The sequence below is a fragment of the Micromonospora sp. NPDC049366 genome (assembly GCF_044466625.1).
Lineage (GTDB): Bacteria > Actinomycetota > Actinomycetes > Mycobacteriales > Micromonosporaceae > Micromonospora.
This window is the reverse complement of sequence record NZ_JBITMV010000013.1, coordinates 54,983-170,325: the sequence shown is the minus strand read 5'-3', so window position 1 is coordinate 170,325 and position 115,343 is coordinate 54,983. Positions and strand designations below refer to the sequence as shown.

The 115,343-nt window shown below is 73.6% G+C and carries 103 protein-coding genes (2 of these 103 running past the window's edge); 15 read left to right on the top strand and 88 right to left on the bottom strand.

Annotated features, from left to right (window positions below):
* The 10 genes from pheT to ACIBTV_RS19760 all read right to left on the bottom strand — a co-directional run.
* A protein-coding gene (pheT, locus tag ACIBTV_RS19805) for a phenylalanine--tRNA ligase subunit beta (protein WP_396706785.1) crosses the window boundary here: on the bottom strand, positions 1-2,487 show its 5' portion. Its footprint begins 60 nt before the window's first position; only the first 2,487 of its 2,547 coding nucleotides appear in the window; it begins with the start codon at positions 2,485-2,487; its stop codon lies off the left edge, out of view.
* Positions 2,488-2,526: 39 nt separating this feature from the next.
* Complete coding sequence (pheS, locus tag ACIBTV_RS19800) at positions 2,527-3,597, bottom strand: phenylalanine--tRNA ligase subunit alpha (RefSeq protein ID WP_396706784.1); 1,071 nt, start codon at positions 3,595-3,597, stop codon at positions 2,527-2,529.
* Between the two features lie 220 nt (positions 3,598-3,817).
* Complete coding sequence (locus tag ACIBTV_RS19795; RefSeq protein ID WP_396706900.1) at positions 3,818-4,615, bottom strand: TrmH family RNA methyltransferase; 798 nt, start codon at positions 4,613-4,615, stop codon at positions 3,818-3,820.
* Positions 4,616-4,688: 73 nt separating this feature from the next.
* Positions 4,689-5,081, bottom strand: a complete 393-nt coding sequence (gene rplT, locus ACIBTV_RS19790; RefSeq protein ID WP_030335718.1) for a 50S ribosomal protein L20 — start codon at positions 5,079-5,081, stop codon at positions 4,689-4,691.
* A gap of 32 nt (positions 5,082-5,113) precedes the next feature.
* Entirely contained in the window at positions 5,114-5,308 is a 195-nt protein-coding gene (gene rpmI, locus ACIBTV_RS19785; RefSeq protein WP_396706781.1) for a 50S ribosomal protein L35, read from the bottom strand.
* A 19-nt stretch (positions 5,309-5,327) separates the two neighbouring features.
* Complete coding sequence (gene infC / locus ACIBTV_RS19780) at positions 5,328-5,975, bottom strand: translation initiation factor IF-3 (protein WP_091589650.1); 648 nt, start codon at positions 5,973-5,975, stop codon at positions 5,328-5,330.
* Positions 5,976-6,349: 374 nt separating this feature from the next.
* Complete coding sequence (locus tag ACIBTV_RS19775; RefSeq protein ID WP_396706779.1) at positions 6,350-6,832, bottom strand: PH domain-containing protein; 483 nt, start codon at positions 6,830-6,832, stop codon at positions 6,350-6,352.
* Between the two features lie 121 nt (positions 6,833-6,953).
* Positions 6,954-7,907 carry a DMT family transporter gene (locus ACIBTV_RS19770; protein ID WP_396706777.1) on the bottom strand — a complete coding sequence of 318 codons (954 nt, stop codon included), beginning with the start codon at positions 7,905-7,907 and terminating at the stop codon, positions 6,954-6,956.
* Between the two features lie 239 nt (positions 7,908-8,146).
* Positions 8,147-8,992: an ATP phosphoribosyltransferase gene (gene hisG, locus ACIBTV_RS19765; protein ID WP_091589651.1), complete on the bottom strand. Its 846-nt coding sequence runs from the start codon at positions 8,990-8,992 to the stop codon at positions 8,147-8,149.
* Positions 8,993-9,038: 46 nt separating this feature from the next.
* On the bottom strand, positions 9,039-9,302 hold the full coding sequence (locus ACIBTV_RS19760) for a phosphoribosyl-ATP diphosphatase (RefSeq protein ID WP_091589652.1): 264 nt from the start codon (positions 9,300-9,302) through the stop codon (positions 9,039-9,041).
* A gap of 304 nt (positions 9,303-9,606) precedes the next feature.
* On the opposite strand from ACIBTV_RS19760, the gene ACIBTV_RS19755 reads away from it, so the two are divergent.
* Positions 9,607-10,434: a hypothetical protein gene (locus tag ACIBTV_RS19755; RefSeq protein ID WP_396706775.1), complete on the top strand. Its 828-nt coding sequence runs from the start codon at positions 9,607-9,609 to the stop codon at positions 10,432-10,434.
* Complete coding sequence (locus ACIBTV_RS19750; RefSeq protein WP_396706773.1) at positions 10,431-11,738, top strand: S8 family serine peptidase; 1,308 nt, start codon at positions 10,431-10,433, stop codon at positions 11,736-11,738. Before ACIBTV_RS19755 ends, ACIBTV_RS19750 begins: the two co-directional genes overlap by 4 nt.
* Before the next feature lie 84 nt (positions 11,739-11,822).
* Here ACIBTV_RS19750 and ribH read toward each other — a convergent pair whose 3' ends face one another.
* The 7 genes from ribH to rpe all read right to left on the bottom strand — a co-directional run bounded on the left by ribH (position 11,823) and on the right by rpe (position 18,132).
* The gene (gene ribH, locus ACIBTV_RS19745; RefSeq protein ID WP_091589654.1) at positions 11,823-12,323 is read right to left on the bottom strand and encodes a 6,7-dimethyl-8-ribityllumazine synthase; all 501 of its coding nucleotides are present in this window, start codon (positions 12,321-12,323) and stop codon (positions 11,823-11,825) included.
* An 18-nt stretch (positions 12,324-12,341) separates the two neighbouring features.
* Positions 12,342-13,610, bottom strand: a complete 1,269-nt coding sequence (locus tag ACIBTV_RS19740) for a bifunctional 3,4-dihydroxy-2-butanone-4-phosphate synthase/GTP cyclohydrolase II (protein WP_396706771.1) — start codon at positions 13,608-13,610, stop codon at positions 12,342-12,344.
* Positions 13,607-14,305, bottom strand: a complete 699-nt coding sequence (gene pnuC / locus ACIBTV_RS19735; RefSeq protein WP_396706770.1) for a nicotinamide riboside transporter PnuC — start codon at positions 14,303-14,305, stop codon at positions 13,607-13,609. The genes ACIBTV_RS19740 and pnuC overlap by 4 nt, the downstream gene beginning before the upstream one ends.
* Positions 14,305-15,012 (bottom strand): riboflavin synthase, encoded by a 708-nt coding sequence (locus ACIBTV_RS19730; RefSeq protein WP_396706768.1) that lies wholly within the window; start codon positions 15,010-15,012, stop codon positions 14,305-14,307. Before ACIBTV_RS19730 ends, pnuC begins: the two co-directional genes overlap by 1 nt.
* A 1-nt stretch (position 15,013) precedes the next feature.
* Positions 15,014-16,075, bottom strand: coding sequence for a bifunctional diaminohydroxyphosphoribosylaminopyrimidine deaminase/5-amino-6-(5-phosphoribosylamino)uracil reductase RibD (gene ribD, locus ACIBTV_RS19725; RefSeq protein ID WP_091589657.1), 1,062 nt, complete (start codon positions 16,073-16,075; stop codon positions 15,014-15,016).
* A 418-nt stretch (positions 16,076-16,493) separates the two neighbouring features.
* Positions 16,494-17,558 carry a response regulator gene (locus ACIBTV_RS19720; protein WP_396706766.1) on the bottom strand — a complete coding sequence of 355 codons (1,065 nt, stop codon included), beginning with the start codon at positions 17,556-17,558 and terminating at the stop codon, positions 16,494-16,496.
* Positions 17,452-18,132 carry a ribulose-phosphate 3-epimerase gene (gene rpe / locus ACIBTV_RS19715; RefSeq protein ID WP_396706764.1) on the bottom strand — a complete coding sequence of 227 codons (681 nt, stop codon included), beginning with the start codon at positions 18,130-18,132 and terminating at the stop codon, positions 17,452-17,454. The genes ACIBTV_RS19720 and rpe overlap by 107 nt, the downstream gene beginning before the upstream one ends.
* 238 nt (positions 18,133-18,370) lie before the next feature.
* Here rpe and ACIBTV_RS19710 point away from each other — a divergent pair, with 238 nt between their 5' ends.
* Both ACIBTV_RS19710 and ACIBTV_RS19705 read left to right on the top strand, forming a co-directional pair.
* Complete coding sequence (locus tag ACIBTV_RS19710) at positions 18,371-19,255, top strand: septum formation family protein (protein ID WP_396706762.1); 885 nt, start codon at positions 18,371-18,373, stop codon at positions 19,253-19,255.
* 87 nt (positions 19,256-19,342) lie between these two features.
* A complete protein-coding gene (locus ACIBTV_RS19705; protein ID WP_396706760.1) occupies positions 19,343-20,230 on the top strand; it encodes a septum formation family protein in 888 nt (295 codons plus the stop codon).
* 63 nt (positions 20,231-20,293) lie between these two features.
* On the opposite strand, the gene ACIBTV_RS19700 is transcribed toward ACIBTV_RS19705, so the two are convergent.
* The 19 genes from ACIBTV_RS19700 to pyrR all read right to left on the bottom strand — a co-directional run bounded on the left by ACIBTV_RS19700 (position 20,294) and on the right by pyrR (position 42,616).
* Complete coding sequence (locus ACIBTV_RS19700) at positions 20,294-21,853, bottom strand: RsmB/NOP family class I SAM-dependent RNA methyltransferase (protein WP_396706758.1); 1,560 nt, start codon at positions 21,851-21,853, stop codon at positions 20,294-20,296.
* Complete coding sequence (fmt, locus tag ACIBTV_RS19695; protein ID WP_396706756.1) at positions 21,850-22,776, bottom strand: methionyl-tRNA formyltransferase; 927 nt, start codon at positions 22,774-22,776, stop codon at positions 21,850-21,852. Before fmt ends, ACIBTV_RS19700 begins: the two co-directional genes overlap by 4 nt.
* Before the next feature lie 7 nt (positions 22,777-22,783).
* The gene (gene def, locus ACIBTV_RS19690; protein ID WP_396706754.1) at positions 22,784-23,347 is read right to left on the bottom strand and encodes a peptide deformylase; all 564 of its coding nucleotides are present in this window, start codon (positions 23,345-23,347) and stop codon (positions 22,784-22,786) included.
* Positions 23,348-23,392: 45 nt separating this feature from the next.
* Positions 23,393-24,661, bottom strand: a complete 1,269-nt coding sequence (locus tag ACIBTV_RS19685; RefSeq protein ID WP_396706752.1) for a cytochrome P450 — start codon at positions 24,659-24,661, stop codon at positions 23,393-23,395.
* Positions 24,662-24,743: 82 nt separating this feature from the next.
* The gene (locus ACIBTV_RS19680; RefSeq protein WP_396706750.1) at positions 24,744-25,727 is read right to left on the bottom strand and encodes an AAA family ATPase; all 984 of its coding nucleotides are present in this window, start codon (positions 25,725-25,727) and stop codon (positions 24,744-24,746) included.
* Between the two features lie 257 nt (positions 25,728-25,984).
* Entirely contained in the window at positions 25,985-27,895 is a 1,911-nt protein-coding gene (locus ACIBTV_RS19675; protein WP_396706749.1) for a primosomal protein N', read from the bottom strand.
* 59 nt (positions 27,896-27,954) lie between these two features.
* Complete coding sequence (metK, locus tag ACIBTV_RS19670; protein ID WP_396706747.1) at positions 27,955-29,148, bottom strand: methionine adenosyltransferase; 1,194 nt, start codon at positions 29,146-29,148, stop codon at positions 27,955-27,957.
* An 88-nt stretch (positions 29,149-29,236) separates the two neighbouring features.
* Positions 29,237-30,445, bottom strand: coding sequence for a bifunctional phosphopantothenoylcysteine decarboxylase/phosphopantothenate--cysteine ligase CoaBC (coaBC, locus tag ACIBTV_RS19665; protein ID WP_396706745.1), 1,209 nt, complete (start codon positions 30,443-30,445; stop codon positions 29,237-29,239).
* A 14-nt stretch (positions 30,446-30,459) separates the two neighbouring features.
* The gene (rpoZ, locus tag ACIBTV_RS19660; RefSeq protein ID WP_013285517.1) at positions 30,460-30,726 is read right to left on the bottom strand and encodes a DNA-directed RNA polymerase subunit omega; all 267 of its coding nucleotides are present in this window, start codon (positions 30,724-30,726) and stop codon (positions 30,460-30,462) included.
* Positions 30,727-30,821: 95 nt separating this feature from the next.
* Complete coding sequence (locus tag ACIBTV_RS19655; RefSeq protein ID WP_396706742.1) at positions 30,822-31,355, bottom strand: guanylate kinase; 534 nt, start codon at positions 31,353-31,355, stop codon at positions 30,822-30,824.
* Positions 31,356-31,380: 25 nt separating this feature from the next.
* The gene (mihF, locus tag ACIBTV_RS19650; RefSeq protein WP_091589671.1) at positions 31,381-31,698 is read right to left on the bottom strand and encodes an integration host factor, actinobacterial type; all 318 of its coding nucleotides are present in this window, start codon (positions 31,696-31,698) and stop codon (positions 31,381-31,383) included.
* 178 nt (positions 31,699-31,876) lie between these two features.
* On the bottom strand, positions 31,877-32,713 hold the full coding sequence (gene pyrF, locus ACIBTV_RS19645; protein ID WP_396706740.1) for an orotidine-5'-phosphate decarboxylase: 837 nt from the start codon (positions 32,711-32,713) through the stop codon (positions 31,877-31,879).
* Positions 32,714-32,844: 131 nt separating this feature from the next.
* The gene (locus ACIBTV_RS19640; protein WP_396706898.1) at positions 32,845-34,119 is read right to left on the bottom strand and encodes an adenosylmethionine--8-amino-7-oxononanoate transaminase; all 1,275 of its coding nucleotides are present in this window, start codon (positions 34,117-34,119) and stop codon (positions 32,845-32,847) included.
* Between the two features lie 56 nt (positions 34,120-34,175).
* Complete coding sequence (locus ACIBTV_RS19635) at positions 34,176-35,192, bottom strand: quinone-dependent dihydroorotate dehydrogenase (RefSeq protein WP_396706738.1); 1,017 nt, start codon at positions 35,190-35,192, stop codon at positions 34,176-34,178.
* Between the two features lie 94 nt (positions 35,193-35,286).
* Positions 35,287-38,673 (bottom strand): carbamoyl-phosphate synthase large subunit, encoded by a 3,387-nt coding sequence (gene carB, locus ACIBTV_RS19630; RefSeq protein ID WP_396706736.1) that lies wholly within the window; start codon positions 38,671-38,673, stop codon positions 35,287-35,289.
* Positions 38,666-39,838, bottom strand: coding sequence for a glutamine-hydrolyzing carbamoyl-phosphate synthase small subunit (gene carA / locus ACIBTV_RS19625; protein WP_396706734.1), 1,173 nt, complete (start codon positions 39,836-39,838; stop codon positions 38,666-38,668). The genes carB and carA overlap by 8 nt, the downstream gene beginning before the upstream one ends.
* Entirely contained in the window at positions 39,835-41,112 is a 1,278-nt protein-coding gene (locus ACIBTV_RS19620; RefSeq protein WP_396706732.1) for a dihydroorotase, read from the bottom strand. The genes carA and ACIBTV_RS19620 overlap by 4 nt, the downstream gene beginning before the upstream one ends.
* Entirely contained in the window at positions 41,109-42,035 is a 927-nt protein-coding gene (locus ACIBTV_RS19615) for an aspartate carbamoyltransferase catalytic subunit (protein WP_396706731.1), read from the bottom strand. Before ACIBTV_RS19615 ends, ACIBTV_RS19620 begins: the two co-directional genes overlap by 4 nt.
* Positions 42,032-42,616: a bifunctional pyr operon transcriptional regulator/uracil phosphoribosyltransferase PyrR gene (gene pyrR, locus ACIBTV_RS19610; protein ID WP_396706729.1), complete on the bottom strand. Its 585-nt coding sequence runs from the start codon at positions 42,614-42,616 to the stop codon at positions 42,032-42,034. Before pyrR ends, ACIBTV_RS19615 begins: the two co-directional genes overlap by 4 nt.
* Before the next feature lie 288 nt (positions 42,617-42,904).
* Between pyrR and ACIBTV_RS19605 the strand changes: the two genes are divergently transcribed.
* On the top strand, positions 42,905-43,393 hold the full coding sequence (locus ACIBTV_RS19605; protein ID WP_013285505.1) for a transcriptional regulator: 489 nt from the start codon (positions 42,905-42,907) through the stop codon (positions 43,391-43,393).
* A 64-nt stretch (positions 43,394-43,457) separates the two neighbouring features.
* Here the strand turns inward: ACIBTV_RS19605 and nusB are convergent, their stop codons facing one another.
* The 26 genes from nusB to ACIBTV_RS19475 form a co-directional block, all read right to left on the bottom strand.
* Complete coding sequence (nusB, locus tag ACIBTV_RS19600) at positions 43,458-43,868, bottom strand: transcription antitermination factor NusB (protein ID WP_396706896.1); 411 nt, start codon at positions 43,866-43,868, stop codon at positions 43,458-43,460.
* A gap of 23 nt (positions 43,869-43,891) precedes the next feature.
* Complete coding sequence (gene efp / locus ACIBTV_RS19595; RefSeq protein WP_396706727.1) at positions 43,892-44,449, bottom strand: elongation factor P; 558 nt, start codon at positions 44,447-44,449, stop codon at positions 43,892-43,894.
* A gap of 97 nt (positions 44,450-44,546) precedes the next feature.
* Complete coding sequence (gene aroQ / locus ACIBTV_RS19590) at positions 44,547-44,978, bottom strand: type II 3-dehydroquinate dehydratase (protein WP_396706725.1); 432 nt, start codon at positions 44,976-44,978, stop codon at positions 44,547-44,549.
* A complete protein-coding gene (gene aroB, locus ACIBTV_RS19585) occupies positions 44,975-46,054 on the bottom strand; it encodes a 3-dehydroquinate synthase (RefSeq protein WP_396706723.1) in 1,080 nt (359 codons plus the stop codon). Before aroB ends, aroQ begins: the two co-directional genes overlap by 4 nt.
* 29 nt (positions 46,055-46,083) lie before the next feature.
* Positions 46,084-46,590 (bottom strand): shikimate kinase, encoded by a 507-nt coding sequence (locus ACIBTV_RS19580; RefSeq protein ID WP_396706721.1) that lies wholly within the window; start codon positions 46,588-46,590, stop codon positions 46,084-46,086.
* Positions 46,587-47,765: a chorismate synthase gene (gene aroC / locus ACIBTV_RS19575; protein ID WP_396706719.1), complete on the bottom strand. Its 1,179-nt coding sequence runs from the start codon at positions 47,763-47,765 to the stop codon at positions 46,587-46,589. Before aroC ends, ACIBTV_RS19580 begins: the two co-directional genes overlap by 4 nt.
* Before the next feature lie 624 nt (positions 47,766-48,389).
* Positions 48,390-49,310 carry a glycosyltransferase gene (locus tag ACIBTV_RS19570; RefSeq protein WP_396706717.1) on the bottom strand — a complete coding sequence of 307 codons (921 nt, stop codon included), beginning with the start codon at positions 49,308-49,310 and terminating at the stop codon, positions 48,390-48,392.
* Positions 49,307-49,981, bottom strand: coding sequence for a glycosyltransferase (locus ACIBTV_RS19565; RefSeq protein ID WP_396706894.1), 675 nt, complete (start codon positions 49,979-49,981; stop codon positions 49,307-49,309). Before ACIBTV_RS19565 ends, ACIBTV_RS19570 begins: the two co-directional genes overlap by 4 nt.
* A gap of 44 nt (positions 49,982-50,025) precedes the next feature.
* On the bottom strand, positions 50,026-50,505 hold the full coding sequence (locus ACIBTV_RS19560) for a UDP-N-acetylglucosamine--LPS N-acetylglucosamine transferase (protein WP_396706715.1): 480 nt from the start codon (positions 50,503-50,505) through the stop codon (positions 50,026-50,028).
* Between the two features lie 189 nt (positions 50,506-50,694).
* Entirely contained in the window at positions 50,695-51,984 is a 1,290-nt protein-coding gene (locus ACIBTV_RS19555; RefSeq protein WP_396706713.1) for a hypothetical protein, read from the bottom strand.
* A 53-nt stretch (positions 51,985-52,037) separates the two neighbouring features.
* On the bottom strand, positions 52,038-52,940 hold the full coding sequence (locus tag ACIBTV_RS19550; RefSeq protein ID WP_396706892.1) for a sulfotransferase domain-containing protein: 903 nt from the start codon (positions 52,938-52,940) through the stop codon (positions 52,038-52,040).
* An 8-nt stretch (positions 52,941-52,948) separates the two neighbouring features.
* A complete protein-coding gene (locus tag ACIBTV_RS19545) occupies positions 52,949-54,583 on the bottom strand; it encodes a lipopolysaccharide biosynthesis protein (RefSeq protein WP_396706711.1) in 1,635 nt (544 codons plus the stop codon).
* Complete coding sequence (locus ACIBTV_RS19540; protein WP_396706709.1) at positions 54,580-55,926, bottom strand: O-antigen ligase family protein; 1,347 nt, start codon at positions 55,924-55,926, stop codon at positions 54,580-54,582. The genes ACIBTV_RS19545 and ACIBTV_RS19540 overlap by 4 nt, the downstream gene beginning before the upstream one ends.
* Before the next feature lie 8 nt (positions 55,927-55,934).
* Positions 55,935-57,542: a lipopolysaccharide biosynthesis protein gene (locus ACIBTV_RS19535; protein WP_396706707.1), complete on the bottom strand. Its 1,608-nt coding sequence runs from the start codon at positions 57,540-57,542 to the stop codon at positions 55,935-55,937.
* The gene (locus tag ACIBTV_RS19530) at positions 57,535-58,044 is read right to left on the bottom strand and encodes an acyltransferase (RefSeq protein WP_396706890.1); all 510 of its coding nucleotides are present in this window, start codon (positions 58,042-58,044) and stop codon (positions 57,535-57,537) included. Before ACIBTV_RS19530 ends, ACIBTV_RS19535 begins: the two co-directional genes overlap by 8 nt.
* Positions 58,045-58,079: 35 nt before the next feature.
* The gene (locus tag ACIBTV_RS19525) at positions 58,080-60,059 is read right to left on the bottom strand and encodes a hypothetical protein (protein WP_396706888.1); all 1,980 of its coding nucleotides are present in this window, start codon (positions 60,057-60,059) and stop codon (positions 58,080-58,082) included.
* A 153-nt stretch (positions 60,060-60,212) separates the two neighbouring features.
* Positions 60,213-61,934, bottom strand: coding sequence for a glycoside hydrolase (locus ACIBTV_RS19520; RefSeq protein WP_396706706.1), 1,722 nt, complete (start codon positions 61,932-61,934; stop codon positions 60,213-60,215).
* Between the two features lie 134 nt (positions 61,935-62,068).
* The gene (locus tag ACIBTV_RS19515; protein ID WP_396706704.1) at positions 62,069-62,893 is read right to left on the bottom strand and encodes a shikimate dehydrogenase; all 825 of its coding nucleotides are present in this window, start codon (positions 62,891-62,893) and stop codon (positions 62,069-62,071) included.
* A complete protein-coding gene (gene mltG / locus ACIBTV_RS19510; protein WP_396706702.1) occupies positions 62,893-64,089 on the bottom strand; it encodes an endolytic transglycosylase MltG in 1,197 nt (398 codons plus the stop codon). The genes ACIBTV_RS19515 and mltG overlap by 1 nt, the downstream gene beginning before the upstream one ends.
* Positions 64,089-64,547, bottom strand: a complete 459-nt coding sequence (gene ruvX / locus ACIBTV_RS19505; RefSeq protein WP_396706700.1) for a Holliday junction resolvase RuvX — start codon at positions 64,545-64,547, stop codon at positions 64,089-64,091. The genes mltG and ruvX overlap by 1 nt, the downstream gene beginning before the upstream one ends.
* A 70-nt stretch (positions 64,548-64,617) precedes the next feature.
* Entirely contained in the window at positions 64,618-67,296 is a 2,679-nt protein-coding gene (gene alaS / locus ACIBTV_RS19500) for an alanine--tRNA ligase (RefSeq protein WP_396706698.1), read from the bottom strand.
* Positions 67,293-67,598, bottom strand: a complete 306-nt coding sequence (locus ACIBTV_RS19495; protein ID WP_396706696.1) for a hypothetical protein — start codon at positions 67,596-67,598, stop codon at positions 67,293-67,295. Before ACIBTV_RS19495 ends, alaS begins: the two co-directional genes overlap by 4 nt.
* 29 nt (positions 67,599-67,627) lie before the next feature.
* Positions 67,628-68,089, bottom strand: coding sequence for a DUF948 domain-containing protein (locus ACIBTV_RS19490; RefSeq protein ID WP_396706694.1), 462 nt, complete (start codon positions 68,087-68,089; stop codon positions 67,628-67,630).
* 151 nt (positions 68,090-68,240) lie between these two features.
* Positions 68,241-68,840 carry a hypothetical protein gene (locus ACIBTV_RS19485; protein ID WP_396706886.1) on the bottom strand — a complete coding sequence of 200 codons (600 nt, stop codon included), beginning with the start codon at positions 68,838-68,840 and terminating at the stop codon, positions 68,241-68,243.
* A 2,774-nt stretch (positions 68,841-71,614) separates the two neighbouring features.
* Entirely contained in the window at positions 71,615-73,171 is a 1,557-nt protein-coding gene (locus ACIBTV_RS19480; protein WP_396706692.1) for a replication-associated recombination protein A, read from the bottom strand.
* A 74-nt stretch (positions 73,172-73,245) separates the two neighbouring features.
* Positions 73,246-73,455 carry a hypothetical protein gene (locus ACIBTV_RS19475; RefSeq protein ID WP_091589699.1) on the bottom strand — a complete coding sequence of 70 codons (210 nt, stop codon included), beginning with the start codon at positions 73,453-73,455 and terminating at the stop codon, positions 73,246-73,248.
* A 141-nt stretch (positions 73,456-73,596) separates the two neighbouring features.
* Here ACIBTV_RS19475 and ACIBTV_RS19470 point away from each other — a divergent pair, with 141 nt between their 5' ends.
* Complete coding sequence (locus ACIBTV_RS19470; protein ID WP_396706690.1) at positions 73,597-74,337, top strand: GNAT family N-acetyltransferase; 741 nt, start codon at positions 73,597-73,599, stop codon at positions 74,335-74,337.
* Positions 74,338-74,366: 29 nt separating this feature from the next.
* On the opposite strand, the gene ACIBTV_RS19465 is transcribed toward ACIBTV_RS19470, so the two are convergent.
* The 4 genes from ACIBTV_RS19465 to aspS form a co-directional block, all read right to left on the bottom strand.
* Positions 74,367-75,701, bottom strand: a complete 1,335-nt coding sequence (locus ACIBTV_RS19465; RefSeq protein WP_396706688.1) for an MFS transporter — start codon at positions 75,699-75,701, stop codon at positions 74,367-74,369.
* Complete coding sequence (locus ACIBTV_RS19460; RefSeq protein WP_396706686.1) at positions 75,698-76,282, bottom strand: helix-turn-helix domain-containing protein; 585 nt, start codon at positions 76,280-76,282, stop codon at positions 75,698-75,700. The genes ACIBTV_RS19465 and ACIBTV_RS19460 overlap by 4 nt, the downstream gene beginning before the upstream one ends.
* An 87-nt stretch (positions 76,283-76,369) precedes the next feature.
* A complete protein-coding gene (locus ACIBTV_RS19455; protein WP_396706684.1) occupies positions 76,370-77,182 on the bottom strand; it encodes a sugar nucleotide-binding protein in 813 nt (270 codons plus the stop codon).
* A gap of 140 nt (positions 77,183-77,322) precedes the next feature.
* On the bottom strand, positions 77,323-79,128 hold the full coding sequence (gene aspS, locus ACIBTV_RS19450; RefSeq protein WP_396706682.1) for an aspartate--tRNA ligase: 1,806 nt from the start codon (positions 79,126-79,128) through the stop codon (positions 77,323-77,325).
* 135 nt (positions 79,129-79,263) lie between these two features.
* Here aspS and ACIBTV_RS19445 point away from each other — a divergent pair, with 135 nt between their 5' ends.
* The gene (locus tag ACIBTV_RS19445; protein WP_396706680.1) at positions 79,264-79,977 is read left to right on the top strand and encodes a DUF998 domain-containing protein; all 714 of its coding nucleotides are present in this window, start codon (positions 79,264-79,266) and stop codon (positions 79,975-79,977) included.
* 56 nt (positions 79,978-80,033) lie between these two features.
* Here ACIBTV_RS19445 and ACIBTV_RS19440 read toward each other — a convergent pair whose 3' ends face one another.
* Both ACIBTV_RS19440 and ACIBTV_RS19435 read right to left on the bottom strand, forming a co-directional pair.
* Positions 80,034-81,080: a S1 family peptidase gene (locus ACIBTV_RS19440; protein ID WP_396706678.1), complete on the bottom strand. Its 1,047-nt coding sequence runs from the start codon at positions 81,078-81,080 to the stop codon at positions 80,034-80,036.
* Between the two features lie 229 nt (positions 81,081-81,309).
* Positions 81,310-81,786, bottom strand: coding sequence for a winged helix-turn-helix transcriptional regulator (locus ACIBTV_RS19435; RefSeq protein WP_396706676.1), 477 nt, complete (start codon positions 81,784-81,786; stop codon positions 81,310-81,312).
* Positions 81,787-81,839: 53 nt separating this feature from the next.
* Between ACIBTV_RS19435 and ACIBTV_RS19430 the strand changes: the two genes are divergently transcribed.
* On the top strand, positions 81,840-82,355 hold the full coding sequence (locus tag ACIBTV_RS19430) for a PaaI family thioesterase (protein ID WP_396706674.1): 516 nt from the start codon (positions 81,840-81,842) through the stop codon (positions 82,353-82,355).
* Positions 82,356-82,473: 118 nt separating this feature from the next.
* Here the strand turns inward: ACIBTV_RS19430 and hisS are convergent, their stop codons facing one another.
* Together hisS and ACIBTV_RS19420 are read right to left on the bottom strand one after the other, a co-directional pair.
* Entirely contained in the window at positions 82,474-83,802 is a 1,329-nt protein-coding gene (gene hisS / locus ACIBTV_RS19425; protein ID WP_396706672.1) for a histidine--tRNA ligase, read from the bottom strand.
* A 55-nt stretch (positions 83,803-83,857) separates the two neighbouring features.
* Positions 83,858-84,577: an MBL fold metallo-hydrolase gene (locus tag ACIBTV_RS19420; RefSeq protein ID WP_396706670.1), complete on the bottom strand. Its 720-nt coding sequence runs from the start codon at positions 84,575-84,577 to the stop codon at positions 83,858-83,860.
* A gap of 263 nt (positions 84,578-84,840) precedes the next feature.
* On the opposite strand from ACIBTV_RS19420, the gene ACIBTV_RS19415 reads away from it, so the two are divergent.
* Positions 84,841-85,725: a peptidylprolyl isomerase gene (locus ACIBTV_RS19415; RefSeq protein WP_396706668.1), complete on the top strand. Its 885-nt coding sequence runs from the start codon at positions 84,841-84,843 to the stop codon at positions 85,723-85,725.
* 58 nt (positions 85,726-85,783) lie between these two features.
* Positions 85,784-86,629 (top strand): peptidylprolyl isomerase, encoded by an 846-nt coding sequence (locus ACIBTV_RS19410; protein WP_396706666.1) that lies wholly within the window; start codon positions 85,784-85,786, stop codon positions 86,627-86,629.
* Between the two features lie 128 nt (positions 86,630-86,757).
* Here the strand turns inward: ACIBTV_RS19410 and ACIBTV_RS19405 are convergent, their stop codons facing one another.
* The 8 genes from ACIBTV_RS19405 to ruvC form a co-directional block, all read right to left on the bottom strand.
* A complete protein-coding gene (locus tag ACIBTV_RS19405; protein ID WP_396706664.1) occupies positions 86,758-89,259 on the bottom strand; it encodes a RelA/SpoT family protein in 2,502 nt (833 codons plus the stop codon).
* Between the two features lie 170 nt (positions 89,260-89,429).
* Positions 89,430-89,996: an adenine phosphoribosyltransferase gene (locus ACIBTV_RS19400; protein WP_396706663.1), complete on the bottom strand. Its 567-nt coding sequence runs from the start codon at positions 89,994-89,996 to the stop codon at positions 89,430-89,432.
* Positions 89,997-90,099: 103 nt separating this feature from the next.
* Positions 90,100-91,290 carry a protein translocase subunit SecF gene (gene secF / locus ACIBTV_RS19395; protein ID WP_396706661.1) on the bottom strand — a complete coding sequence of 397 codons (1,191 nt, stop codon included), beginning with the start codon at positions 91,288-91,290 and terminating at the stop codon, positions 90,100-90,102.
* Between the two features lies 1 nt (position 91,291).
* Positions 91,292-93,202 (bottom strand): protein translocase subunit SecD, encoded by a 1,911-nt coding sequence (secD, locus tag ACIBTV_RS19390; RefSeq protein WP_396706659.1) that lies wholly within the window; start codon positions 93,200-93,202, stop codon positions 91,292-91,294.
* A gap of 249 nt (positions 93,203-93,451) precedes the next feature.
* On the bottom strand, positions 93,452-93,811 hold the full coding sequence (gene yajC / locus ACIBTV_RS19385; RefSeq protein ID WP_396706657.1) for a preprotein translocase subunit YajC: 360 nt from the start codon (positions 93,809-93,811) through the stop codon (positions 93,452-93,454).
* Positions 93,812-93,938: 127 nt separating this feature from the next.
* On the bottom strand, positions 93,939-95,003 hold the full coding sequence (ruvB, locus tag ACIBTV_RS19380; RefSeq protein ID WP_396706655.1) for a Holliday junction branch migration DNA helicase RuvB: 1,065 nt from the start codon (positions 95,001-95,003) through the stop codon (positions 93,939-93,941).
* Positions 95,000-95,602 (bottom strand): Holliday junction branch migration protein RuvA, encoded by a 603-nt coding sequence (gene ruvA, locus ACIBTV_RS19375; RefSeq protein WP_396706653.1) that lies wholly within the window; start codon positions 95,600-95,602, stop codon positions 95,000-95,002. The genes ruvB and ruvA overlap by 4 nt, the downstream gene beginning before the upstream one ends.
* Positions 95,599-96,126 carry a crossover junction endodeoxyribonuclease RuvC gene (ruvC, locus tag ACIBTV_RS19370; protein ID WP_396706651.1) on the bottom strand — a complete coding sequence of 176 codons (528 nt, stop codon included), beginning with the start codon at positions 96,124-96,126 and terminating at the stop codon, positions 95,599-95,601. The genes ruvA and ruvC overlap by 4 nt, the downstream gene beginning before the upstream one ends.
* A 203-nt stretch (positions 96,127-96,329) precedes the next feature.
* Here ruvC and ACIBTV_RS19365 point away from each other — a divergent pair, with 203 nt between their 5' ends.
* Complete coding sequence (locus ACIBTV_RS19365; protein ID WP_396706650.1) at positions 96,330-97,112, top strand: 3-hydroxybutyrate dehydrogenase; 783 nt, start codon at positions 96,330-96,332, stop codon at positions 97,110-97,112.
* Between the two features lie 14 nt (positions 97,113-97,126).
* A complete protein-coding gene (locus ACIBTV_RS19360; protein WP_396706884.1) occupies positions 97,127-99,046 on the top strand; it encodes a helix-turn-helix domain-containing protein in 1,920 nt (639 codons plus the stop codon).
* Between the two features lie 59 nt (positions 99,047-99,105).
* On the opposite strand, the gene ACIBTV_RS19355 is transcribed toward ACIBTV_RS19360, so the two are convergent.
* Positions 99,106-99,714: a TetR/AcrR family transcriptional regulator gene (locus ACIBTV_RS19355; RefSeq protein ID WP_396706648.1), complete on the bottom strand. Its 609-nt coding sequence runs from the start codon at positions 99,712-99,714 to the stop codon at positions 99,106-99,108.
* 11 nt (positions 99,715-99,725) lie between these two features.
* Positions 99,726-101,288: an MFS transporter gene (locus tag ACIBTV_RS19350; RefSeq protein WP_396706646.1), complete on the bottom strand. Its 1,563-nt coding sequence runs from the start codon at positions 101,286-101,288 to the stop codon at positions 99,726-99,728.
* Between the two features lie 1,307 nt (positions 101,289-102,595).
* On the opposite strand from ACIBTV_RS19350, the gene ACIBTV_RS19345 reads away from it, so the two are divergent.
* Positions 102,596-103,183 carry a hypothetical protein gene (locus ACIBTV_RS19345; RefSeq protein ID WP_396706644.1) on the top strand — a complete coding sequence of 196 codons (588 nt, stop codon included), beginning with the start codon at positions 102,596-102,598 and terminating at the stop codon, positions 103,181-103,183.
* 78 nt (positions 103,184-103,261) lie between these two features.
* Here the strand turns inward: ACIBTV_RS19345 and ACIBTV_RS19340 are convergent, their stop codons facing one another.
* The 7 genes from ACIBTV_RS19340 to dnaE all read right to left on the bottom strand — a co-directional run bounded on the left by ACIBTV_RS19340 (position 103,262) and on the right by dnaE (position 113,023).
* Positions 103,262-104,278, bottom strand: coding sequence for a branched-chain amino acid ABC transporter permease (locus ACIBTV_RS19340; protein ID WP_396706642.1), 1,017 nt, complete (start codon positions 104,276-104,278; stop codon positions 103,262-103,264).
* Positions 104,275-105,156 carry a branched-chain amino acid ABC transporter permease gene (locus ACIBTV_RS19335; protein WP_396706640.1) on the bottom strand — a complete coding sequence of 294 codons (882 nt, stop codon included), beginning with the start codon at positions 105,154-105,156 and terminating at the stop codon, positions 104,275-104,277. Before ACIBTV_RS19335 ends, ACIBTV_RS19340 begins: the two co-directional genes overlap by 4 nt.
* Complete coding sequence (locus tag ACIBTV_RS19330) at positions 105,153-106,403, bottom strand: ABC transporter substrate-binding protein (RefSeq protein ID WP_396706638.1); 1,251 nt, start codon at positions 106,401-106,403, stop codon at positions 105,153-105,155. The genes ACIBTV_RS19335 and ACIBTV_RS19330 overlap by 4 nt, the downstream gene beginning before the upstream one ends.
* A gap of 45 nt (positions 106,404-106,448) precedes the next feature.
* The gene (locus ACIBTV_RS19325) at positions 106,449-107,141 is read right to left on the bottom strand and encodes an ABC transporter ATP-binding protein (protein WP_396706636.1); all 693 of its coding nucleotides are present in this window, start codon (positions 107,139-107,141) and stop codon (positions 106,449-106,451) included.
* Complete coding sequence (locus tag ACIBTV_RS19320) at positions 107,128-107,889, bottom strand: ABC transporter ATP-binding protein (protein WP_396706634.1); 762 nt, start codon at positions 107,887-107,889, stop codon at positions 107,128-107,130. The genes ACIBTV_RS19325 and ACIBTV_RS19320 overlap by 14 nt, the downstream gene beginning before the upstream one ends.
* 252 nt (positions 107,890-108,141) lie before the next feature.
* A complete protein-coding gene (locus ACIBTV_RS19315; protein ID WP_396706632.1) occupies positions 108,142-109,182 on the bottom strand; it encodes an aminotransferase class V-fold PLP-dependent enzyme in 1,041 nt (346 codons plus the stop codon).
* Positions 109,183-109,489: 307 nt separating this feature from the next.
* Complete coding sequence (gene dnaE / locus ACIBTV_RS19310; RefSeq protein WP_396706629.1) at positions 109,490-113,023, bottom strand: DNA polymerase III subunit alpha; 3,534 nt, start codon at positions 113,021-113,023, stop codon at positions 109,490-109,492.
* 227 nt (positions 113,024-113,250) lie between these two features.
* Between dnaE and ACIBTV_RS19305 the strand changes: the two genes are divergently transcribed.
* Positions 113,251-113,790, top strand: coding sequence for an RNA polymerase sigma factor (locus tag ACIBTV_RS19305; protein WP_396706627.1), 540 nt, complete (start codon positions 113,251-113,253; stop codon positions 113,788-113,790).
* Positions 113,783-114,346: a hypothetical protein gene (locus ACIBTV_RS19300; protein WP_396706624.1), complete on the top strand. Its 564-nt coding sequence runs from the start codon at positions 113,783-113,785 to the stop codon at positions 114,344-114,346. The genes ACIBTV_RS19305 and ACIBTV_RS19300 overlap by 8 nt, the downstream gene beginning before the upstream one ends.
* Positions 114,347-114,355: 9 nt before the next feature.
* Here ACIBTV_RS19300 and ACIBTV_RS19295 read toward each other — a convergent pair whose 3' ends face one another.
* Positions 114,356-115,343, bottom strand: partial view of a protein kinase gene (locus ACIBTV_RS19295; RefSeq protein WP_396706621.1) — the 3' portion only. The gene runs 380 nt beyond the window's last position; only the last 988 of its 1,368 coding nucleotides appear in the window; the start codon falls outside the window, past its right edge; the stop codon is at positions 114,356-114,358.

The following is a 115,343-nucleotide window of genomic DNA, read 5'->3' as shown; positions in this document are numbered from 1 at the left end:
GGCGGCCACCGCCTCCTCGACGGTCAGCGTGCGGTCCGGGGCCCGGAAGGTAAGCTTGTACGCCAGCGACCGGCGCCCGGCGCCGAGCTGCTCCGAGGCGTACACGTCGAAGAGCCGCACGTCCTCCAGCAGCTCCCCGGCCCCCTCGACGAGGGCCTGCTGCACCTGCGCCGCCGGCACCGACTCGTCGAGCACCAGCGCCACGTCGATCAGCGCGGGCGGGAAGCCGGAGACGGCCGGCGCGGGCAGCACCGGCGGGGCCGGCAGCAGGTCGAGGTTCAGCTCCATGGCGCCGGTGCGCCGGGGCAGCTCCAGCGCGGCGACGACCGTCGGGTGCAGCTCACCGGCGTGCCCGACCACCGTGCCGTCGACCAGCAACTCGGCGCAGCGGCCCGGGTGCCACGGCGCGTACGTGGCCGCCCGCACCTCGACCCGCTCCTGCGGGACGCCGGCGGCGGCGAGCGCGGTGCGCCCGGCCTCGACGGCGTCCGCCCAGCCGGCCGCCCGGCCCGCGCCCCACCAGCCGGAGAGCTCGACCTCGCCGGCCAGGACGGCGGCGACGTGCCGGGGCTGGTCGGGCACCACCGCGTCGGCGGCGGCGAACTCGGCGTCGGTGGGACGCCGGTCCACCCCCATCGCCGGCGGGCTGCCCGCGCCGGGGCGGGGGTGGAAGACCGCCCCGATCTCGTAGAGGGCGAGGTCGCGGTGGCCCCGGCCCAGGTTGCGCTTCAGGATGCCGAGCAGCGGGCCGAGCAGCGTGGTACGCAGCAGCGGCTCCTCGTCGGAGAGCGGGTTGGCCAGCCGCACCGCCGGCCGGCGCGGGTCGTCGGCGGGCAGCCCGAGCAGGTCGGGCAGCTCGGCCGAGACGAACGGGTGGGCGAGCACCTCGACGTAGCCGCGCTCGGCCAGCGACCGGGCGACCGCCCGGCGCCGCCGCTGCTGCCAGGTGAGCCCCCGGCCGGCCGGCGCCACCGGCAGCACCGACGGCACCCGGTCGTACCCGTCGAGGCGGACCACCTCCTCGACCAGGTCGGCCGGGTCGGTGAGGTCGGGCCGCCAGCTCGGCGGGGTGACGGTCAACGCGACGCCGGCACCGGCCGCCACACCGACCGCGCCCGGGTCCTCGGAGAGCCGGTCCGCGCCCTGGGCCACCGTGCACCCGACCTGCTCCAGCAGGGCGACCACCCGCGCCGGCGGGTAGTCCACGCCGATGCGCCGGCTCGGCAGGTCCGCCGGCAGGGTCACCGGGGTACGCGGCCGGACGTGGTTGACGTCCAGGATCTCGTCGCCCGCGACGCCGCCGCCGTGCTCGGTGAGCAGCCGCACCGCCCGCTCCAACGCGACCAGCGGCAGGGCCGGGTCGACGCCCCGCTCCCAACGCTTCGCGGCCTCGCTGAACAGCTTGTGCCGGCGGGCCGTCCGCCCGACCATCACCGGGTCCCAGTGCGCGGCCTCGAAGAGAACGGTGGTGGTGTCGGCCACGACCTCGCTGGTCTCGCCGCCCATCACCGCCGCGAGCGAGATCGGCCCGCTGTCGTCGCAGATCACCATGTCCTCGGGGGCGAGGACGCGCTCCACACCGTCCAGGGTGGTCAGCTTCTCCCCCGGCTCGGCCCGACGGACCACCAGCGGCCCGGCGATCCGGTCGGCGTCGAAGGCGTGCATCGGCTGGCCGAGTTCGAGCATCACGTAGTTGGTGATGTCGACCGGCAGGGAGATGCTGCGGATGCCGGCCGTGGTGAGCCGCCTCCGCATCCACTCCGGCGTGGCCGCGCTCGGGTCGACGGCGCGGACCAGGCGGGCGGCGAACCGGTCGCAGCCCACCGTGTCACGCACGTCCACCGGGTAGGCCGGCTCGGCCGTCGGACCGGGGGCGGGCGCCAGAGCCGGGTCACGGAACGGCACGCCGAGCGCGTGCGACAGCTCCCGGGCGAGGCCGCGCAGGCTCAGCGCGTACCCCCGGTCGGGGGTGATCTCCAGCTCGAGCACGACGTCGTCGAGCCCGACCACGGGCCGCGCGTCGTCGCCCGGCTTGGCCGGGCTCTGCTCGGGCAGCACCATGATGCCGGAGTGGTCGTCGCCGAGCCCCAGCTCCTTGGCCGAGCAGATCATGCCGTTGGAGTTGCGCCCGTAGGTCTTGCGCGCGCCGATCGCGAAGCCGCCCGGCAGCTCACCGCCGGGGAGGATCACCACCACCCGGTCGCCGACGGCGAAGTTGCGCGCCCCGCAGACGATTTCCTGCGGCTCACCCGTGCCGTTCGCGGCCCCGACGTCGACCCGGACGAACCGGATCGGCTTCTTGAAGCCGGTGAGCTCCTCGATCTCCAGGACCTCACCGACCACCAGCGACCCGGTGACGGTCTCCCGCAGGTCCACCAGGGAGTCGACCTCGATGCCGAGGTCGACCAGGGCCTGCTCCAGGTCGCCGGTGGGCAGGTCGGCGGGGAGGTCGACGTACTCCCGCAGCCAGCTGACAGAAACTCGCATGACTCAGACCACCGTCTCCGTAACTCGTACCCGCATCGCCTACGCCTCGGTCCCGAGCGCCCGGCTGAACCGCACGTCGCCCTCGAAGAGGTGGCGGATGTCGCTGACCCCGTGCCGGACCATCAGCGTCCGGTCGATGCCCATGCCGAACGCGAAGCCGGAGTAGACCTCCGGGTCGATGCCGCAGGCCCGCAGCACCCGGGGGTTCACCATCCCGCAGCCGCCCCACTCGACCCACTGCGGACCGTCGCGGTGCTCCGGGAACCAGACGTCGAACTCGGCCGACGGCTCGGTGAACGGGAAGTAGTGCGGCCGCCAGCGGGTCTTCGCGTCCGGCCCGAAGATGGCCCGCGCGAAGTGGTCGAGGGTGCCGCGCAGGTGCGCCATCGTGATGCCCTTGTCGACCACCAGGCCCTCCGCCTGGTGGAACACCGGGCTGTGGGTGGCGTCCACCTCGTCGGTGCGGTAGACCCGGCCGGGGCAGATCACGTAGATCGGCGGCTTGCGGCTGAGCATCGTGCGCGTCTGCACGTTGGAGGTGTGGGTGCGCAGCACCAGGCCGGAGCGGTCGGCGGGCGCGATGTGGAAGGTGTCCATCAGCCCGCGCGCCGGGTGGTCGGCGGGGATGTTCAGCGCGTCGAAGTTGGCCCACTCCAGCTCGACCTCGGGGCCCTCGGCGACCTCGTAACCCATCCCCACGAACAGGTCACTGACCTGCTCGATCAGGACGCTCAGCGGGTGTCGGGCACCGCGCGGGCGCCGATCGTAGGGAAGGGTCACGTCGACCCGCTCGGCGACGAGCACCCGCTCGGCGTGCTCGCGCTCCAGCACCTCGGCCCGGGCCGCGTACGCGCCCTCGATCGCCCGGCGGGCCTCGTTGACCCGCTTGCCGGCGTCGGACTTCGCCGCGGGCGGCAGCGCGCCGATCTCCCGGCGGGCGAGCGAGACCGGGGCCCGGTCACCCAGGTGGGCGGGGCGCAGCGCGGTCAACGCGTCCGGGTCGGCGGCGGCGGCGAACGCCTTCTCGGCGTCGGCGACCGCCTCGGCCAGGGCGGCCGGGTCGAGCAGGGCGACCTGCTTCGGGTCGTACGGATCGTTGCGGTAGCTCATGGCGTACGGGCACTCCCTCACGGCGGCGCCGGCCCCTTCCGGGGCGGCGAAGCGAGTCTACGGACGCGCGGCTGTGCCGCAGCCCGCCGGTCGGAGTTGCGCAGGGAGCAGGTCAGGCCCGCCGCCCGCCGACACCGGCGGGCTGGCTAAACGAACGCCGTGGCGCGTTCATCGACGACTGCTCTCCCCTGCTGTGACATCACGCCGACCGGTGTCGCGGTCAGCGCTGAGCTCTCGCTGAAGCGTACAGGCACACGGCCGCGGCCGCAGCCAGGTTCAGGCTCTCGGCGCGCCCGTGCAGCGGCACCCGGACCCGCGCGTCGGCGGCCTCGGTGAGCTCCCGCGGCAGCCCGTGCGCCTCCGAGCCGAACAGCCACGCCGTGGGCGCGGCGAGGCGCCCCGCGTCGGCGAGGTCGTCCAGGTCGTCGTCGCCGTAGCCGGTGGTCGCCAGCACCGTGAGCCCCGCCTGGCGCAGCGCGGCGACCACGTCGACGGGGTCGGGGGACCGCACCACGTCCACGTGGAAGAGGCTGCCGGCCGACGCGCGTACGCACTTGCCGTTGTACGGGTCGACGGCGTCCCCGGCGAAGATCACCGCGCCGGCGCCCGCCGCGTCGGCGGTACGCAGCACCGTGCCGGCGTTACCCGGATCGCGGATCTCGGCGAGCACCGCGACCAGCCTCGGCGTACGGGCCAGGGCCTGGTCCAGGGGCACGTCGAGATGCCGGCAGACCGCGACCAGCCCCTGCGGGGCGACGGTCTCGGCGAGCGCCGCCAGCCCGTCCTCGGTCACCTCGGACACCGGCACGTCACCACCGGCGGCCAGCGCCGCCAGCGCGGCGTGCCGGTCCAGCGCGGCGGGCGTACCGAACAGTTCGGTGACCACACCGGGGACGGCCAGCGCCTCGCGTACGGCCTGCGGGCCCTCGGCGAGGAAGCGGCCGGTGGCCTCGCGGTCGCGGCGGCGGTGCAGCCGACGCGCGGCGACCACCCTGGGGGTACGCGGGGTGAAGAGCATCGTCTCCTCCAGGCGTGCAGCGAGGCGCCCCTCGTCGTGGTCGACGAGGGGCGCCTCGATCAGCCGCAGGGGATCAGGCGGCCTGAGCCGCCGCGCCACCGGTGCCCTCGGCCGCGACCGCGGCCCGGGCCAGCTCGACGATCGCCGCGAAGGCGGCGGCGTCGTTGACGGCCAGGTCGGCCAGGATCTTCCGGTCGACCTCGATGCCGGCCAGGCGCAGGCCCTGGATCAGGCGGTTGTAGGTCATCCCGTTGGCCCGGGCGCCCGCGTTGATCCGCTGGATCCAGAGCTGCCGGAAGTCGCCCTTGCGGTCGCGACGGTCCCGGTAGGCGTACTGCATCGAGTGCAGCACCTGCTCCTTGGCCTTGCGGTACAGCCGGGAGCGCTGGCCGCGGTAACCACTCGCGGTCTCCAGCAGGGTACGACGCTTCTTCTGGGCGTTCACAGCCCGCTTGACGCGTGCCATCTCAACTCCTTCTTACGTAAAGGTGGCGCGCGTCAGCGGCCGAGCAGCTTCTTGATGCGCTTGACATCGGCCTTGGCGACCACGACCGTGCCGGTCAACCGGCGGGTACGGGTGGAAGCCTTGCCCTCCAGCAGGTGGCGCTTACCGGCCTGCTCGGACACGATCTTGCCCTTGCCGGTCACCTTGACCCGCTTGCCCATACCCGTGTGGCTCTTCATCTTCGGCATGTGGAACGTTTCTCCCCTGTTACTCGCCGCTGGTGTCGGCGGCGGTGCCGGTGTCGCCGGCTGCTGCGGTCTCGCCGGCCGCCGCGGTCTCATCGGCCGCCGGGGCGGACTCGTCCGCTGCCCGGTCCCGAGGTGCACCGCGGGACGCCGTAGCGGCGACCGCGGAGGCCTTGACGGCCCGGTGCGGAGCGAGAACCATGATCATGTTTCGGCCGTCCTGCTTCGGAGCGGCCTCGACGTATCCCAGGTCCGTGATCTCGGACTCGAGCCGGCGCAGGAGCCGGTAACCCAGCTCCGGTCGGCTCTGCTCGCGACCGCGGAACATGATCGTCACCTTGACCTTGTCGCCCGCCTTGAGGAACCGCACCACGTGACCCTTCTTGGTCTCGTAGTCGTGCGGGTCGATCTTCGGCCGGAGCTTCATCTCCTTGATGACGGTCTGCTGCTGGTTACGCCGCGCTTCGCGCGCCTTGAGTGCGCTCTCGTACTTGAACTTGCCAAAGTCCATGAGCTTGCACACCGGCGGGCGCGCCATCGGCGCAACCTCGACCAGGTCCAGATCGACGTCCGCGGCCAGCTGAAGGGCGCGCTCCAGCGGGACGATGCCCACCTGCTCACCCTCGGGGCCGACCAGTCGGACCTCACGTGCCCGGATCTGCTCGTTCACGCGTGGTTCGACGCTGATGGGGCCTCCTCGAGTCGAGTTTCTGCTGCTGCCGACCCCGCGGCTCCCGGGTGGGAACCGACCCGGAAAGCAGAAGGCCCCGGCGCATGCCAGGGCCCGCTCGACCGGTCGGCACGATCACATGATCGCGCATCCGGCGCCGGGACGTGCCCGGAACCGGGGACCGGACCCGGCCACCGTCGCGGCGACTCGGGTGGGAGCAGGCGCTCCGCTTTCAATGGCTGCACGTCCTGCGGGGCGAGCCCGCCGACAGACAGCCTGGTCGACTCCACAACGTTACACCCCGGACCAACCCATCCCCAAACCACCCCGCCACTCCTTCCGTGGACGAGTGGTCGGGTCAGCGGCGGGGTCGGTCAGCGGTCGGGGGTGGTGGGAGCGTTCTGGGCGAGGCGGGTCTGGTGGGCCTGGTGCAGGCGGCGCAGCGCTCGAACCCCGTCGACCGCCAGCTCCTTGTCGGCGGCCTGGAGGGCCACCATCGGCATCAGGTCGTCGTCGTGCAGCTCCAGGCTCGCCCAGGGCGCGCCCCGATCGAACCGGACACCGCGGACGACCTCCCACGGCAGCTCGTACGAGCCGATGATGTTGCGGACCCGCACGCCCCGCGCGTCGGCCTCCACCCGCGGCCGGGTGAACAGCAGGAACCCGAGCGCGCCGAAGACGCCGAGGCCGACCATGGCGATCTGGTCGCCGCGCTGGAAGGTGCCGTAACCGTCACCGGTCGGGCCGCTCAGCGAGGTCGCCACGATGCTGAACACCACCAGCAGCACGGCGGCCGAGGCCCAGCAGACCACCCGGATCCGGCGCGGCCGGAGACGGACCACCTCGGTTTCACTCACCCCCTCAGTCTGCCACCCGCCGCAGGTGGGAGTTCCACCGCCACGCTGCCCGCCCCGCGCCGTCGGCACGCGGCGTCGGCAGGACGTGCGCCGTCGCGGGAGACGCCGCCGGCAGGAGGCGCTACCGGCGGCGCGGGCCGCGCCCCGCCACGACGACCGCGACGAGGGTCAGCGCCGCGCCCGCCAGCACGGCCGGACGGACGCCCGCGCCGTCGGGCAGGAGGACGTCGAGCAGCAGCGCGCCGCCGAGCTGCCCGGCCACCAGGGCGAGGCCGGTACGCAGCACGCCCGCCGAGCGGACTCCGACGACCAGACCGGCGACGATGCCGACGCCGAGCAGTCCGCCGGTGTAGAGGTACCAGGCGTCCGGCCAGGCCGGGGCGGGGCCGGTGAGCGCACCGGCGACCGCCGCGACCAGCAGGACCGCCGGGGTGCTGACCACGAAGTTGACCGCCACGCCGGCGGCGGACGTGCTGGCCGCCGAGACCCGACCGTTCAGCGCGGACTGCAGAGCCACCCCGACGCCGCCGACGACCGCGAGCAGCACCGGGACGAGGGCCAACTCGCCGACCGGCCCGCCGGCCTGAGCCAGCGCGACCGCCGCCACGCCGAGCAGCGCGCCGGCCACCCGGGGGCCGGTGAGCGCGAGCCGCCCGACCGGGGCGACCCCGACCCGGTCCACCGCCAGCCCGCCGAGGCTGCCGCCCGCGACCTGGGCGATCGTGAAGACCGCGACCCCGAGCACCGGCACCAGGTACGCGCCGAGCACCACGATCAGCGCGCCGCCCAGCCCACCCAGGTAGCTCCACCAGGGCAGCCGGGCCCGGCGCAGCGTGGCCAGCCCGGCGCGCATCGACGGCAGCACGGCCAGCCCGGCCGCGACCAGTAGGGTTCCACCCAGGTTGTTGACCACGCCGGCCAGGCTCGCCTCGCCGACCCGGGCACCCAGCTCGCCGTTGACCGCGCCCTGCGCCGCCGACGCGATGCCCGCGACGGTGACCAGGGCGAGCGCCGCCCAGGCGGGCAGCGAGCCGCGCCCGGCCCGGGCCGTCGACGCGCCAGGAGCGGCCGGCACGACCGAACCCGGCGGCACGGGGGAACCCGGTGGCACGACTGCGCCCGACGGCACGACGGAGCGCGACGGCACGACGGAGCGCGACGGCACGACCGAACCCGGCGGCCCGGGGCAACCTGGCGGCACGGGGGAAGCCGGTGGCACTGCGGAACTCGGCGGCACGGCCGGTTCGGCGCGCGGCAGCGGCACCGGCGGATCCGGAACCGACGCCGGGGGCGTCGGCTCCGGCCGCGGCGCCGTCACAGGCGGCAGGCGTGGATGTTGGTGACCAGAATGGCGCGGGCGCCCAGCTCGTACAGCTCGTCCATGATCCGGTGCACGTCGTCGCGGAGCACCATCGCCTGCACGGCGACCCAGCCCTCCCGGTGCAGCGGCGACACGGTGGGCGACTCGATGCCCGGGGTGAGCGAGCTCGCCCGGTCCAGCAGGCCGGCCGGCACGTCGTAGGCGAGCATCACGTAACGGCGCGCCACCAGGACGCCGTGCAGCCGGCGCAGCAGCTGCTCGGCCTGCGGGTGCGACGCGGCGTCGGCCCGCCGGACGAGCACCGCCGACGAGCGCAGCAGCGGCTCGCCGAAGACCACCAGACCGGCCTGGCGCAGGGTCGCGCCGGTCTCCACGACGTCGGCGACCACGTCGGCGACGCCGAGGCGTACGGCGTTCTCCACAGCGCCGTCGAGCCGGATCACGTCGGCCTTGACGCCCAGGTCGCCGAGGTGCCGCTCGACCAGCCCCGGGTACGCGGTGGCGATGCGGTGCCCGCCCAGCTCCTGCACCGAGTCGATGTCGTCGGGGCGGGCGGCGAAGCGGAAGGTGGCCCGGCCGAAGGCGAGGTCGACGACCTCCTCGGCGGGCGCGCCGGAGTCGATCAGCAGGTCCCGACCGGTGATGCCCAGGTCCAGGTCACCGGAGCCGACGTAGGTGGCGATGTCCTTCGGGCGCAGGTAGAAGAATTCGACGTCGTTGGGCTCGTCCCGACAGACCAGGTCCTTCGGGTCGGTGCGCTGGCGGTAGCCCGCCTCGCGCAGCATCTGGGCGGCCGGCTCGGCCAGGGTGCCCTTGTTGGGTACGGCGACACGCAGCATGACGGAGTGCTCCTCGGAGTCGGTTCGGATCGTCGACGGGGCGCACTCACAGATGTCGGTAGACGTCCTTGAGTTCGAGACCGGTGGCGAGCATCAGCACCTGGGTCTGGTAGAGCAGCTGGGAGATCTCCTCGGCGGCCCGCTCCCGGCTTTCGTGCTCGGCGGCCATCCACGACTCGGCCGCCTCCTCGACGACCTTCTTGCCGATGAAGTGCACGCCCCGCTCGAGCGCGGCGACCGTGCCCGAGCCGGGAGTGCCGGCGGCGGCCTTGGCCTGCAGCTCGGCGAACAACTCCTCGAACGTCTTCACGGGATGCGATTCTTCCAGCCGCCCCGGGTGACGGCGCCCCCCGGGTCCGTCCGCGCCGTCTTCCTCGCCGCGAAGGGCACGCCCGGTCGGTGGAGCACACCGATGGCGGGCCGGCCGAACGGTACGAAACCCCTGCACGGGTGGCGCGGCCCCACAAAACTCCGGCGGAAACCGTAGGCTCCGACGGCGCTGATCACGTTGAGAAGGGCTTGTGTTGACTTACCCCCCGCACTCCGGCCTGGCCCCCGGGCAGCCGCCACACCAGCCGTATCCGCCAGGGCAGGTCCCCGGTCAGAGTCCACCGGTGCCGTCGAGCTACCCGTTCACCGCCGGGCCTGTGCCCACGTACCCGCCGCCGGGTGCGCCGCAGCCGGCTCCGCCCGCGCTCGCGCAACAGCCCACTCCACCCCCGACGAAGAGGGTGGGACGGGCTCGGCGAGTCGTCGGCCTGCTCATGGTGGTGCTCGGAGTCTGTCCGGCCCTCGCGGGTGTGGGGGTGATCGTCAAGGCCTACAGCAACCACCGGATCCAGATAAAGAACGATGCGTTCATGGCGGTGGCCTGGCACAACCTCCGCACCGACGAGATCTTTCCCAACCAGGTCGACCTCGCCGACGGCGGCGCGCCGTGGACCCGCCAGGGAATAGCGGAGGAGACCTCCTGCGACAAGGCGTTCCGCGCGGACTTCGCCAAGCTGCTCGCGGCACGCACCACGTGCACCACCGCGCTGCGCGCGACCTATGTCGACGTCGGGGGTGCGACCGCCGCCACGATCGGGGTCGCGGTCGTCGGCACCTACCAGGAGGCGCGCGATGTCACCAGCGGTGAGTTCGCCGCCCAGGAGAGGCCCGGGCCGCTGGTCTTCCCGGTCGCGGTGAAGAACACGCCGGCCGCCCGGTGGAGCAAGGAACTGGCGTGGGCGGGTGGCGCGGTGCCCGTCGGACTGGACGTCGGGCCCACGCCCCCGCACTACGTCGCGGCGATCACCGTCGGCCCCACCGATCCGCGCGATTACGGTGCCCTCCCCGACCAGTGGGCGCCCAGCGCGCGAGGAGAAAGGCTCGCTTACGTGGACCTGGCACGGGCTCTCATCCCGGCCTATTCGGCGCACCTCTACGAGGTGATGTCGTGACGGGCCGCGGTACGTTCACCCGGCAGCGCGCCGTTGTCGCCGGGCTCGTCGCGGCCGTCCTCACCGTTCTCGTCACGCCGGGAACGGCCCTCGCCGAGCGCGGATGGGAACTGTCCGCGCTGTCGGTCACCGCCGCCCACAAGATCAGCAAGGGCAAGGGTGTCACGGTGGCCGTCATCGACACCGGCATCCGGACCAAGCACCCGGTGCTGGCCGGCCGCGCCACCGAGGGCCCGGACATGCTGGACGAGACCGACCAGTCCGAGTCCTGGTATGGAAGGCACGGCACCTCGATGGCGTCCAGCATCCTCGATGTCGCACCCGCGGCGAAGGTCCTCGGCCTGCGCGCGATCCGCGATGACGAAGATCCGGACTTCGTTGGTTGGAGTGACACCGAGGCCGGGAACAAGATCGGCGACCGCCAGGCCATAGCGAAGGCCATCCGCTACGCGGCCGATCACGGCGCCAAGGTGATCTCCATGTCGATCGGAGACGGTAAGGATCCGATGAGCCGCCCGCTGCGGGAGGAGGCCGCGGCCATCGAGTACGCCCTGTCCAAGGGAGTCGTGGTGGTCTCCGCGGCCGGCAACGAGGGCCGGGTCGACGATGAGAACGGGGTCTCCTACCCCGGCGCCTACCCCGGTGTCATCACCGCGGGCGCGGCGGAGCCGGGCAACTCGTCGGACTGTCGAGGGTGCCGGCTCGGGGCCCGGGCGAAGTTCTCCCAGGTGCACTCGTACGTGGACTTCCTCGCGCCCGGCGTGGCCATCTACAGCGCCAACTTCACCAGCAGCGGACGGAAGAAGACCCAGGGCACCTCGTCCGCGGGGGCGATCACCGCGGGTGTCGCCGCGCTGATCGTGGCGAAGTACCCCGACCTCGCCCCACGGCAGGTCGAACAGGCTCTCATCCGCAGTGCGTCGCACTACGCCAAGGGGCACGACCCGCAGACCGGCTACGGCCTGATCAACGCGGAGAAGGCCCTCAAGGTGGCCGCCTCCCTGAAGCCGGAGAGCGCCCTGCCCGCGGTCGGCAGGGAGGGGGCGGGTAGCCACTTCGGGCCGGGCGACGACGGGACGCCCAGGATCATCGGTCAGCCGCTGGACACCACCTATCTCGTCGTCGGCGGCGTCGGCGGCCTTCTCGGCCTCGCGGTGATCGTCGTCGGGCTCGTCCTGTTCGGGTCCGGCCGGCGTGCGGCCAGGGCCGTGCCGACGGCGCCCGCCCCGGCGACGTCCGCACCAGCGGTGGCGCCGCCGACACCATCAGGCGCGCCGGATCCCTGGCGCGGAGACGGTCGCTAGGGGCGTCCCGGCCAGCTCCTCCGTCACGGTGATCGGAAGAAGCTGGCCGGGCGCACCGCCGCCCACGAGGGCGCGACGAGGACGTCAGCCGCCGAAGCCGACCCGATGCCCGTTGCCGGCGGCGACCGTCCGGACCGCCAGCGCGGCGTCGAGCGCGGCGACGGTGGCCGCCCAGCCCTTGTCCTCCGCCGAACCGGGCAGCCCGGCCCGGTCGCGGGCCTGCTCGATGGTGTCCACGGTGAGCACGCCGTGCGCCACCGGCTTGCCCTCGTCGAGGGCCACCCGGGTGAGTCCGTCGGTCACCGAACGGCAGACGTAGTCGAAGTGGGCGGTGGCCCCGCGGACCACCACGCCCAGCGCGACCACCACGTCGCAGCGGCGCGCGAGCGCCTGGGCGACCACCGGCAGCTCCACCGAGCCGGCCACCCGGGCCACCACGGCCCGCGCCCCGCACGCCTCGGCGGCGGCGACCGCCCGCTCCAGCATGTGGTCGGTCAGCTCACCGTGCCACCGGGCGGCGACGACGCCCACGGTCATCCCGGTCGCGTCCACCGGCGCCGCACCCGGTTCGCCGAATCCCGCCATGTTCTCGCTCCGCTCCCGTCACCGGCCGGCGGCCGGCTCGACCGGCGCCTCGGTGACCTCGTCCAACTGGTCCAGCAGGTGTCCCATCCGGTCCCGCTTGGTGCGCAGGTACCGGACGTTCTCCGGGTGGGGGCGTATCGGCAGCCCCTCCCGGCCGGTGATGGTCAGGCCGTACCCCTCCAGCCCGGCCCGCTTCGCCGGGTTGTTGGTGAGCAGCCGCATGGACCGCACGCCGAGGTCGTAGAGGATCTGCGCGCCGGTGCCGTAGTCGCGGGCATCGGCCGGCAGGCCGAGGTCCAGGTTCGCGTCCACGGTGTCCCGGCCCAGGTCCTGCAGCTGGTACGCCTGAAGTTTGTGCAGCAGCCCGATCCCGCGCCCCTCGTGCCCGCGCATGTAGAGCACGACGCCGCGCCCCTCCCGGGCCACCCGGGCCAGGGCGGCGTCGAGCTGGGGGCCGCAGTCGCAGCGCAGCGAGCCGAAGACGTCACCGGTCAGGCACTCCGAGTGGACCCGGACCAGCACGTCCTGCCCGTCGCCGATTTCGCCGTACACCATGGCGACGTGCTCGGCCGGTTCGTGGGCGCTGCGGTAGCCCAGCGCCCGGAAGACGCCGTGCGTGGTGGGCATCCGCGCGTCGGCGACCAGCTCGACCTGCTTCTCGGTCCGCCGCCGGTACGCGATCAGGTCGGCGATCGTGATGAGGGTCAGCCCGTGCTCGGCGGAGAACTTCTCCAGGTCGGGCAGGCGCATCATGGTGCCGTCGTCGTTGATCAGCTCGCAGAGCACCCCGGCCGGGCGCAGGCCGGCCAGCCGGGTCAGGTCGATGGCGGCCTCGGTGTGCCCGGGGCGGCGCAGCACACCGCCCTCCCGGGCACGCAGCGGCACCACGTGCCCGGGGCGGGCCAGGTCGGTCGGCCCGGTGGCCGGGTCGGCCAGCAGCCGGATGGTGTGCGCCCGGTCGGCCGCCGAGATGCCGGTGCTGACCCCCTCCCGGGCGTCGACGGTCACCGTGTACGCGGTGCCCCGCCGGTCCTGGTTGGTGTGGTGCATCGGCGGCAGGTCGAGCCGGTCGGCCTCGCTCTCGGTGAGCGGCACACAGACGTAGCCGGACGTGTAGCGGACCATGAAGGCCATCAGCTCCGGCGTCGCCAACTCGGCCGCGAAGATGAGGTCGCCCTCGTTCTCGCGGTCGGCGTCGTCGACGACGACCACCGGCCGGCCGGCGGCGATGTCCGCCAGCGCCTGCTCGATCGTCCCGAAGCTCGTGCCGGTGTCCGGCTCGTTCATGCCACAGCCTCCGTGTAGGTGGGCGCGATGCGGCGGCGCGCCGGCCGGAGCACCCGCGAGGTGCGCCACCAGCTGACGAAGCCCCACACGCAGAAGGCGCCGTAGACGAGGTACATGGCCGCCGAGGGGTAGAAACCGCCGTTGAGCAGCAACGGCACACCCACCGCGTCCACCGCGATCCAGATCAGCCAGAACTCCACGAAACCGCGGGCCATGCCGTACGTGGCCAGCAGGCTGCCGGCGAGGATCCACGCGTCCGCCAGCGGCCCCCAGGAGCCGAGCGCGGCGAGCGCCGGGTACGCCGCCGCGGTGAGCACCGCGAGGGCGACGAGCAGACCCACCCGCTCCCGGCCGGTGGCCCAGCGCGGCACCACCCCGCCCTGGTCCGGCACCTCGCCCAGCCGACGGCTGCGCGACCAGCGCCACCAGCCGTACACGCTGACCGCGAAGAAGAAGACCTGCCGGCCGGCCTGCCCGTACAGGTCGTGCGCCTGGGGCGTGGCGAACGCGCCGCCGAGGAACACGGTGAGCAGCAGCAGGTTGCCGACCATGCCGACGGGCCAGGCCCACACCAGGCGGCGCAGCCCGAACAGCGCGGACGCGAGCCCGAAGACGTTGCCGACGATCTCGCGGACCAGCACCGGCGAACCGGCGATGGTCACCTGCGCGTCGAGCAGCCAGTGCGCCGTACCCATCAGTCCACCTCCCCCACCGGGGCCGCGCCGTCGGTGTCACCGGCCTGAGCCGGGCCGGCGGCGGCCGCGACGCCGCCCGGCGCCGCCGGGGCGGCGAGCGGCGAGTCGCCGGTCGCGCCGCTGCCGAGCAGCCGCTCGACGTACTTGGCCAGGACGTCCACTTCCAGGTTCACCGGGTCGCCGACTCCACGGCCGCCGAGCGTGGTGAGCTTCAGCGTGGTCGGGATGAGACCGACCGCGAACCAGTCGGGGCCGACGTCGGCGACCGTCAGCGACACGCCGTCGACGGTGATCGAGCCCTTCTCGACCACGTACCGGGCGAGGTCCGCGGGCAGCCGGAACCGCACCGTCTCCCACTGCTGGGCCGGCTCCCGGGAGAGCACCTCGCCCACCCCGTCGACGTGGCCCTGCACCAGGTGACCGCCGAGGCGGCTGCCCAGCGTCGCGGCTCGCTCCAGGTTGACCGGGTCGCCGGGGCGCAGCGCGCCCAGCGCGGAGCGGCGCAGCGTCTCACCCATGACGTCGGCGGTGAAGACGCCGTCCTCGGAATCCACCACGGTCAGACAGACGCCGTTGACCGAGATGGAGTCCCCGTGGCGGGCGTCCGTGGTGACCAGCGGACCGCGGACGGCGACCAGCGCCGAGTCTCCCGCCGTCGCGGTCACCCGTACGACCTCGCCCAACTCCTCGACGATGCCGGTGAACATGTCAGCCCTCCCTCTTCCGGGGCAGCGCGGTGATCCGGAGATCCGGACCGATCTGTGTAACGTCGACGAACTCGAGATCGATCGCCTCGGCGATCGTGGTCACACCGGCGTCGACCAGAGCGGTCGGACCGGCGCCGAGCAGCCGCGGCGCGACGTATCCGACGACCTTGTCGATCAGGCCGGCCTCCAGGAACGCGCCGGCCAGCCGGGGGCCGCCCTCCAGCAGCACCGCGCGGACGCCGCGCTCGTGCAGGGCGGCCAGCAGCGCGGTCAGGTCGACCCGCCCGTCCGGGCCGGCGCCGACCTCCGCGGCGGTGGCGATCCAGGTGCGGGCCGCGCCGTCGCGGACCCGGGCCCCCTCGGGCGTACGCCCCGCGCTGTCCACCACCACCCGCAGCGGCTGCCGGATGGCGAGGCTGCCGTCGCGCAGGTTCCGGGCGGTGAGCCGGGGATCGTCGGCGAGCACGGTGCCCACCCCGACGACGACCGCGTCGACGGTGCCACGCAGCGCGTGCACGTCGATCCGGGCCGCCTCCGAGGTGATCCACATGCTGGTGCCGTCGGCGGCCGCCGACCGGCCGTCCACGGTCGCGGCGAACTTCCAGATGACGTACGGCCAGCCGCGGCGCATCGAGGTGAGCCAGGCCACGTTGCCGGCCTCGGCCTCGTCGGCGCGGACGCCGAGGTCCACCCGGACACCGGCCGAGCGCAGGGTCGCGGCGCCGCCGGTGGCCACCGGGTTCGGGTCGGGGACGGCGATGACCACGCGGGCCACCCCGGCCTGGATGAGCGCGAGGCTGCAGGGGCCGGTGCGACCGGTGTGGTCGCAGGGCTCCAGCGTGACCACCGCGGTGCCGCCCCGGGCCCGCTCCCCGGCCTGCGCGAGCGCGACGATCTCGGCGTGCGGCCCGCCGGCGTACGCGTGGAAGCCCTCGCCGACGACCTGGCCGTCGGCGTCGAGCAGGACACAGCCGACCACCGGGTTGGGGCTCGTCGTACCGAGCCCGCGCGCACCGAGTTCGATCGCGCGACGCATCGCCTCGTCGACGGAGACGCCCGCCATTCGCCTGTCCCTGCCCTTCCACTCGCCGGTTCGCGCGCGGGCGGGGCGGGAGGCATCGGCCAGGGGGCCGCAGGCAGGCGGCGGCGGAGATCCGGGGACGGCGAAGCCGACCCGAGGGGCCGGCAGGGCGCGCTGAGGTCAGCGGCCGGTGCAGGCCCATCCGTCCCGCGCGCTGTCTCCCATCCGGACTGTCTGGGCGCGGGAAGTCCCGCCCCCAACCGTCGGCCCTGGGTTCTCACCAGGTCCACCGGGCGGCAGAGCCGTCCGGGTCGCGGGCTGACCACGGCCGCAGCCGTGGATCACCGCCGGTTCGGAATTACACCGAGTCCCGCCAGCGCGTGGTGGGTACACCGGCAGTCTTACACGCCGGGAGGGGGTTGTTGCCACCGAGGCGAGCTAGTTCACAACCGGGTACGGGTCAGGTGACGCCACGGCGTCGGTCGACCGCGACGTACGAGCCGGGTTGGCTCTTGGCCACGGTCTTCATCTCGCTGGCCACCGCGATCGCCTCGAGGGGGTCGGTGAACCGCTTGCCCGAATCGGACAGGGAGACCCCGATCGACAGGGTGACCAGCGCGGCCCGGCGGATGTTGCCCCGGCGGTCCTTCAGTTCGACGAAGCCGCGTTCCCGGTCGGTCGGGTCGTAGAGCGTGTCGGCCGAATTCTCGAAGTCGACGACCGCGCGGGAGGTGAGGGGCCGGACCTGGTCCGGCGCGCAGACGATCACGAAGTCGTCCCCGCCGACGTGGCCGAGGAACGCCGGTGGCAGCCCCACCGACACCACCGCCCGGTGCAGGCTGCGGGCCAGCGCCGAGATGAAGTCGTCGCCACGGACGAAGCCGTAGCGGTCGTTCACGCTCTTGAACCGGTCGATGTCGATGTAGCCGACGGCGTAGTCCGAGCCGCTGCGCACCCGGTCGGCGATCTCCCGCCGGATCCGGCTGTTGCCGGGCAGCCCGGTCAGCGGCGACACCTCGCGGAACTCCTTGTTGCGCCGCAGGGTGGAGCTGACCCGGGCGACCAGTTCCGCCGTGTCGAACGGCTTGACCAGGTAGTCGTCGGCGCCGGCGGAGAGCCCGTGGACCTTGTCCACGGTCATGCCCTTGGCCGTCAACATGATCACCGGCAGGGCCGAGGTCATCGGGTTGGCCCGCAGCCGCCGGGTCAGCTCCAGGCCGTCGACGCGGGGCATCATCAGGTCGACCACCGCCAGGTCGGGGCGCTGCCGCTCGATCACCTCGAGCGCCTCCTGGCCGTCGCTCGCGAGGACCACCTCGAAACCGTGCACCCGCAGGTTGAACTCCACGAAACGGGCGATGTCCTGGTCGTCGTCCACGACGAGGATGACGTCCGGGCGCTCGCCGGCGGGGTCCACGTCAGGCCCCGGCGGCGGCGCGTTCCGCGAGGGCCCGCAGCCGGCGTACCGCCTCGGCCGGGTCGTCCGCGCCGTAGACCGCGGTGCCCGCCACGAAGGCGTCGGCACCGGCCGCGGCGGCCTGCTCGATGGTGTCGGCGGCGATGCCGCCGTCGACCTCGATGCGCAGCTCCAGGTGGCCGGCGGCCACGTGCCGCCGGGCGGCGCGCACCTTGTCGAGCAGCTGCGGGATGAACCGCTGCCCGCCGAAGCCGGCCTTGATCGTCATGATCAGCAGCGTGTCGAAGCTCGGCAGCAGGTCGAGGTAGGGCTCGATCGGCGTGTCGCGGTCGATCGCCAGCCCCGCCTTCGCCCCCGCCGACCGGAGGTCCTTGGCCAGCGCGACCGGGTCGTCACACGCCTCGGCGTGGAACGTGACGTTGTACGCCCCGGCGTCGGCGTAGCCGGGGGCCCACCGGCGTGGATCCTCGATCATGAGGTGCACGTCGAACGGAATCTGGGTCGCCGCACGCAGGCTCTGCACCACCGGCAACCCGATCGTGAGGTTCGGGACGAAATGGTTGTCCATGACGTCCACGTGCAACCAGTCCGCGGCGTCCTCGACGGCACGGACCTCTTCGGCGAGGCGGGCGAAGTCGGCGGCGAGGATGCTCGGCGCGACGATCGGCGGCGGTACGGTCACCGGGCAAGTGTACGAACGCGGCCACCCCGCGTCGGCACCCCCGCACCCATGCGGACGCGCGGTGACCCGCCGGTGACCAATGGTGCAGAATTGACGATCCCGACCGGGCGATCCGGGACGAGGAGCCACGGCGACTGGCCGAACGACGGCAACCCGACGACACTCCAACAGGGATGGTGACGCGGCACGGCCCCGCCGGCGGCGGGGACGGTCACCGGCTACCCGGGAAGGGCGGACGATGCGACGGTGGCTCGGTGCGCTGGCGCTGGCCGGCGCGGTGACGGTCCTGCTGGCCGGCTGCCTGCGCTCCCACGGCGCGGACGGCGACCTGGTCGACGACTGGCACGCCATGCCGCCCCCGCAGATGTTCGTCCCGGCCACCGACACCTGCCTCCCCCGGATCACCGCGATCGTGCAGGCCAGCACGTACGACACCGTGGACTGCGCCCGCAACCACCTGGCGGAGGCCATCCACGTCGGCACGTTCGCGGGGCTGGCCGGCGCGCCGCGGCCGGAGCCGGGGTCGCCGACCCTGCGCACCGCGCGCGCGGAGTGCGACCAGCGGGCCCGGGAGGTGCTCGGCGGCGACTGGCACGCGGCCCGGCTCACCCTGAACATCGCGCTGCCGTCCGCGGCGGGCTGGGCCGGTGGGGCCCGCTGGTTCCGCTGCGACCTGAGCGAGACCGACAGCATCGACAACACCCGGCCGGTCAACCGCACCCGCAGCCTGCGCGGCGCGATGATCGGTGACTCGCCGCTCATCCACCGCTGCTTCGACCCGAAACTCATCGGGGAGAACCTCAACTACATGGCGCCGGTGCTGTGCAGCGAACCGCACCGCGCCGAGTTCGTGGGCGTGTACGACGAGCGGGACGTCTCCTGGGCGGAGTTCACCGCCGCGCCCGACCGGGCGCACCAGCGCTGCATGGCGCTCATCGCCGCCTTCGCGGCGGTGCCCAACAACAGCGAGCTGCCCTACCGGGCCGGCTCGATCTACTACCCGCCGTCCCAGCGGGAGTGGGAGGAGGGTGACCGGGGCGTGCGCTGTTTCCTGTGGAGCGACGACCGGAAGCTGACCCGGTCCATGCGCGGCGTCGGCCCGCAGGGACTGCCCGCGATCTGAGCGCCGGTGCCGTATGCTGCTGCGCCGTGGCGCAACCGATCGACGATCGACGGTGAGGGTGACCACGCGCGGCGGGGAGGTCGGCGAATGCGACGGTGGTGGACGGCGGTCGTCGTGGGCGCCACGGCCGTGCTGGCGCTCGGCGCGTGCGCGCCGGCCGGCCTCGACGCGGACCTCACCGACGACTGGCCGGCGCCCGTGGCGGCCCAGACCTTCGTCCCCGCGGCCGGGGTCTGCCACCTCGCCGTACAGGACGTCGGCTATCTGACCGGCTACGACCCGGTCGACTGCGCCGAGTCGCACCGCGTGGAGACGCTGCACGTCGGCACCCTCTCCGGTGCCGCCGCCGCGCAGCCCGCTCCCCCGGCCGTCGGCTCGGCGGGGATCCGCGCCGCCCGGGCCGAGTGTGACCGGGAGGCCAACAAGGCGGTGGGCGGCGAGTGGCGGACCGGCCGGATCGCCGTCGACGTGGTGTTCCCGTCGCCGGCCGCCTGGACCGGCGGTGCCCGGTGGTTCCGTTGCGACGCCGGCGAGGTGCGCGGACTCGACGACGGCGTCGTCAACCCCCGCACCGGCAGCCTGCGCGGCGCGCTGAAGGGCGACGCCCCGCTGGCCCACCGCTGCTTCAACCCGACGATGGCGAAGGACGCCATCAAGGAGATGGTGGCGGCCCCCTGCACCGCGCGCCACCACGCCGAGTTCGTCGGCGTCTACCAGGCACCGGACATCAGCTTCGCCGCGTTCACGCGGGCGAGCCTGGACACCCACAAGGCGTGCCGCAGGCTCCTCGCCGGATACGCCAAGGTGCCGAACGACGGCAACCTCCAGTACCGGGCCGGCACGATCTTCTACCACCCGTTCGAGCAGGAGTGGCGCAACGGCAACCGGGGCGTCCAGTGCTTCCTGTGGGTCAGCGACCGCAACCTCACCCGCTCGATGAAGGGCGCCGGCAGCAAGGGCCTCCCGGTCACCTGACCCACGCAGGCCGAAGGCCGGTCCACGGGGACCGGCCTTCGGGGAGATCGCGCAGCGGCGGCCTCAGGTGCGCCGCAGGACGGCCAGGAACATCGCATCGGTGCCGTGCCGGTGCGGCCACAGCTGCACGGTCGGCCCGTCGCCCAGCCCCGGCATACCGGCCGGCAACAGCGGTCGGGCGTCGACGAAGTCGACCGGCACCCCGGCACGGCGGGCCGCCTCGGTCACCGTCACATGCGTCTCCACCACGTGCGGCGAGCAGGTGACATAGGCGACGACCCCGCCGGGGCGTACCGCCCGCAGCGCGGCACCGAGCAGCTCACGCTGCAGCCGGGTCAGCGCGGGCAGGTCCGACGGCTGACGGCGCCAGCGCGACTCGGGCCGGCGGCGCAGCGAACCCAGCCCGGTGCACGGCGCGTCGACCAGCACCCGGTCGAAGTGCTCCTCGGGCAGCTTCGACTCCCGCCCCACATCGCGGCCATCCGCGTGCAGCACGGTCACCGGCAGGTTCCGGGTCGCCTGGTCGACCAGCCGCGCCCGGTGCTCGGCCACCTCCACCGCCGTCAGCCGGCCCCCGCGCTCGGCGACGAGCGCGCCGAGCAGGCCGGACTTGCCGCCGGGACCGGCGCACAGGTCCAGCCAGCGCCCGTCCGGACCGTCCAGCGGAGCGGCCGCCAGCGCGGCCGCCACCAACTGGGAACCCTCGTCCTGGACGTGCGCCCGACCCTCGGCCACCGCGGCCAGGTCACCGGGCGCGCCGCCGGAGAGGTAGACGGCGTACGGCGAGAAGGCGCCGGGGGCGCCGCCCACCTCGTCGGCCAACTCCACCGCGTCGGCGAGACCCGGCCGGGCGCACAGGTGCACCGGCGGACGCTCGTTGTCCTCGATGAGCAGCCGGGTGGTCTCACCCAGGTCGCCGCCGAGCGCCTCGGCGAACGCCCGCACCACCCACTGCGGGTGGCTGTACGTCAGCGCGAGATGCCCGATCGGGTCGCTCTCCATGCTCGGCGCGAGCTTGCGCACCCAGGCGTCCGCGTCCTGACCGGCGACCTCCCGCAGTACCGCGTTGGCGAAGCCGGTCGCGCCGGGGCCGACCGCGCGGACCAGGTCGACGGTCGAGGAGACCGCCGCGTGCGGCGGCACCCGCGTGTGCAGGATCTGGTACGCCCCGAGGCGCAGCGCGTCGCGTACCGGCGGGTCGATCCGCTCCACGTCCCGCCCGGCGGCGGAGGTGAGGATCGCGTCCAGCGTGCCGAGATGGCGCAGGGTGCCGTAGGTCAGCTCGGTGGCGAAGGCCGCGTCCCGCCCGAACAACCCCTCGTCCCGGATCATCGCCGGGAGGACGAGGTTGGCGAACGCGTCGTCCCGGTTGACCGCGGCGATCGCCTCGTACGCCACCTGCCGCGGCCGGTCCACCGCCGGGCGGACAGCCCGGCCGGTGCGCCGGTCCGGCCCGCCCCGGGCGCCGCCGCGCGCCCCGCCGAACGGGCGGTCGCCACCGCGACCACCGGCGGACCGGTTGTCCCGGGGCTCACCACGCCGGTCGTCGCGACCACCGCGTGGGGTACGCGCGTCGGAATCGCCGAGGCGGGTGGGTCGGTCGTCGCGCTCCGGCCCGGTCACGCGAGGGCCTCGCCCGCCGCGACGCGGACCCCGCGCGCCCAGTCGGTCGCCGACATCGCCCGCTTGCCGGCGGCGCGCACCTCGCCCAGCAGCACCGGAACGGTGGCGGTGCCCGCGAGCACCCGTGACTTCTCCACCAGCAGCTCACCCGGCTTGAGTTCGGGGCCGTCGGCGACCGGGGTCACCGGGCCCAGCTTGACGCGCTCGTCCCGGAACGTGGTCCACGGGCCGGGCGCCGGTGTGCAGGCGCGGACCCGCCGGTCCACGGCGAAGGCCGGGTCGGTCCAGCGCACCCGGGCGTCCTCGACGGTCAGCTTCGGGGCGAGCGACACCCCGTCGGCGGGCTGCGGCTCGGCCCGCGCCGTGCCGGCCGCGATCGCGTCGAGCACCGCGACCAGCAGGCCGGCGCCCGAGTGGGCGAGCCGCTCCAGCAGGTCACCGGAGGTGTCGGTGGGGCGGATCTCGTCGGTGAGCGTGCCGTAGACGGGCCCGGTGTCCAGGCCCTCCTCCAGCTGGAAGACGCTGGCCCCGGTCAGCTCGTCGCCGTGCAGCACCGCGTGCTGGACGGGCGCCGCGCCGCGCCAGGCCGGCAGCAGCGAGAAGTGCAGGTTCACCCAGCCGTGCCGGGGGATCTCCAGGGCGGCCGGCGGCACCAGCGCCCCGTAGGCGACCACCGGCACGCAGTCCGGCGAGAGCTCACGCAGCCGGTCCAGGAACTCCGGCTCACGCGGACGGGCCGGGGTGAGCACCTCGACGCCGTGCGCGTCGGCCCACTCCCCCACCGGGGATCGGGACAAGCCCCGGCCCCGGCCGGCGGGCGCGTCGGGACGGGTGACGACGGCGACCAGGTCGTGCCCGGAGTCGGCGACGGCGGTCAGGGCCGGAACGGCCACGGCCGGCGTGCCGGCGAAGATCACACGCACCGGCCGGTCACCGACCCAGGCCGAAGGGGCTGTCGGCACCGGCGTGCGGGTTGAGCTTGACCACCGGCGGGGCCGCCGGGTCGTACCACTCCGCCTGACGGATCGCCTTCATCGCCTCCTTGCGACCGGCCTGGTCGAGCCGGTCGACGAAGAGCACCCCGTCGAGGTGGTCGGTCTCGTGCTGCACGCAGCGGGCCATCAGGCCGGTGCCGACGATCTGCAGCGGGTCGCCGTAGCCGTTGAAGCCCTTGGCGATGACGTTCTGCCGGCGCTTGGTGTCGAAGTACAGGCCGGGGATGGACAGGCAGCCCTCCGGGCCGTCCTGCTCCTCCTCGTCGGGGAACTCCAGGACCGGGTTGACCAGGTGGCCGAGGACGTCGTCGACGTCGAAGGTGAACACGCGCAGGCCCACCCCGAGCTGCGGCGCGGCGAGGCCGGCGCCGTTCTGCTCACGCATGGTGTCGGTCAGGTCGGCGATGAGCCGGCGCAGCTCGGCGTCGAAATCGACGACCGGATCGGCCGGCGTGCGCAGCACCGGATCCCCGAACAGACGGATGGGCTGGACGGTCACGCGGGACGGCTCCTTCTGGGGTGGGACGATCGGGGCCGTACCAGTCTACGGAGTACCCGGCCGCGCCCCGGCCGGCGTACCTCGATCGACCACGGCGGGTGTGCCGAGCGTCACCGGCAGGGTGTCGTAGCCACGCAGGGTGAGCCGGGTGCGCCGCCGCGGCCGGCCGGCGAGGGCCAGCTCCGGCAGCCGGCGCAGCAGCAGCGGGAACGCCACCTGGGCCTCCAGCCGGGCCAGGCCGGCGCCGAGGCAGTAGTGCGGCCCGGCCCCGAACGACAGCGGCTGCGCCTGGGCCCGCCACGGGTCGAACCGGGCCGGCTCCGGGTAGCGCCGCGGATCCCGGTTGGCCGCGCCGAGCAGCAGCAGCGCCCAGCTGCCCGCCGGCAGGTCGAGCCCGCCGCAGCGCACCGGCTCCGTCGTCATCCGGGTGGTCAGCTGCACCGGCGAGTCGTAGCGGAGCAGCTCCTCGACGTACGCGGGGGCGAGGTCGGGGTGGCCGCGCAGCGCGTCCGCCTCGCGGGGATGCGCCAGCAGCACGACGAGGCCGTTGCCGAGCAGGTTGGTGGTGGTCTCGAACCCGGCGACCAGCAGCACCACGAGATTGGCCAACAGCTCGTCGCCGGAGAGCCGCTCCCCGTCGGCGTCGTGCACCTGCACCAACGCGCTGGTCAGGTCGTCGGCCGGGGCTCGCCGCCGCGCCCGCACCAGGTCGGTGAAGTAGTCGCGCAGCTCGGCCGCGCCCCGGTCGGCGACGGCCAGCTCGTCGGGGGTGATCTCGGGCTCCAGGACACCGGTGAGGTCGGCCGCCCAGCGGCGGAACAGCGGCCGGTCCTGCGCCGGCACGCCGAGCAGCGCGCAGATCACCCCGACCGGCAGCGGGTAGGCGAAGTCGGCCAGGAAGTCCAGCGGCTCGCCCCGGTCACCCCGCTCGACCATCGCGTCGACCAGCTCCTGCGCCTGCGCGGTCACCACGTCGCGCATCCCGGCGATCCGGCGGGGGCTGAACGCCCCGGCGGCGAGCCGCCGCATCCGGCTGTGGTCGGGCGGGTTCGTCCGCAGCATCGAGCGGGAGATCGACGTGACCGCCGGGCTGTCCCGCCACCCCGGCCACAGGCCGTCGCGGATCGCGTCGTCCATCACCCCGAGGCGCGGGTCCCGCAGCAGCTCGTCGGCCTCGGCGTAGCCGGTGACCACGTAGAACACCGGGCCGGCCTCGACCACCGGCCCGTGTGCGCGCAGCCGCTCGTAGGTCGGGTAGGGGTCGATCCGGCCCTGCGGGGACATGAGCAGGGTGAGGGCGTCGGCGGCGTCCATCGCGGGCCTCCCGGTGCGGGATCGAGGGCCTTCATCATGCCCCCGATCCACCCGCCCGGCGATCCCGGCGGGCCCGGTCGGCTCAGGCGGGGTGACCCGGGTCGCCGGCCAGCACCGCGTCACCGCCGAGCAGGGCGTGCTCGGGCATCGGCAGCTCGATGCCGTGGGCGGCCTCCCAGTCGTACACGGTGCCGGGGCGGACCTGGGCGGCGAAGTACTCGACGGCGCTCATCCCGCCGACCACCGGCTCGTCGACCTCGGCGACCAGCTGCGCCGGCACCAGGCGGAACCCGCTCTGCAGGGCGGCGCTGAGCCGGCGGTGGCCGTCGACGACGAAGAAGTGCTCACCGGTGTAGCCGATCCGCAGCGGCTCCAGCGCCTCGTCGCCGGCCCCGGCCACGCCGTCCACGAACTCCGAGTCCCAGAGACCACGCAGCGTGGTGATGTCCTCGGTCGGGTAGATGCGGGCCGGGTCGAGCAGCAGCAGCGGCGGGCTGTCCCGCAGCACGTCGGCGCCGAGGTCGCCCTCGTACGCGGCGACGATGTGCTCGATCACCTCGTCGGCGGTGGCGCGGGTGGTGTCGCAGACCAGGTCGTAGTTGCGCAGCCGGGCCTTGTCGACCTTGTAGCGGACCAGGAACCGGTTCCGCTCGCTCTCGCTGCGCTCCCGGAGCTTGGCCTTCGCCTCCTCCAACGAGGTGTAGCTCTCGGCCGGCCCCGACGGACGGGCCAGCACCCGGCGGGCCGCCTCGCCCGGCTCGGTGATCATGTGCACCTTGAGCGCGTCGGTGAAGAAGTGCCAGGCCAGGCGGGAGTCCATGACGAGGCTCTCACCGGAGGCGGCGATGTCGCGCTGGAGCTGGTCGACGTAGCCGTCCACGGCCTGGTCGAGTTCGGCGTGCAGGTTGAGCTGGAGAGCGGTCATCTGCCGCTCCTGCGCCATCTGCCGGTAGAGGTCACCGACGCTGACCCGGCGCAGGCCCAGCCGCTTGGAGATCTCCACCGACACCGTGCTCTTGCCGCTGCCGAGGTCGCCGTTGAAGACGATCGATTGACGAACGGTCACGACTGGTCCACCCCTGGTTACCGGCTGTTGGGCATCGTCAATGTGGCGTCGGGCCGACGCGGTTTGTGCCGTGGTCGCGCCATCCGTGCGCCCGGGCATGACGGGCGATGCTACCACCCTCCGTGACGCCCACCGCCGCACGCGGCGTCCGTCACCGGCCTCCCTCCACCCTCGCCCCCGTCCCGCGATCGTGCACGTCGCGCCCGCGATTTGTCCGAAACGCGCCGAAACTCGGACGGGACGAGCGTGGGGGTCGATCAGAACAACGTCAGGGGGTCCACCTGGAGGCGGACGGGGTCGGCGGCCTTGCGGGCGCTGCGCGCTCCCGCCGCCGCGTGCAGCGCCCCGGCCAGCGCCGCCGCCCGGGCACGCGGCACCCGGACCAGCATCCGTTCCCGCTCGCCGTCGGCGGGGACCGGCCCCAGCACCTCGGCCCCGTCCGGCAGCCGTGCCTCGGCGAGCAGGTCGGCCACCGCCACCGGCAGGCCGGTCACGCTCGCCATCCGTACCGCCGGCGGGAAGCCCAGCTCGCGACGCTCAGCCAGCTCCCGGGCCGCGAACCAGCCGGCGTCCCAGCGCAGCAGCGCCTGCACCGGGGCGAGAGCGCCGTCGGCGACCACGACCACCCGGCCGCCGGCCCCGGCCGGTCGGGCCAGGGCGGCGGCAGCCAGCCACCGGCGCAGCGCCTCCTCCCCGGCGCGGAGGTCGGCGCGGGTCAGCAGGGCCCACGAGTCGAGCAGCAGCACGGCGCCGTAGCCGCCCTCGGCCGGTGGCTCGGCGCCCGGCGTGGCGATCGCCAGGCCCGCGCCGCCGGGCACCGTGCTCAGCACCTCCTCCCGTCCGGAGGTGCGGACGGGCACGCCGGGGAAGGCGCGACCCAGCTCCTCGGCGGTGCGCCGTGCGCCGGTGACGGCGGCCCGCAGCCGCCGCCCGCCGCACTCCGGGCAGGCGTACGCGGCGGCGACCCGGCCGCACCAGCGACACGCCGGGGCGCCGGTCGCCGACGGCAGGGCCAGCGGGCCGGCGCAGGTGGGGCAGCGCGCCGGGGTGCGGCAGTCGGCGCAGGACACCGCCGGCAGGTAGCCGCGCCGGGGCACCTGCACCAGCACGGGCAGGTCCGCCCGGAGGGCGTCCCGCGCCGCGTTCCACGCCAGGCTGGGCAGCCGCGCCGTCGCCGCCGCCGGGTCACGGGCCAGCTGCGGGTCGTCGCCGGTCGGCGCGATGGCCGGCGTACGCGCCCGCAGGGTGGCCCGGTCGGCGATCACCTCCCGCGCCCAGCCGGTCTCCAGCAGCAGCTGCGCCTCGGCGGTGCGGGCGTACCCGCCGACCAGGGCGCCGGCCTCGGCGAGCTGGGCGCGGGTGAGCAGCACCTCCCGCGCGTGCGGGTACGGGGCCCGGGGCTCGGCGTGCAGGTCGTCCCCGTCGTCCCAGATCGCCACCAGACCGAGCCGCCCGACCGGGGCGAACATCGCGGCCCGGGTGCCGATGACCACCGGCACGTCGCCGCGGCGGGCGGCGAGGAAGGCGCGGTACCGCCGGGCCGGGCCGAGCGCGGCGGAGAGGGACACGTGTCGTCCCGGGCCGAGCGCGGCGGCGACGGCGGCGTCCAACCGGTCCAGGTCACGGTTGTCGGCGACCACCACCAGCGCACCCCGCCCGCCGGCCACGGTCGCGGCGACCGCCTCGGCGTACCGGGCCGCCCAGTCCTCGCCGGGCAGCGCGGACCAGACCGCGCGGGGGGCCCGCCCGTCGGTGAGGGCCCGCAGGTAGGCCGGGCCGGCCGGGTAGTCCCGCCAGCCCGCCGGGTCCGGCGCGGTCGTCGGCTCGCCGGGCGGCGGGGGCTCGTGCGGCTCCTTCTCGACCCGGGCGTGCCGGGGCGGCACGGCGAGCCGGAGCACGTCGGCGAGGCTGCCGGCGTACCGGTCGGCGACCGCCCGGGCCAGCCGGGCCACCTCCGGCGCCAGCACCGGCTCCGGGGAGACCACCTTCTCCAGGTAGGCGAGCCGGCCGGTGTGCCCGGAGTCGTCGGTGCGCTCCAGCAGCCACCCGTCGACGAGCTGCCCGGCGAAGCGGACCTTGACCCGGGTGCCGGGCACCGCCGCCTCGTCCAGCGCGGCCGGGACGAGGTAGTCGAAGGGGCGGTCGAGGTGGGCCAGCGGGAGATCCACGCAGACACGAGCGACCGGCGACCCGTCCGCGGGTCGCCGGTCGCTGCGCGTGGTGCCGGTCAGGCTCCCGCGGCCGACTTGAGGTCGGCGGCCCGGTCGGTGCTCTCCCAGGTGAGGTCGGGCAGTTCCCGGCCGAAGTGGCCGTACGCCGCGGTCTGCTGGTAGATCGGGCGGAGCAGGTTGAGGTCCCGGATGATCGCGGCCGGGCGCAGGTCGAAGACCTCGGTGACGGCCTGCTCGATCGCGGGGACCGGCACGGTCTCGGTGCCGAACGTCTCGATGAAGAGGCTGACCGGCTTGGCCTTGCCGATCGCGTAGGCGACCTGCACCTCGCAGCGCTCGGCCAGCCCCGCCGCGACCACGTTCTTGGCCACCCAGCGCATCGCGTACGCGGCCGAGCGGTCCACCTTCGACGGGTCCTTGCCGGAGAAGGCGCCGCCACCGTGGCGGGCGTAGCCACCGTAGGTGTCGACGATGATCTTGCGACCGGTCAGGCCGGCGTCGCCCATCGGGCCGCCGATCTCGAACCGGCCCGTCGGGTTGACCAGCAGCCGGTAGCCGTCGGTGTCGAGGCCGAGGCTCTCCAGCTCGGGGGCGATGACGTGGTCACGCACGTCCGGGGTGAGCAGCGAGTCGAGCGAGATGTCGGCCGCGTGCTGGCTGGAGACCACCACCGTGTTGAGCCTGACCGGGCGCAGGCCCTCGTACTCGATGGTGACCTGGGTCTTGCCGTCCGGCCGCAGGTAGGGCACGGTGCCGTCCTTGCGGACCGCGGCGAGCCGCCGGGCCAGCCGGTGCGCGAGGGCGATCGGCAGCGGCATCAGCTCGGGCGTCTCGGTGCACGCGAAGCCGAACATCATGCCCTGGTCGCCGGCGCCCTGCGCGTCCAGCGCGCTCTCGGAGGCGCCGGTGCGCAGCTCGAACGCGTTGTCGACGCCCTGCGCGATGTCCTCCGACTGGGCGCCGATGGAGACGCTCACGCCGCAGGAGGCGCCGTCGAAGCCCTTCTTCGACGAGTCGTAGCCGATGTCGAGGATGGTCCTGCGGACGATGGTGGGGATGTCCGCGTACGCCTTGGTGGTCACCTCGCCGGCGATGTGCACCTGGCCCGTGGTGATCATGGTTTCCACCGCGACCCGGCTGCCGGGGTCCTCGGCGAGCAGCGCGTCGAGGATACCGTCACTGATCTGGTCGGCGATCTTGTCCGGGTGGCCTTCCGTGACCGATTCGGACGTGAAGAGGCGGCGTGTCACGGCACTCCTAAAGCGTGTGAAAAGTCGTTCGCGGCAGTCTAGTCACCGCCGAGGGGTCCGGCGGAGTTGGTCACAGGCTTTCCCACTCTCAGGAGTGACCGGCCAGTCGGGCCACCACCAGATCCCAGACACCGTCGGCGAGGTCCTCCTTGGACTGTTCGGGCATCCGGCTGACCGAACCGTCCGCGCCGATGACGGTCGCCGCGTTGGTCTCGGCGCCGAAGACCTTGTCCTCCCCCACCTCGTTGATGACGATGAGGTCGGCACGCTTGCGGGCCAGCTTGGCCCGCCCGTTGGCCTCGGCGTCGCCCGTCTCCGCGGCGAACACCACCAGCACCTGCTCGGGGCGACGGCGTCGGCCGAGCTCCGCGGCGATGTCGGGGTTGGTGACGAGTTCGATGGTCGGCGCCGTGCCGTCGTCCGCCTTCTTGATTTTGCCAGGCGCGTAGACAGCCGGGCGGAAATCGGCCGGAGCCGCCGCCATCACCACCGCGTCGGCGTCGACGGCGGCCTTGAGCGTCGCCTCCCGCAACTCCTCGGTGGTGCCGACCCGCACGAGGTCGACGCCGGCCGGGTCGGGAAGGCTGACGTTGGCCGCGACGAGCGTGACGCGGGCACCGCGGGCCGCCGCGGCGCGGGCGAACGCGTAGCCCTGCTTGCCGGACGACCGGTTGCCGAGGAAGCGCACCGGGTCCAGCGGCTCCCGGGTGCCCCCGGCCGTCACCACGACGCGGCGACCGGCCAGGTCGGCGGGGGCCTGCGCGCCGCGGGCGAGGATCCGCCGGGCGACCGCGAAGATCTCCGCCGGCTCGGGCAGCCGGCCCTTGCCGGTGTCGACGCCGGTGAGCCGGCCCACGGCCGGCTCGACGACCCGCACGCCCCGGGCCCGCAGGGTGGCGACGTTGGCCACGGTGGCGGGGTGTTCCCACATCTCGGTGTGCATGGCGGGGGCCAGCAGCACCGGGCACCGGGCGGTGAGCAGGGTGTTGGTGAGCAGGTCGTCGGCGAGACCGTGCGCGGCCTTCGCGAGCAGGTCGGCGGTCGCCGGCGCGACGACCACCAGGTCGGCCTGCTGGCCGAGCCGGACGTGCGGCACCTCGTGCACGTCGGACCACACGTCGTCGGCGACCGGTTGACCGGAGAGCGCCGCCCAGGTCGGCGCCCCCACGAAGCGGAGCGCCGACGCGGTCGGCACGACCCGGACCCGGTGGCCCGATTCGGTGAAGAGCCGCAGCAGCTCGCACGCCTTGTAGGCGGCGATGCCGCCGCCGACTCCGAGGACGATCCCGGCGGACATCGCGGCGCGGTGCGTTACGGCTGGTCGGTCGGCTCGGCGGTGAGCAGGCCGGCGTTGATCTCGCGCATGGCGATGGAGAGCGGCTTCTCCTGCGGGGTGGTCTCGACCAGCGGGCCGACGTACTCCAGCAGGCCCTCACCGAGCTGGCTGTAGTAGGCGTTGACCTGGCGGGCACGCTTGGCCGCGAAGATGACCAGCGCGTACTTCGACGTCGTCTTCTCGAGGAGCTCGTCGATCGGCGGGTTGGTGATGCCTTCGGGGTTGGTGGCGATGGATCCCACGAAATAACCTCTGCGTCTGTCGATCCGCGCGGACGCGGTGCTGACTGTCGGCCACGGCGCGTAGCGACCGGGCCGCTCTCGGGCCGAACCGACTCCTAACCGAGCACCCGCGGTCGGGCCGGAGTCGGATAAGAAGAACCGAACAAGCCTACCAGCTCATCGGCGACGCGATCGGTCAGGTCGTGCAGGAGGGCGAGTTCGAAGGCCGCGGCGACGGCGGGAGCCGGCCGGTGACCCGGCGGGCAGAGCAGCACCAGGCGGACGCCGGAGAGGCGCTCACGGACGGCGATAGCGCCCGGGATGTCGAGGGCGAGCACGGCGGGCTGCCCGACGGCGAGCCGGGAGCGCAGCGGCTCGTAGGGCGTGCCCCGTCGGTGTGGTCCCGTCCGGGACCACTCCAGGAGCGCGCCGGCGTCGACCAACCGGTCGAACTCGGCCGGCGCGACGAAGACGCGGTCGACACCGTCGACCTCGTCGTGGCGGCGGGGCCGGGTCGTCACCGGCACCGGCCGCCACACGGCGGGAGAACGCGCCCGGACGAGCTCGACGACACTCTCCCGGCCGGACCCCGAGGGGCCGGCCAGGACAGTGAGCCGAGCCGCCGGGCGCGCCTCACCATCCGTGCTCACTGCTTGTTTCTACACGCTGCCACGCTCAGTTGGCGGCGAACTCTCCAAGCAGTGCCTTGCGCTGCTGCTCGCCGAGGCCACGCAGACGACGGCTGTCAGCGATCTTGAGCTTCTCCATGATCTGGGTGGCCCGGATCTTGCCGATGCCCGGCATCGCCTGCAGGACGGCCGACACCTTCAGCTTGCCCACGACGTCGTCGGACTCGGCGCGCTCGAGGACGGCTGAAAGGGTGGTCTTGCCCTGCTTGAGCTGCTCCTTCAGCTCGGCACGGGCCTTGCGGATCTCCGCGGCCTTCTCCAGCGCGGCAGCGCGCTGCTCGGGGGTCAGTGACGGGAGCGGCACCAGTTCTCCTCAGGTCCCTATCGCGACGGGCGGGTCGCACCGCCGCATCTGTGAAACGTGGTGTCGCTGTGAACCAAGGGGTCCGTGGTTCCCAGCGCGGGGAAAACTAGCGGTCAACGGAACTTTCGGCAACGTGGGCGCGCCATGATCATCGCAAAGTGATCGAGCGATCAGTCAGTCAGCGGGCTGGCAGAACAGCCCGGCAGTCCGCCAGCGCCCGGTCCGCGGCGGCCCGCAGGGCGGCCACGTCGGGTCCCGCGCCGAGCACCTCGCGGGAGTACGAGGGCAGCACCGAGGAGAGGCTGGAGCCGAAGACGGTACGCAGATCGGCGGCCGTCGCGCCCTGCGCGCCGAGCCCCGGAGCGAGCAGCGGACCCCCCACCGACGACAGGTCGTGACCGGTGTCACCGATGGTCGCCCCGACCACCAGACCGAAGCTGCCGAGGGGCTCCGCACCCGCGTTGAGCTGGGAAATCTCGTCGATCACGGTCTGCGCGACGGTCCGCCCGTCCGACGTCCGGGCGTGCTGCACGGCGGGCCCCTCGGGGTTCGAGGTGAGCGCCAGCACGAAGACGCCGCCGCCGTGCTGACGGGCCAGCTCGAACATCGGGGCGAGCGAACCTACTCCCAGGTAGGGGCTCGCGGTGACCGCGTCGACATACAGCGGGCTGGATGGGTCGAGGTACGCCGAGGCGTACGCCTGGACCGTCGAGCCGATGTCGCCGCGCTTCGCGTCGAGGAGAACGAGCGAGCCGCGATCTCGCAACTGTCGGATAGTTGACTCAAGAATCGCGACACCTCGGGCGCCGAAACGCTCGAAGAAGGCCGACTGGGGCTTGACCACCGCAACCCGGTCACCGAGGGCTTCCACGACGGTCCGGGCGAACCGGTCGAGCCCCTCCACGTCGTCCGAGAGCCCCCAGCGGGCCAGCAGACCGGGGTGGGGGTCGATGCCGACGCAGAGCGGTCCCCGCTCGACCATGGCCCGGTGCAACCGGGCGCCGAAGCTCTCCATCCGTTCCGTCCTCTCCTCGCACTCCGCGCCGACGGTCGCCGCCGGGCACACCGCTACCGCCCGGCGGGCCGCTGCCACCGGGCGTGCCACTTCCCGACCGCCGACGGGCGCCGGCGGCGTACCGCCTCCGCTCAGCCGGCCTTCACAGCCGCCGCCACACCCAACGCGATGCGGGCCAGATCGGCGTCGTCGGTGACGTACGGCGGCATGGTGTAGATCAGGTCCCGGAACGGGCGCAGCCACACACCCTGGGCCACCGCGGCGGCCGTGGCGGCGGGCAGGTCCACCTCGTGGTCCAGCTGCACCACGCCGATCGCGCCCAGCACCCGCACGTCGGCCACCCCCGGCGCGCCCCGCAGCGGCGCCAGGCCGGCCCGCAGCCCGTCGCCCACCCTCGCCACCTCGGCGGCCCAGTCACCGGCCCGCAGCAGGGCGATGGAGGCGTTGGCGACGGCACAGGCGAGCGGGTTGCCCATGAACGTCGGGCCGTGCGCCAGCACGCCGTCGGCGGAGATCCCCCGGGCGATCTCGGCGGTGCACAGCGCCGCCGCGAGGGTGAGGTAGCCACCGGTGAGCGCCTTGCCCACGCACATCACGTCCGGGGTCACGCCGGCGTGCTCGGCGGCGAACATCGTGCCGGTCCGGCCGAACCCGGTGGCGATCTCGTCGAAGATGAGCAGCACCCCGTGCGCCCGGGTCACCTCGCGCAGCACCCGCAGGTACTCGGGGTGGTGGAAGCGCATCCCGCCGGCGCCCTGCACGACCGGCTCCACGATGACGGCGGCCAGCTCGTGCGCGTGCCGCTCGACGGCGTCGACGAGCGCGGCGCAGTACGCCGGGTCCGGCGGGGCGTCGAAGCCGGCCGGCGGCACGGGCGCGAAGACCTGCCGGGGCAGCACGTCGCCCCAGAGGTGGTGCATGCCCCCCTCCGGGTCGCAGACGCTCATCGGGTGGAACGTGTCGCCGTGGTAGCCGCCCCGCCAGGTGCCCAGCCGGCGGCGCTGCGGGCGACCGACGGCCCGCTGGTACTGCAGGCACATCTTGATCGCCACCTCGACGCTCACCGACCCGGAGTCGGCGAGGAAGACGTGCTCCAGCCCGTCCGGGGCGAGGTCGACGAGGGTCTGGGCCAGCCGTACGGCCGGCTCGTGGGTCAGGCCGCCGAACATGACGTGACTCATCCGGCCCAGCTGGTCGGTCACCGCCGCGTCGAGCACCGGGTGGCGGTAGCCGTGGATCGCCGCCCACCAGGACGACATGCCGTCCACCAGCTCCCGGCCGTCGGCGAGCCGCAGCCGTACGCCCTGGGCGCTCTCCACCACATATGGCGGGCTGGACGCCGGCACGGGCGCGTACGGGTGCCAGACCCGGGCCCGGTCGACCGCGAGGATCTCCTCAGCCCTCACCCTGCTCATCCCCTCTCATCTCGTCCCCCGCTCCCGCCGTCCCACCCCCGGGGAGGTCATGGTGTGGGGGCCGTGCGGGCGGCGGCGCGGACCAGGGCGGGGCCCCGGTAGATGAAGCCGGTGTAGAGCTGCACCAGGCTCGCGCCGGCGTCGAACATCCGGCTCGCGTCGTCGGGGTCGAGGATCCCGCCCACACCGATCACCGGCAGCCGGCCGGCGGTCTCCCGGTGCACGAACGAGACGACCTCCCGTGCCCGGCCGGTGAGCGGCCGGCCGGACAGCCCGCCCGTCTCGCCGCCGCGGGGCCGGTCGCCGGCCGCCAGACCGTCGCGGGCGAGGGTGGTGTTGGTGGCGATCACGCCGGCCGCGCCCCGGGCCAGGCAGACCTCCAGCAGCTCGGCGATCGCCGGCTCGGTGAGGTCCGGAGCGATCTTCACGAGCACCGGCTTCTCGCCCACCAGGGCGGCCAGCAGGGCGTCCAGGTGCGCCCGATCCTGCAACGACCGCAGACCCGGGGTGTTCGGCGAGGAGACGTTCACCGCGAAGTAGTCGCCGTGGTCGCGCAGCGCCCGGTACGACGCGAGGTAGTCCTCGACCGCGTCCGTCAACGGGGTCACCTTGGACTTGCCGAGCGAGATGCCCAGCGGCGCCCCGAGCGGGCGGGGCAGCGCCGCCAGCCGGGCCGCCAGCGCCTCGGCGCCGGCGTTGTTGAAGCCCATCCGGTTGATCACCGCCTCACTGTCCCGCAGGCGGAACAGCCGGGGCCGGGGGTTGCCCGGCTGCGCGTGCGCGGTCACCGTGCCGACCTCGACGAAGCCGAAGCCCAGCGCCGGCCAGGCCGGCAGCGCGACGCCGTTCTTGTCCATCCCGGCGGCCAGGCCGACCGGGTTGGGGAACTCGACGCCGAAGACCGTCCGCGGGGCGCGGACCGCGTACCGGGCCCGCAGCGCGGCGAGGGCGGGCGCCGAGCGGGACACCGCGGCGAGCCGCCGCAGGGTCCACTCGTGCGCCGCCTCGGCGTCGCCGCCCCCGATCCGGAAGAGCGCCGGCCGCAGCAGCCGCTCGAACATCACGACCGACCCACCCCGTCGATCATGAAGTTATCGCCGCGACACGCCGCGGCGGCGGGCGACAACTTCGTGATCAGCGCGAGCCGGCCGGGGGCTGTCACTGGGCGGCTCGCAGGGCGGCGTGCAGCTCCTGCAACGGGCGGACCCGCACGTCGCCGCGGATCCGCGCCTCGATGCCCATGACCGCGGCGGCCGCGCCGGGCACCGTGGTGATGCACGGGATGTCCGCGGTGACCGCCGCGCTGCGGATCTCGTACCCGTCGGAGCGGGCGCTCGCGCCCGAGCCCTGCGGGGTGTTGATCACCAGTGCCACGTCGCCGCCGAGGATCATCGACACCGCGTCCTCGCCCTGGCCCGCCTCGTAGTGCTTGCGGATCTGCTCGCAGGCGATGCCGTGCCGGCGCAGCACCTCCGCCGTGCCGGCGGTCGCCACGATCTCGAAACCGAGGTCGGCCAGGCGCTTGATCGGGAAGATCATCCCGCGCTTGTCCCGGTTGGCGACCGACACGAAGATGCGCCCGCCGGTCGGCAGCGACCCGTACGCGGCCGCCTGCGACTTGGCGAAGGCCTGCCCGAAGCCGGTGTCGATGCCCATCACCTCACCGGTGGACTTCATCTCCGGCCCGAGCAGCGAGTCGATGCCCTTGCCGGCCCGGGTGCGGAAACGCTTGAACGGGAGCACCGCCTCCTTGACCGCGATCGGGGCGTCGGCCGGCATGCTGCCGCCGTCCCCGGTCGCCGGGAGCAGGCCCTCGGCGCGCAGCTCGGCGATGGTGGCGCCGAGCGCGATCCGGGCGGCCGCCTTGGCCAGCGGCACCGCGGTCGCCTTGGACACGAACGGGACGGTCCGCGACGCGCGGGGGTTCGCCTCCAGGACGTAGAGCACGTCGTCCTTGAGCGCGTACTGCACGTTGAGCAGGCCCCGCACCCCGACACCCCGGGCGATCGCCTCGGTGTAGCGGCGGACCTCGGCCAGGTGCGAGCCGGCCAGGGTGATCGGCGGCAGGGCGCAGGACGAGTCTCCGGAGTGGATGCCCGCCTCCTCGATGTGCTCCATCACGCCGCCGAGGTAGACCTCGCCGTCGGCGTCGCAGAGGGCGTCCACGTCGATCTCGATGGCGTCGTCGAGGAACCGGTCCACCAGCACCGGGTGGTCCGGGGAGATGTCGGTGGCCCGGCCGATGTAGTCCCGCAGCGTCGGGTCGTCGTAGACGATCTCCATGCCACGACCACCGAGCACGTACGACGGACGCACCAGCACCGGGTAGCCGATCTCCTCGGCGATCTCCTTCGCCTCGTCGTACGACGTGGCGAGGCCGTGCGCCGGGGCGCGCAGGCCGGCGCGGGCCAGCAGCGCGCCGAACGCCCCCCGCTCCTCGGCGAGGTGGATGGACTCCGGCGACGTGCCGACGATCGGCACCCCGGCGTCCTTGAGCCGCTGCGCCAGACCCAGCGGGGTCTGCCCGCCGAGCTGCACGATGACCCCGATGACACCCGGCCCGCCGGCGGCCTTGCCGGACGAGTCCTCGGCGTGCCAGACCTCCAGCACGTCCTCGAAGGTGAGCGGCTCGAAGTAGAGCCGGTCGGCGGTGTCGTAGTCGGTCGAGACGGTCTCCGGGTTGCAGTTGACCATGACCGTCTCGAAGCCGGCGCCGCCGCCACCGGACGCCCCGGCGCCGCCGGCGGGCGCGCCGCGCAGCGCCTGGACGGCGTGGACGCACGAGTAGTCGAACTCGATGCCCTGGCCGATGCGGTTCGGGCCGGAGCCGAGGATCAGCACCTTCGGCCGGGACGACCCGACGACCTCGGTCTCGCTGTCGTAGGAGGAGTAGTGGTACGGCGTGGTGGCGGAGAACTCGGCCGCGCAGGTGTCCACGGTCTTGTAGACCGGCCGGATGTCCAGCCGCTGCCGCAGCCGCCGTACGCCGTCCTCGCCGGCCAGCTCCGGACGCAGCGCGGCCAGCTGCCGGTCGGACAGGCCGGCGCGCTTGGCCTGACGCAGCAGCTCCGCGTCGAGCACCGGGGCCGCCACGATCTCCGCCCGCAGCTCGACCAGGCTGGCGATCTGGTCCAGGAACCAGGGATCGATCCCGCCGGACGCGTCGGCGACCTCGGCGATGGTGGCGCCCAGCCGCAGCGCCCGCTCGACGGTGTAGAGCCGGCCGTCGTGCGGGACGCGCAGCGCGGCGAGGGTGTTCTCCTTCGTCGCGCCCGCCGGGTCGGGGACCGTCCAGAACCCGGCCGCCTTCGTCTCCATCGAGCGCATCGCCTTGTTCAGCGCCTCGGTGAAGTTGCGTCCGAGGCTCATCGCCTCGCCGACCGACTTCATCGTGGTGGTCAGCTCCGGGTCCGCGCCGGGGAACTTCTCGAAGGCGAACCGGGGGATCTTGACGACCACGTAGTCCAGCGTCGGCTCGAAGGCCGCCGGGGTCTTCAGCGTGATGTCGTTGGGGATCTCGTCCAGCGTGTAGCCGATGGCGAGCTTGGCCGCGATCTTGGCGATCGGGAAGCCGGTGGCCTTCGACGCGAGTGCCGACGAGCGGGACACCCGCGGGTTCATCTCGATCACGACGATCCGGCCGTCGGCCGGGTTCACCGCGAACTGGATGTTGCAGCCGCCGGTGTCGACACCGACCTCACGCAGGACCGCGATGCCGAGGTCGCGCAGGCGCTGGTACTCCCGGTCGGTGAGGGTCATGGCCGGGGCGACGGTGACGCTGTCGCCGGTGTGCACGCCCATCGGGTCGACGTTCTCGATCGAGCAGACCACCACCACGTTGTCGTGGCGGTCGCGCATCAACTCGAGCTCGTACTCCTTCCAGCCGAGCACGCTCTCCTCGATGAGGACCTCGTGCACCGGGCTGGCCGCCAGGCCCGCGCCGGCGATGCGCTCCAGGTCCTCCGAGGTGTGCGCCATGCCCGAGCCGAGACCGCCCATCGTGAACGACGGCCGGATCACCACCGGCAGGCCCAGCTCGGCGACGGTCTCCCGGACCTCGTCCATCGAGTGGCAGACCCGCGACCGGGGCACCAGGGCGGCCGGATCCGCCAGGCCGAGGCGGACACCGGCCTTGGCGACGATGTCCTTGAACAACTGCCGGTCCTCGCCGCGGTTGATCGCCTCGATGTTGGCGCCGATCAGCTCCACGCCGTACTTCTCCAGCACGCCGGCCTCGTGCAGGGCGACCGCCGTGTTCAGCGCGGTCTGCCCGCCCAGGGTCGGCAGGATCGCGTCCGGCCGCTCCTTGGCGATGACCAGCTCGACGAACTCGGGGGTGATCGGCTCGACGTACGTGGCGTCGGCGAACTCCGGGTCCGTCATGATCGTGGCCGGGTTGGAGTTGACCAGGCTGACCCGGATCCCCTCGCTGCGCAGGACCCGGCAGGCCTGGGTACCGGAGTAGTCGAACTCGCACGCCTGCCCGATCACGATCGGCCCGGAGCCGATCACCAGGATGTGCTTCAGATCGGTCCGCTTAGGCATTCTTGCCGCCTTCACTGTGATTCACGTCGAGGCCCCGGCCCTCGATCAGCTCGGCGAAACGGTCGAAGAGGTAGTCCGCGTCGTGCGGACCGGCCGCCGCCTCCGGGTGGTACTGGACGGTGAACGCGGGCACGTCCTTCGCCCGCAGCCCCTCGACCACGTTGTCGTTGAGGCAGACGTGCGACACCTGGACGCCGCCGAACTCGGTCTCGATCACCTGGTCCGGAACGACCGCCCCGGCCCGCGCGCCCGGCACCTCGACCGCGAAGCCGTGGTTGTGGCTGGTCACCTCGACCTTGCCGGTGGCCCGGTCGAGCACCGGCTGGTTGATGCCGCGGTGGCCGTAGCCCAGCTTGTAGGTGCCGAAGCCGAGCGCCCGGCCGAGGATCTGGCTGCCGAAGCAGATGCCGAACAGCGGGATCCGCCGGCTCAGCACCTCGCGCGCCAGGCCGACCGGCCCGTCGGCGGTGGCCGGGTCGCCCGGCCCGGGTGAGAAGAAGACCGCGTCGGCGCCGGTCGCGAGCAGGTCGTCGATGGTCGACGACGCGGGCAGCACGTGGGTGGTGACCCCCCGGGCGGCCAGCCGGCGCGGCACGTTGCGCTTGATGCCCAGGTCCAGGGCGGCGACCGTGAACCGGTGCTCGCCCTCGGCCTTCACCACGTACGGCTGGGCGGTGGTCACCTCGGCGGAGAGGTCCGCGCCGACCATCTCCGGCGCCTGCCGGACCCGCGCCAGCAGGGCACGCGGGTCCTCCTCGACGCTGGAGATGCCGACCCGCATGGCGCCCCGCTCGCGCAGGTGCCGGGTGAGGGCCCGGGTGTCCACGCCGCTGATGCCGACCACGCCCTCGGCGGCGAGCCGGTCCTCCAGCCCGCCGGTGGCCCGCCAGTTCGAGCCGATGCGGGCCGGGTCGCGCACCACGTACCCGGCCACCCAGATGCGGGCGGACTCGTCGTCCTCACCGTTCACGCCGGTGTTGCCGATGTGCGGGGCGGTCTGCACCACCACCTGCCGGTGGTAGGACGGGTCGGTCAGGGTCTCCTGGTAGCCGGTCATGCCGGTGTTGAAGACCGCCTCGCCGAAGGTCTCCCCGACGCTGCCGTACGCCTCGCCATGGAAGGTCCGGCCGTCCTCCAGCACCAGAATCGCTGGACGCCTCTTCACTTGGTTGCCTTTCCGTCGAGCACCGTCGGCTCACCGCGCAGGAAGGTCGCCACGATGCGACCCGGCAGCGTCATGCCGGCGTACGGGGTGTTGCGGCTGCGGCTGGCCAGCTCCGCGGGATCGACCGCCCGGCGGGCGGCCGGGTCGACCAGGGTCAGGTTGGCCGGGGCGCCCGGCGCCGGGTCGACGCCGTGCCCGTCCAGCCCGGCGATCCGGGCCGGGGTGCGGGACATCCGCTCGGCGATCAGGTCCCAGCGCGGGCCGAGCACGTCGAGCGCGATCGACAGCGCCGTCTCCAGCCCGAGCATGCCGGGCCGGGCGTACGCCCACTCGCACTCCTTGTCCTCCACCGCGTGCGGCGCGTGGTCGGTGGCGATGATGTCGATCACGCCGTCGGCCAGCGCGGCGCGCAGCGCGGCCACGTCCGCGTCGGTGCGCAGCGGCGGGTTGACCTTGTAGACCGGGTCGTACGTCTCGGCGCGGACGTCGGTCAGCAGCAGGTGGTGGGGGGTCACCTCGGCGGTGACCCGGACCCCGCGGGCCTTGGCCTGCCGCAGCACCTCGACGCTGCCGGCGGTGGAGACGTGACACACGTGCAGGCGGCTGCCGACGTGCTCGGCGAGCAGCACGTCGCGCGCGATGATCGCCTCCTCGGCGACCGCCGGCCAGCCGGTCAGGCCGAGCCGGGTCGACACCTCGCCCTCGTGCATCTGCGCGCCCTCGGTGAGCCGGGGCTCCTCGGCGTGCTGGGCGATGACCCCGTCGAACGCCTTCACGTACTCCAGCGCCCGGCGCATCAGCCGCGGGTCGGCGACGCAGTGCCCGTCGTCGGAGAAGATCCGCACCCGCGCGGCGGAGTCGGCCATCGCGCCCAGCTCGGCGAGGTGCTGGCCGGCCAGGCCGACGGTCACCGCGCCGATCGGCTGCACGTCCACCAGACCGGCCTCGCGGCCCAGCCGCCAGACCTGCTCGACCACGCCGGCGGTGTCGGCCACCGGGGAGGTGTTCGCCATCGCGCAGACCGCCGTGTAGCCGCCGAGCGCCGCCGCCCGGGACCCGGACTCGACCGTCTCGGCGTCCTCCCGGCCCGGCTCGCGCAGGTGGGTGTGCAGGTCGACCAGGCCGGGCAGGGCGACCAGCCCGGCGGCGTCGACCACGGTGGCGCCCGGGGCGGCCAGGTCGGCGCCGACCTCGGCCACCACGCCGTCGCGGATCAGCAGGTCGGTCGGCGCGGCGCCGAGCACGCTGACGCCCTTCACCAGGTACGCGGTCATGCGTTGTTCCCCCCGAGCAGCAGGTAGAGGACGGCCATCCGGACGGAGACCCCGTTGGCGACCTGTTCGACGATGGTGGAGCGGGGCGAGTCGGCCACCTCGGGCGTGATCTCCATGCCCCGGTTCATCGGACCGGGGTGCATGACGATCGCGTGCTCCGGCAGCCGACGCATCCGCGGCCCGTCCAGACCGTAGCGGCGGGCGTACTCGCGGGCGGACGGAAAGTAGGAGTCGTTCATCCGCTCGCGCTGCACCCGCAGCATCATCACCACGTCCGAGGCGGGCAGCACCGCGTCGAGGTCGTAGCTGACGTCGGTGCCCGGCGCGAGTGCCTGGGCGATGTCGAGCGGGATGAGCGTGGGCGGCCCGACCAGGGTGACCTTGGCGCCGAGGGTGGAGAGCAGCAGCACGTTGGAGCGGGCCACCCGGCTGTGCAGCACGTCGCCGACGACCGCCACGGAGAGGCCGGCCAGCCGGCCCAGGCGCGACCGCATGGTGTACGCGTCGAGCAGCGCCTGGGTGGGGTGCTCGTGGGTGCCGTCGCCGGCGTTGACCACCGACCCGTCCACCCACTCGGCCAGCCGGTGCGCGGCGCCGGAGGCGGGGTGACGGACCACCACCGCGTCGGCGCCCATCGCCTGGAGGGTCAGCGCGGTGTCCTTCAGGCTCTCGCCCTTGGTGACGCTGGAGCCCTTCGCCGAGAAGTTGATCACATCGGCGCTCAGCCGCTTCGCGGCCGCCTCGAAGGAGATCCGGGTGCGCGTGGAGTCCTCGTAGAAGAGGTTCACCACGGTCCGGCCCCGCAGGGCGGGCAGCTTCTTGACCTCACGGCCGGCGACCGTGGCCATCTCGGCAGCGGTGTCGAGGATCCGGGTGGCGGTGGCCGCGTCCAGGTCGCCACCGGAGAGCAGGTGCCTGATCACGAGATGTCGCCTCCGTACAGCTTGACCTCGTCCGCGCCGTCGACCTCGGCGAGCGTCACCCGGACGCTCTCGGTCCGGGCGGTCGGGATGTTCTTGCCCACGTAGTCGGCGCGGATCGGCAGCTCGCGGTGGCCCCGGTCGACCAGGACGGCGAGCTGCACCGAGGCCGGCCGGCCGACGTCGCTGAGCGCGTCCAGCGCCGCCCGGACGGTACGGCCGGAGAAGAGCACGTCGTCGACGAGGACGACCCGCTTGCCGTCGATCCCACTGGCGGGCAGCTGGGTCGGCCCGACCGCGCGGGTGGCGTGCCGGCGCAGGTCGTCGCGGTAGAGAGTGATGTCGAGCACACCGACCGGGACGGTGACGTCCTCGAAGGTGCTGATCCGGGCGGCGAGCCGCCGGGCGAGCGGCACACCCCGGGTGGGGATGCCGAGCAGGACCGTGTCGGCGGCGCCCTGCGTCTTCTCGAGGATCTGGTGGGCGATGCGGTCGACCACGCGGTGCACGTCGGCAGCGGCGAGGATCACCTTCACCGAGGGTTGCCGCGTGGGCGGCGACTGGGCAGCCGGTGGGTAGGCCACGGCGGACCTCCTTCCCCGCCTCACGGGACGGGTCGTTAAAGGATGTCGGACACCTTCGGCCGGCGGCGCAACCGCCAGGGCCGGGGCTTCTCGCCACGTTACCAGTGGTCACCGGGCCGGCCGCGCGGCACCCACTGACCATCGGATCAGCTCGCCGAAATGGGGATAACTCCCCCGCTGCTCCCCAACGGGAGGGTCACGACCACTTGACCGCGTGTCGCAATCCCCGTACCGTCACGCTCCGTAGCGAATCGCTGGGAGAACCCCCGCAGCACTGGGAGTGTCCGAATGCCCTCTGAATACGCCAAGTCGCTGGGCGCCCGCCTGCGCTCCATCCGCCAGCAGCAGGGTCTCTCCCTGCAGGGTGTGGAGGAGAAGTCGAACGGGCGGTGGAAGGCCGTGGTGGTCGGCTCGTACGAGCGTGGCGACCGCGCCGTCACCGTGTCCCGCCTGGCCGAGCTGGCCGACTTCTACCGCGTTCCCGTCTCGGAGCTGCTCCCCGACGGCAGCGGGGTGCGCCACGAGCCCACCAGCAAGATCGTCCTGGACCTGGAGCGGCTCTACGACGAGGCCTCCGAGGACCTCGCGTACGTCGCCCGCTACGCCCGCGCCATCCAGCAGCAGCGCGGCGACTACAACGGCCGGGTGCTCTCGATCCGGGCCGACGACCTGCGCGCCCTGGCGATCGTCTACGACGCCTCGCCGTCGGGCCTGATCGAGCGGCTCACCGAGCACGGCGTGCTGGTGGCCGACCCCCGGGCGTTCTTCGCGTCCTGAGCTGTCGTTCCACCCGAAAGGGCCCGTGCCGTCCGGCACGGGCCCTTTTCGATGGTGCGGACGCTCAGCGGGTCGCGTACTCGGCGATGCGGCCGAGCACCCCGTTGAGGAAGCGCGGCGAGTCGTCGGTCGACATCTGCCGGGCCAGCTCCACCGCCTCGCTGATCGCCACCGCGTCGTCGATCTCGTCGACGTAGAGCAGCTCGTAGACCGCGATCCGGGCCAGGTTGCGGTCGACGACGGGCATCCGGTCCAGCGTCCAGCCCTCGGTGTAGCTGGCGATCAGCTCGTCGATCCGGTCCAGGTGCGCGGCGACCCCCTCGACCAGGCCGACCGCGTAGCCCAGGTGTTCCGGGTGCGGCCGCTCGATCCGCTGCAGGTAGCCGGCCAGCACCTCCACCGGCGGCCGGTCGCGGAGATCGGCCTCGAAGAGCACGTCCAGCGCCCGCTTGCGCGCCTTGCGGCGCGCCGGCATCTGCTGCTTGGGACCCTCAGCCATCAGGAGCGGCCGAGGTAACGGCCGTCGCGGGTGTCGACCTTGATCTTCTCGCCGGTGGTGATGAAGAGCGGCACCTGCACGGTCGCGCCGGTCTCGACGGTGGCCGGCTTGTTGCCGCCGGTCGACCGGTCGCCCTGCAGGCCCGGCTCGGTGTAGGTGACCTCGAGCACGACGCTGGTCGGCAGCTCGATGTAGAGCGGCACACCCTCGTGGGTGGCGACGGTCGCCTCCGCCTCGGGCAGCAGGTAGTTGGCCGCCTCGCCGACGGTGCCGCCGGGCACGGTGATCTGGTCGAAGGTCTCCAGATCCATGAAGACGAAGTCCTCGCCGTCGGCGTAGAGGTACTGCATCGTGCGCTTGTCGACGGTGGCGGTCTCGACCTTGGTGCCCGCGTTGAAGGTCTTGTCGACCACCTTGCCGGAGAGCACGTTCTTCAGCGTGGTACGCACGAACGCACCACCCTTACCGGGCTTGACGTGCTGGAACTCGACGACGGCCCAGAGCTCCCCGTCGAGGTTGAGTACCAGGCCGTTCTTCAGGTCGTTGGTGGTGGCCATTTCCTGCCTTGATCATCAATTGGCGGACAGACTGGCCAAGTCTACTAGCTGCGCCAAGTCGCGCCGTCGGGCGCTGTCCGCCCCCCGGTCGGCCCGGTCAGGCGGGGCGGGCGGCGAGGTGGTGCAGGGCCAGCCGGTAGCCGTCCACCCCGAGGCCGCAGATCACCCCGGTGGCGACCGCGGACACCACCGAGTGGTGCCGGAACTCCTCCCGAGCGTGGATGTTGGAGATGTGCACCTCGACCAGCGGGCCGCGCAGCAGGGCGCAGGCGTCCCGCACCGCGTACGAGTAGTGCGACCAGGCGGCCGGGTTGAGCACCACCGCCGCGCCCTCGTCGGCGGCGGCGTGCAGCCAGCCGATCAACTCGTGCTCGGCGTCGGTCTGCCGCACCGTCACGTCCAGCCCCAGCGCCCGGCCGGTCGACTCGCAGAGCGCCACCAGGTCCGCGTACGTCGTCGCGCCGTAGACCTCGGGCTGGCGGGTGCCCAGCCGGCCGAGGTTCGGCCCGTTCAGCACGTACACCTTCACGGCTGGGCCACCTCGTCGTACGCGGCGCGCAGCAGCGCGTCGTCCGGGCCCTCCAGGATCGCGGGGCGGGCCAGCCCGTCCAGGACCACGAAGCGCAGCCGGTCACCCCGGGCCTTCTTGTCCACCCGCATCGCAGCCAGCAGCCGCGGCCACGCGTCGGCCCGGTAGGCGGTGGGCAGGCCGAGCGCGGCGACCGTGGTGCGGTGCCGCTCGGCGGTCGGGGCGTCCAGCCGGCCGGCGAGCCGGGCCAGCGCGCCCGCGTAGACCAGACCGACGGCCACCGCGTGCCCGTGCCGCCAGCGGTAGCCCTCCACCTTCTCGATCGCGTGGGCGAGGGTGTGGCCGTAGTTGAGCACCTCCCGGACGCCGGACTCACGCAGGTCACCGGAGACCACGTCGGCCTTGACCCGGATCGCCCGCTCGATCAGCTCCCGAGCGACCGGCCCGGCCGGGTCGGTCGCCGCCACCGGGTCGGCCTCGACCAGGTCGAGGATCACCGGGTCGGCGATGAAACCGCACTTGACCACCTCGGCCAGGCCGGCGGCCAGGTCGCTCGGCGGCAGGCTGTCCAGGGTGGCGAGGTCGGCGAGCACCCCGACCGGCGGGTGGAAGGCGCCGACCAGGTTCTTGCCCGCGTCGGTGTTGATCCCCGTCTTGCCGCCCACGGCGGCGTCGACCATGCCGAGCAGGGAGGTGGCCACCGGCACCCAGCGCACGCCGCGCAGCCAGCAGGCGGCCACGAAACCGGCCAGGTCGGTCACCGCGCCGCCGCCCACCCCGACGACCGCGTCGCTGCGGGTGAACCCGGCCGCGCCGAGCCGGTCCCAGCAGGCGGCGGCGACGTCGATCTGCTTGCCCGCCTCGGCGTCCGGCACCTCGATCGTCAACGGGACGACGCCCGCCGCGCTCAGCCGCTCGCCGAGCGCGTCGGCCAGGGCCTTCAGCGGAGCGGCGTGCAGCAACGCCACCCGCGTCGCCCCGGGCAGCAGGCCGGGGAGGGTGTCGAGCAGGTCACGTCCCACCAGCACGTCGTACGGCCGCTCGCCGCCGACCGGGATCCGGGTCACGTCGTCCATCGCGGGCAGCCTAATCCAGTCGGGAGTCGTCAACGCCGCAGCAGGGCGGCGATCTCCGCGGCGATCTCCTCCGGGGACCGCCCGTCGGTGGCCACGGTCGCCGTGGCCACCTCCGCGTAGAGCGGGCGACGCTGGTCCATCAGGTGCTTGAGCGTGGCCCGCGGGTTGATCGCCAGCAGGGGTCGCCCGGCGCCCAGGCCGACCCGCTTCACCGCGTCGGACAGCTCCACCGACAGGTGCACCACCGTGTGTCCCACCAGCCCGGCGCGGGTCTCGTCGGCGAGGACGGCGCCGCCGCCGAGGGCGAGCACCCCGTCGCAGGAGGCGAGCGCCGCGGCCACCGCGGCCCGTTCCAGCGTACGGAAGTGCGCCTCGCCCTCGTCGACGAAGATCTCCGGGATCGGTTTGCCGGCCAGCGTCTCGATGTCCAGGTCGGTGTCGCGGAACTCCACCCCGAGCGCGTCCGCGAGCGCCCGGCCGACGGTGGTCTTGCCGGAGCCGGGTGCACCGACCAGCACGCAGACCGGCCGGGTCACCGGATCACCAGCGAGTCCAGGTAGCCGGCGAGATTGCGGCGGATCTCGGCCACCGAGTCGCCGCCGAACTTCTCGACCGTCGCCTCGGCGAGCACCAGGGCGACCATCGCCTCGGCCACCACCGCCGCCGCGGGCACCGCACACACGTCCGACCGCTGGTTGATCGCGGTGGCCGGCTCGCCGGTCGTCACGTCCACGGTCGCCAGGGCGCGGTTGAGCGACGAGATCGGCTTCATCGCGGCCTTCACCCGCAGCGGTTCGCCGGTGGTGATGCCGCCCTCCAGGCCACCGGCCCGGTCGGTGATCCGCCGCACGCCGGTGGCCGTGGGCACGATCTCGTCGTGCGCCTCGGAACCCCGGGAGCGGGCCTGCTGCCAGCCGTCGCCGATCTCCACACCCTTGATGGCCTGGATCGACATCAGCGCGGCGGCCAGCCGGGCGTCGAGCTTCCGGTCCCACTGCACGTGGCTGCCCAGACCCGGCGGCACCCCGTACGCCAGCACCTCGACCACGCCACCGAGCGTGTCGGCGGCCTTCTTCGCGGCGTCGACCTCGGCGACCATCCGGGCGCTGGCCTCCGGGTCGAGGCAGCGCAGCGGGTCGGCGTCGATGCGGTCGGCGTCCTCCGGGCGCGGGCGCAGGCCGGGCTTCGCGGCGACCGAGCCCAGCTCCACGACGTGCGAGACGATCTCGATGCCGAGGGTCTGCTTCACCAGGGCCTTGGCGACGGCGCCGACCGCGACCCGGGCGGCGGTCTCCCGGGCGCTCGCCCGCTCCAGGATCGGCCGGGCGTCGGTGTGGCCGTACTTCTGCATGCCCGCGAGGTCCGCGTGCCCCGGGCGGGGGCGGGTGAGCGGGGCGTTGCGGGCCTGCCCGGCGAGCTCCTCCGCGTCGACCGGGTCGGCCGCCATCACCGTGCGCCACTTCGGCCACTCGGAGTTGCCCACCCGCACGGCGAAGGGGCTGCCGATGGTGACGCCGTGCCGCAGGCCGCCGATGATCTCGACCTCGTCCTGCTCGAACGACATCCGCGCGCCCCGACCGTAGCCCAACCGGCGGCGGGCCAGCTCGGCGGCGATCTCGCCGGTGGTCACCTCGACCCCGGCGGGCACCCCCTCCAGCAGCGCGACGAGGGCGGGTCCGTGGGATTCACCTGCAGTCAGCCAGCGCAACACAGCGGCCAGTCTGTCACGCCGGGTGGTCGATCCGGTGCGGTGCCCGCCCCGTCCCGCCCTGCGGACGGAGGCGCCCGGCCCGCGAACGCCCCGCCCCCGCCGACCTGCCCCTCCATCGACGGCGACAGCCCCGCCACGCGTGCCGGGACGGCGCGTGCGGAGGCGCGTGCCCGGGACGACGTCCCCGCCCGGCCATGATCCACTCGGGATCAGTGCTGTCGGGGTGTCCGGCCGCCACGAACACCCCGACTTCAGGGAAGCGGAGTCGATCATCTCGGCACCGCGACAGCGCCGGCCCTCGCGTGGTCACCGCCGGCATCGGCGGCCGCCCTCTTCGCAGCGGCGCGCCCCGCGACGGCACCGACCCCCGTCGGCCGGATGCCGCCCTGTCCCCGGCGCATGATCACCCTGCGCCCGGCCTTCCGGCCGCCGTATTCGCGGTGGGCGTCATGACTCAGCGGCATATTTATGCCTCTGAGTCATGACGCCCACGAGCACATCGACCGGCGCGGGGCCCGCGACGACCGGTAGAAGGCCCGGGAGAACCGGTGCGGAGCCGGGACGACCGGTCCGAGCCGAGACGCGAGCGGGCGGGCAGGCGGGCAGGCGGGCGGGCGGGCGGGGTCAGACTCCTCGGCCGCGCCGGTGCAGGGCGCGCAGCACCGCGTCGGGGCGGACCATTCGGCCGGCCACCGCCAGCGCCAGGTAGGCCCGCGGTTCACGTGGGTTGCGACGCAGCGTCTGCCGGGCCCAGCGCACCGCGTCCCGACGCTGCCCGGCGGCGGCGCGGGCGAAGGCGATCTGCCCGGTGACCCGCGCCCGGCCGGCCGGTTGGGCGGCGAACTCGGGATAGCGGTCGAGCAGCCACTGGAGGGCGGCGGCGATGGTGTCCCAGCGCTGGGCGAAGTACGACCGGGGATGCCAACGCACCAGCACGTACGGGATGGGCAGGTTGACCAGCGGCGCGTCGCGGGCGGCGCGGAGCAGGAACTCGTAGTCCTCCGCGTAGCTGCCCGGGATGTCCTCGTCGACCAGCCCGAACCCGTCGCGCAGCGCCGCGGCGCGCATCAGGAACGTCGACGGGTGCAGCTCGGTCAACCGGTCCCGGAGCAGGTCGGCCAGCGTCACCCGGTCGAGGTCGAGCACCCGGTCGACGTGCCGCCCGTCGTAGTTCACCCGGATGCCACAGCTCACGAAGTGGGCGTGCGGGGCGGCGGCGAGGGCGGCGACCTGGGCGGCCAGCTTGCCCGGCAGCCACTCGTCGTCGTCGTCGCAGAACGCGACCAGCTCGCCGTCGACCGCGAGGGCACCCGTGTTGCGCGCCCCCGCCAACCCGGGGGTGCGATCGTTGCGGACCACCCGAACCCGACGGCCGGGCCGGGACAGCTCGGCGAGCGACGGATCCGGCTCGGAACGGTCGTGGACCACCACGACCTCGATCGCGCCGGGGTGCTCCTGGTCGAGGATCGCGCGTACGGCGGCGCGGAGCAGCTGCGGCCGGTCCCGGGTGGGCACCACCACGCCGACGCTCGGCGCGGCGATCATCGGCCCCGCCCCGCGCCGTGATCCCGCCCCGCGCCGTCGCCCGGCTTCGGCCAGGGCCGCCACCAGGGTCGTCGGCAGGACGCGGCGGCGACCAGGTCGTCCACGATCCGCCCGACCCGGGCCACCGCCGCCCGTTGCGCGGCCCGCGCCCCCGGGTCGGCCGCCACCGCGTACCGCGTCGGGTCGGCCAGCCCGGCGGCCAGCGCGTCACGCAGCGCCTCCCGCGACTCGCAGAGGGCCACCAGGCCGGCGGCGCCGAGGCGTCGGGCGAAGAGCTGCTGGTGGTCGTCGACGTGCTCGCCCCGGGCCGGGTCCCGGGGCACGACGATCGGCAGGCGCCCGTGCCGGCGGGCCTCCAGGATGGTCGCCGGCCCGCCGTGGCAGACCACGAGGTCGGCGTCGGCCAGCGCGGCCTGCAACGCGTCGTGGGGGAGGAACGGCACCGCACCGGGCAGCGCCGGTGATCGCGTGTGCCCGTGCTGGACGGTGAGACGGAGGTCGGCGGCGGCGTCGCCGTGCCACTCCTCCACCCACCTGACCAGCCGCTCGAACGGGTGCGTGTCGGTGCCGACGGCGAGCAGGAGCGCCAGGCAGCCGGCGCCGACGCCGTCACGTTGCCGCGGCACCCGCCCCGGTTCGCCGAGGTCGGAGCGCACCGCCGGCCCGGTCACCACGACCCGCTGGTCGACCGGCGCCCCGCCGGTCGGGTCCCCGGTCACAGCAGCGTCCCCACGACGGTCGCCTCCGGGTACTGCCGGCGCTGCTCGTCCCACTGCACGAGCATCACCGAGAGGAACGGCCGGCAGAGCCGAGCGGTGAGCGTCGGGGTGTCGATGCGGTCGTACACCTCGATGTAGACGGTGGGGATGCGCCGCAGCCGGGCCAGCACCACGAACGGCACGGCGACCCCGGCGCCGGTGGTGACCACCGCGGCGATCCGCCGACGGCGCAGCACACGCCAGGCGAGCCGGGTGTTGCGCAGCAGGTTCGGCAGGTTGCGGGTGGTCGGGTGGTGGGCCGGCACCACCTGCTCGTCGGCGAGCAGCGACACCGCCTCCGGGGTGTCGAAGGTGACCCAGCAGCGCGGCCACCGCTCGAACCACGGCCGCAGGGCCAGCAGTTGGGCGAGGTGACCGCCGCTCGACCCGACCAGCAGCAGGGTCGCGGGACCCGCGTCCTCGTTGTTCCTGTCCACGCGACTCCCCACACGCTCGCTTGGATTCCGGTCGACGCCTGGCGGTAGCCCTCGGGCCGACCGGCCGGCGGATGGTGACGACCGGTGGGGTCAGCCGATGTCGCGCGCCCGCGAACGGCGCGATCGACCGGAGGCCACCCCTCGACCACCGTCACGAGTGGCAATTCTTCCGTCACTCTCCGGCACGGGTCAACGCTCATCGGCGTGGCGATAAGTCCGGATCCCGGCTGAACGCGCCGCTGTGACCTGCAACAACGCCGGATGAAGGGCGGTGTTCCAGCCCGCCCCCGCGTCCGCCAGCCGCCAGGTCCGCAGCCACAGCTCCAGCAGGTACGCGTCGGCCACCAGCCGCCGCTGCGCCGGCGCGAGGCCGAGCCGGTCGCCGTACCGGTCGAGTTCGGTGTCGACCGCGCGTGCCGCCACGTCCGCCGGCCGCCCGCCCAGCACCAGGGCCCGCTGGAAGGCGTCGTGTGCCAGGTCGAAGCCGAGCGGCACGTCGGCTCCACTGTGCTCCCAGTCCCAGGCGACCAGCCGGTCGGCATGCCGCCCCAGGTTCCACGGCACCCAGTCGCCGTGCCAGTGTCCGAATTCGACACACGTTTCGCCGTGCCGCCGCTCCAGGTCCGCGACGGCCGCGAGCGCGGCGCGCCCGGACGGGTCGGCCGTCGCGGCCCGCGTCGCCTCGGCGACCAGGCGGGACAGGAAGGGCGACCCGGTGAGCGGCCGGCGCTCCCCCGCCGGGCGACCTCGCCGGGCGACCGCGAGCAGCGCGTCGACCGCGGGCGGCTCGGTGACCGGCATGCCGCGTACGCGCGGTGGCAGGGGCTCGACCACCGCCACCACCTGCCCCGCCCAGGTGATCTCGGTGAGCAGGCGGGGCGTCAGCGGGTGCCCGGGCACCACGCTCGTCGCGGCGAGGGCACGCAGCGCCGCCGCCTCGGCGGTCACCAGGGCACGCGTCGCGCCATTCCAGCCGATCTTCGCGTAGCCGCGAGGCCGGGCGTCCGCGTCGAAGAGTTGGAGGGTGGGCTTGTGGTTCGGGTCCGGTGGTCGTACCCCGCAGGCGGCGTGCAGCGACGCGCCGCCGAGCTCCACCGCGAGCCGCTCGGCCAGCAGCGCGTCACCGGGGCTGACGCCGGCGGGCAGGGCCACGGTGAGGGTGGGGAAGGCCGGGCCGGCCACGCCGAGGCGGGACAGCCCACCGAGGGCCGCCCGGGCCGCGCGCACCGCCGGCGGGCGCAGCGCGTTGTACGCCAGCAACGCCGCCGCCGTGACCCGCGGCGCGCCGAGCGGCAGCAGGAACCGGGCCCGCGACAGCGACGGCACCACCGCGTACCGGGCGACGGCGCGGTGCCCGACCGGTGGGGCGCCGCCCACGGTCAGGGTGACCCGGTCGTCGCCGAAGAGGGCGCGGCTCACCCAGCCGAGCCCGTCGGCGCGGGACCGTGGGTCGGTCGACGGCACGTCCCGCCGGCTCACGTCGGCAGCGTCCCGCCTGCGGCCGGCGGACGGCCCGCGCCCGACCTCCTCGGTCACCGCGCCCGGTCCGGCCAGTCGAGGTCCAGCCCGAGCCGCCGCCGGAGGGCGTCGTTGTGGGGCCGGTAGTACGCGGTCAGCTCGGCGCGCAGCGCCGAGCCGAGCGGCGCCGATCGACGCTCGTTGTAGACCTGGAAGTCGGGCAGGTCGTACGGGGGCAGCCCGAGGAAGTCCAGCGTGCGGCGGTAGGTGGCACGAGCGTCGCGGTAGAGGTCCTCGCTGGCCAGGACGAGCAGCCGCTGCCGGTCGAAGGCGTCCAGCCACGGCTCCAGGTGCTCCAGGTAGCGCCCCCGGGCCCGGTAGCTGTACCAGTCGTGGCGGTGGCTGTGGTAGCCCGGTTCGGCGATCAGCCGCTCCCGTTCCCCCGCCGTACGCGCCTGCTCCGCGGCCAGTGCCTCGGCGAAGCCCAGCGGCTCGACGCCGTGCGTCCGCCGCTCCTTCCAGTGCGAGTACGCCCGCTCGACCGGGTCGCGCAGCAGCACGATCAGCCGTACCGAGGGCATCAGCGCGGCGACCCGCCCGGCGGCGAGCGGGTGGAACATGTACAGCGGGGCGGCCTCGCCCACCCGCACCGGCCCGCCGTACCGGCTCTCCAGCAGACCCCGCTGGCGGTCGGTCGGGAAGTGCGAGCGGTACCACGCCTCGCCCCGGAACCAGTTCTCCTCGAAGTAATGCGTCGCCTTCGTGTTCCAGGCGGGGAAGAGGCGCGGCACCAGCGGGTGCTGGATCAGGTAGTTCCACAGCGAGGTGGTGCCGCCCCGCTTGGTGCCGATGATGAGGAAGTCCGGCAGCGGTCGCCGGTCGCTGGTCCGCACCCCGTAGTCGACCAGGGACTCCTTCACGCGCCTGGTCACCTGGGTCGGCACGAGCTGCTTCACCCGGTCCCGCATGGACGACACCGCGGACGTCACCTGCCCCTCGTCGGCGCGGGCATGCCGGGCGGTGGTGCCGCCTCCGGCCCGCGCAGCTGCCTCACCGTCGCCCGGACGCGCCGCCGCACCCCGGGCATCGTCGCCGGGCCGACCCCCCCGACGGCCAGCACGCCCAGCGTCAGCACCAGCCCGGGGATCCCGCGTCCCGCGACGGACGCGCCGGCCAGCGCCGCGCAGCCGACCACGCCGACGGTCGCCAGGGCGGCGCGCCCCAGCGCCCGGTCGACCAGGGGCTGTCCGATCACGGCCCGGGCGCAGCCGGCGGCGGTCAGGTTCTCGGTGACGATGCCGGCCGCCCAGGCCAGGGCCGCACCGGTCGCGCCGTGTCCCGGGATCAGGAGCAGGCCCAGGGTGACCGTGACCAGCAGGCCGGCCAGTGTGGCGGCCAGGTGCAGCCCGCTGCGGCCGCCCATCAGCAGCAGGCTCTGGACGTTGCCCACCCCGGTGTTGACCAGCATGGCCAGGGCGAGCACGGCCAGCGCCGGCGCGCCGGCGCCGAACTCCGGGCCGAAGAGCGCGAGGAACGCCGGCCCGAACGCGGCGAGCAGCAGGTAGACCGGCCAGGAGAGCACCAGCGACCAGGCGGTCAACTGCCGGTGCACCGCCGCGGCGGCGGCCCGCTCGCCGAGCCCGAGCAGCCGGGACAGCTGCGGCGACACGGCCACCCGCAGCCCCTGCATGGCCAACTGGCCGGCGAGGACGTACCGGCCGACCGCGCCGAGGACCCCCGCGTCGGCCTGCCCGGCCAGCACCGAGGTGAGCAGGACACCCACCCACATGCTGCCCGCGTCGATCGCGGCCGATGCGGCCCGGGGCAGCGCGAAGCGCCAGAACGTCGACCAGTCGGCCGGCGTGGGGCGTAGCCGGGCGCCGGCGGGCACGCCGAGCGGGCCGGCGACCAGCGCGAGGCAGACCAGCAGGGCCAGCGCCGCGGGGACCAGCCAACCGGTCATGCCGGCCAGCAGCCCGCCGCCGGTCAGCGCCGCCGCCCCGACGAGCGCCGGCCGGGCGACCGGCAGCAGGACGAACTGCACCCCGACGTACGCGCGCATCGGCCGCACGCAGCGCACCGCGGCGAGCAGCAGCGTCATCCCCACCACGATCGGAACCACCGCGAAGGTGACCGCCAGCAGGGGCGGGCCCTCGGCGCCGGAGCCGTCCAGCAGCCGGGGGGCGAGCGAGTCGGCGGCCAGCACCCCGGCGACGGCGACCAGCACCGCGACGAGCAGCGGGGGGAGCAGCGCCACCGGCAGCACCCGGGCGGCGTCGCCGGGTACGCCGAGCCGTCGTCGGGGCAGCGCCCACATGAGCCCGGTCTCCGCGCCGAGGGTGCAGACGCCGGTGGCCACGGTGACCACACCGACCGCGGCGAAGAAGGCCCCCGCGCCGGTCGGTCCGTAGCCACGGGTGATCACCACCGCGAGCAGGAAGCCGAACAGGCCGCTGGTGGCCGCGCCGAGCAGGCCGGCGATGCCGCTGCGGGCGCTGCGCCGGGTCTCGGCCGCACCGTCGACACCGGACCCGCCCGCCCCACCCGAGCCGCCGGCCGGCCGATGCACGGCGGCGGCGCCGGCGCCGCGGGGATGCGCGTCGGCGGCGGAGGCGGTCACGCGGGCACCGCCACGCGGGGCCGGGCCCGACCGGTCGACCCGGCGCGTGCCTCCCGCCCGGCCAGCACCATCGCGACGGCGACCGCGTACCAGGCGACCGCGATGTTCTGGTTGGCCATGCCGTAGAACGGGATCTGCGCGAGGCACACCACCGGCACCACCGCGAGCCACTGACCGGCGGCCGAGGTGGCCCGCGCACAGATCACCGCGGCGACGCCGAACCAGGCGAGGAAGCAGAGCAGCGCGGGCACGCCGTGGCTGAACAGCACCAGCCAGAGCTGGCCCTGGGTGCCGATCGGCGCCTCCGCGGAGACGGTGTCCACCTCGACCGGCGCGCCGTAGCCCAGCCACGGTGAGTCGCGCACCCGGTGCAGCACCTCCGTGTAGAGGGAGAGCCGGTCGGTGGTGCTGTCGCTGCGGCGTACCCGCTCGGTGATCAAGTCGGCGACCGGCACGATCCAGGCGGCCACGGCCGCCGCGATCACCACCCCGACGACCGACAGGGCCACCCGGGGGTTGCCCCGCAGCGCCGCCCGCAGGCCCAGCACCGCCAGGCCGACGCCGAGGCTGAGGAACATCGCCCGGTTCAGGGTGAGGAACGCCGGCGGGAGCGACAGCGGCACCGAGGCGAGCAGCAGCCAGCGCAGCGGCCCCCGTCGCCACAGCATGACGAAGCCGACCACGCACGGCAGCGTCATCGCGTACGCGCTGCCGTAGGCGTTCGTGTACGCGTACGGCGCCGCCGGCCGGTAGATCGGGTTCAGTGAGCGGGCACTGAACTCGCTGGTCGCCAGGTGCACCATGTCGTGGACGAACGGGACCTGGGCGAGCGGGTCCGGGAGCAGCGCCTCCACCGGCGTGGTCAACTCCAGCCTCGGTGCCAGCACCCCGAGCCAGCCCAGCACCACGAGGCCCAGCCAGAACGCGCACAGCGGCGCCAGCACGGCCACCGGGTCGGCGCGCTCCCGGGCGGCGGCGTGGGCGTACACCCCGACGATCAGGGCGGTGACGTAGAACGCGAGCCGCAGCGCGAAGGTGAGCACCGCGGTGCCCGACGGCAGCTGGGTGGCGCTCACCACGACCAGGGCGAGGAACAGCAGCCAGATCCCCGTCGCCGGGGGCAGCGGCACCCGGCCCCGGGTGAGCAGCAGGGCGAGCAGCAGCCCGCCGATCAGCGGCCAGCCCAGGTAGAAGACGCCGGCCAGCCACCAGAGGGGCACCAGGCCGAACATCACCGCCAGTGGCCAGATCGGCAGCAGCGGCGGCGCGGGCAGCGGTGCGGTCGGCCCCGCCGGCCGGGGCGCTTCCCCGGCCGGGTCGGTGCTGGCCGGTGCCCGCGTCACCGCCACGGTCAGACCCGGCCGCTGCGGGTGAGCACGAACCCGAGCGGGGTCACCCCGGCGGCCCGCAGCCGGTCCACGAGCCGGCGCAGGTCGTCCTGCCGGGTCCGGTCCCGCTCCACCACCACCACGGCGGTGCCCTGGCGGGCGACGGCGACGCCCCGTTCGTCCGCCTCGGCGGGCGGAGCGTTGTAGAGCACGAGCTCGTGGTCGGCGCCCTGCCGCCAGGTGCCGATGCGGATGTGACCCAGGCCCACCGCCACCTCGTCGGCGCCGGTCGGGCGGCCGTTGGCGCCGCCGTGGCCGTAGCGCGGCCGGGGCAGCGTGAGGGTGGCGTCCGCGTCGGTCGACGGGCGGGCGCCCGGCGGGTGCGGGGAGGGTCGCCGGGCCACCACCGACTGCACCGCGCTCCCCGCGGCCGGCGTCCCCGCGGGGCGCGGCTTCGGCACGATCCGCTGGGTCGGGTCGGCGCCGATGTCGAGGCGCACCCGGTCGACCAGCACGGTGTCGCGCAGCAGCTCCCCGCGACCGCTGTCGTCGGCCACGAAGACGTCGCGGCCCTCCGCGGCGAGGGCCACCGCGAGGCCGGCGGTGAGCGGGGTCGGGTCCTCCCGGGCGGTGACCAGGGACACCCGGGCCGGCTGGTGCACCCGCTCGGCGATCGCCATCGCCACGTAGCGCAGGTCGGCGTCGACGGCCCGCCGCCCGGCGCGCAGCCGCGACTGGCGCACGGTGCCGAGCAACGGCAGGCCGGTCAGCTCCCGGCCGTCGGCCACCGACCGGACCCGCCGGTCCACCGACTCGAGGAGGTACGCGAGCACCACCCCGGCGAGCAGGCCGCCGAGCAGGCCGGCGAGCAGGTGCAGGGGTCGGGTCCCGGCGGCGGAGACCAGGGCCCGCTCGGCGACCTGGGTGACCCAACCGGGGTTCACGTCGACGGCGGCGATCTCGGTGCGCGCGGCGTTGAGCTGGGTCAGTTGGCTGTTGATCCCGGCCAGCTCGGCCACGGCCGCGTCCGCTCCGGCGGTGCCCCGCACCGCGCCGACCCGCCGCTGCACCGCGCCCTGCTGGGCGATCACCTTCGCGATGCTCTCGTCGTAGGAGCGGAGCATCTCGGCGCGCTGCTGCTCGTACATGGTGCGACGCACGTCCAGGTAGGCCTCGGCGGCGAGGTTGACGCTGCGTACCGCCCGCTGCGGCCCGGGCGCCTGGTAGAGGAAGCGCAGGATCTGGCCGCCGGTGGGCACCTCGACCTCCAGCGCGTCCCGGACGTCGCGCGGGTCGTCCCCGACCGCGTCGGCGAGCCGCTGCACCACGGCGGTGCCGGTGGCGATGCCGCTCTCCACGTTCATGTTGACCGCGCGGTCCGCTCCCGCGCCGCTGGGGGTGAACGCGTCGGTGACGACCGGCCGGACGGCGACCACCGCGCTGGCGGTGACCGCCGGCGGCACCAGGAGCAGGTAACCGAGCGCGGCCAGCAGACCGGCCAGGGCGGCACCGGCGACCAGCCTCGACCGGTGCAGCGGCACGCGGAGCAGGTCGCTGAGCGTCAGCGTACGGATCGGCGGGCCGGCCGCCGCACGGCCGGGAGCCCACACAACGGGCACAGGATCAGTCATGGAACTTCTTCACCGTCTGTTGGGGATTGCCCGCGACCACGACCGCGGGTGGGACGTCCTCCCGGACCACCGTCGCCGCGCCGACCACCGAGTTCCGGCCGATCCGCACGCCCTTGAGGACCAGCGCGTGCGCGCCGATCCAGACGTTCTCCTCGACCACGATCGGCGCCCGGGTGAACCGGTTCGGCGGCTCGTGCCGCTGGGCCGGCGGCAGGTTGTGAAAGTCGCTGTCCAGGAGCTCACAGTTGGACAGCAGGCAGCGGTCGCCGACCGTCACCGACGTCCAACTGCCGATCCAGGTCGCGTTGAGCAGGCAGTCCGCCCCGACGCGCACCTCGCCCGACCCGGCGAAGCGGACCAGCTTGTTGAGCCGGGTGCGGTCGCCGATGTGCACCCGGACCCCACGGCGCAGCCGGATCCGGCCGCGGATCTCGACGTCGCGGCCCAGCGTCAGCCCCCGGTACCGCAGCCGGTACCAGGCGCGTTTGGCCGCGAAGACCATCCGCACCGCTCGCCGGCCGCGTACGCCACCCGCGGTCACTGCACCGAGAAGAAGATCGACGGTGTGGCCCAACTGAGCCCCGCCGCCGGGTTGACCGGGGTGCTCGCCGCGCCGTTCACCGCCGGGGTGGCGGTCGGGTCGAACGGGACGGTACGCAGCGCGCCGTCCGTCGCGCCGTGGACGATCCGGCCGCCGACCCAGGCCATCCCGCGCACGTTCGACCAGGTAACGCCCGTGGTGGGCAGGGTGAACTCGGTGGCGCCGAGATAGTTGCCGTCGGTTTCGAAGTAGCGGTAGTAGAGCGCGTCGGCGCCGCTGCGCGTGTAGTAGAGCCGGCCGCCGAGGAAGAACGCGCCGGTCATCGCGGCCGGGGTGAACCAGTCGTTGTAGCCGGACGCCTCCCAGGGGACCCCGATGGCGCCGCCGGTGAACATCGAGATGTCGATGCGGCTGCCGGTGGGGGTGCCGGTCACGACGTGCGACCAGTAGATCCGGTCGTCGACCCGCCAGGTGGCGCCGGCACCGGTGTAGTTGGCCTGGGTCGCGGTCGTCGGCGCGCCGAGGGCGCTGCCGTTGAACGGCACCCGGGCCAGCTGCCCCGCCCCGACGGACAGGTAGAGGTTGCCGCTGGTGGCGGTCGGCGCGGTGCGTGGGGTGATGGTGCGCCCGCCGGCGAGCGGGAACATTCCCAGCCGGCCGTGGTACTCCTCGCCCATCCCGTCGGAGTTGTGCCCGAAGTGGAGGCCGTCGGGGCCGCGCCACAGCACCGGCACGGAGGAGCCCCAGCCGGTGGCGCCGGCCGGCAGCGCGGAGCCTCCGCTGCGGCGCGGGTTCCAGTTGACCGGCAGGCCGGTGGCCGGGGTGACCGCCGCGATGCCGAGCCGGTCGACGGCGCCGGGTCCGGCGACGTCGCTGGCGTTCGGGTTGTTCAGCCACCGGAAGTGCCCGCCGAGGTAGATGACGTTGTCGGCCACCTCGACGGAGGTGATGGTGTCGTTCCCGGTGAAGTCGACCCAGGTGGCGAGCTGGCCGGCTCCCCGGGCACCGGTCTCGAAGCGGACCAGCGCGTCGCAGTACGCGGCCGGCCAGCCGGCCCCGCCGTTGGTGCCGACCACGAACCAGCTGCCGTCGGCGCCGAACTCGACGTCCTGCACGTAGTGGACGAACGACGCCGGCGCGGCGCACGGCGGCACGAACTTCTCCGTGCTCCAGTCCAGCACGGTGGGCGTGCCGGCGAGGTCGACCAGGGCCAACTGGTTGCGGGGCAGGCCGTTGACGGTTTGGAAGTTGCCGCCGACGGCGAGGGTGCGGCCGTCGGCGGTGACGTCGATGGTCCACACGTACGACGAGGTGCCGTGCCGGCCGACGGTGGCGTCGACGGTGAAGCCCGGGTCGACCGCGCCGGTGGTGGCGTCGAGCCGGCCGAGGCCGGCGTGCGCGGTGCCGTTGAGCCAGTTGAACGCGCCGGCCACGTAGAGCTGGTTGCCGTACAGCGCCAGGTCGCGCACGGTGCCACCGTCGGAGCGTCCGACCCAGCCGGCAACGGTCGCGCCGGTGCCCGGGTGCAGCGCCACCAGGTTCTTGCGGGACACCCCGTTGACCGTCTTGAAGGCGCCGCCGACGATGAGCGTCCCGCCGGGGCCGGCGACCAGCGTGTTGACCGCCCCGTCCAGCGCCGGCAGGAAGCTGCCGGAGATGGCGCCGGTGCCGCGGTCGTACGCGAAGAGGTAGGGCCGGGTCAGCCACGCGGAGCCGGCGGTCTGCCGGATCTGGGTGAAGCTGCCGCCGACGTAGACCGTGTTCCCGATCTGGGCGAACGCTCGCGTCTCGCCGTCGCGGGCGTGCGGCGTGGTGTCGGCGGGGTTCGCCGAGACCAGGGTCGCCGGCTGCGGGACGGGGAGCACGGCGGCGCCGGCCGCCTCGGCCGGGACGGTGAGCACCGCGGCGACGAGAGCCAGTGCGACCGCTCCCGCCCGGGTGCGAGGCCGACCGGCGGGACGCCGACGGAACGGGATTTCGGGCACGCTGCGCCTCCATGCTGGACGAGAACCCGGAAAGCGTGCCTCGCCCACGGTGATGGGTGATATCCACCGATTGGGCCGTCAGTGTATCCGCAAGATGACAGTGCGTAGCGAGTCGGAAGTCCGACCCCGTTCATCGACGTTCGTTCACCTGTCGGTCACAGTTGCCGGAGCGTGTCCGAAGGGTGGCGGCTGCCGCAGATAGCCGTCGCGTCCCGCGCGGGCGAAGCCGGCCAGGGATGACGCGTCGTGGTTCATCGTCATGTCACAGGTGGCGGAGGTGCTGGTCATGCCGGCCGAGTTGAAGTAGACGGCCGCCTTGATCTTCGGATGCGCCCGCAGCGCCGCGGGGAACTCCTCGAACCAGCGGCGCTTCGCGGTCGGGTCGGCGGCGTCGAAGTTCGTGCCGAACTCGGCGAGCATCCGCGGCTTGCCGGCCCCGAGCCCCTGCTCGTCCAGCCACCGGTAGAACGTGCCGATCGTGGTGCTGGGGCTCTTCCACACCCGACTGCCGTTGCAGACGTGGAAGTTGTAGGGGTCGTAGGCCACCCAGTCGACGTACCGGTCACCCGGATAGAGGCCCCGGTAGCGGTCGTAATGCCCCGACCAGCCCATCATCGTCCAGACCCAGACCGCGTTGTCCGCGCCGGCGGCCGCGAACCGGTCGTGAACGTGGCGCCAGGCGCGCACGAACTCCGCGTCGGTGCCCTTCGCCGGCTCGTCCTCCGGCTCGTGGTCGAAGCCGAGGAAGACCGGAGCGCCGACGTCACGGATCCGACCGGCCACCGCGTCGATCGTCGCGTCGTACCGGCCACTGTAGACATCCGCCCAGGTCAGCACCGTCCCGGTCGAGAAGATGCGGGACTCCCAGGCGAGGAAGAGCAGCCGCCCCTCGCGCATCTGCTGCCGCTCGTAGCCGTCGGGGAAGGCGCCGTTGCTGCCGGCGTTCGAGAAGTCGTGGTAACGGTGCACGATGTCGAAACGCCGACCGACCTGCGTCTCCACCTCGGCGAAAGCCCGGCCGTGGTCCCAGCCGTCGGCCGGGCCGGCCGGCGCGTACATGCCCCACCAGGCTCCGCAGGACGGCACCAGGAGCGGGGACACCGCGCCACAGGCCCCGGGGCTCCCCGACGGGCCGGGCGTCCCGCTCGACGGGGGACGGCTCGGGCGCGCCGTCGGCGCCGGCGTCGACGGGGAACTGGGCGCGACCGACGGCGACGTGGGCGCGGCCGGCGTGGTGACCACGGGCGACGCCGGGACGCCCATGCCGTACGTCAGCAGCAGGCGGGGGCGCAGCTCCGGATCGCGGTGCTCGGTGGCGGCCCAGTAGACGCGGGTGTCCAGCCCGGTCTGCGCCAGCGACAGCGTCCAGGTGCCGTTGCCGGTGACCAGCGCGGAAACGTCCCACTCGTTGAACCCCGGCCGGACGCCCGCCACGGTGTCGAGCACGGGCTCCGGTGGCGCCGGAGCCGGACGCGCCGCGCCCGCGTCCACCCGGGAGCCGTGCGCGGTCACCGTGGCGGCGTACGCCTGCCAGGCGTGCACCCGCAGGGTGGCCCGCAGGTTGGCCGCCCCGGCGGGGACGCCGGACACGGCGAACCGGACCACCGCGTCCCGGCGGCCACGCGGGTTTCCCTCGCAGGGGGCCGGGCAGGTCGCCAGCGTGGTCTTGGCGGCGTTGTCACCGTCCTGCGGCACCGTGGTCGCCGTCGTGTCGGCCACCGCGCGCAGGGCGAGGTCGTCGGCGGCCAGCAGCGGCATCATCGTCGCCACGAGGCCGGCGACCACCGACGCGCCGAGCGTGCCGAGCAGCACGGCTCGGCGGTGGGTGCCGTGGTGTCGGAGGCGGTGCTGTCCGCGCCTGCTCACAAGCCACTCCCGGTATCCGTCGTGGTGACGCAGAGCAGCGTATCCGTGGACACGGCGTGTCACGCAGAGGTCGCGCACAGCTAAGCGCGTCTTAACCCTCGGCTAAGACCGGCCACAGTGGTGCCGGTTGGGGGTCAGCGCTCGCGGGCGGCGGCGAGCGCGGCGGCCATCGCCTCGCGCGGGGCGGCGACCCCGGTGAACTGCTCGAACTGGCCGACCGCCTGGGCCAGCAGCAGGTCCAGACCGGAGACGACCCGGCAGCCGGCCGCCGCCGCGGCGGCGGCCAGCGGGGTCGGCCACGGATCGTAGAGCGCGTCGAAGAGCACCGTCCCGGCCCGCCAGGCGACCTCGACGGCGACCGGGTCGGCGACCCCCTTCGGCACGGTGGAGATCACCACGTCCGCGCCCGCGTGCCCGGCGGCCTCCGCCCAGCCGGCACCGATCAGGCGCACCCCGACCGCCTCGGCCACCGGCCGTAGCTCCGCGACCGCCTCCGGGCGGCGCGCCACCACCGTCACCTCGCGAGCGCCCAGCCCGGCCGCCGCGGCCAGCGTCGCCCGCGCCGTCCCGCCCGCGCCCAGCACGGTCACCGAGGCGCCCGGCCGCACCCCCGCCCCGGTCAGCACCTCGACCATGCCGGCGACGTCGGTGTTGTCCGCGTACCAGGAGCCGTCCGGACGGCGTACCAGCGTGTTGGCCGCGCCGACGGCCGTCGCGACCGGCGACGCGGCGTCGGCCACCGCGAGCGCCGCCTCCTTGCCCGGCATGGTCACCGACAGGCCGGCCCACTCCGGACCGAGGCCGGCGACCAGCCCCGGCAGCTCCGACTCCGCGCACTCGATCCGGGTGTACGACCAGCCGGTCAGCCCCGCCGCCGCGTAGCCGGCGTTGTGGATCACCGGGGAGAGGGAGTGCGCGATCGGCTTGCCGAGCACCGCCGCCCGCCGTCGACCGGCCATCAGATGATCCCGGCCTCCCGGGCCCGCGCCATGTTGCGCTCGTGCTGCGGATAGGTGTCGGCGAACGCGGAGTGGCCCTCCTTGTCGATGGCCACGAAGAAGAGCCACTTGCCGGGCGGCGGGTCCATCGCGCCCTCCATGGCCAGCTTGCCCGGGTTGTTGATCGGGGTCGGCGGCAGGCCACGCAGCTTGCGGTTGTACGGGTTCTTCGGGTCGTCGAGCTCGGCGTCGGTCATGTCCTTGGACGCCTTGGTCGGGCGGCCGACCGACTCCAGGTAGTAGTTGACCGTGACGTCCATCTCCAGGCAGTTGCACGGGAAATCGCCGTAGACCCGGTTGTAGGCCACCCGGGCGACCTTGCCCAGGTCGTCCTTGTTACCCGCCTCGGCCTGCGCCAGGGAGGCGACGATCAGCGACTCGTACGGCGTGATTCCCCCGCGCTCCTTCTGCACCCGGTCGGCGAACTGCATCTCCTCGGTGACCGAGAGGAAGTTCTCGACCATCAGCTTGAGGATGCTCTCCGCGGTCGCCTTCGGTGGGATCTCGTAGGTGTCCGGGTAGAGGAAGCCCTCGACCGACGGCCTGACCTTCTTGTTGTCGCTGCGCTTGAACCACCACTCCGGCACGCCGAGCGCGATCGGGTCCTTCGCGGCGGCCTCGAAGTCCTTCACCGGGATCTTCGTGTGGTCGGAGAGCAACTTGTAGACGTTCTTGGCGGTGCGGCCCTCGGGGATGGTGACCCCGTTGACGACCCGGTTCTTGAGGTCGAGCATCGCCGCGACGGCGCTCTCGCCGCTCATCTGCTTGCGCAGCTTGTAGAGGCCCGGCTGGATGTTCTTGCTGCGCGAGTTCTCCTCGGCCGCCTCGATGAACGCCTTGGTGCTCTTGATCACCCCGGCGTCGTAGAGCGCGACGGCCATGTCGGCGATCAGCGCGCCCTGCTTGATCTCGACGTTGACCTCGCCGGTGCCGGCCCCCTCGTAGTCGGGGGTGACGAAGTAGCTCTGGATCCGGTCGAAGCCGTAGAAGGCGCCGCCGCCGATTCCGCCGAGGAGGACCAGGGCGAGCAGCAGGGCCAGGACTGTCTTGCCCCGCCCACCCGACTTGCCGTTCCGCTTACGGACGAAGCCGCGCCGGTGTCGGCCCTTCTCCCCCCGCTCCGGTTCGTCGAAGCCCAGATCCAGATCGTCGATCATTACGTCCGCCTCCGCTGCGCGTCCAGCCAGCTCTGCAGAATCTCCACCGCGGCGGCCTGGTCGACAACCGCACGTTGACGCTTGCCCCGGACACCACGCTCGGCAAGCCTACGAGAAGCCACGACCGTGGACATCCTCTCGTCGGTGAGCGTTACCGGCACGGGCGCTATTACATCGGCCAGTCGGTCAGCGTACCCCTTCACGTGGACTGCGGCGGGGCCGTGCTTGCCGGCGAGATTGACCGGAAGGCCGACGACGACCTCGACGGCCTCGTGCTCGGCCACCAGGGCCGCGAGCTGGGCGATGTCACTCGGCACGGCCTCCGGGGCCGCGCCGAGGTCCCGGGCCAGGGTCACCAGCGGGGTGGCGAGCACCCCGTGCGGGTCCGACCGCGCGACGCCCACCCGGACCTGTCCGACGTCCACCCCGAGGCGCACACCCCGCGACAGGTCACTCACCGAGGGTCACTCCCCCGTCGACGAACCGGGGCGGACCGTGTGGTCCGCCCCGGTCGCGCACACTCGTCCATCACGCTTCGGCGATCGCCTTCTCGACCGTGAGCAGCAGGGTCGGGGCCTCCGCCGCCGGCAGCCCGCCGCCCTGCGCCAGATCGGGGCTGCCACCGCCCCGCCCCGAGAACGCCGCCTTCACCAGGTCCGACGCGGCCAGACCCCGGGCGCGGGCCGCCTGGTTGACCGCGACCACCAGCGACGCCTTGCCGTTGCTGCGGGCCGCCACGGCCACCACCGCCGGGCGCGCCGGGTCGATCTTGCCGCGGATCTCCTGGGCCAGGGTCCGCACGTCGTTGCCAGCCGCGCCCTCGGGCGCCTCCGTTCCGACGTACGCGACACCCCGCACGTCCTTGGCCTGCGCGGCGAGCGCCGACGCCCCGCCCAGCACCAGCTGCGCCCGGAGCTTCTCCAGCTCCTTCTCCGCGTCGCGCAGCTGCGTGACGGTCTGCTCGACCCGGTCGGCCACCTGCTCCGACGGCACCCGGTAGAGCTCCGCGAGGCGGGAGACCAGCAGGTGCTCACGGGCCAGGAAGTTGAACGCGTCCATGCCGACGAGCGCCTCGACCCGGCGGACGCCGGAGCCGATCGACGACTCGGAGAGGATCTTCACGAGGCCGAGCTGGGCCGAGCGGGCCACGTGGGTGCCGCCGCACAGCTCCCGGGCGTAGTCGCCGACCTCGACGACCCGCACCTCCTCGCCGTACTTCTCGCCGAACAGCGCCATCGCGCCGATCCGCCGCGCCTCCTCCAGCGAGGTGATGAAGGCGTGCACCTCCAGGTCGGCCAGGAGCACCTCGTTGACCTGCTGCTCCACGTCGCGCAGCACGCTCGGCGCCACCCCGGTCGGGGTGTTGAAGTCGAACCGCAGGCGACCCGGGGCGTTCAGCGAACCGGCCTGGGTGGCGGACTCGCCGAGGAAGTTGCGCATCGTCTGGTGCACCAGGTGGGTCGCCGTGTGCGACCGGGAGATGGCCCGCCGCCGGGTGGTGTCGATCTCGGCGAAGCCGGTGTCGCCGGGGCGCACCTCACCCCGGACCACCCGGGCCCGGTGCACGATCAGGCCCGGCACCGGCTGCTGCACGTCCAGCACCTCGAGCTGGCCGCCGCCGACCGTGATCATGCCCTGGTCCGGCTGCTGGCCACCGCCCTCGGCGTAGAACGGGGTGGTGTCGAGCACCAGCTCGACCGTGTCCCCCTCGGTCGCCCCGCCCAGCGGGCCGGCGGCGCCGAGCAGCGCCCGCACCCGGGACTCCCGGGCGACCTCGCTGTAGCCGGTGAACTGCACCGGACCGCCCTGGTCGAGCACCGCCCGGTACGCCGACACGTCGGTGTGCCCGGTCTTGCGGGCCTGCGCGTCGGCCTTCGCCCGCGCCCGCTGGTCGGCCATCAGCCGGCGGAAGCCCTCCGCGTCGACCTGCAGGCCCTGCTCGGCCGCGATCTCTAGCGTCAGGTCGATCGGGAAGCCGTACGTGTCGTGCAGCTGGAACGCCTTCTCACCGGAGAGGGCCGACCCGCCCGCGGTGCGGGTCTCCGCGATCGCGGTGTCCAGGATCGTCGTGCCCGCCCGCAGCGTCGACAGGAACGCGTCCTCCTCCGCGTACGCGTAGTCGGCGATCCGGTCGAAGTCCGTGGCCAGCTCCGGGTAGGACGGTGCCATGCAGTCCCGGGCCACCGGCAGCAGCTCGGGCAGCGCCCGGTCCTGCCAGCCGAGCAGCCGCACCGAGCGGATCGCCCGGCGCATGATCCGGCGCAGCACGTAGCCGCGCCCCTCGTTCGACGGGGTCACCCCGTCGCCGATCAGCATCAGCGCGGTGCGCACGTGGTCGGCGATCACCCGCAGCCGCACGTCGTCCGGGTGCGACTCGCTGGCCACGTGGCCGGAGCGCGCGCCGTAGCGCTTGCCGGTCAGGGCGGCCGCCTTGTCGAGGATCGGCCGGACCTCGTCGATCTCGTAGAGGTTGTCGACCCCCTGCAGGATCGACGCCATCCGCTCCAGGCCCATGCCGGTGTCGATGTTCTTCGCCGGCAGCTCGCCCAGGATCGGGTAGTCCTCCTTGGTGGTGCCCGGGCCCCGCTCGTACTGCATGAAGACGAGGTTCCAGAACTCCATGTAGCGGTCCTCGTCGACCGCCGGGCCGCCCTCGCGGCCGTACTCGGGGCCGCGGTCGTAGAACAGCTCGGAGCAGGGGCCGCACGGGCCGGGAATGCCCATCGACCAGAAGTTGTCCGCCTTGCCCCGGCGCACGATCCGCTCAGCCGGCACACCCACCGACCGCCAGATCTCGTACGCCTCGTCGTCGTCCAGGTAGACCGTCGGCCAGATCCGCTCCGGGTCCAGCCCGAAGCCGCCCTGCTCCTGCGACTTGGTCGCCAGGTCCCAGGCCAGCGGGATCGCCCCGGACTTGAAGTAGTCACCGAAGGAGAAGTTGCCGTTCATCTGGAAGAACGTGCCGTGCCGGCTGGTCTTGCCGACCTCGTCGATGTCCGGGGTGCGGATGCACTTCTGCACGCTGACCGCCCGCGGGTAGGGCGGGGTCTGCTGCCCCAGGAAGTAGGGGACGAACTGCACCATGCCGGCGTTGACGAACAGCAGGTTCGGGTCGCTGATGGCGGGCAGCGGAGCGGACGGCACCACCGTGTGGCCGTTCGCCTCGAAGTGGGCGAGGTACCGCCGCTTGATCTCCGCCGTCTTCATCGCTGGTGTTCCTCCGGAAAGATCTCTCGATCGCCGATCCGCGGGTCCTCCCGCAGCTCGGCGAAGTGGTCGTCGAACGCCTCGCCCTGCGCGAACGCGTGGTGGATCTCCTGCTCGCGCTCGGCCATCCCGACCCGGACGTCCTCCACGAAGCTACGCAGCGACTCGACCAGGCCGCCAGCGGATTGCGCCACGCTGCCCGCGATGCCCGCCGGGGTGTACGACTGCGCGGTCCGGGTGGCCTTGCGGACCACGACCACCCCGACGGCGAGCCCGACACCCAGCCAGAACAACCGTCTCATGCTTCTCGCCCCTCCTGGTCGCGCCGGGGTCAGTGCTCGCCGCGTCGGGCGGCCCGCCGCTGCTGCTTGATCGTGTCCCGCACCTCACGCTCGGTCTCGGCGTGCCGGCGCGCGGCGGCGGCCTTGCGTACGCCGTAGCCGAAGGCGGCGACCTTGACCAGCGGGTTCGCCGCGGCGGCGGAGACCACGGCGACCAGGTTCGCGACGTTGGCCGTGACGTTCTGGGCGTGGCCGGTCATGGTGTCGACCTTGGCCAGCTGGAGGTTGACCCCGTCCAGCGAGGTCTGCACCTGCTCCAGGGTGACGTTGACGTTCTTCACCGTGGTGTTCACGTCGCCGAGCAGCGGCGCGGTCCGGTCGTTGAGGTCGTTGATCATCCGGGTGGCCGCGTCCACGGTGTGGCGCAGCCGCAGGATGGGCAGCGTCAGGATCAAGACCAGCATCGCGAACGCGATCGCCGCGATCAGCGCCGCGACCTCTCCAAAGTCCACGCCTGTCCTCCTCAAGCAGAGTTCCGGGAACCGGACGTTCCCGGAACGTGCGACCGTGGTACCCACACCGGCGCTCGGTGACCCGAGCCGGGTCAACAGGAGCAGGCGGGTCTGCCAGCCCCAGACCCTACCGTCCGTGATGGAGACCCGCTCACGACGGTGAGGGTGTCAGCTCACCCAACGGGTCCCCGCTGATGGTCGGGAACGGGTCCTCGCCGGTGAGTGACGGGTCGGTGGTCGGCTGCGGCCGGGTCCGCTCGTCGTCGATCGCGTTGCGCACCTTCACCGACACCAACGAGCCGGCGCACGCTACCGCAGCGGCCGACGGGTCGGGAGACGGCACGATCGCCGGCTCCCCGTCGACCGGCGGCGGCACACAGGTCGGCTCGCGTACCCACAGATCGAGGGTCAGCTCGTCCCGCCGCCAGCAGCTGTAGCTGCCCTTCTCCTCCTGCTCCGGGCAGCGCTGCACCTTCCACGGGGTCCAGCCGTCACTCCGCAGGGCGGCCTCGTAGACCTGGGTGGTCTCCTGCGGCGCCCGGTCGGAGGTGACGGTGCGCTCGCGCAGTCGGCAGTCGAGCAGGCACCAACGGCTGCCGCTGACGTCGTCGACCGTCTTCACCGCCGCCCAGCCGGGCACGTCCAGGCTGTCCAGGGTGTCGAAGACCGGGTCGCGGCTCAGCGTACGGAAGCCGAAGTAGGACGGGACCGCGCCGAGCAGCACCAGCGTGACCACGGCCAGCGCCACCATCCGCAGCCGGCGCTGCTCGCGTACCTTCCGCCGCAGCTCCGAGCGGGCACCGCCACCGGTCGCCTCGACGTCGTCGTCCGGGGCCCCGGTCGTGGCGGCACCGCGCAGCGGCGGCGCGCCGACGGGTTCCGGGGCCGGCCCGGGGCCGTCCGACGCGGGGCCCGGCGGTGGCACGACGGCGGCGGCCCGGGCGACCGCGGGCGGCTCCGCCGGCCGGCCGGCGGCCGGGAGAGGCGGCACACCGGAGGGCTCGGGACGACCGGCGTCACGCTGCGGTGGCAACGCGCGGCCGGCGACCCGGTCCTCGGGGCCCGGTCGGCCGGGGGCGGCCACCCGGGCCGTCGCGGCCGGTCGTGGGCCGCCGGCGGGCGGCGGTTCGCTTCCGGGGACGGAGGCGCGGCCGGGAGCCTCGGGGCCCGGCCGGTCGACCGGGTCGGAGCGGGTGGGGCCGTCGCCGCCGGGGCGGGCGGCGCCCCGGGCGGGCGCGTCCGTACCGGGCCGGGCCGCGCCCCGCGCCGGACCGTCGACGCCGGGTCGCGCCGGACCGTCCGGGCCGGGCCGGGCCGGACCGTCGACGCCGGGCCGCACCGGGCCGCCGCCACCCGGGCGGACCGCACCACGGACCGGACCGTCATCGGGACGGGCCGCCGCACGCACGGGACCGTCGGGGCCGGGCCGGGCCGCGCCACGAGCCGGACCGTCGCCATCGGGGCGGGCCGCCCCGCGGACGGGACCGTCGGGGCCGGGCCGGGCCGGGCCCTCGCCGTCGGGACGGGAGGCACCTCTCGGTCCGTCCGGTCCGGGGACGACGGGGCCGGAGCGCGCGGCCGTGTCGGGGCCACCCGGACCGCGCCGTGCCCCGCCGCGCGCCGGACCGTCCTGGCCGCGGGGGGCGGCCGGTTCCTGGCCGGGCGGGACGAGACCGGCGCCCGGACGACGACCGGTGGACCGGTCCGACGGTGGGGGCACCGGGCTGGACGGTGGACCACTCCGGTTGATCACCGGGAGCTTCGGGTCGGTGTGGGGAAGCCGGCCGGCCTGCCTCAGCCAGTCGGCCGGGCGCTCGGGCCGACCACGGGCGGCGCCTGCCGCGCCCGCACCGGGTCGCGGGTCGCTCGCCTCCGGCTCGTCCGCCGCGCGTCGCCGACCACCCGCGGTGGGCTCACCGTCGTCCGCCGCCGCACGCCGCGGCCCGGACGGAACGTCCTCATCGGTCGCGCGCCGACGGCCACCCGCGCCGGCCGTCGCCTCCTCGGTCGCGGCGCGCCGACGGCCTGCGGCATCCTCCTCGGTCGCGCGCCGACGCCCCGTGGAGGTGTCCGCCTCCGCCGCGCGTCGGCGGCCCGACGGACTGGTCTCCTCATCGGCGACGGCACGTCGGCGACGCCCGCCGCCGGCGGCCGAGCCCATCGCGAGTTCACCGGTCGAGGCGTCCGGGACCGGTGGGGCGTTGCCCGAGAGCGGCACGACGGGCTCGTTCGGTTCCGGTGCCCGCCGACGGCCACTCGACGCAGGCACCGGTCCGGCACCCACCGGGGCGGACGCACCGGGGTCGACGGGCCCACGCCGACGCCGTTCCGGGCGCGGCTCGGGTCGCGGGTCGCGCTCGGCGCCCGGGTCGGGGCGGAGCCCACCCGGCACCGCCGACGATCCGGCCGCCCCGTGGTCGCCCAGGGTGTTCGGGACGGCACCACCGCGCGCGTCGGGACCGTTCGGTTCCCCGGGCCCGCGCCGCCCCGGCGGGACGCCCTCGACGGGACGGGGACCACGGGGCTCGGTGGGCTCGGGCCGGGGCCGTCGTCCCGCCGCGTCCGGCCGGCGGCCGACCGGCACGTCGCCGGTGGCGTGCGGCCCGGCAGCGGTCGCGTGCGGCCCGGCGGCGGTCGCGTGCGGCCCGGCGGCGGTCGCGTGCGGCCTGGCCGCGGGAGCGCCCGAGGTCGGATAGGCACCGGTGGAGGGGCCGGGCCCGGTGGGCGCCGCGGCGCCGTGGCGGCCGGCCGGGCCGCCTGAGGTCGGGCGGGGGTTCGGTGGGACAGCGGTCTCCGGACGCGGGCCGGCCACCGACGGCGGTCCGACCTGCGGGTTGCCGGCGGTTCGCGGGCCCGCCGGGCCGCCCGAGACCGGACGCGGACCGGCCTGCGGGCCACCGGACACGGGACCGGTCGGGCCGCCGGAGACGGGTCGGGCACCCGCCGGGCCGGCGTGACCGGCGGCGGCCGGACGCGGGCCGGGCGCCGCACCGGCCGGCGGGCCGGAGGCGGGGCGGGGACCCGGCGCGCCGGCGGGGGTCGGATGTGGACCGGGAGCGTGCGGGCCCGGAGCGTGCGGGCCGGCGCCCGGCACCGGGGCGCCGCCACGGCGCGCGGGCTGCTGCGGCGCGGGGGCGCCCGGGGGCGCGGCGGGCGGGCGCGGCCCCGGGCGGCGGGCCGGCCCGGTCGGCTCGGCGGCCCCGGGCCACGGGCCGTCCACCGGGCGCGGTCGGGGACCGGCCGCCTCCGGCCCGCCACGACGCTCGACCGGCGGACCGTCGGGGGGCGACACGACCTCGGGGCCCGGGAGCGCCGGGCCGGGCGGTACGCCCGCCGGGCCGACCGGCCCCAGGTCGTTACGTTGCTGCTTGGCCGACCGCAGGTCGTCGATCCAACCGAGCTCCTCGCCGCTGACCGGCTCCTCCGGCTCGGCCTCGGCCCGGCCCCGCCCCCAGCGGCGGCCCTTGGCGCGGGGATCGCGCCGCTCGTCGGGACCGTCCTCGGGTCGCTCCCCACCACGCGATCTCACTGCTGACCCTCTCCGGCGGCATCCCTGCCGCCCTGCTCCGCCGCGCCGGCACCGGGATCCACCGGTCGACCGTCGTCGCCCGCCACGGCCGCGATGACCGCAGCCGACGCCCCGGACCGCGCCGCGCCCGACTCCGGTCGGGTGCCGGGCGCCGCCGACTCCGCTCGGGCCGGGGCCGGCAGGCCACGGACGATCCGGCGCAGCAGCGGCAGCCGGGTGGCCACCGACCGTTCCGCGCCGTGCTGACTGGGCTGGTAGTAGTCGGTGCCCACCAGATCGTCGGGCACGTACTGCTGGGTGACCACCCCGCGCTGGTCGTCGTGCGGGTAGCGGTAGCCGGTGCCGTGACCCAACCCGCGGGCGCCGGCGTAGTGCGCGTCCCGCAGGGCCCGCGGCACCGAGCCGCCCCGCCCGGCCCGTACGTCGGCCATCGCCGCCCCGATGGCGGTGGTGGCCGAGTTCGACTTGGGCGCTGTGGCCAGGTGGATGACCGCCTGGGCGAGGTTGAGCTGAGCCTCGGGCAGTCCGACGTACTCCACCGCGTGCGCGGCGGCGGTGGCCACGCTCAGCGCGCTCGGGTCGGCCATGCCGACGTCCTCACTCGCGAAGATGACCAGGCGGCGGGCGACGAAGCGGGCGTCCTCACCGGCGACCAGCATGCGGGCCAGCCAGTGCAGCGCGGCGTCCACGTCCGAGCCGCGCATGCTCTTGATGAAGGCGCTGACCACGTCGTAGTGCGCGTCGCCGTCGCGGTCGTAGCGGACCGCGGCGACGTCGACCGCCTGCTCGGCGGTGGCCAGGTCGATCCGGTCGGCGGTGAGCGCGGTCGCGGAGGCCGCCGCCGCCTCCAGCGCGGTCAACGCCTTGCGTACGTCGCCGGCGGCCAGCCGCACGAGGTGGTCCTCGGCGGCCGGCTCCAGGACGAGGCGCCCACCGAGCCCCCGCTCGTCGGCGACCGCGCGACGCAGCAGGCCCCGGACCGCGTCGTCGTCCAGCGGTTGCAGGGTGAGCAGGACGCACCGGGACAGCAGCGGTGAGATCACCGAGAAGTACGGGTTCTCGGTGGTCGCCGCGAGCAGCGTGACGGTGCGGTCCTCGACGGCGGCGAGCAGCGAGTCCTGCTGGGTCTTGCTGAAGCGGTGCACCTCGTCGATGAAGAGCACGGTCTGCGGGCCGCCGGAACGGCGCTGCCGACGCGCGGTCTCGATCACCGCCCGGACGTCCTTCACCCCGGCGGAGAGGGCCGACATGGCGACGAACCGGCGGTCGGTCGCCTGGGCCACCAGGTGCGCGATGGTGGTCTTGCCGCTGCCGGGCGGCCCCCACAGGATCACCGACATCGGCGCGCCCCCACCGACCAGCTGCCGCAGCGGCGCGCCGGGCGCGAGCAGGTGGTCCTGGCCGACCAGCTCGTCGAGGCTCGCCGGGCGCATCCGGACGGGCAGGGGCGAATCAGGCCCCACCGTGGTGAACCCGTCGACACCACCGGGGCCCGCGGGGGCGCTGGGCGCGCCGGCGGGTTCGCCGAGGGAGAAGAGGGCGTCGGTCTCCATCACGAGAACAGTACCGGGCCGGGTCCGCGGCGCCGGAATCGCGCCGCGGCCCGGCCCTGGATGATCGGTTCCGGTCAGCCGCGACCCGGGCGCCGACCTCGGTACCAGCGACCGCCGCCGCCACCGGGGCCCCGGCCGACGCCCGCCAGGTAGAGGGCGAGCAGCAGCAGGCCGATGAGCACGAGGGTGTTCCAGTTGAACAGGTCCGGCGCGCCGAAGTTGGTGTCCATCAGGTCGAGCAGCAGGGCGAACCCGAATACGATCGCCGCGAGAATGGCGAGCATGTCGTTCCTCCGGTGGGGGTTCCCAGTAGGTCGGCGCGGGATGTACCCAATCGGTCCGATCGTCAATCTCCACCCTGGACACGCGCCGGTCGGGTCGGAGGTGCCCGGCGTGGCCGCGGTGGGGACTTCTAGGCTGGGGACATGATCATCGCCGACCAGGTCCTGCACGGCAGGGACGCCGTCCTGGCCGCCGTCGACCACCACCCGTACGCCCGGCACATGCTGCTGCGGGAGGTGGAGCCGCACGGCTACCGGCGCGACGGCGCGGTGGTCTGGCTGCTGCCGGAGGGGCAGCGGCCGGCCGCGGCGGCCCTGGGCGCCCCCGGACCGGTCCTGGACGTCTGCGCGGATCTGGTGGCCGAGGGGACACTCGGGCCGGGCCAGTGGTTGAACCTGCCGGGGCTCGGCCCGGCCGACCTGGCCGCTCGACTGCCCGTGGCACAGCGCGACGAGTGGTACTTCCTCTGGACCACCGCGGCGCCGCCGCCGCAGCCGGGCGAGGAACGGGTCGTCCGTCTCACCGAGGCCGACCAGCCGGCGCTCACCGCGTTGATCGACGAGGCGTTCCCGAGCAGCACCTCCCGGCCGGGCGACCCGGGGGTGGTCGGCTGGTACGGCATCCGCGACGGTGACCGCCTCGTCGCCTGCGGGGCGGACCGCAGCCGGGGCGACATCGGATTCCTCGCCGGGCTGACCGTCTCCCCTCGGGAGCGCGGGCGGGGCCTCGGCGCGGCGCTCACCGCGGCGATGACCCGGGCGATGCTCGCCCGCTACGACCACGCCGCGCTCGGCGTCTACCCGGTGAACGTCGGCGCGATCCGGCTCTACCGGCGGCTCGGCTTCACCCACACGGCGACCCGCAACTCCGTCCGGCTCGCCTGAGCCGGGGCGGTGGCGTCCGGCGGCCCGGCTCAGGCTCCGCCGGCCAGCCCGGCCCGGTCCGCCACCACGGGGCTCGGATCGGCCGGCGCGCCGGCCCCCTCCCCGGGCTCCCCCCTCTCGGTCGCCCTCCTCCGCCGCTCCGCCGACCAGGCGGGCAGGTAGAGCGGGGCGGCGACGGCGAGCACCACCGCGCCGACCAGCATTGCCGCGGTCACGCTGACCCGGTCGGCGAGGGCGGTGAGCCCGACCGCGCCGATCGCGAACCCGGGCTGGCCCATCATCGAGTTCAACGAGATGACGCTGGTCCGGTAGGGACCGTCGACCTGCCGGTGCAACAGTCCCATGTGCAGCGGGTTGGACGCCCCGTGCACGGTGTAGCAGGCGAGGTAGGCGACCAGCACGCCGACCGGGCCGGCGAACAGGCCCATGCCGACCACCGTGACGCCCTGGAGGACACGCATCAGGGCGGCGCTCGGCGCGGCCCCCAGCCGGCGCAGCAGCAGCGGCGTGAGCGCCGCGCCGGCCGCCTGGGCCAGCCAGGCCGCCGAGCCGGCGGGCCCGAGCAGCGCGGCGGCCCGCTCGCCGTCGCCGACGACCTCGGCGAGGCGTACGGGGAGCAGCGACTCGAAGGTCACCATGCCGAAGCCCCAGAACAGCTCGACCGCCACCAGCGCGAGCAGCACCCGGGAGCGGCGCAGCAGCCCGATCGCCTGGCCCACCATCCGGGGCGCCTCGACGATCGACGCCCGGAGCGCGCCCGTGCCCGTGGCGGGGCGGACCTCCCGCAGCAGCACCAGCAGAGCGGCCAGCGCCACCACCTGCAGCACGCCGGCGACCAGGACGGGGACGGTGAGCGCGCTGATCGGCCCGAGGGGGCCGAGCGCGACCAGCCCGCCGCCGAGCAGCGCGCCGGCGCCGATGGAGACGCCGATGACGGTGCCGGCGTGGCCGAGGCCCGACTCGTACGTCGCGTCGGGGTCGGCGGCCAGGGTGGCGTCGACGTACCAGGATTCGAGCGGCCCGCTGTCCAGGGCGCGGAAGACGCCCTGCAACGCCCACACCAGGAAGAAGAGCGCGAACGTGTCGGCCACCGCGAAGACGGCGAGCGAGGCGAGGTTGATCAGCCCGGCGGCCACCAGCACCGGCTTGCGACCGAGCGCGTCGGCGAGCCCGGCGGTGGGCAGCTCCAGCGCGAGGACGACCAGTCCCTGGGCCACGGAGACCAGGCCGATCTGCGACAGCGACAGGGCGCGCTCCTGCATCAGCAGGATCATGACCGGGATCATGAGCCCGGTGGGCAGCCAGCGCAGGCCGTGCAGCACCAGGAAGCGGCGACGGACCTGTCCCACGCTCAGGGCGCTCACTGCTGCTCCATCCGGGGGAGGGCGGACAGGAAGACGTGCACCTGCCGGGCGTCCGGCCCGTCCGACGGCGGGTCCTCGTGGTAGCGCACCAGCACCTGCCACAGCTCGTCGTTGAGCTCCCGGAGCCGGGCCGGGTCGAGCGTCAGGACCATGTCGCTGAGGGCGGCGGCGTCGCGCCACGCGCGGGGTTGGTCGTCGGCGACGGAGAACCACCGCTCCGCCTGGTCGGCCATGAGCCGCACGTGGTTGGTCTCGATCCACCGCACCGCCGCCCGCGCGTCGGGGTCGTCGTCGAAGTCCGTGGGATCGAAGTTGCTGATGTCGTGCTCGGCCCGCCACCACCGCTGGCGGCCGGTGCCGAGGTCGGGATCCTCGGTCACCAGCCCCACCTCGGCCAGCTGCCGCAGGTGGTAGCTGGTCGCGCCGGTGTTCGTGTCCAGCTTCTCGGCGAGGGTGGTGGCCGTGGCGGGCCCGTCCACCCGGAGCAGGCCGAGCAGCCGCATCCGCAGCGGGTGGGCCATGACGCGGATCTGTCGCGCGTCGATCTGAACGGTGCGGGTCTCGGGTGGCGTGCGCTCCATGCATGCACAATAGCTGTGCACACTTTCTATGCACAATAGTTGTGCATAGAAAGTGTGCACACGTTGCCTGCTGTGCGCCGGGGCCGCTCAGGCGGCGAGGAGTTCGCGTACGCCGCGCAGCCGCGTCCGCAGCAGACCGGCCGCGCGCGTCGAGTCGAGGCGGACGTCGGTGGGGCGCACCACCCCGGCCGAGACGCCGGTCGACGTCTTCAGACCGACCGGGTCGATCCCCTCGTGGCGGGCCACCAACAGGCCGAGCTCGGCCCGGCTCACCGCGTCCGGCCCGGCCACGTTGAGCAGGCCGGCGTAGTCGTGGTCGACCAGTTCCAGGACCGCCTCGGCCAGGTCGGTCACGTCCACCGGGCACCGCAACTCGTCGGTGAACAGGGTGGCGCGGCCGGCCAGCGCGTCCCGGCAGAGCTGCATCTGCTTGCTGCCCGCACCCAGGATCAGCGAGGTGCGCACCAGTGCCGCGCCGGGGTCGATCACGCGTACCGCCGTCTCGGCCGCCGCCTTCGCGGCCCCGTACGGAAAGACGGGGGTGGGCGGTTCGTCATCGCCGTACGGCCGGTCCCGCCCGGCGTGCAGCGCGTCGCTAGACAGGTGCACGAGCCGCGCCCCCACCTCGGCCGCCGCGTACGCGACGTGGGCCGCGCCGTCGGCGGTCACCGCCCAGTCGGCGTACCGGTAGGGGGTGGCGACCACGGCGTCGGGGCGCACCCGCGCGACCAGCGCGCGCACGGCGGCCCGGTCGGTGACGTCCAGCCGGAGCGCCTCGACACCCGGCACGTCCACCACGCCCGACCAGTACGTCCCCACCACCCGCCGACCGACGCCGACCGCGACCCGGCAGACCTCGGCGCCGAGAAACCCACTGGCCCCGACGACGAGAACCGTCACCGCCACCCCTCCCCCACACCGATGATCAAAAGGTCGCGTCACCCTGACACGTGATCCTGACGCAGACCTCGTGATCACCGAAACCCGGGCCCGGACGGATCCGGGCCCGGGCTGGGTGGGACGGGGTGGGTCAGGGTGGGTCAGGTGGGGTCCACCACGGGGGCGGCCGGACCGGCGGTGCCGGTGTGCGGGGCCGCCTGGGGCTTGGGCTTCGCGTCGACGCCCGCCTCGGTGCGCTGCTGCGCGGTGATCGGGGTCGGCGCGCCGGTCAGCGGGTCGAAGCCACCCCGGGTCTTCGGGAACGCGATCACCTCACGGATCGAGTCCGCGCCGGCGAGCAGCATGCAGACCCGGTCCCAGCCGAACGCGATGCCGCCGTGCGGCGGAGCGCCGTACTTGAACGCCTCCAGCAGGAAGCCGAACTTGTCCTGCGCCTCCTCCGGCGTGATGCCGAGCAGGTCGAAGACCCGCTGCTGCACGTCGCCGCGGTGGATACGGATCGAGCCGCCGCCGATCTCGTTGCCGTTGCACACGATGTCGTACGCGTAGGCGAGCGCCCGGTCCGGCGCCTCCTCGAACCGGCCGACCCACTCGGCGTTCGGCGAGGTGAACGGGTGGTGCACGGCCGTCCAGCCACCCTCGTCGGTCTTCTCGAACATCGGCGCGTCGACCACCCAGCAGAACGCCCAGGCGTTCTCGTCGACCAGGTTGGCGCGCTTCGCGATCTCGATGCGCGCCGCGCCCAGCAGCTCCTGCGCCTCACGCGTGTCGGCGCTGGCGGCGAAGAAGACGGCGTCGCCCGGCTTCGCGCCGACGGCGTCGGCGAGCCCGGCCAGGTGCGCCTCGGACAGGTTCTTCGCCACCGGGCCACGGGCCTCGCCGGTCTCCGCGTCCAGCACCACGTACGCGAGGCCGCGCGCCCCGCGCGCCTTGGCCCAGTCCTGCCAGCCGTCCAGCTCCTTGCGGGTCTGGCTGGCGCCGCCCGGCATGACCACCGCGCCGACGTAGCCGCCCGCGTCGATGGCCCCGGCGAACACCCGGAACTCGGTGCCGCGCAGGTAGTCGGTCAGCTCGGTCAGCTCGACCCCGTAGCGCAGGTCGGGCTTGTCGGAGCCGTAGCGGGCCATCGCGTCGTGCCAGGTGATCCGCGGGATCGGCCGGGAGATCTCGTGGCCGGCCAGGTCGGACCAGAGCGCCGAGACGATCGCCTCGCCCAGGTCGATGACGTCGTCCTCGGTGACGAAGGACATCTCGATGTCGAGCTGCGTGAACTCCGGCTGCCGGTCGGCGCGGAAGTCCTCGTCCCGGTAGCAGCGGGCGATCTGGTAGTAGCGCTCCATGCCGCCCACCATGAGCAGCTGCTTGAACAGCTGCGGGGACTGCGGCAGCGCATACCAGCTGCCCGGCTGGAGGCGGACCGGGACCAGGAAGTCGCGGGCGCCCTCCGGGGTCGAGCGGGTCAGGGTCGGCGTCTCGATCTCCAGGAAGTCCCGCTCGTGCAGCACCGTGCGGGCGATCTGGCTCGCCCGCGAGCGCAGGCGCATCGCCTTCGCCGGGCCGCTGCGCCGCAGGTCCAGGTAGCGGTACTTGAGCCGGATGTCGTCGCCCGCCTCGATCTGGTCGTCGACCGGCAGCGGCAGCGGCGCCGCCTCGGAGAGCACCTCCAGCTCGCTGGCCGTCACCTCGACCTCGCCGGTCGGCAGCTCCGGGTTCTCGTTGCCCTCGGGCCGGCGGGTCACCTCGCCGGTGACCTTCACGCAGAACTCGTTGCGCAGCGCGTGCGCGTCCTCCTCGCGGAACACGACCTGGACCACGCCGGAGCCGTCGCGCAGGTCGACGAAGATGACCCCGCCGTGGTCGCGCCGGCGGGCCACCCAGCCGGCGAGCGTCACCGTCGAGCCGGCGTCCGCGGCGCGCAGGCTTCCGGCATTGTGGGTACGGATCACGGCTGGCAACTCCTCATCGTGGAACAGTCCTCACCGGCATTCTGTCAGGGGCGGCCGGCGTTCCTGGCGGGCACCCGGCACGCGACCCTCGGCGAATCGGGCTCGACGGGCCCCGACGGCGGTTACCGTGGCCGGATGCGCGCCGTACCGACCTGGGCCGTCGCCATCGCCGCGACGGCACCCGTGCTGCTGGTGACCGGCTGGACGGTCTCCGGGGCGCGGCAGCCCACCGGCTACGACCCGGTGCGGGACACCATCAGCGAGCTGGCCGGCCGGGAGGCGACCGACGCCTGGATCATGACCGCCTGCCTGGTGCTGCTCGGCGGCAGCTACGTGGCGATCGGCGCGGTGCTGCACGCGGCCGGCCTGCCGAGCCGCTTCCTGCTCGCCGTCGGCGGCGTGGCGACCATCGCGCTGATCGCCTTCCCCCGGCCGCCGGTCGGCGGTTCCCTCGGCCACGGCATCGTGGCCACCGTGGCGGTCCTCGCCATGGCCCTGTGGCCGGCGGCGTCCGCGCTCACCCTGCCCCGGGGCCGGTCCCCCGCGCACCCGGACCGCCCGGCGCCGCCCTGGGCGTTCCGCCGGTCGGTGGGGCTGGGCGTCACGGTCGTGCTGCTGGCGCTCTTCGGTTGGTTCGTGGTCGAGGTGACCGGCGGTTCCCGCGCGGGACTGGCCGAGCGGGTGACGGCGGTGGCCGTCGCGCTCTGGCCGCTGCTGGCGGTCCTCTCCGCGCGACGCGCGCACCTCGCCGTCACCGCCGCCGGCGCGCCGTCCGTCGTCCTGGACCAGTCGGTCGCGGGCATCGCGCCGCCGGACGCCGGCCCGGCGAGACCGCATCAGCTTCCCTGAGACGTACGCGCGGCGGGCCGCCGGAGCGCTCCGGCGGCCCGCTGTGTCGGGGTGGGTCAGAAGACGCTGACGCCGTAGCGGCTCAGCGCCTCGGTGACCGGCTGGAAGTAGGTGGTGCCGCCGGTGCGGCAGTTGCCGCTGCCGCCGGAGGTCAGCCCCAGCGCGGTGGAGCCGCTGAACAGCGAGCCGCCGCTGTCGCCCGGCTCGGCGCAGACGTTGGTGCGGATCAGGCCGGAGACGGAGCCCTCGGCGTAGTTCACCGTGGCGTTGGTGGCGGTCACGGAGCCGCTGCGCAGGCCGGTGGTGCTGCCGGAGCGCTGCACGGACTGGCCGACGGAGGCGTTGCCCGCCCCGGTGATGTCCCGGTAGCTGCCGTTGTAGAGGTAGACGTTGCCGGCGGCGTTGGCCGAGTTGCTGTGCCGGACGATGCCGTAGTCGTTGCCCGGGAAGCTGGTGCCGGTGCGGGTGCCGATCAGCGCGGTCTGGGCGGAGTTCGAGTACCAACTCGACGAGATGTTGGTGCAGTGCCCGGCGGTCAGGAAGTAGTAGGTGCTGCCGCTGCGGACGTTGAAGCCGAGCGAGCAGCGACCGCCACCGCCGGCGTAGATGGCCTGGCCGCCGGAGATCCGGGTGCTCAGCACGCCGGCCTCGGCCTCGATCCGGACCGCGCCGTTGGCCCGCGCGGCGGCCGCCTTGACCCGCTCCAGCTTCGCGCCGGTGACGGTGCTGTCGACGGAGACGACGACCTGGTTGGTGACCGGGTCGCTCCACCACGCGGTGCCCGGGATCTTGGCGGAGCGCTCCAGGTCCGCGGTGGCCCGGTTGAGCTCGGCGGCGCCCCGGGTGACGTAGCGGACTGTGGCGCCGGCGTTGCTCGCCTTGCGGGCGGCCGCCGCGTCGGTGACGGTGACGACGGACTTGCCGTTGGCGTCGATGTACGAGCCGGCGGAGCGGTCGCCCAGCTCGGCGGCGAGGGCGGCGGCGGTGTCCGGGGAGGCGGCGGGGGCCGCGTGGGCGGGCGCGCCGATGAGCGTGCCGACGACCAGGGCTCCGCCCACGGCAAGGGTGGCGGCGTGGCGGATCGGGGACCTCGTGGGTCGCATGTAACGAACCTCCAGGGAGGGAGCGGCGGCCCGCGCCGGGACCGGCTGGGCCAGCGGACAGGCCGGCCGAACTGGGGGAATCGGCCGGGACTCACTGAAGTATTCACATACTTAAGTGTGCAGGCAAGACCCGGCTTTGTCCTTTTCGCCCCGACCGTGACCGCCGCCGGCCGGAAACGCCCCGAACACAGACGGCCGCCTATACCCGGTGGTCACCGCCCGTCTTCGTTCAGCCGACGCGGCGGCGGGCGCCCGGACCCGGCGTCGGCAGCACATCCCGGGGCGCGCCCACCTCGTGGCCGTCCGCGCAGCGGAGCACGACGTCCACCGGCGCCCCGCAGTCGCGGTGCACGACGGCCAGCGGCGAACCCTCCGGGTCGGCCAGGTAGCGGTCGCCCCAGCCGAGCACCGCGACCAGCACCGGCCACAGGTCGAGCCCCTTCTCGGTCAGCCGGTACTCGTGGCGCACCCGGCTCCCCGGCTCCCGGTAGGGCTCGCGGCGCAGCACCCCCTGGTCGACCAGGGTGGCGAGCCGGTTGGTGAGCACCTGCCGCGGTATCCCGGTGCGGACGCGCATGTCGTCGAAGCGGCGCACGCCGTTGAACACCTCGCGGAGCACCACGAGGGTCCACCGTTCGCCGAGCACCTCCATGGCCCGGGCGATGGTGCAGTTCTCGATCGACCAATCAAGCGCCGTGGGCCTCATGCCCACCACGCTAGGTCTCGTTGACAGACTCAGCAACGGGGTAGGCTGAGTCCATGACGCAGACGCAGGATCAGGTGCGTACCCGCACCTTCTCGTGGTCCGACCCGGCGGAGAACGCCGCCCAGTTGGGCCGGCGCAGCGGCCTGGAGACGCTCCGGTCGATGCTCGCCGGCGAGCTGCCCGCGCCGCCGGTGACGCACCTGCTCGGCATGTCCCGCATGACGGTCGACGAGGGGCGGGTGACCGTCGAGCTGGTGCCGCAGGAGTTCCACTACAACCCGCTCGGCAGCGTCCACGGCGGCGTCATCTCCACGCTTCTGGACACCGCCGCCGGCTGCGCCGTGCACTCCACGTTGCCGGCCGGCGTCGGTTACACCTCGCTGGACCTGAACGTGAAGTTCCTCCGGCCGGTCACCGTGGACTCCGGCACCCTGCGCTGCGAGGGCGCCGTGCTGCAGAGCGGCCGGCGCACCGCCCTGGCCGAGGCCCGCCTGCTGGACGCCCGAGACCGCCTGGTAGCCCACGCCACCAGCAGCTGCCTCCTCTTCCCCCTCACCCCGACCCCCTGACCCGCCCCCTGCCTCCCCTTCGCCCCGCGATCGTGCGGTCTCGGCCTTGCGGTTCGCGGCTCGTGCGGCTCTCGCCGGGCAGAGCGCACGATCGCGGGACGAGAGGGAGGGGTGGGGGTTAGTTCACCTGGGGCTTGAGGTCGGTGGGTGAGGGGGTCCAGGTGTCGGGGGTGGCGGGAACCTGCTCGCCGGAGCGGATGTCCTTGACCTCGTCGGCGGCGCCCTCCGCCCCCGGGAACCAGACGTACGGGATGCCGCGCCGCTCGGCGTACCGGATCTGCTTGCCGAACTTCGCCGCGCTCGGCGACACCTCCGTCGGCACCCCGCGACGACGCAGCGCGTCGGCCACCCGGTTGCTGGCCCGGCGCTCCTCCTCGCTGGTCACCGCCACCAGAACGCAGGTCGGCACGTCTCGGGAGACGGTCAGGGCGCCGGTGCCGAAGAGCAGGCCGAGCAGGCGGGTGACGCCGATCGAGATGCCCACGCCCGGGAACCGGACCGCGCCCGCGCTGGCGAGGTTGTCGTAGCGGCCGCCGGAGCAGACCGAACCGTAGCGCTCGTAGCCGCGCAGCTGCGTCTCGTAGACGGTGCCCGTGTAGTAGTCCAGGCCGCGGGCGATCCGCAGGTCGGCCACGCAGAGCCCCGGCGAGTGCTCGGCGGCGGTCTCCACCACCCGGACCAGCTCCTCGATCCCCTCGTCGAGCAGCGGGTCGCTCACTCCGAGGGCCCGCACGGCGTCGGCGAACGACGCGTCCGGGGCGGAGATCTCGGCCAGCGCCAGGCATGCCTTGGCCTGCGCCTCGCTCGCCCCGGCGGTCTGGGCCAGCAGCTCGGCGACCTTCGCCGGCCCGATCTTGTCGAGCTTGTCGACCGCCCGCAGCGCCGCCTCGGTGTCGGTCAGGCCGATCCCCCGGTAGAAGCCCTCGCAGATCTTGCGGTTGTTGACCTGGATCAGCACCGGCGGGATCGGCAGGGACCGCAGCGCGTCCCCGATCACCAGCGGGATCTCCGCCTCGTGGTGCGCGCCGAGGGTGTCCCGGTCGACGATGTCGATGTCGGCCTGGACAAACTCGCGGTAGCGCCCCTCCTGCGGCCGCTCACCCCGCCACACCTTCTGGATCTGGTAGCGGCGGAACGGGAACTGCAGCTTGCCCGCGTTCTCCAGCACGTACCGGGCGAACGGCACGGTCAGGTCGAAGTGTAGGCCGAGCGCGTCGTCACCGGCGGCGCCGGACTCGTCCGCCTGCAACCGGCGGATCAGGTAGACCTCCTTCGAGGTCTCCCCCTTGCGCAGCAGCTGGTCGAGTGGCTCGACCGCGCGGGTCTCCAGCGGGGCGAACCCGTACAGCTCGAAGGCGTTGCGGATCCGGTCGAGCACGTACTGCTCGATCATCCGCTGCGGCGGCGTCCACTCCGGGAAGCCGGAGATGGGCGTGGGCTTGCTCATGACGTACTCCTTGGGTGCCGCGCCGACCGCGCGGCGAGGTCGTGGGTCGCGGTGGCTACAGACCGCGGCTGGGTGCGGCCGGGCGCGCGGGGCCGGACTCCGCCACCTCGATGAGGTACGGGTTGGTCGCGCGCTCGCGGCCGATCGTGGTCGTGGGGCCGTGGCCGGGCAGGACGACGGTATCGTCCGCGAGCGGGAGGATCTTGTCCCGCAGACTGGTCAGCATGGCGGGCATGCTGCCGCCCGGCAGGTCGGTGCGGCCGATCGAGCCCGCGAAGAGCACGTCCCCGGAGAGACAGACCTCGTCGGCCTCCCAGGGCGAGCCGGCGCCGGGCATCCGGAACAGCACCGACCCGCCGGTATGGCCCGGCGCGTGGTCGACGGTGATCTCCAACCCGGCGAGGGCGAGCGTGGCGCCGTCGGTCAGCTCGGCGACGTCGTCCGGCTCGGAGTAGGTCAGCCGGCCGCCGAAGAGCGAGGTCAGGTCCGCGGAGAGCCCCTTCGCCGGGTCGGCGAGCAGCTCCCGGTCATCCGGGTGCACGTACGCGGTGATGCCCCGGGCGCCGCACACCGGCGCCACCGAGAAGGTGTGGTCGATATGGCCGTGGGTCAGCAGCACGGCGGCCGGGTGCAGGCGGTGCTCGGCGAGCAGGGCGTCGAGTCGGTCGAGCACCCCGATCCCCGGGTCGACGACCACGCACTGCTCCCCCGGCGCCGTGGCGACCACGTAGCAGTTGGTGCCGAAGGCGTCGGCGGGAAAGCCGGCCACGAGCACGTCCGCTCCCCTTCCGTCGAGCCGCGGTGTTCCTGCCAGCAGCCTAACCGGCGCCGCGACCGCATTCGGCGGACCCATCCGTCCCGCCCGTCCCCGGGCGCAACAGTGACGCACTCCAATCAGCCCAGCTCCGACCTCGTACACGACATTCACAGCCGGTGGCCGTACACTCTGGCGGGCGTGTGGCGTGGCGCACTGGCCCCGCACGGGCGCGTCGCGTCCGGGACGCCGGTGACGACCAGGGTAGAGGAAGGGGAGCACGGGTGGCTTCCAGCAGGGACCGGCAACGCAAACTCGCGCGGGCCAAGCTCGACCGGCAGATGGCCCGCCGGGCCGCGCGGGTCAGGCGTCGGCGGCAGATCCAGGCCGGCATCGGCGCCGCCCTGGTGTTGGCGCTGATCGTGGTCGGCTCCGCGTGGGCGCTCGGTGCCTTCGACTCCGACCCGACGGAGAACACGGCCGCCGACGAGGTCTGCCTCTGGACCCCGCAGGACGCCACCGGGAACAGCAACCTCAAGGACGTCGGCACCCCGGCGACCACCGGCCTGCCCACCGAGGGCACCCGGGCGATGACGGTGACCACCGATCAGGGCGCGCCGATCACCGCCTCGCTCGACCTCGCGTCGGCCCCGTGCGCGGCGGCGAGCATCGCCCACCTGGCGAGCAGGTCGTTCTACGACAACACGAAGTGCCACGAGATCACCGCCGAGGGCGCGCTGCGCTGCGGCGACCCGAGCGGCACCGGCCTGGGCGGCCCGACCTACTCGTTCTTCGACGAGAACGTGCCGACGGCGCCGGAGCCCAGCCCGTCCGCCAGCCCGGCCCCGGGCCAGCCGCCCGCGTACCCGAAGGGCACCGTGGCGATGATCGCCAACCCGCCGGGCGCGAACGGCAGCCAGTTCCTGCTCTTCTTCAAGGACTTCAACCCGGCCAAGCCGGTCTACCCGATCGTCGGCAAGGTCACCGGCGGGCTGGACGTGCTGGAGAAGATCGGCGCCCTGCCGACCGTGGACAATGGGAACGGGGCCAAGGTCAAGCCCAAGACCGACGTGGTGATCAAGAGCCTCACCGTCGGCGAACCGGCCACCGGCGCCTCGGCGCCGGCGCCCACCGGTTCCGGCGCACCGGCCAGCCCGGCCGCGAACTGACCGCCGCCCCCGACAGTCCCAGCGGCACCGAAGACAGACAGTCCAGGAGGATCCAGGCGTGACGTCCACCAGGGATCAGCAGCGGCAGCGTGCGGCGGCACGCGCCCGGCTGGAGAAGGAGATGGCCGAGCGCGCGGCCCGTGCCCGCAAGCGCCGGCAGGCCCAGGCGATCGCCGGGGCGACCCTCGCCCTGCTGCTCGTGGTGGCGGGCACCGTCTGGCTGGCCACCAGCCTGGGCGGCGACGACGACAAGACCGGCACCGACACCGCCGCGGGCGGTGCCTCCCAGTGCGCCTACAACGAGATCCCGTCGGACCAGCGCTCCAAGGAGACCAAGGACGTCGGGCTGCCCGCCAACGAGCAGTCGAACACCGGCATCCAGACCATGACGATCGACACCAACCTGGGGCCGATCACGGCCAAGGTCGACCGGTCGCTGGTGCCCTGCACGGCGGGCGCCTTCACCCACCTGGCGGAGAAGAACTTCTTCGACAACAGCAAGTGCCACCGGCTGGTGACCGAGGGCATCAAGGTGCTCCAGTGCGGTGACCCGAGCGCCACCGGCAAGGGCTGGCGGGAGACCGACGGCACCGGCGGCCCGGCCTTCCGGATGGCCGAGGAGAACCTGCCGACCGACAAGCGGCCCCCCTACCCGGAGGGCGTCATCGCGATGGCCAACTCCGGCCAGCCGGGCAGCACGGGCAGCCAGTTCTTCATCGTCTACGGCGACTCGCCGCTCGACCCGAACTACACGGTGCTCGGCACGATCACCGGCGGCATGGACATCGTCAAGGACGTGGCCAAGGCCGGCGACGACGGGGCGTTCGCCCAGCAGGCCGGGGGCGGTCACCCGAAGAAGGAGATCGTCATCAACAAGCTCACCATGAGCCCGCCGCAGGGCTGAGCCCAGCACGAACGAGAGAGGCGCCCGCCGGTCCGGCGGGCGCCTCTCTCGTTCGTGGTGTCCCTCGGCGGCGACGTGCCCCTCGTCGTGCGCGAGCGGGCGCCGCGCCGGCGACCCCCGCCGTCCCGTCAGGCGCCGGAGGTGACCCGGTACGCGTCGAAGACGCCGTCGACCTTGCGGACCGCGGCCAGCAGGTGCCCGAGGTGCTTGGGGTCGGCCATCTCGAAGCTGAACCGGCTCACCGCCACCCGGTCGCGGGTGGTGGTGACCGTGGCGGAGAGGATGTTGACCCGCTCGTCGGAGAGCACCCGGGTGACGTCGGCGAGCAGCTTGTGCCGGTCGAGGGCCTCCACCTGGATGGCGACCAGGAACGTCGAGGCCGAGGTCAACTTCCAGCTCACCTCGACGACCCGCTCGCCCTGGGCCTTCAGGTCCTCGGCGTTGGCGCAGTCGTCGCGGTGCACGCTCACCCCGCCGGAGCGGGTGACGAAGCCGAAGACCGCGTCCGGCGGCACGGGCGTGCAGCACCGGGCCAGCTTGATCCAGACGTCGCTGACCCCGCGGACCACGACACCCGGGTCGTGGCTGCTCGCCCGGCTGCGCGGCGGCCGGGTGGCGACGGCGGTCTCGGCGATGTCCTCCGCCGCGCCCTCCTCGCCCCCGTAGGTGGCCATCAGCTTCTGGACCACCGACTGGGCGCTGACCTGGCTGTCGCCGACCGCCGCGTAGAGCGAGGCGACGTCGGCGAGGTGCAGGTCCCGGGCGATCGCCATCAACGCGTCGGAGGTGAGCATGCGCTGCAGGGGCATGCCCTGCTTGCGCATCGCCTTGACGATCGCGTCCTTGCCGGCCTCGATCGCCTCCTCGCGCCGCTCCTTGTTGAAGTACTGCCGAATCTTCGTCCGCGCCCGCGGGCTCTTGACGAAGCCCAACCAGTCCTGGGTGGGGCCGGCGGTGTCGGACTTCGAGGTGAAGATCTCGATCACGTCGCCGTTGGAGAGCGTCGACTCCAGCGGCACCAGCTTGCCGTTGACCCGGGCGCCGATGCACTTGTGCCCGACCTCGGTGTGCACCGCGTACGCGAAGTCCACCGGCGTCGACCCGGTCGGCAGCGGGATGACGTCACCCTTCGGGGTGAAGACGTACACCTCCTGGCTGGACAGGTCGAAGCGCAGCGCGTCGAGGAACTCGCTCGGGTCGGCCGCCTCCCGCTGCCAGTCCAGCAACTGGCGCAGCCAGGTCATCTCGTCGATGTGCGCCGGCGGGCCGACGATCTGGGTGCCCTTGTGCTCCTTGTACTTCCAGTGCGCGGCGATGCCGAACTCGGCGGTGCGGTGCATTGCGTAGGTGCGGATCTGCATCTCCACCGGCTTGCCGGTGGGCCCGATGACCGTCGTGTGCAACGACTGGTACATGTTGAACTTGGGCATGGCGATGTAGTCCTTGAACCGGCCCGGCACCGGCTGCCAGTTGGCGTGGATCACGCCCAACGCCGCATAGCAGTCGCGCACCGTGTCGACCAGGATCCGCACACCGACCAGGTCGTAGATGTCGTTGAAGTCGCGACCCCGCACGATCATCTTCTGGTAGATCGAGTAGAGGTGCTTCGGCCGCCCGGTCGTCTCCGCCTTGATCTTGGCGGCCTTGAGGTCGGTGGAGACCTTCTGAGTCACCTGGCGCAGCAGCGCCTCCCGCTGCGGCTGGTGCTCGCCGATCAGGCGGTTGATCTCCTCGAACCGCTTCGGGAACAGGGTGCCGAAGGCGAGGTCCTCCAACTCCCACTTGATCGTGTTCATACCGAGGCGGTGCGCCAGCGGCGCCAGGATCTCCAGCGTCTCCTTGGCCTTCTGCTCCTGCTTGGGGCGGGGCAGGAAGGTCAACGTACGCATGTTGTGCAGCCGGTCGGCGAGCTTGATCACCAGGACGCGCGGGTCCTTCGCCATGGCCACGACCATCTTGCGGATGGTCTCGGCCTTCGCGGCGTCACCCAGCTTGACCTTGTCGAGCTTGGTCACGCCGTCGACCAGCAACGCCACCTCGCCGCCGAAGTCGGCGCGCATCTGGTCCAGCGTGTATTCGGTGTCCTCGATGGTGTCGTGCAGCAGCGCCGCGACCAGCGTCGTGGTGTCCATCCCCAGGTTGGCCAGGATGGTGGCCACCGCGAGGGGGTGGGTGATGTACGGGTCGCCGGACTTGCGGTACTGCCCCGAGTGCCAACGGGCCGCGGTGTCGAACGCGCGCTGAAGTAGCCGGGCGTCGGCCTTGGGGTGGTTCTCCCGGTGCGTCGCGATCAGCGGCTCCAGCACCTCGCTGACCTGTGAGGTCTGCCAGGGGGCGTTGAAGCGCGCGAGACGGGCCCGTACCCGGCGGCCGGTGGGCGCGCTGGACAGGGCGAAACCGGCGCTGGGCGCCGGCTCGGCCGACTCGTCGGGCCGGAGCGGGACAACCACGTTGTCGATGGGACGAGTGGACGCCGAACGGACGGCCTCCGCCGGGGCGGCCACGCCGTTGCCGTTGCCAGAGCCCGTCACCCGGGCCGTCGCGTCACCGTTCCGGTCGGTCACCGAGCCGTCCGCGTCGCCTGTCGGGTGCACCGTGCCCTCCATCGGAGGGACGACATCGTGGGACACCGGCCTCCTTACCGCTCGCCGGAAACACGCCGACCGTGCGCGGTCGGCCTGGTCTCGTGCCGCCGGACGGCGTACCGCCGGCGTCAGCAAAGGGCAATGCTACCCGCACGGACGGTGCCCCGCCGCTCCGCCGGACGGGTCGCGCCGGGTCCGTCCGACGGTCGGCGCCGTCAAACGGTCAGCAGGGCATGGACCGGACGCGGCGCGAGTCGGTCCCGCCCGCCCAGGAAGCCGAGCTCCAGCAGCACGGAGAAGCCGGCCACCGTGCCGCCGGCCCGCTCGACCAGGTCCAGCGTCGCCGCCGCGGTGCCCCCGGTGGCGAGCACGTCGTCGACGACCAGCACCCGGTGCCCGGCGGTGAAGGCGTCCTGGTGGACCTCCAGGGTGGCCTCGCCGTACTCCAACTCGTACGAGGCCGCGTACGCCGGCCGCGGCAGCTTGCCCGCCTTGCGGATCGGCACCACCCCGACCCCGGTCGCGTACGCGATGCCCGCCGCCACGACGAAGCCCCGCGCCTCGATCCCGGCGACCGCGTCGAACGAGTCCCGCCCGTGGTACGCCACGATCCCGTCGATCACCTCACGGAACGCGCCCCCGTCGGCGAAGAGCGGCATCAGGTCCTTGAACACGACGCCCGGCTTGGGGAAGTCCGGCACGTCGAGCACCCGGCTGGCCACCAGGCGGGCCATCTCGGCCCCGCTGTCCCCGTGTGCCTCGGTGCGTTGGGTCTCCGTCAAGGTCCTGTTTCCCTTCCGACGACGACGGCGTCCTTCATGCTGCTCGCACAGCATGAAGGACGCCGTCAGGTCGCCTCCTACCGGGTCGGTGCCCGGTGGCCGGTCAGCGCCGCTTCGCGCCGCCCGGCCGGTTTCCGCCGCCGCCGCTGGGGCGGCCGCCCCGGGCCCCGCCGGAGCGCTTGGCCGCCGGCCGCGCGCCGACCTTCGGCGCCGCGCCGGCCAGCGCCGCGTTCTCCACGTCGACGTCCGGCTCCCCACCCCCGGTGGGCCGCGGCGCGGCACCCTTCGGAGCGATCTCGCCGCGGGCGATGGCGCCCCGACGGGCCAGGACCCGCTTGGTGTGGGCCTGGATCCGCGGCTCGAAGTCCTTGAACGTCGCCAGCACCGGGGTCGCGAAGAAGATCGACGAGAAGACGGCGACGAGCATGCCGACGAAGAGCACCAGGCCGAGGTCCTTCAGGGTGACCGCGCCGAGCGGCACACCGATGAAGAGCAGACCACCGACCGGCAGCAGCGCCACCAGGCTGGTGTTGATCGACCGCATGATGGTCTGGTTGACGGCCAGGTTGGCCGCCTCGCCGTACGTCTGGTTGTTGCTCGCCGTGATGCCCCGCGTGTTCTCCTGGACCTTGTCGAACACCACGACGACGTCGTAGAGCGCGAAGCCGAGGATCGTGAGGAACCCGATGATCGTCGACGGCGTGACCTCGAACCCGACCAGCGAGTAGACGCCGGCGGTGAGGACGAGGTTGAGCAGCAGCGAGGAGACCGCGCTGACCGCCATCCGCCACTCGAACCGGATGATCAGGTAGAGCATCACCAGCGCGATGAAGATGACCAGACCGAGCAGGGCGCGCTCGGTGTACTGGCCACCCCAGGCCGCGCTGACCTGGTTCGCGCTGATCTGGTCCTCGGTGATGCCGAACTCCTGCGCCAACCCGGCCTTGACCGCGTTGGCCTCCTCGGCGCTGAGCACCGCGGTGCGGAACTCGTAGAACTCGCCGCTGCCGCCGCCGACCGTCTGGGCCGACTCGACCTCGACGCCGCCGGCGTCGTCGGCGAGGACGGTGTTGACCCGCTCCTCGGCCTGGGTCAGCGTGCCGACACTGGCCGGGACCTGGAAGGAGTTGCCACCCTCGAACTCGATGCCGAGGGTGAAGCCGCGGAAGCCGAAGCTCAGGAGCGCGACCAGGACCAGCGCCCCGGCGATGCCGAACCAGAGCTTGCGCTTGCCGATGATGTCGAGACCGGCCTCGCCTCGGTAGAGACGAGTGGCCAGACCGCTACCGGCCATGTCAGGCCTCCTTCACGCGGGACGGGCGGGTGGTGTCCCGCTCGGCTTCGGCCGTCCGCAGGACGCGGCCCAGGCCACTGACCCGTGGCGAGAGGAACGCGCTGGTCCGGGCGAACATGGTCATGATCGGGTGCCGGAAGAGGAACACCACGACCAGGTCGAGCACCGTCGCCAGGCCGAGGGCGAAGGCGAAGCCCTTCACCGTGCCGACCGAGACGATGTAGAGCACCACCGCCGCGAGGATCGAGATCGCGTTCGCGGAGATGATCGTCCGGCGGGCCCGGGCCCAGGCGCGCGGCACCGCGCTGCGTGGGCTGCGACCCTCCCGGATCTCGTCCTTCAATCGTTCGAAGTAGATGACGAACGAGTCCGCCGCCACACCGAGCGAGACGATGAAACCGGCGATGCCGGCGAGGGTCAGGGTGAATCCGATCTGCCGGCCGAGCACGATCAGCGCGCCGAAGACGAGCAGCGCGGAGAGCGCCAGGCTCAGGAAGATCACCGAGCCGAGCAGCCGGTAGTAGAAGAACGCGTAGATGATGACGAGCAGCATGCCGATGCCGGCCGCGAGCAGACCGGCCCGCAGGTGGCTGGCGCCCAGGGTAGCGGAGACGTTCTGCGCCTCCTGCTGCTCGAAGGTCACCGGCAGCGCGCCGTAACGCAGCTGGCTGGCCAGCTCACCGGCGTCCTTCTGGGTGAAGTTGCCGGTGATCTGGGAATCACCGGTGAGCACGCCCTGGATCTCCGGCGACGAGACGATCTCGTTGTCGAGCACCACGGCGACCCGGCACTTGCCGTCGGAGCCCAGCGCCGAGGCATCGCAGGCCTGTCCCTCGTTGTTGAACGCCTCGCGGGTCAGGTTGGTCCACTTCTCCTGGCCCTTGCCGGTGAAGTCGAGGCTCACGACCCAGGAGCTGGTCTGGTCCATGACCGCGCTGGCGCCGCTCACGTCGGTGCCGAGCACCTTGGCGACGTCGAGCAGGTACTTCGCGGCGCCGTCCTCACAGGCCACGGCCTGCTGGTTGGGGTCGGAGATCGACGCCGGCGGACGCTTGTCGAGCTGGGCGCAGCCGATGGTCGGCACGTTGAACTGCATCTGCGCCGGCAGGACGGCGACCTCCTGCGGGCTGAGCGTGCCGAACGGCTTGAGCTTGTCGGCCAGCGACGGGTCGGTGTAGAGGTCCGCCGGGCCCTGCAGGCCGTTCGCCGCCGCCCAGGCCTCGGCGCCGACCTTCTGTTCGACGGCCTTGCGCTGCTCCTCGATGCTGGCCGACACCGGAGCCTCGCTGGTGCTCGGCGTCGGCGCGGCGCTCGGCGTGGCCGAGGCCGAGGGGGTCGGGGTGGCGCTGGCGCTCGGCGTCGGGGCCATGCCGCCCTGACCGCCGGACGGGGAGGTCGTCGCCTTCGGCGCGCCGCTGCCCGACGGGGTCGGGGTGGCGCTGCCCGAGGGCGTCGGGGTGGCGCTGCCCGACGGCGTCGGGGTCGCGGCCGGCGGGGCGACCGCACCGCTGCCGTCGGCGGCCTTGAGGACCTTGCGGAAGCGCAGCTCGGCCGCGCTGCCCACGTTGGTCAGGTCCCGGTTCTCACCGGGCAGGGAGATCACGATGTTGCGGTTGCCCTCGGTGACCACCTCGGCCTCGGCAACGCCGAACGCGTTGACCCGGTTCTCGATGATCTGGCGGGCCTCTTCGAGGTTCTCCGCCGTCGGGGGCCGGCCGTCGACGGTGTTCTTCGCCTCGAGCGTGACGCGGGTGCCGCCGATCAGGTCCAGGCCGAGCCGGGGCTCCAGCCGGTCCGTGAAGCTGCCCTTGGCGCCGCCCGAGAAGAACACCAGCAGATAGAGGACGACGAAGATGCCCGCCAGCACGGCCAACTGCCGGCCGGGGCGCATCTGTCCCTGAGGTGGTGCCACGGCTGTCCTGTCTCCCTGTAGCAGTCGCGCCGCCGTCCGGCGGCGACGGGTCGGCCGGTGTGCCCGGCCGACGGTCCACCCGGGTCACCGGCGGGCGGCGGCACGGCGCCGCGACGGCCGGCGCGGGGGCGCCGACCGATCACGGGGGGTGTGCCGACGCCCGACGTCGACCCGACTATCCAGTTTTCACGTCCCAACCGCCACCCCGTCGGGCCGTCGGACGAACCGGCCGGACCGACGGGAGGCGGGTCACTCCTTGACGGTGTCCGCGTCCTCGGTGACCGGCTCGCTCGGCAGCTCGGCCCGCGTCACCACGCGGGCGATCGCCGGCCGGGCGTAGCGGGTCTGCACGCCGGGAGCCACCTCGAGCAGGACGGTCTCGTCGTCCACACCGGTGACGGTGCCGTAGAGCCCGCCGATGGTCACCACCTCGTCGCCGGGGGAGAGGGCGGACTGCATCGCCTCAGCCTCACGGCGGCGCTTCTGCTGAGGGCGGATCATCATGAAGTACATGACGCCGAAGAGCAGAACGATCATGAGGATCGGCGTCAGACCGCCCGCTCCCCCACTGCCCGCTGCCAGGTAATGCACGGTTACAGACCTTCCCATTGACCCCCCTGCCGGCGCGGGGCGCGCCGGAGCGGAGGCGGATTCTCACGTCCTGTACAGACCGCGGCGAGTCTAGTCGCTGCACCTGGGAACGCCGAACGCGGCACAGATCACGAACGGATCACGGCTACTCGGGCGCGGTCGAGAAGAGATCGGGCGCGGGAGGGGCATCCGCACCAAATGTACCATTCGGTGGGGTGCGGCCCAGATGCCGCCAGGCCGCCTCGGTGGCCACCCGCCCCCGGGGCGTACGCGCCAACAGACCGGCCCGCACCAGGAACGGCTCACACACCTCCTCGACCGTGTCCGGCTGCTCCCCCACCGCCACGGCGAGCGTGGAGAGCCCCACCGGGCCGCCTCGGAACGAGTCCACCAGCGCGGTCAGCACCGCCCGGTCGAGCCGGTCCAGGCCGAGGGCGTCGACGTCGTACACCTTGAGGGCCGCGCGGGCGGTCTCCAGCGTGACCACGCCGTCGGCCCGGACCTCGGCGAAGTCCCGCACCCGGCGCAGCAGCCGGTTGGCGATCCGCGGGGTGCCCCGCGACCGGCCGGCGATCTCGGCGGCGCCGTCGTCGGTGATCGGCACGGCGAGGATCCGCGCCGAGCGGTGCAGCAGCGCCTCCAGGTCGGCCGGGGCGTAGAAGTCGAGGTGCGCGACGAAGCCGAACCGGTCGCGCATCGGCCCGGTCAGCAGGCCGGAGCGGGTGGTCGCGCCGACCAGGGTGAACGGCTCCACGTCCAGCGGGATCGCGGTCGCGCCCGGGCCCTTGCCGACCACCACGTCGACGCGGAAGTCCTCCATCGCGCTGTAGAGCAGCTCCTCGGCCGGCTTCGCGATCCGGTGGATCTCGTCGATGAAGAGCACGTCGCCCTCGGCGAGGCTGGTCAGGATGGCGGCGAGGTCACCGGAGCGCTCGATCGCCGGGCCGCTGGTCACCCGGATGCCCGCGCCCAGCTCGGCGGCGACGATGTTGGCCAGCGTGGTCTTGCCCAGGCCGGGCGGGCCGGACAGGAGGAGGTGGTCGGGCGGGCTGCCGCGGCGCATCGCGCCCTTGAGCAGCAGGTCGAGCTGGTCACGCACCCGGTGCTGGGCGATGAACTCGTCCAGCCGCCGCGGCCGGACGCTGGCCTCCGCGTCCCGCTCCGCGTCGTTGACGTACGCCGAGACCAGGCCGCCGTCGGGACCGGTCATCGGGTGCGGCCCAGCAGCCGGATGGCCTGCTTGAGCAGGACCGGCACGGGCGGGGTGGGACCGTCGACGGTCTCCGCGACCGCCGCCACCGCCTGATCGGCCTGCCCCGCCGTCCAGCCGAGCCCGACGAGGGCCTGACGGACCTGCTCCGGCCACGCTCCACCGGTCACCCCGGCCGCGCCGTCGGCGCCCACCGGCACCGGACCGATCCGGTCCCGCAGCTCCAGCACCAGCCGCTCGGCGCCCTTCTTGCCGATGCCCGGCACCCGGGTCAGCGCGGCCGTGTCGGCGTTGGCGATGGCTTTGCGGACCGCGTCCGGCGGGTGCACGGCGAGCACCGCCTGGGCCAGCCGCGGGCCGACCCCGCTCGCCGTCTGCAACAGCTCGAAGAGCTGCTTCGCGTCGTCGTCGGCGAAGCCGTAGAGGGTGAGCGAGTCCTCCCGGACGACGAGGCTGGTGGCGAGCCGGGCCGGCTGGCCGACCCGCAGGTCCGCGATGGTCGCCGGGGCGCAGTGCACCGCCAGGCCCACCCCACCGACCTCGATCACCGCCTGGTCCGGTCCGGTCGCGGTCACCACGCCGCGCACGCTGGCGATCATCTGGCTCCTCCTCGTCGTACGCGGTCGGCCGCGGCGGCCAGCTTGGAGCGGGTGCCGCCGCGCCACACGTGGCAGATGGCCAGCGCCAGCGCGTCCGCGGCGTCGGCCGGGCGGGGCGGCTCGGGCAGCCGCAGCAGCCGGGTGACCATGGCGGTGATCTGCGCCTTGTCGGCCTGGCCGGAGCCGGTCACCGCCGCCTTCACCTCGCTCGGCGTGTAGGTCTGCACGGGCAGGCCGGCGCGCGCACCGGCGAGCACCGCGATCCCGCTCGCCTGGGCGGTGCCCATCACGGTGCGGACGTTGTGCTGGCTGAACACCCGCTCGACCGCCACGCTCTCCGGCTGGTGCTCGGCGACCAACTCCGTCAGCGAACGATCCAGGTGCAGCAGGCGGACGGGCAGCTCGTCGGCCGGGTCGGTGTAGACCACGTAGTAGGCGACCAGGGTGCAGGGCCGGCCGGGCACACCCTCGACCACACCCACCCCGCACCGGGTCAGCCCCGGGTCGACGCCGAGCACGCGCACGCCGCCTCCTCCCCAGCCGTCAGCAGTACGTGTGTTCGACACCCTACCGATGGGCCGGAGTGGGCGGCGGGCGGGACACGCCGGGGTCGGCGGGCGCCCCCGCAGCGCGCCACCGGCACGCCGCGCTCCCACACACACTGGGTGCCGAGTATGTGTCGTCGCCCCATGTGCGCCCGGCCACACAACTCGTAACTTTGTGCGCCATGACGGCAGAACCCGTGGCGGTCCCCCACGTCGTGAACGTCGACCTCAGTGGTCGGACCGCCCTGGTGACCGGGGGCGGCAGCGGCATCGGTCGGGCCTGCGCCCTGCGGTTGGCGGCGGCCGGGGCCTCGGTCCTCGTGGTGGACCGCAACGTCGAGGCGGCGAAGGCGGTCGCCGCCGAGGCGGGCGGCCGGGCCGAGGGCGTCGACCTCGCCGACGCCGAGGCGGTGGACCGGCTCGACACCGACGTGGACATCGTGGTGAACAACGCCGGCCTGCAACACGTCGCCCCGGTGCCGGACTTCCCCGCGGAGCGGTTCGCGTACCTGCACCGGGTGATGGTCGAGGCGCCGTTCCTGATCGTGCGGCGGGCGCTGCCCCACATGTACGCGAACGGCTGGGGCCGGATCATCAACATCTCCTCCGTGCACGGGCTGCGCGCCTCGCCGTACAAGGCGGCGTACGTCTCCGCCAAGCACGCCCTGGAGGGGCTGTCGAAGGTGGTCGCACTGGAGGGCGCCGCGCACGGCGTCACGGCCAACTGCATCAACCCGGCGTACGTCCGCACCGCGCTCGTGGAGAGCCAGATCGCCGACCAGGCGGCCAGCCACGGCATCCCCGAGACCGAGGTCATCGAGAAGATCATGCTGGCCCGCGCGGCGATCAAGCGGCTCATCGAGCCGGCGGAGGTGGCCGAGCTGATGGCGTACCTCTGCACCGCGCCCGCGGCCTTCATCACGGGCGCGTCGATCGCGCTCGACGGGGGCTGGACGGCGAACTAGTGGCCCTGAGCACAATGGGCGTCATGTCCTCGCCGGTGGAGTTCCTCGAACTGCTCGCCCGAGAGGCGGCCGCGGTCGAGTTCGAGGGTCCGCTGGTGGCCGCCCGCGCCGCCGGCCTCCCCGCCGACCAGCTCGCCGAGCTGGAGCAGGCGAAGACCGTCGCGCTGCGCGTCCGCGCCCTGCTGGAGCGCCGGCGCCGTCGGGAGACCGAGCTGTCCGGCCTGTACGACACGGTCAGCGACCTGGCCGGCCTCCGCGACCTGGACGACGTGCTGCGGGCGATCGTGCACCGGGCGCGGACGCTGCTCGGCGCCGACGTGGCCTACATGACCCTCAACGACGAGGAGCGCGGCGACACCTACATGCGGGTCACCGACGGCTCGGTGTCCGCCCGGTTCCAGCGGCTGCGACTGCCCATGGGCGCGGGCCTGGGTGGGCTGGTGGCGCAGACCGGCGCCCCGTACGTGACGGCGAACTACCCGGACGACGACCGCTTCCACCACACCGGGGAGATCGACGCCGGGGTGGGCGAGGAGGGTCTGGTGGCCATCCTCGGCGTGCCGCTGCGGCTCGGCTCGACCTCCATCGGCGTGCTCTACGCGGCGAACCGGTCGGCCCGTCCGTTCGCCCGCGAGGAGGTCGCCCTGCTGGTCTCGCTCGCCGCGCACGCGGCGGTCGCGATCGACACCGCCCGGCTGCTCGCCGAGACCCGCTCGGCGCTCGCCGAGCTCTCCGCCGCGAACACGACCATCCGGGCGCACAGCAGCTCGGTGGAGCGGGCCGCGGCGGCGCACGACCGGATGACCGCCCTCGTGCTGCGTGGCGGCGGGGTCGAGGACGTGGCCGCGGCGGTGACCGAGGTGCTCGGCGGGGCGCTGCTGGCGCTGGACGCGGAGGGGCGGCTGCTGGCCCGGGTCGGGGAGATCGACGAGCCGGACCGGTCGGACATCGTGGAAGCGGTCGCCGCGTCGCGTACGGAGGGGCGCAGCGTCCGGCGGGGTCCCCTCTGGTACGCCGCGGTGGTCGCCGGCGCGGAGAACCTCGGCGCGCTGGTACTGCGCCCCGACGAGGAGCTGGTCGACGCCGACCAGCGGATCCTGGAACGCGCGGCGCTGGTGACCGCGCTGCTGCTGCTGTTCCGCCGGACGGTGGCCGAGGCCGAAGGCCGGGTGCGCGGCGAGCTGCTCGACGACCTGATCGCCCGACCGCTGCGGGACACCGACGCGCTGCGCAGCCGCGCCCGACGGCTCGGGGTCGACCTCGACGCCCCGCACGTGCTGGTGGCCGTCGGCGATGACGCCATCGCCGCCACCGGCTCGGCGCGGCAGCGGGTGCTGAGCTGGGCCACCACGTACGCCTCGACCCGGGGCGGGCTGGCCGCGGCCCGCGACGGCCGGGTGGTGCTGATGCTGCCCGGTCAGGACGCGGGCGGCAGCGCCCGGGCGGTCTCCCGCGACCTGTCCCGGGTCACCGGCCGACCGGTGACCGCCGGGGCGAGCGGCCCGGCCACCGGGCCGGCGTCCCTGGCGGCGACGTTCCGGGAGGCGGACCGCTGCCTCACCGCGCTCGGCGCGTTGGGCCGCGCCGGTCAGGGCGCGAGCACCACCGAGCTCGGCTTCGTCGGACTGCTGCTGGGCGCGGTCGGCAACGAGGGCGACCGGGACGTGGAGTCGTTCCTGACCGCGACGGTGGGCCCGGTCGTGGAGTACGACGCCCGGCGCGGCACCGCGCTGGTGCGCACGTTGGAGGCGTACTTCGGGGTGGGTGGCAGCCTGGCCCGCGCCGCCGAGCAACTGCACGTGCACGTGAACACGGTGACCCAGCGGCTGGAGCGGGTCGGGCAGCTGCTCGGCGCCGACTGGCAGCGGCCCGAGCGGGCGCTGGAGGTGCAGCTCGCGCTGCGCCTGCACCGCCTGCGCTCCCCCGCCGGCTGAGCACTCCGCCGGCTGAGCCGTTTGCGCCGCGCCGGCCGGCCGGCGCGGGCGAGGCGAGGTCAGCGGGCCTGGATGCCGGCCAGCACGGTGTCGACGACCTGCGCGGGCAGGGTGTGCTCGTCCAGCTCCGGGTTCCACTGCAGCACCCGCTGGATCAGCATCGGCCCGGTGAGCAGGGCCATGGTCACCTCGATGTCGAGGTCGGGTCGGAGTACGCCCTCGGCGACGCCCCGCGCCAGCACCTCGCGCATCAACTGCCGTCGGGGCGAGATGATGTTCTGGTAGAGCCGGTAGTGGTCCGGACTGCGGTTCACCTCCGGCACCAGGCACGGCATGATCTTCTTGGCGCGCGGGTCGATGTTCTTCCCGATCGCACCGACCAGCAGGATCAGGTCGTCCCGGACGGAATGCCCCGTCGGCTGCGGCAGGACGCCCTTGAGCCGGCGCAGCGCGTCCATCAGCAGCATGTCCTTGCCGGACCAGCGGCGGTAGATGGTCGCCTTGCCCACCCCGGCGCGAGCGGCGATCGCCTCGATCGACAACGTTTCGATGGTGCTGCCCTCGGCGAGCAGGTCGAGCGTGGCCTCGATGATCGCCTCGTCGGCGCGGGTGCTCCGCGGTCGCCCGGGCGACCGCGGAGCATCAGCGGTGGAGGTCATGTCGGACATTGTCCCCGACCCTAAGCGGTGCCGGCCAACTCGGGTTCGGCCGTCCGGGCGGCCGTCGGAGCCGCCGCCCGGCCGGGCATCCAGCGCAGCGCGACGACGATGCCGAGGGCGGCCACCAGCGCGGAGAGCGCCGCCGCCCAGTGCATGGCCGTGATGAACGAGTCGTTCGCCGCCGCGAGCAGCTTCGGCGCCGCCGGGCCGAGCTGGCCCGCCGCCGCGTACGCCCCGGAGATCGACTCGTTCGCGGCCTCCCGCGCCTGGTCGGGCAGGCCGGCCAGGGACGGCTCCACGTTGCTGCGGTAGACCGCGGAGAGCACCGAACCGAGCACCGCCACACCGAGCGCGCCACCCACCTGGCGGAGGGTGTTGCTGACCGCGGAGCCGACGCCGGCCTTCTCCCGCGGCAGCGCGGACATGATCGACTCAGTGGCCGGCGGCATGATGTTGGCCATGCCGACGCCCTGGATGAAGTAGAAGAACAGCACGACCCAGATCGGCGTCTGCGCGTCGATGAACGCGAACGCGGCGAGCGAGATCACGGTCAGCGTCAGCCCGACCACCGCGACGGCCTTACCGCCGTACTTGCGGACCATGGCCGCGCTGCGCGGAGCGAAGATCAGCTGGGCACCGGCGAACGGCAGGAAGAGCAGACCTGTCTCCAGCGGGCTGTAGCCGCGCACCAACTGCAGGTAGAACGAGCCGAAGAAGAGCACGCCCATAGCGGCGAAGAAGATCAGGCCGACGATCGCGACCGGCGCCGCGAAGCGGGGCACCTTGAACAACCGGACGTCCAGCGAGGGGTGGTCGCTGCGCCGCTCGATCTCGATGAACCACGCCAGCACCGCCAGACCGCCGACGATCGCCACCCACACCAGCGGACGGTCGAAGCCGTGTTCGCCGCCGTCGATGATCCCGTACGTCAGCGCGACCAGGCCCACCACCGACAGCACCACGCCGAACACGTCGACCCGGCCCGGCTTCGGGTCCCGCGACTCGGGCACCAGCAGCGCGACCAGCACCACGCCGAGCACGATGACCGGCACGTTGATCAGGAAGACCGAACCCCACCAGAAGTGCTCGAGCAGCGCGCCACCGAGCACCGGACCGATCGCGACGGCGAGCCCGACCGCGCCGGCCCAGACCCCGATCGCCCGACCCCGCTCCCGCGGGTCGAAGACGTTGGAGATGATCGAGAGCGTCACCGGCATGATCGCCGCGCCGCCGACGCCCATCAGCGCGCGCGCCGCGACCAGCTGGCCGGGGCTCTGGGCGTACGCCGACAGCAGCGACGCCAACCCGAACAGCACCAGGCCGATCAGCAGGAACCGCTTACGCCCGGCCCGGTCGCCCAGCACCCCGAAGGTGAAGAGCAGACCGGCGAAGACCAGGGTGTACGAGTTGATCGCCCACTCCAGCTCGCCCTGGCTGGCGCCCAGGCCGTGCACCGGATCGGCCAGCGTCCGCAGCGCGACGTTCAGAATCGTGTTGTCGAGGACGACCACGAGGAGGCTGATCACCAGCACTCCCAGGATCGCCCACCTCCTCGGGTGTCCCGTGTTCTCGTGGATCTCCATTTCCGGTTCTCCCCCCGGTAACCCCGTCGGCAAATACGATACGGGGCAGACTCGTAAACGGTGCTCAGCTTACGACGGCCATTAACGATACGGTACCGGTCCGTATCGCATGTGGTCGGCATCACGCCCGACGCGCCTCAACCAGGGCGCACGCCCGGCGCGGCCCAGCCGAGGCGCACCCCGCAGCCCGACCGAGGCGCACGCCCGGCAGCCCGACCGAGGCGCACGCCCCGCGCCCGCCTGCGGGCCGGTGATTCGGTTGCGCCGTCAACTCCCGAGGAGCCGCGCGCATGAGGCGGGCGGGTGACCGCGAGACGGCCCGGATCGGCGCTCGCCAGCACCCTGCGCGTTCGGCACCGTCTCCGCCATGTCGCGGTCTTGCCGAACCGCACGCGATCGACCCCGTCTCCCCCCGCGTCGCGGAGTCGGCGGTCGCCGGGCCTGGCGTGATCGGCCCCGTCTCCCATTTCGCGGGGTAGGCGGTCGCCGGACCGAGCGTGATCGACTCCGTTTCCATGATGTCGCGGTGTCCGCCGCGGCTCGATACCGCGCTTTCCCTGAACCGGAGTGGATCACGGCGGGCGGGGAGCGGCGTGCGGGACCGCCCGGTGGGTGGCGGGCACGTTTCGGGGCTAATGTCCGGTTCTGGTGGCGGTCGGGGTAGTCGTTTAGCCGGGCGTGTAGATCTTGGTGGGTTGTGGCCCCTGTGGGGGCCTCAATCGTCCAAGATCTGCGTGCGTCGCCGGTTCCGGTGGTGCCGGCTGGGGGTGTTTGTGCGGTTCGGGTGGGGTGGGGTGTGCGGGTTTGGGGGTTGGGGTCCCGTGGTCGGGGCCACCCTGGGCGCGGAATGGTGGCCGGGTCGGGGGCGTTGAACACTCCCTGACGGCCGAGGTAGGAGCCCTGGCCTGCTGGCCCGCTCGGGTTGGCGGGTGCGGGTGAGGGCCCGGAATGATGGCCCGGCCCCGGTCATTGGAGATGAACCCCGGCGATCGGCAGACCCCCGGAATGATGGCGGGCCGACGGTCGTTGGAGATGAACCCTGGCGATCGGCGGGCCCCCGGAATGATGGCGGGGCGCGGGTCGTTGGACATGGACCACGCGATCGGCTGGCCCCCGGGAATGGTGGTGGGCTGGCGGTCGTTGGAGATGGACCCGGCGCGGTGAGCCCCCCGGCCCACCCGGTCGCCGGAACCCTCGAAGACTTTTCCCCCTTTTTTCAGGGCGCCGGTTCCTCGGTGCCGCCCCGATATCGACCCACCCCCCAGGGTTGGTGTGGGGCTCCACCCCCGAACATTGGAGCTTCTGACATGAACACGATCATGCGTAAGAGCGTTCTTGGTATCGCTGGTCTGGCTTTCGCCGGTGGCATCGCCGGTGGTCCGATCGCCGCGCACGCCGCCACCCCGGCGGTGGACGCGAAGCCGGTGGCGGTCGTGCAGACCGACAAGGTGGATAAGGGCAAGCTGATTCCGCACGGCGTGCAGGGTGCGCAGTCGCGGATCGACCTCAACGACGAGCAGACCGGCAATGTGAAGGCGATCATCGCCGCCACGAAGAAGTCGGGCATGGACGAGCGGGCCGCGGTCATCTCGATCGCGACGAGCCTGCAGGAGTCGAAGCTGGAGAACCTGGGCCACCTCGGCGACCGTAACGACCACGACTCGCTGGGCCTGTTCCAGCAGCGCCCCTCCTCCGGTTGGGGTAGCCCGGAGCAGATCACCGACCCGATCTACTCCACCCAGGCGTTCCTCAAGGGCCTCAAGCAGGTCGACGGTTGGAAGGACATGCCGCTGACCGAAGCCGCCCAGACGGTGCAGGTGTCGGCCTACCCGGACGCCTACGCCCAGTGGGAGCAGCAGGCCGCCGACCTCGTCGCCCAGCACTGGAACAGCTGACCACCAACAACACGAGCAAACACCGCTGGCCGGCACCCCGAACCCGGGGTGCCGGCCAGCGGCGTTCCGCACTCCCCCTCAGCGCTGCCGGCGGAGCATCCGGCGGCGGGCCAGGGCGACGGCGCTGCCCCAGATGCCGCGCCGGAACAGCAGGACGACCAGGACGAAGATGCCGCCGGTGACGAGCCCGATCGCCTCGAAGCCGGAGAAGGACAGCCAGTCCTCCAGGCGTACGACGATGGCGGCGCCGAGCACGCCGCCCCAGAGGGTGCCGATCCCGCCGAGCACGACGACGATGACGGCCTTGCCGGAGGTCGTCCAGTGCAGCACGTCGAGGGAGACGAAGCGGTGCCCGACGGCGAAGAGCCCCCCGCCGAGGCCGGCGAGGAAGCCGGATAGCACGAACGCGGTGAGCTTGTAGCGGTGCACCGGGTAGCCGAGCGCCCGGGCCCGCGCCGGGTTGTCGCGGATGCCGACCAGCACCCGGCCGAAGGGCGAGTTGACGATCCGCCACGCGGCGGCGAGGCCGAGCAGCACGATCGGGAGGATGGCGTAGTAGAAGTAGTAGTCGTCCCTCAGGTCCAGCCCGAAGAACGAGCGGGGCACCCCCTGGAGGCCGTTCTCGCCGCGGGTGACCGAGCGCCACTCGTTGGCCACGTAGTAGACCATCTGCGCGAACGCGAGGGTGACCATCGCGAAGTAGATGCCGGTCCGCTGCACGGCGAGGTAGCCGATCGGCACGGCGAGGACCGCCGCGGCGAGGGCCCCGGCCAGGACTGCGGCGGGGAACGGCAGGCCGGCGTGGATCGCGACCAGACCGGTGACGTACGCGGACGTGCCCCAGAACGCGGCGTGCCCGAAGGACATCAGCCCGGTGAAGCCGAGCAGCAGGTCCACGGCGACGGCGAAGAGCGCCCAGCAGAGGATGTCGACGGCGACTGCCGCGTACAGCCCGTTGGGCAGCCACAGCGCGACGGCGAGGCCGGCGACGAGCAGCGCGTACCGGATCCAGCGGGGCGCGCGGGCGACGGCGACCAGGCCGGACGGCGGTGCCGGGCGACCGGCCTGGGCCGGGCTGTCGACGGTGCTGGTCATGCCGGAGCCTCCTCACGCCCGAACAGCCCGGCCGGACGCCAGAGCAGCACGACGGCCATCACGATGAACACGATGGTCTGGGACACGATCGGGAAGCTCGACAGGTACGCCTCGCCCCACGCCTGCACGAGGCCGATGCCGAAGCCGGCGGCGACCGAACCGAAGATCGAGCCGAGGCCGCCGATGACGACCACGGCGAAGACCACGATGATGAGGTCGGCGCCCATCAGCGGGTTGACGGCCCGCATCGGCGCGGCCAGCACCCCGGCGAGGCCGGCGAGGGCGATGCCGAAGCCGAAGACGGGGGTGACCCAGCGTCCGACGTTGATGCCGAAGGCGCGGGTCAGTTCGGGCCGCTCGGTGGCCGCCCGGACGACCATGCCGACCCGGGTGCGGGTCAGCACCCACCACACGGCGACGCAGACGGCGACCGCGAAGCCGAGGATGAACACCCGGTAGGTGGGAAAGTCGAACAGCCCGAAGTCGACGGAGCCGCTGAGCGCCGACGGGGTGGCGTACGGGCTGGACTGGACGCCGTACCGCAGCTTCACCAGGTCCTGGAGGATCAGGGTCAGCCCGAAGGTGAGCAGGAAGTTGTAGAGCGGGTCGAGGCGGGTGAGCCGGTGGATGACGGCCCGTTCCAGGGCCATGCCGAGCAGGCCCAGCCCGACCGGCATGATGACCAGCGCCGCCCAGAACGGCACGCCCGCCTCGGTCAGCAGCACGTACGCGCCGAACGCACCGAGCATGTAGAAGGCGCCGTGGGCGAAGTTGACCACCCGCAGCATCCCGAAGATGACCGCGAGCCCGAGGGCGAGCAGGGCGTAGAACGCCCCACTCACCAGCCCGTTGAACGTGTTCTGGAGAAAGCCGGTCACAGCTTGCAGTCCGGGCTCGGCGCGCGGAACGCCTCGGCGGCGGGGATGGTCTTGAGGACCTTCACGTAGTCCCACGGCTCGGTGACCTCGGCCTGCGGCTTCACCTGGGCCAGGTACGCGTCGTGCACGACCCGGTGGTCCTCGGCGCGGATCTTTCCGTTGCGCAGGAAGACGTCCTCGACGGTCTTGCCCTCCAGGCCCTTGACGATGGTGTCCGCGTCGTCGGTGCCGGCGGCCTGCACGGCCTCAAGGTACTGGGTGGCGGCCGAGTAGTTGGCGGCGTGCGCGAAGGTCGGCCGGGTGCCGGTCTCCTTCTGGAACCGGTCGGCGAACTCCCGGTTCTTGGCGTCGAAGTTCCAGTACCAGGCGTCGGTGTACGTGGTGCCGGCCAGCGCCGCCGGGGTGAGCGAGTGGATGTCGGTGAGGAACATCAGCCCGACGGCCAGGCCGACGCCCTTGTCGCGGAGCTTGAACTCGTTGTACTGCTTCACCACGTTCACCAGTTCGGCGCCGGCCTGCATGGTGCCGAGCACGTCCGGCTTCGGGTTGAGCGTCGGCGCCTTGAGCAGGAAGGTCGAGTAGTCGCCGGTGGTGTTGGGGAACGGGGCCGCGTCCCGACCGATGACCTTCCCGCCGGCCGCCTGGATGGCGGTGGAGAAGCTCTTCTCCATGTCCTGGCCGAACTGGTAGTTCGGGTAGAGCACGTACCAGTTCTTGGCGCCCTGCTCGGTGGTGCTCTTTCCGGTGCCGTTGGCCAGCATGTACGTGTCGTAGGCGTAGTGGAAGGTGTACTTGTTGCACTTCACGCCGGTGAGCGTGGTGGTGGCCGCGCCGATGTTGAAGTAGAGCTTCTGCTTCTCCTTGGCCACGTCGGCCACCTTCTCGGCCGCCGACGAGGTGGGCACGTCGAGGATGAGGTCGACGCCCTTGCGGTCGTACATCTCGGCGGCCTTGGTGTTGGCGATGTCCGGCTTGTTCTGGTGGTCGGCGGTCTCCACGGTGATGTTCCTGGTCACCGCCGCGTCGCCGTGCTTGGCCTTGAAGTCGGCCACCGCCATCTCCACGGCCGTGACGGAGTTCTTGCCGGACAGCTCCGAGTAGGCCCCGGACTGGTCGTTCAGCACGCCCAGCACGATTTTGTCGCCGGTCAGCTTCTGGTCGCCGCCCGACTGGGGGCCACCGCCGCCGCAGCCGGCGACCAGCACCACAACGGCCGACGCGGCGGCCACACCCACGGTCCTACGCATGCCATTCCCTCCATCCGCGCGTGACGCGCGGGGTCAGCTCCGACATCAGATCCCGAGGTACGACAGCAGCTCGCGTTCCCGCGAGCGCACCTCGGAGTTGTCCATCGCCTCCACGACGCGCCCCTCGGCCAGCAGGTAGTGCCGGTCGGCGACGCCGGTGGCGAAGTGCAGGTTCTGCTCGACCAGCAGCACCGTGACGCCGTGCCGCTTGGCCTCGCGCAGCAGGTCGCCGACCTGCCGCACCAGCAACGGGGAGAGCCCTTCGGTCGGTTCGTCGCAGAGCAGCAGCCGGGCGCCCATCCGCAGCACCCGGGCCAGGGCGAGCATCTGCTGTTCGCCGCCGGAGAGCGTGGTGGCCGCCGAGTCGCGCCGGGCGTGCAGGGCGGGGAACGCCTCGTACACCCGTGAGAGCGGCCACGGGTCGGGGCCGACCGTCGGTGGGAGCGTGAGGTTCTCGGTGACGCTGAGCGTGGCGTAGCTGCCCCGGTCGTCCGGCACCCAGCCGAGACCGAGGCTGGCCCGCCGGTGCGCCGGCAACCGGCCGACGTCGTGCCCGTCGAACTCGACGGTGCCCCGCTGGCCCGGGTGCAGGCCCATCACGCAGCGCAGCAGCGTGGACTTCCCGGCGCCGTTGCGGCCGACCAGGGTGACCACCTCGCCGGCGGCGACGTCGAGGGTGACGTCCCGCAGCACCTGCGCCTCGCCGTACCAGGCGGACAGGTTCTCAATGCGCAGCATCGGCGGCTCCCAGGTAGGCGGTGATCACGCGCTCGTCGGCGCGTACCTCGTCGTAGGGGCCCTCGACCAGGACGGTGCCGGCCTGGAGCACGGTGACGGTGTCGGCGAGCCGCCCGACGACGCTCATGTTGTGCTCGACCATGACGACGGTCCGGCCCTGGCGGACCCGGGCGATCAGCTCGACGGTGCGGTCCACGTCCTCCAGGCCCATGCCCGCGGTCGGCTCGTCGAGCAGCAGCACCTTCGGGTCCAGGGCGAGAGCGAGCGCGAGTTCCAGGGCCCGTTTGCGCCCGTACGCCAGCGCCTCCGCGGGCGCTTCGGCGAGCGCGCCGAGGCCGACCATGTCCAGCAGTTCGGCGGCCCGGTCGTGGTAGCGGCGCATCAGCTTCGCGGACCGCCAGAACCGCCACCCGAGGCCGCTGGACGACTGCAGTGCCAGCTCGACGTGTTCCCGCGCGCCCAGCTGCGGGAAGAGGCTGGTGATCTGGAAGGACCGGGCCACGCCGAGGCGGGCCACCCGCTCCGGGGGCAGCCCGGTGATGTCCCGGCCCGCCAGCTCGATCCGTCCGGCGGTGGGCCGCAGGAAGCCGGTGAGCAGGTTGAACAGGGTGGTCTTGCCGGCGCCGTTCGGGCCGACCAATGCGTGGACGCTCTCCGGCGCGACGTCCAGGTCGACGCCGTCCACCGCCCGGAAGCCCCGGAAGTCGCGGGTCAGCCCGCGAGCCGACAGGAGCGGTTGCCCGGCCATCGCCATCTCCTCGGAGGTCTCCGGCGACGGTTCCGGTGGGTGACCCTGGTCACATGGCCGTCGCGTGCAGGAAACCTACGACCGGGTGCGCGAGTCGAGCTATGTCGGTCGATGACACATTCCCATGCGTCGAACCGTGTCCCGCCGCCACCCGGAGACGCCGGCACCCGGCGCACCGGCCATCGCGGATGGTCGGTGCGCCGGATGGTCGGGCGGCGGAGTGTGGCGACCCCACCTCGGGCGGCGGGACGGTCAGGAGGTGAGCGCCGCCAGGGCGAGGTCGACGTCGGCCTCGGTCGAGTAGACGTGGAACGACGCGCGCACCCGGCCGGCCCGCACCGCCGCCCGCACACCGGCCCGCTCCAGCCGCTCCTGCGCCCCGGGCACCTCCACGGTCACGATGGCGCTCTCCCCCGGCGGCCGGCCGAGGCCGGTGAGCAGCCGGTTGGCCAACGCGACGTCGTGCCGATGGATCGCCGGCAACCCGATCTCCAGGAGCAGGTCGAGGGCGGGCGCCAGCGCCACCCAGTTGAACCAGGCGGGGGAGATGTCGAACCGGCGGGCGTCCTCGGCCAGCCGTAGCGGCGGGCCGTAGTAGGAGGCGTGCGGGTCGCCGCCCGCGTACCAGTTGGCGGCGTCCGGCCGCAGCCGCTCCCGCAGGGCCGGGGCCAGGTAGGCCAGCGCCACGCCCCGCATCCCCATGAGCCACTTGTACGCCGACACGACGACCACGTCGGCGCGCGCCGCGTCGAAGGGCAGCCAGCCCGCCGCCTGGGTGGCGTCCACCGCGACCAGTGCGCCGTGCGCCCGGGCCGCGGCGACGATCTCGTCGTACGCGGCGACGGTGCCGTCGGAGGACTGCACGAGGCTGAACGCGACCAGGTCCGTGTCGGCGTCGATCGCGTCGACCAGGCCGGCGAGCGGGACGGTGCGGACGTCGACGCCGCGCTCGGCCTGCACCAGCCAAGGGAACAGGTTGGAGGTGAACTCCACCTCGGGCACCACGACCGTCGCGCCCGGGGGCAGCGCCGCCGCGACGGGCGCGAGCAGCTGCGACGCGGTGGCACCGACGGCGATGTCCTCGGCCGGTACGCCGCCCACCAGCCGGGCGAAGGCGGCCCGGCACCGGCCGACCGACTCGCCCCACCCCTCCCAGGAGGTCGCGCCGACACGCCAGTCGGCCAGCGCCTCCTGCAACGCGGTCCACGCCGGCTCGGGCGGCAGCCCGTAGCTGGCGGTGTTCAGCCAGCCGGGTCGCGGCTGCCACAGCTTCTGCGCCTCGTCGAACTCCATGACCTCGACGCTAGCCACGCCGCCGGCGGAGCTGGACAGCCAATGCGCGGTCGGCGGCCTTCCCGGCCGCCGCCGCGCGACGCCGGGCGGGTCAGGCCGCCGGCGTCAGGACTCGCCGGACGACGGCGGTGACGAGCGCGATCAGCGCGGCGCTGAGGACGTTCACCGCGACGGCGATGAGCACCTGCTCCATGGTGTCTCCCCGGTTCGGAGGTCGTGCGCACCACCTCGGTGCGCCCCGGACGACCGTAGGGTCGCCAGCTGGCGCGCAGGTGTACGCAGAGTTATATCTGCTGGTCAGAGTGGGTCAGCTGACGTTGGCCGGGCCGAGGACGCTCTTCAGGTCACCCATCAGCGCGGTGGTGGGCGCGACCCGGAACGGCCCCAGCCGCAGGGTGGTGGTCTTGCCGCCGTTGAGCAGCTTGACGTGCACCTCGGTGTCGCCCGGGTGCAGCACCAGGGTCTCCTTGAGCCGCTCGACCAGCGGCGGGGTGCAGCGGTGCACCGGGATGGTCAGGGTCACCGGCTTGTTCGTCGCGCTGGTGCTGACATCCGGCATGGACATGTCCATCGCCATGATCCGCGGGGTGTCGTCACGGCGGTCGACCCGTCCCTTGACCACCACGATCGCGTCCTCGGCGATGTACTGCCCGATCACCTCGTACGTGTTGGGGAAGAACAGGGCCTCCACCCCGCCGGCGAGGTCTTCGAGGGTGGCCGAGGCCCAGGCGCGGCCCTGCTTGGTGACCCGGCGCTGCACGCCGGAGAGGATCCCGGCCAGGGTGACCACGGCGCCGTCGGGCACCGCGCCCTCCTCGGCGAGCGCGGCGATGGTGGTGTCCGCCGCCGCGTTCAGGATGTGCTCCAAGCCGAACAGCGGGTGGTCGGAGACGTAGAGGCCCAGCATCTCCCGCTCGAAGGCGAGCTTGTCCCGCTTGTCCCACTCCCCGTCACCGATGATCGGCATCACCGTGCTGCTGGCCGTGGTCTCCACGTCACCGAAGCCGGCGCCGAACAGGTCGTACTGGCCGGTGGCCTCCTTGCGCTTGACGTCGGCGTACGCGTCGATGGCGTCGGCGTGGACCTGGAGCAGGCCCTTGCGGGTGTGCCCGAGCGAGTCGAACGCACCGGCCTTGATCAGCGATTCGATGGTCTTCTTGTTGCAGACCACCGCGTCCACCTTCGACAGGAAGTCGTAGAAGTCGGTGTACTCGCCCTTCTCGTCCCGACAGCGCATGATCGCGGCGACCACGTTCGCGCCGACGTTGCGGATGGCGGCGAGGCCGAAGCGGATGTCCTTCCCGACCGGGGTGAACGGGCCGGCGGAGGTGTTCACGTCCGGCGGCAACACCTGGATGCCCATCCGGCGGCACTCCGACAGGTAGAGCGCCATCTTGTCCTTGTCGTCACCGACAGAGGTGAGCAGCGCCGCCATGTACTCGGCCGGGTAGTGCGCCTTGAGGTAGGCCGTCCAGTAGGACACCAGCCCGTACGCCGCGGAGTGCGCCTTGTTGAAGGCGTAGCCGGCGAACGGGACCAGCACGTCCCACACCGCCTGGATCGCCTCGTCGGAGTAGCCGCGCTCGCGGCAGCCGTCGCGGAACGGCACGAACTCCTTGTCGAGGATCTCCTTCTTCTTCTTGCCCATCGCCCGGCGCAGCAGGTCGGCCTGGCCGAGGCTGTAGCCGGCGAGGATCTGCGCGGCGCGCTGCACCTGCTCCTGGTAGACGATGAGGCCATAGGTGGGGGCGAGGATCTCGCGCAGCGGCTCCTCCAGCTCCGGGTGGATCGGCGTGATCTCCTGGAGGCCGTTCTTGCGCAGCGCGTAGTTGGTGTGCGAGTCGACGCCCATCGGGCCGGGCCGGTAGAGCGCCAGCACGGCGGAGATGTCCTCGAAGTTGTCCGGCTTCATCAGCCGCAGCAGGGAGCGCATCGGCCCGCCGTCGAGCTGGAACACGCCCAGGGTGTCGCCGCGGGCGAGCAGCTCGTAGGCGGCCTTGTCGTCCAGCGGCAGGGCCAGCAGGTCCAGGTCCTCGCCGTGGTTGGACTGGATGTTCTTGACCGCGTCGTCGATGATCGTCAGGTTGCGCAGGCCCAGGAAATCCATCTTCAACAGCCCGAGCGACTCGCACGTCGGGTAGTCGAACTGGGTGATGATCACGCCGTCGGAGTCACGCCGCATCAGCGGGACGTGCTCGATGATCGGTTCGGCGGACATGATGACGCCGGCGGCGTGCACACCGGTCTGCCGGATCAGCCCCTCGATGCCCTTCGCGGTGTCGATGACCTTCTTGACGTCCGGGTCGGACTCGTAGAGGCCCCGGATCTCGCCGGCCTCCGCGTAACGGGGGTGCTTCGGGTCGAAGATGCCGGTCAGCGGGATGTCCTTGCCCATGACGGCCGGGGGCATCGCCTTGGTGATCCGGTCGCCCACCGCGTACGGGTAGCCGAGCACCCGGGCCGAGTCCTTGATCGCGGCCTTGGCCTTGATCGTGCCGAAGGTGGCGATCTGCGCGACCTTGTCCTCGCCCCACTTGTCGGTCACGTACTTGATGACCTCGCCGCGCCGACGCTCGTCGAAGTCGATGTCGACGTCGGGCATCGAGACGCGCTCGGGGTTGAGGAACCGCTCGAAGATCAGGCCGTGCGGGATCGGGTCCAGGTCGGTGATGCCCAGCGCGTACGCGACGAGCGAGCCGGCCGCCGAACCACGGCCCGGGCCCACCGCGATGCCCTGGCTCTTCGCCCACTGGATGAAGTCGGCGACCACGAGGAAGTAGGACGGGAAGCCCATCTGGATGATGACGCCGAGCTCGTACTCGGCCTGCACGACGTGCCCCTCGGGGATGCCGTTCGGGAACCGGCGGGCCAGCCCCTTGAACGTCTCCTTGCGGAACCACGACTCCTCCGACTCCCCGTCGGGGATCGGGAAGCGCGGCATCAGGTTGTGGAACTCGAACATCCCGGTCGGGTCGACCTTCTCGGCGACCAGCAGGGTGTTGCGGCAACCCTCCAGCCACGCCTCGGAGTTGTCGACCGCCCGCATCTCGTCGGCGGACTTGATGTAGTAGCCGCTGCCGTCGAAGCGGAACCGGTTCGGGTCGGCGACGTTCGCGGCGGTCTGCACGCAGAGCAGCACGTCGTGCGCCTCGGCCTGCGCCTCGTGCGTGTAGTGCGAGTCGTTGGTGACCACCGGCGGGATGCCCAGCTTGCGGCCGATCTCCAGCAGCTCGGTGCGGACCCGGTGCTCGATCGAGATGCCGTGGTCCATGATCTCCAGGAAGTAGTTCTCCTTGCCGAAGATCTCCTGGTAACGGGCCGCTGCCTTCAGCGCCTCGTCGTACTGGCCGAGCCGCAGCCGGGTCTGCACCTCACCCGACGGGCAGCCGGTCGTGGCCATCAGCCCGGCGGAGTGCTCGGCGAGGATGTCCGCGTCCATCCGCGGCCACTTGACGAAGTAGCCCTCCGTGTACGACCGGCTCGTCAGCGTGAACAGGTTGTGCAGGCCGACCTTGTTCGCCGCCCAGATCGTCATGTGGGTGTAGCCGCCGCTGCCGGAGACGTCGTCGCTCTTCTGCTCCGGGCGGCCCCACCGCACCCGCTGCTTGTGGAACCGCGACTCGGGCGCGACGTACGCCTCGATGCCGAGGATCGGCTTCACGCCGGCCGCCATGGCCTGCTTGTAGAAGTCGTTCGCGCCGTGCATGTTGCCGTGGTCGGTCATCGCCACCGCCGGCATCTCCTGCCGGCTGACCTCGCTGAACAGATCCTTGAGCCGGGCCGCCCCGTCGAGCATCGAGTACTCGGTGTGTACGTGCAGATGCGCGAACGAATCGCCCATGCAGAGCGCCCCCCCCGGGTCGGATCATGGGATGGTCGAGGTCGGTCGGCCTACCCTATCCCCGCTGCCGGGGCCCCCTCCAGCAGCCGCGCGGAGGTTCCCCGAGCAGGTGTTGTGGATCTCTTCCCGCCGCTCGCGGCGGTCGGTTGCCGGACTCGCGCCGGGCGTACGACGCCGGTCGGTCCTAGCCTGGAGACCCGCACTCCGGCGAGCCACTGGAGGCGTCGATGCCCCTCCCCGATGGCACCGACCGGCTGGCCCGCGCGGCCGCCCAGGGCGACCCGGCCGCGCTCGACGCCCTGCTCGCGGCCGTCCGGCCCGAGGTGCTCCGGCTCTGCGCCCGCCTGCTGCCCCACCGCGAGGACGCCGAGGAGGCCTGCCAGGACGCGCTGCTCGCGATCGCCCGGGGCATCACCCGCTTCGAGCAGCGGTCGTCGTTCCACACCTGGCTCTACCGGCTCACCGCCAACCGGGCCCGGTCCACCTACCGGGTGCTGCGCCGACGCTGGCTGGTGGAGGCCGGCGGCGTACCGCTGCCGGAGGCGCCGGACCCACGACGGACCAGCGTGGTCGCGGGTACCCGGCTCGATCTGCTCGACGCGCTCGACGCGATCCGGCCCGAGCTCGCCGAGGCGGTCACCCTGCGCGACGTGCTCGGCTTGGGCTACGGGGAGATCGCGGCCCTGCTCGACCTGCCGGAGGGCACCGTCAAGTCCCGTCTCCACCAGGCGCGCCAGCAGGTCCGCCGGCGCCTGGCCGATGGCTAGGCCGGCGCACCCGGCCCGGCGGCCGGCCGCCGCCGAAGCGCTCCTCGCCGCGGCGTTGACCCTCTCGGCCTGCGGCGACGACGCGGTCTCACCGCTGCCGGTGCGAGCGCCCACGCCGACCACGGCCGCCGCCTCCGCCGCCGGGCCGAGCGCCCCGGCGACCACCGCCGCGCCGGGTTCGACCGCCCCGCCCGACGTCGATCCGACCGTACGCCGACCGCCTCCCGCCGCCCCCTCGCCGACCCGCAGCTCGGCCCGCCCGACGCGCACCCCGTCACCGAGCGCGCCGCCGAGCGCCTGCCTGGGCGCGGTCCGCTACGACCTGGTGCTGGCCGAGACCGAGCTGGCCCTGGTGCGGTCGCTCTGCTTCGCGCCCGGCGGGGTGCTGCGCATCGTGGGCATCGGTCCGGGCGAAATCACGGTCGACCGGCCGGAGCTGGTGTCCCGCAACTACGAGGCGGGCGTGCAGGACCTGCGGTTCCTGCGGGCCGGCACGGTCGAGGTGACCATCCCTTACGACGGTCGGGCGTACGTCGTCGCGGTGGTGGTGACCTGACCGGCCCGCCTACCGCACCCGCACGCCGGCGAGCAGCGCGTCGACGAACTCGGTCCCGCCACCGGGCGGGGGCACGGCCTGCACGTACAGCAGGGCGGTCCGATCGGCGGCGAGCCCGGCGGCCTCCACGACGACCGGCCGCGCCCCGGGGCAGGTGAAGGCGGCCACCACCCAGTCGGTCCCGCCCTGGCGGGTCCGCCGCACCGGCGCCGGTACGCAGTCCGCGTGCGGTCGTTCCGCCAGAAAACCCTCCGCGCTGGTCCGCCGGGCGGTGCTCGCGGAGAGGCCGACGAAGGCCCCCGGCACCGTCGGATCCGTGGCCCACCGCCCCGGGTCCGGCGAGACGATCAGCGCCGGTTCCAACGCGCCGTCGTCGCCGTACTGGCCGGCCCAGCCGGTGCCGGTGGCCCGCCACCCGGGCGGCAGGATCACCACCACCGGTCCACTGGCCGCCGTGCCGGCGGTGTGCCGGCGGGTCGCCGCGTCACCGGCCGCCACACCCAGCGCGGCGAGCGCCACCAGCCCCGCGCCCGTGACGGTGGCGACCCGTCGCCGCGCCGACCTGCGGCGCCCACCGACCGCCCTGGTCACGCCCACCGGTCCCGTCTCGGCGTCGGCCGGCGCGGCGACGGCCCGGGCGAGGGCCGCGCGGAACGCCGTCGCGTCGGCGTAGCGGTCGTCCGGGTGAAGCGCGGTGGCCCGGGCGAGCACGGCCGCCACCGCCGGCGCGGGGGTCTCCTCCCCGAGCAGGCGCAGGCCGAGCCGGCCCAGCCCGAACACGTCGGCGCGGGTGTCCACCGCGGCGCAGGGGTCGTCCTGCTCCGGCGCCATGTAGCCGGGGGTGCCCGCCCGGGCGGTCAGGCCGGACGCCGCGGCGAGCGCCTTGGCCAGGCCGAGGTCGGCGATGAGCACCTGCTCGGCGGCCGGCCCGTCCCGGCCGTCGGGGGCGGACCGGAAGAGGATGTTGCCCGGGGTCAGGTCGCGGTGCACCACGGCG

What these genes read in the sequence shown, in the direction of transcription:
- pheS (WP_396706784.1), bottom strand. Translation starts at nt 3,597, where the DNA reads ATGAGCTACCGCAACGATCCGTACGACCCGAAGCAGGTCGCCCTGCTC.
- ACIBTV_RS19795 (WP_396706900.1), bottom strand. Translation starts at nt 4,615, where the DNA reads ATGCTCTTCACCCCGCGTACCCCCAGGGTGGTCGCCGCGCGTCGGCTG.
- rplT (WP_030335718.1), bottom strand. Translation starts at nt 5,081, where the DNA reads ATGGCACGCGTCAAGCGGGCTGTGAACGCCCAGAAGAAGCGTCGTACC.
- rpmI (WP_396706781.1), bottom strand. Translation starts at nt 5,308, where the DNA reads ATGCCGAAGATGAAGAGCCACACGGGTATGGGCAAGCGGGTCAAGGTG.
- hisG (WP_091589651.1), bottom strand. Translation starts at nt 8,992, where the DNA reads ATGCTGCGTGTCGCCGTACCCAACAAGGGCACCCTGGCCGAGCCGGCC.
- ribH (WP_091589654.1), bottom strand. Translation starts at nt 12,323, where the DNA reads ATGGCGGGATTCGGCGAACCGGGTGCGGCGCCGGTGGACGCGACCGGG.
- ACIBTV_RS19740 (WP_396706771.1), bottom strand. Translation starts at nt 13,610, where the DNA reads ATGAACGAGCCGGACACCGGCACGAGCTTCGGGACGATCGAGCAGGCG.
- pnuC (WP_396706770.1), bottom strand. Translation starts at nt 14,305, where the DNA reads ATGGGTACGGCGCACTGGCTGCTCGACGCGCAGGTGACCATCGCCGGT.
- ACIBTV_RS19730 (WP_396706768.1), bottom strand. Translation starts at nt 15,012, where the DNA reads ATGTTCACCGGCATCGTCGAGGAGTTGGGCGAGGTCGTACGGGTGACC.
- ribD (WP_091589657.1), bottom strand. Translation starts at nt 16,075, where the DNA reads ATGGCGGGCGTCTCCGTCGACGAGGCGATGCGTCGCGCGATCGAACTC.
- ACIBTV_RS19710 (WP_396706762.1), top strand. Translation starts at nt 18,371, where the DNA reads ATGCGACGGTGGCTCGGTGCGCTGGCGCTGGCCGGCGCGGTGACGGTC.
- ACIBTV_RS19705 (WP_396706760.1), top strand. Translation starts at nt 19,343, where the DNA reads ATGCGACGGTGGTGGACGGCGGTCGTCGTGGGCGCCACGGCCGTGCTG.
- ACIBTV_RS19685 (WP_396706752.1), bottom strand. Translation starts at nt 24,661, where the DNA reads ATGGACGCCGCCGACGCCCTCACCCTGCTCATGTCCCCGCAGGGCCGG.
- coaBC (WP_396706745.1), bottom strand. Translation starts at nt 30,445, where the DNA reads ATGTCCGCCGGGATCGTCCTCGGAGTCGGCGGCGGCATCGCCGCCTAC.
- pyrF (WP_396706740.1), bottom strand. Translation starts at nt 32,713, where the DNA reads ATGGAGAGCTTCGGCGCCCGGTTGCACCGGGCCATGGTCGAGCGGGGA.
- carB (WP_396706736.1), bottom strand. Translation starts at nt 38,673, where the DNA reads ATGCCTAAGCGGACCGATCTGAAGCACATCCTGGTGATCGGCTCCGGG.
- ACIBTV_RS19620 (WP_396706732.1), bottom strand. Translation starts at nt 41,112, where the DNA reads ATGACCGCGTACCTGGTGAAGGGCGTCAGCGTGCTCGGCGCCGCGCCG.
- ACIBTV_RS19605 (WP_013285505.1), top strand. Translation starts at nt 42,905, where the DNA reads ATGCCCTCTGAATACGCCAAGTCGCTGGGCGCCCGCCTGCGCTCCATC.
- nusB (WP_396706896.1), bottom strand. Translation starts at nt 43,868, where the DNA reads ATGCCGGCGCGCCGCAAGGCGCGCAAGCGGGCGCTGGACGTGCTCTTC.
- efp (WP_396706727.1), bottom strand. Translation starts at nt 44,449, where the DNA reads ATGGCCACCACCAACGACCTGAAGAACGGCCTGGTACTCAACCTCGAC.
- aroB (WP_396706723.1), bottom strand. Translation starts at nt 46,054, where the DNA reads ATGGACGACGTGACCCGGATCCCGGTCGGCGGCGAGCGGCCGTACGAC.
- ACIBTV_RS19570 (WP_396706717.1), bottom strand. Translation starts at nt 49,310, where the DNA reads ATGATCGCCGCGCCGAGCGTCGGCGTGGTGGTGCCCACCCGGGACCGG.
- ACIBTV_RS19535 (WP_396706707.1), bottom strand. Translation starts at nt 57,542, where the DNA reads ATGACTGATCCTGTGCCCGTTGTGTGGGCTCCCGGCCGTGCGGCGGCC.
- ACIBTV_RS19530 (WP_396706890.1), bottom strand. Translation starts at nt 58,044, where the DNA reads ATGGTCTTCGCGGCCAAACGCGCCTGGTACCGGCTGCGGTACCGGGGG.
- ACIBTV_RS19515 (WP_396706704.1), bottom strand. Translation starts at nt 62,893, where the DNA reads ATGGCCGGTCGACGGCGGGCGGCGGTGCTCGGCAAGCCGATCGCGCAC.
- mltG (WP_396706702.1), bottom strand. Translation starts at nt 64,089, where the DNA reads ATGATCGACGATCTGGATCTGGGCTTCGACGAACCGGAGCGGGGGGAG.
- alaS (WP_396706698.1), bottom strand. Translation starts at nt 67,296, where the DNA reads ATGAAGACGGCGGAGATCAAGCGGCGGTACCTCGCCCACTTCGAGGCG.
- ACIBTV_RS19495 (WP_396706696.1), bottom strand. Translation starts at nt 67,598, where the DNA reads ATGAGACGGTTGTTCTGGCTGGGTGTCGGGCTCGCCGTCGGGGTGGTC.
- ACIBTV_RS19485 (WP_396706886.1), bottom strand. Translation starts at nt 68,840, where the DNA reads ATGGTGGCGCTGGCCGTGGTCACGCTGGTGCTGCTCGGCGCGGTCCCG.
- ACIBTV_RS19480 (WP_396706692.1), bottom strand. Translation starts at nt 73,171, where the DNA reads ATGGAGACCGACGCCCTCTTCTCCCTCGGCGAACCCGCCGGCGCGCCC.
- ACIBTV_RS19475 (WP_091589699.1), bottom strand. Translation starts at nt 73,455, where the DNA reads ATGCTCGCCATTCTCGCGGCGATCGTATTCGGGTTCGCCCTGCTGCTC.
- ACIBTV_RS19470 (WP_396706690.1), top strand. Translation starts at nt 73,597, where the DNA reads ATGATCATCGCCGACCAGGTCCTGCACGGCAGGGACGCCGTCCTGGCC.
- ACIBTV_RS19460 (WP_396706686.1), bottom strand. Translation starts at nt 76,282, where the DNA reads ATGGAGCGCACGCCACCCGAGACCCGCACCGTTCAGATCGACGCGCGA.
- ACIBTV_RS19445 (WP_396706680.1), top strand. Translation starts at nt 79,264, where the DNA reads ATGCGCGCCGTACCGACCTGGGCCGTCGCCATCGCCGCGACGGCACCC.
- ACIBTV_RS19440 (WP_396706678.1), bottom strand. Translation starts at nt 81,080, where the DNA reads ATGCGACCCACGAGGTCCCCGATCCGCCACGCCGCCACCCTTGCCGTG.
- ACIBTV_RS19435 (WP_396706676.1), bottom strand. Translation starts at nt 81,786, where the DNA reads ATGAGGCCCACGGCGCTTGATTGGTCGATCGAGAACTGCACCATCGCC.
- ACIBTV_RS19430 (WP_396706674.1), top strand. Translation starts at nt 81,840, where the DNA reads ATGACGCAGACGCAGGATCAGGTGCGTACCCGCACCTTCTCGTGGTCC.
- hisS (WP_396706672.1), bottom strand. Translation starts at nt 83,802, where the DNA reads ATGAGCAAGCCCACGCCCATCTCCGGCTTCCCGGAGTGGACGCCGCCG.
- secF (WP_396706661.1), bottom strand. Translation starts at nt 91,290, where the DNA reads ATGGCCGGTAGCGGTCTGGCCACTCGTCTCTACCGAGGCGAGGCCGGT.
- yajC (WP_396706657.1), bottom strand. Translation starts at nt 93,811, where the DNA reads ATGGGAAGGTCTGTAACCGTGCATTACCTGGCAGCGGGCAGTGGGGGA.
- ruvB (WP_396706655.1), bottom strand. Translation starts at nt 95,003, where the DNA reads ATGACCGGTCCCGACGGCGGCCTGGTCTCGGCGTACGTCAACGACGCG.
- ruvA (WP_396706653.1), bottom strand. Translation starts at nt 95,602, where the DNA reads ATGATCGCCAGCGTGCGCGGCGTGGTGACCGCGACCGGACCGGACCAG.
- ACIBTV_RS19365 (WP_396706650.1), top strand. Translation starts at nt 96,330, where the DNA reads ATGACGGCAGAACCCGTGGCGGTCCCCCACGTCGTGAACGTCGACCTC.
- ACIBTV_RS19360 (WP_396706884.1), top strand. Translation starts at nt 97,127, where the DNA reads ATGGGCGTCATGTCCTCGCCGGTGGAGTTCCTCGAACTGCTCGCCCGA.
- ACIBTV_RS19355 (WP_396706648.1), bottom strand. Translation starts at nt 99,714, where the DNA reads ATGTCCGACATGACCTCCACCGCTGATGCTCCGCGGTCGCCCGGGCGA.
- ACIBTV_RS19350 (WP_396706646.1), bottom strand. Translation starts at nt 101,288, where the DNA reads ATGGAGATCCACGAGAACACGGGACACCCGAGGAGGTGGGCGATCCTG.
- ACIBTV_RS19345 (WP_396706644.1), top strand. Translation starts at nt 102,596, where the DNA reads ATGAACACGATCATGCGTAAGAGCGTTCTTGGTATCGCTGGTCTGGCT.
- ACIBTV_RS19340 (WP_396706642.1), bottom strand. Translation starts at nt 104,278, where the DNA reads ATGACCAGCACCGTCGACAGCCCGGCCCAGGCCGGTCGCCCGGCACCG.
- ACIBTV_RS19330 (WP_396706638.1), bottom strand. Translation starts at nt 106,403, where the DNA reads ATGCGTAGGACCGTGGGTGTGGCCGCCGCGTCGGCCGTTGTGGTGCTG.
- ACIBTV_RS19325 (WP_396706636.1), bottom strand. Translation starts at nt 107,141, where the DNA reads ATGCTGCGCATTGAGAACCTGTCCGCCTGGTACGGCGAGGCGCAGGTG.
- ACIBTV_RS19320 (WP_396706634.1), bottom strand. Translation starts at nt 107,889, where the DNA reads ATGGCCGGGCAACCGCTCCTGTCGGCTCGCGGGCTGACCCGCGACTTC.
- ACIBTV_RS19315 (WP_396706632.1), bottom strand. Translation starts at nt 109,182, where the DNA reads ATGGAGTTCGACGAGGCGCAGAAGCTGTGGCAGCCGCGACCCGGCTGG.
- dnaE (WP_396706629.1), bottom strand. Translation starts at nt 113,023, where the DNA reads ATGGGCGATTCGTTCGCGCATCTGCACGTACACACCGAGTACTCGATG.
- ACIBTV_RS19305 (WP_396706627.1), top strand. Translation starts at nt 113,251, where the DNA reads ATGCCCCTCCCCGATGGCACCGACCGGCTGGCCCGCGCGGCCGCCCAG.
- ACIBTV_RS19300 (WP_396706624.1), top strand. Translation starts at nt 113,783, where the DNA reads ATGGCTAGGCCGGCGCACCCGGCCCGGCGGCCGGCCGCCGCCGAAGCG.